We start from the raw sequence: 115,343 nt of genomic DNA, 5'->3' as shown, positions 1-115,343 counted from the left end.
TTATAACTTTTTTATCAAGTGACTATCTAAAAAATATTCACTTACTTATAACTATCTTTTTTTAATTTAACTGCATTAGTAAGGTATTCAGTTTCAATCAAACCCATAAGCTCATTTGAAACCCAATCTCCTTCAGGCAAATCATGTTCTAAAAGCTCAAAAATTTCTTCAGGAGTCATACCTCCTTCACATTCATATTTTTCATCTTCATTTAAGCCATGGAATATATAAGAATTTACCAAATCATGTTCGCTAAACCCAGTTTTTTTAGATCTAGCCTCCAATCTCCTTTTAAGATCTTCATCAATATCTAATGTAGCCCTAGAGGAGTCTTCTACTGATTTTTTATAATTATAATTGTTTTTAGAAGTATCAATATACCTTTTTATTAAAGGAATTCTTTGAACTACAGCAAGAATATTAAAAAGATTAATTCTACTTAAATCCATATTAACACAACATTGAATTGATTAAAAAATTTTAAAATTACTTGTAATCCTATTTAAAATAATATCTTAAATTACTTATATTTAAATATAATGATTAAATAATTATTATTTTAAAATATAAAGTAAATCTTAGCATTATTTAAGAAAATTAGTTAAATATAGTAAACTATACTTAAAATAAAAAATTATTATGGGTTTAAAAAGTTAAAAAGAGAATGAAAAATGATAATGTAAATAAAAAAAGAAAAAAGAGATTAAGTCTTCACCATAACTTAATCTATTCTATTCAATGCATCAGCCACTATCAATGGGAAAATGATAGTCACATCACCAATGACAGTAACTAGATTGGATCCATGCTTTGCCTTTGACCATGATTTTGCCTCTTCTAAAGGTGCACCGCTTAGACTGCCGGTTTCAGGCCTGTCCATAGTTATTTGAAGACCTGCATCTATTCCTCCTTTCAAAAGGTTTGAAGCAAGGGTGTAATGCTTTGGAAGACCTCCACCTAACATTACAGCACCAATCTTTTCAGACTCAAATACAAGGTCTGACAAGTAATGCATGTCTCCAACAGCATCCACTACGAGAGTGTGATCCTGTGTAAACATCCATAACTGAAGACCGAACATGCTGTCAATGAGCCCTGGAGCAAAGATTGAAACATCATTCAATGCAGCTTGCCTTAGGATTGAATTATCATCATCAATCAAAAGACCAACTTCCTTTAAAAGTCTTTGAATGGAAATTATTCCCTTATCCTCATCATTATCCACTTTTTCGCTGATGATTTCAAATATCTTGATTATTTCGCTTTCAAATAATTCAAAGTCATCTCCTTGAGTGTAAACATCAGCAATTCTGCCTATTCCAGCATCATTTAATTCTTCATCATTGGTTCCAAGATCCCTGTAATGTCTGCCTCCAAAGGCTTCAAGCAAATCGTGAGTGATGTTTGCCCCACTTGTCATCAATACCTTGATTCTTTTTTCCCTGATTAAATCGGCTACGATATTACGCATTCCACCAGGAACCAATGGACCTCCTAAACTCATGAAGATGTCCATATCTTCATCATTAATCATGTCAACAAGCAAATTAGAAGCTCTTGCAACTCTTCCAGCCCCTAAAACGCCTGACTTGTCATACTGTTCAATCAATTCGCTAACAGTCATATCCTTCTTTAATTTCAATTGATCAACTTTCATATAATCCACACTTAAAAACTAAAATAATAAAATAATATTAAAAAATTTAAAGAAATAAAAAATAAAAAATAATAGAAGAAATGAAAAAAAGACAATTTTTCTTCTAATTGATTTAAAATTAAATTTCATCTTCCAAATCGTTATCATTCAACAATGGGAAATTGTTTAGATTTGTAATCTTTTCAATCAAGTCAGTACGGGTAACAACACCTATTGGAGTGTAGTCATCATCAACTACAATCAATCTGCTTATGCCAAACTTATACATTTTGTAAACTGCAGTAGCTATTTTTGTATCCTTATCAATGAAGAACAAGCGTTTGGACATGATATCCCTAACGTCTTCATTTTCCTTTCCTTCAGCCAATGCCTTTACAATATCCACCAATGAAACCATACCAATAGCTACACCTTCAGTAATTACTGGCGCTCCATCAATATTGTTTTTTGAAAGCAAACATGCAGCATCCTTAATTGAATCTCCAGGCTTTAGATAGATCAAATCCAATGTAGCTATCTCATAAACAGAGTTTTTAGGAATGCTTCTTATGGTACTGATATCCAAGAGAAGGATATTGTCCATATCATCTCTACCTACGATTTCACCAATAACACCAAGATTATTGACTGGAGTAGGTCCTACACGGATAATGTCTCCCACATGCAAATCCTTAATGCTTCCTAAAACCTTGATTACAGCTTCACATTCACCAGGATGAGGCACACTTGTAAACTCTATCTTAGCGACTGAAACATCCTCTAATTTTCTATTCTCTTTGTATACAGGAACCTTTGCACTATTATCTGTAAATGAAATATTTAAAGTATGATACGCTTCGATAGTAGGCTTATAGCCACCGCGAGGTCCTGGTACACCTTTTACAAGACTTAAGCTTCTAAGAGATTGCATCTGATTTCTGATGGTTCCAGGGTTCCTGTTCATCACTTCAGCAATGTCTTCACCCTTAATGGACTTGCCATCTGAATTTTGATACAAATTAATTAAAGTCTGTAAAATTTCCTTTTGTACAGAAGTCAACATTTTAGACACCTAAATGTAAAAATACAAGCATTTTGCAAATAAAACACTTAACCAATTTAAATTAACAGTCCGATTTTGAAAATATCATTATAAATTAAGAATCATAATGACAAATTCAAATAAATTATAATGATTTATCATTATTTAACATTATTATTTACTGATTTATACATTATTATATAAAAAGATATTGTTTTTTTATTAAAAATCATTATAAATAAAATAAAATTATCATGTTTTTAATGCATAATTCTTAATTTATAATGACTAATTAAATTAAATAAGAGGAAAAACAGCTATTTAAGCATAAAATGACTAAAAAGAGAAAAATAAGATAAATTAGATAAAAATAAAATAAAATAAGATAAAAATAAAAAAGAAAAAAGAAAGAAAGATTTGGAAATTAATCCAAATAAATTAGATTACATATTGCTTTACATCACTTCTTATAATTGAAGAAGCACCTAATGCCCTTATTCCATCTAACATTTCAGGGAAATGCTCTTTAGGAATCAAAACATTGATCTGTGAAAAGCTTGACCCTTGATTGACAGTTGGCTCCGCACTGCAGAACTTGTTTTCAACCAAATAATTTGAAACCTTTTCAATGGATTCGTTTGCAATATTGAATTTCACATCAAAGTATTTCCTTGCAGTTACAGCACCTAACAACTGTTCATAAATCATTTTAGCCTTTGCCATCTTTTCATCGTCACAGCTTATTCCAGCATATAATCCTGCTGAAGAATGCAAGATGGTTTCAAGCTCTTTAAGACCTGCTTTTCTTAAGTTGCTACCAGTTTGAGTGTTGTCTACAATCAAGTCTGCACCTTTAGCAATGTAAACTTCTGTAGCACCGTCTGAATTGATAACTTGAACTTTCTTATTGTCTCCATCCCTTAATCCTCTAACTTGCACATATGGGCTGGCATCACCATAGATTTCCTGATATGCCTCATTTTCCATAATGTGCTTTCTGGTTAAGTTAGGATATTCTGTAAAGCATAAGATTGGAGTGTCCCTATCCTTGTTTGCCCTAAAGAAATCAGATAAGTCATTATAAGGGGATTCCTTAGGAACAGCTACAATCAAACGGGTTTGGCCATAATTCAAGTCACCTATCTTAACAATATCGTTTTCGCTTAAAACAGACTCTTCCAAAACCCAGTCCTCTCCTACAATAGCTATATCCACCATACCCCTGTTCAATTCTACAGGAGTACTTTGAGGGCGAGTCAAAAATGCACTTATCTCTTCATCATTAAGAATATCAATTTCATAAGATTCATTTCCAGGATCATATCCCCTTACTTCATAACCTGCATCTACAAATAACTGATGGGTATTTCCTCTGTTTACATTGTTTAAACTGCCTTTAGGCAATCCAATTGTTATTTTTACCATAATATCAACTAAAATAATTAATAAGAATTAAAATTAACTTATTTTAAAAAATAAATATAAATCATAAGATTTCAATTATACTCTATTATTAGGAATATATAAATCTATTTAAAAATCATTCCTCTTCCTGATAGGAACCGTTATACTCACCAGAACCTTCAACTGGATAAACAACAGCTTGAGCTATCCTATCACCGGATTTGATCTTATATTCAAATTCCCCATGATTGTAAATCATGAACATCAAGGTTCCATAAAATCCAGGGTCTCCAACTGCTGTCTGTACAGAAACAAAAGACCTAAGCAATGTGGACCTTGGCAAGTAGAGCATTGTATATCCCTTAGGAATTTTCACCTTACGCTTTATTGAAGCCAAATAAGCAGTATGAGGTTTTAAGGTATAAACAGGCCCTTCTAAAGCCTCAATCTCTGGAATGTTTTTCTCATTATCAATCAATGAACCGCCAGATTTCTGAATGAATATCTCATCAAGTTCCAAGTCAATTCCAGATGGCTGAACCAAATCCTCAAAGTCTAGAAAGAGTTTTTTAAGTTCTATTTCACCAAGCATTTTATCACATCAAAACATAAAAATAAAAATTTTAACTCACCAAATATTAAAAAAAATAATAATACTGGTTATTTTAACCAGTAGAATTTAAAGTATTGTTACCTAATTTAAATGTCAATTCACCAGTACCGTCATCATTTACTTTCAACTCATCACAATGTGGATTCAACACATTTATTAAAGCCTTACCTGATTCTGCATCCATGAAGTGTGGCAAATAGTTAGATAAATAAGTTGGGTAAAGTGTTACAGTACAATTATCCTCGTGCAAAGCCAAATTCAAGAAATATGATGTGTGAGTAGCTGGATTTGACTGGTCAAAGATGAAGTTTCCTAAATTATAGAAAATAGGCTTTCCATTGTACATTTCAACACCTTGGGTTACATGAGTATGGGAACCGATTACAATATCTGCACCGTCATTGATGAGTTCATGGGATATCTTTATCTGGTTTTCATTAGGGCTTCTGCTGTACTCATTTCCATAGTGAAGGTAAGCGATTACGATACTTGATCCATTATCACGAGCTTCCTGAACTTGTCTTTGGGCAAGTTCAGTGCCATATGCGGAGTATCCTGAACTGTTAGCTGTTGCAGGGTCCATCACTCCACGATATTCCCTAAAGTTATCTGCATCCATATAGTTCAATATGGTGATCTTCCTATCTCCAGATTCTATAGTTACAGGTTGTGTTGCCTCATTAATGTTGTTTCCTGCACCCATAACATAAATGCCCGCATCCTTCAGGTTCTTTATGCTTTCATTTAATCCTGCTTCACCATAATCCAATGCATGGTTGTTTGCCTGTGATGCTACAACCTTATCGTTAGCATTAGCCAAAAGATATGTGTATTTAGGGTTTGCCTTTAATGGAACATCCCCTTTCACAGCATAGGATGAAGTGGTTACAGGGTTTTCAAAGTTAACAAGCAATATATCTGCATTCTTGGTTACATTCTCAACAAACCTGAATGGGCTTTCGCCAGAGTCCAATACAGCAGGCATCTTACGGCCAAACATGACATCTCCAGTAACTGCAATTGAAACGTCATCGTGACCTAAATCATATGAATTGCCTGAGCCCATAAAAAATGTTCCAAAGACAGATATCGCTAAAAGAATAGCTATAATTAGAATTAAAATTGAATAAAACCTTGTTTTCCTCATCATATCACTTAAAATAATTGTTATAATTAAATTTTACTTTGTAATTAGTATTAAATAAACATTATTATAATCAATTATTTTAATAGATTCAATACATAATTCTTCTCTAAATTAACCATAGCACATATCTCATCTAAAGTAAAACCATTTTTCAATAAATTATTTATAATTCTGGCTTCACCTTTAGACTCCCCTCTACTCATAATAGTATCGACAGTTCTATGATACAAATCCTTCTTCATTTCAATCAGCTCCATTAGCTTTTCTGCTTCATACTCATCATCAACAAATTTTCTTACATACATTTCTAAAAACATTTTTAAATCATATATTTCATTTCCATCCATATTTTCTATACAGTTTACTAAAGTGGCTATTTCCCATAACAATTCAACTACTGATTTATCAGACTTCATAAAAATAATTGTTTCTAAATCAGCAATATCCTCATTATTCACTTCATTATTCTTTATTTTTTGTTTTATCCTATTTAAAGTTTTATTTCCATCAATAGACTTTAACGATTTAATATAAATAGTAAACTCGTTAAATAAATTCCATTTTCGCTTAATTACTCTATCTTGTTCTTCTACAGTGCTGATAACGTAAATATGTACATTTTTACCTTCTCGAAGATAAGTCAAAACTGCATATTTCATAAACCTGTCGACATCATCTTCAGTTACAACAGAACTTTGGAATTCAACTATTGCAATGAAGCCCCTCCTATCTACAAAGGCAATATCCATATGGTATGTAGTTCCACCGTCATCCACCAGTTCTGAATTTATAAAGTGATCAAATTCGATAAAAATGCCGCAATTAAAGCATAAGCTCTCAAAATGCTTAATGCTTTGCAATTTAAATGCCTTGTCATAAAATTTATCTGAAATTTGAATCACCAAAAAATAATTTATAGTTGTATTTTTAACTATAAACTATTTAAATCTTTTTATTCTTAATATAAATAATTTTACAGTCTTTAATTAATTTTTTAAGTTCATATAAATTTTATTAATTGAATATAATCTCTTAAAATGATTTAAATTTTATAACAAGTTTATAAGAATATAAAAATTAGAATAATAAAATAACCAAGGAAAGAAAAATAATATCTATAATAAAAAGAATAGAATTAATTAACAAAAAAAGGATGTGAAATAATGCCTGTAGTAACAATCGTTGGAAACCCAAACATAAGTGTAGAAGATAAAAGAGAAATGGTAAAAAAAGTAAGTGAAACTGTAGCTGAAGCATACAATTTACCAATTGAAGCAATCACTGTTCTAGTTGAAGCTTTACCACCTGAAAGCATAGGTGTTGCTGGTGAATTATTAAGTGATAGAAAATAATTTATTTCTATCATAATTTCTTTTTTTAAAAAAAAAAATAGTTTCAAAATAAAAAAAAATAATTAAATTAAATTTTCAATAAACTCATTTTCAAAATCCAAATATTCATTCAATAGATCCTTGAACTTTTCATTCTCATCACTATCAACCAGATCTAATGAAATTACATTTTTCAAACTATCAATGTTTGATTGAATTGGAACTTTGTATTGATTCAATACCATACCTGGCAAGTGACCCCTATTTTCACCAATCCATTGAATGAAAATATTTTTTGAATCTACAAATTTTTCATCATGAATCAAATTTTCAAATTTTTCAAGATACTCTTTTTCAAAAATGTCATCAAATGAGCTATCTGAACTGTGAGATATGTATTCAGTTATAGTAATATTGATGTTTTCTTCATAAGTTTCATTATATTGATTAGTCAGTTCATAATTTAGATACTTAGCAATACAACAATTAATTTTATCCTTAGTTTGTCTTAACATATCATTTGATTCAACAAACTCTTCCTGAGACACTTTTTCGGTAGTGATAATTTCATCTTGAGAAGACTTTTCATCATCTAACTTTACATACTTTCCAACTAAAAATTCAAAATTGCAATTTTTGCAAAATTGACTTCCATCTTCTCTTTGTGTTCCACACTTTGGACAATACTTAAAATTAGACATCATATTATCATAACCTAAAATCAAGATCTGTTTTTAATGTATTCCGCTCTTTTTTCATGAGCCTCTTCTTCAGTTGGGAATAAACCTAAATGCTTGCCGTCAACTTCAGCACTCCACATGAATAATCCTTCTTCATAGAAAACTCCTTCATACTTTGAGGATTTTTTCTGACTTAATGTTGAATCTGACTTTTTGGACTTGGAAACCTTAGCTCCACCGCTAACCTTAACTTTCTTTTTAGCTTTTTCTTTTTGGACCTTATTTCCGCTTTCAACCTTAACCTTATTTTTTTCAGTATCTTTTTTAAATTCCTTAGCATAATCCAATTTAGATTTTTTATTGGAATCTTTGCTTTTAGCCATTTCCTTCTTAATGCTTGACTTTGAATCAATTGACTTGATTGGTTTTGAACTTTTGGTCTTTTTAGCATTCTCTTTTGCTTTAGCCCTTAACTTATCCCTTTCTTCAAGGGTGATTGTCTTATAGCCACCTTTGACCTTTACATCAACCAAACCGTTTTCCTTCAAGTAATCCTTTCTTGCCTTGATTGCCTCATTCTCGCTTGAGTGGTAAGATATTATTTGTCCCTTAACGCTTACAGACCATAATTTCTGTATTTTGCTAAAGGAGATTCCTCTTGCTTTGGAATAAGCACCACCTATCTTTCTAGGCATTGGAATCGAATGGATATAAATTTCCCTTGCTTCGAAAGCCTCTTTAGATGATTGGTATAATCCCAATTCCTTATCTTCATGCTCTGCTTTCCACATGAAAAGATTATCGTCATAGGAAATTCCCAAGCATTGCGAATATGGAACATCAGGTTGTCTGATCTTTATTTCCTGATTATTAATTCCATAAACAAGATTTTCATCCTTTTCCTCTTTTGCCTTAGGGATGTACAATTCATTCAATATCTGTATGATTTCATTGTCTGGACTGGATTGCCTAAGTCGGATGAAGTCCTTGCCATCATTAATTGCTGATTTTAGCCTAATCAGGAAGTCTGCATCCTGAGTTCTTCTGCTAAGCTTATATTTAGGCCTTATAAAGTCCTTATCTCCAGAATAATTTACATAAAACCAGACACATATATTGAATATGATCTTATGGGCTTCACTTGCGGCCTGAAGCTCACCGCTTATATCATTTGAAGGGTTTTTAGATAAAAGCGGATTAGTGGATTGATTTGCAGACTCATCACGAAAATCATCATTGCTAAGTGAAGAATCGCTTTTAACTTCATTAAAACCAGTTTTATAATCCCTTAAACCGCCATTTTGAACATAAGGCTTATTTGTTTGTTGTGATGGCCTGAATCCACCAGTTCCATCACTGTTTAATGTATTGTGATAAACATCATTTCTTAATCTTCTAAGCTTTGAAAAGTCATTTTTTATATTATTCGGCAAGATATTGGCCTTATTCAACTTTTCAATTCTCTTATACTGGCTATTTTCATCATCTTTGATTCCTTCATAAGCGAAAATTGCCTTAGTGACCTTTTCAGCTATTCTTCCAGCAATAAGAATAGCCTCAACCCCATCTCCTTCAATGAGATTCTTATCCATCCTGGCACAGTCTAAGTATATGTCCCTAAACTGATTTTCCAAGAAACTAAAACAAAATTCACTCATATAAACAACTCTTTAAAAAAATAAAAATAATAAAATTAAGATTTTTAAACTAAATTCTTATTCACTAATTCAATCCATTATTTTTAATGTCCTAAAATGTCTTTCAATACATCTGATGCAGGATCCATTCCCTGTGCACCAATCAATAGTACAACATCATCATTATCTGCAGTTTCCATAATGTATCCTAAAGCATCATAGAGCTTTTCAAAATGATTGTACTTGATATGCTTTTCATCCAATTTGGCAAAGAATATGTCCTTTTCAAAGTCTTCAACATAATTCAAATGGTCCACCAAATCAACACTTGAGGATAATGTTAGGTAAATCTTTCTTTTCTTAGCGCTTGGGTCCTTTTCAATCAAGTCATCATTTCTGTGACGCAATTCCTTGATCACTTCTGCCAAAGCCTCTGAATTAAGGCCATTCAATGTCTCTCCACGTGAACCTCTGATTGCACAAGCTACATACAAGTCATTCTTATCCAATTGCTCTACCAAGTCATAGCTTGCTCTTACGGTGTTCTTTATTCCATCAGGATTATGTGCAAAGTCATCAATGACTATAGGCTCATCGTAAAGTCTTGTAAACCTTCTGCTTAAAGGCCTGTAAGTTTTAACACCATCTACAATATCCTCAATTGGAATCTCCAATGAAATGCATGCAGAAATTGCAGAAAGGATATTTCTGATAAAATGCTCTCCAGTGAATGGAAGATCTTCAAAGCTTAGAATTGACTCGCCATTATACTTTATCTTTTTTTCATCTCTGTCAAAATAGACTTTCTTATCACTGTTTGCATCATAATCTTCAATAAGGCCTTTTTCCATTGAAGTGAAGTAAGCATCAACGCCATCATTTAAAAACTGTTTCATGTTCAAGACATTCTCATCATCAAAATTAAGGACAATTCCACCCTTGTTTGTAGCTTTAACTACACCGGAAGTCTCTTCGAAAACATCTTCAATTGAGTTTACAAGGCCAATATGGTCCATTGCAACATTGGTCACCACACCAACATCAGGATTGATTGCTGAAGACATGATCAATGCATGGTTTTTCATCAAGTCTGTTCCCCAACCTTGCACTTCTGAAACTTCAATTACAAGATAATCGAACACTTCCTTGTTTGGAATGTCACATATGAAATTGAATAATCTCGGATCCACTCCCTGATTTGCCAAAACCTCTTCTGAAATCAATTTTGCAACCATTGGGTCAATCAAGGTATTGAATTCGGATTTTGCATCGGTATTTGTAAATACATTGTATCCTGCATGGGATAGAATATGATAAATCATATGGGAACTTGTGGATTTGCCGTTTGTTCCACTTATCACCACTCTCTTACAGTCAGGAACCAAATTGTCAATTGTCCATTTGATTGCGAATGCATTTGCAAATTCGATTCTATCAACTACAATCACTGGAAACTGGAGCTTTTCAGCCATTTCCAAAGCATCTTCCTTAGGAGTCAAGGTGATTAGGCAAGCCACATTCTTGTCATTTGCTATTTCAACACCCTTGCCGTTAATCCAATGCCTTATTACAATATCTCCCTCTTGAGCTTCATTTAAGGTTTCAAAGATTCCTGTAAATCCATTTGAAGCTTTATAGCTATTGGACCCATAGATCTTTCCCCCAATAGAATCTGCAAGCTGGTCGATAGAAAAAGTGTTTAAAGAAGATACTGAATCTGCTAATTCATTTAAAAAATATGTTTTTGACATTTCAATCCCTTAATGTGTTTTTAAGAATAAAAAATTAAATAAAAATAATTGTTAAATTAATTGAAAATTGTTAAATTAACTGATAATAAATTGATAATAAATTGATAATAAATTAAATTGTTTATAGTTTAATTTGAAATCTTATGAAAAGAGGTAAAGTTTTCCTAAAATTCCAATTGCACATACAAGTACAGTAAGTAGCCAATAGCTTAAAACAATCTTGATTTCAGAAATTCCCTTGTAATTCAAGGTATGATGCAAAGGCTCTACAGGCAAAGTTATTATATGAGCTCTGTGCATTAAGCTTATGATTGTTGATACGATTGGCACAGCCAATGCAAGCAAACCAAAGTAAGGCATGTCAGTTAAGAACACTGCTGCAGCATAACCTGTACCTAAGATAAATGAACCGGTATCTCCCATGAATATTGAAGCAGGATACCTATTGAATACTAAGAATCCAAGACAAATTGCAGTCAAGAGTCCAAATGGATAAAGTGCTGTTGGATTTCCAAACATGTATCCGTAAACACAGCATGCAAATGATGCAATAGCTATTATTCCAGCAGCCAAACCATCCATACCATCAATAAGGTTTACTGCATTGATTGCACCTAATACACCTATGATTAAAACAGGATATGCCAAAAGGCCTAAATTGAATCCACCGCAAGTTGCTACAGCACCTGTAAATGCCAAGAATAAACCAGGCAATAGCTGTACAATGATTTTTACTCCTTCACTTGGCTCGTATTTGATTGGAATTTCAGCAACAATCTCAAGCTTGCCCTCATCAACCAATGCGCCAACCTGTTCTTTCGCCTTGTCAGTGGTGATTCTTGCCTCTTCACCAACACCTAAATCAAGCAATCCTATAGGAACCACAGAATCGCTGATATTTTTAACTACCTTTTGATATTCCTTCACTCTAAGACCTAATAGGTCATCAAGCAATCCCATTACTCCACCGGTAAGCATGATAAATGAAATGATCAAAATATCTGTGTTTTTATAATATAATGAAAGAATAAGCAAAATAGCAAATAAGAAAGCTATTCCTCCCATTGTAGGGGTTCCTGCCTTATGTCTATGTTCACTTACTATAGGATTGTCAGACAAGTCTGCATCCCTTAATGTTTTCCTTACAAACCAGGTGAATATCACTGTTGCAAAGAAAGTTATTAAAAACATTATAATTATTTTTGTCAAATCCATATTCATCACACTAATTAATCACACTGAATTCTTAAAAAATATTAAAAATTCATATTATAATATAATATTTTATAGTTAACCTAATATTTATATTTTTATTTATAATAAAAAAATGATATTACAATGATATTATCATTTCAAAGTGATAACATCAAAAAACACCATAAAAAATGTATTTAAATGAAAAGAGGATTTAAAAAAAGAATTTGAGAATTAGATAAATTCTTTAAAAAAGATAATGTTAAAAAAATTAGAAAAAAAGAGTTAAAATAATTAAAAAATAGGATTAAAAAAATAATAGTACTGAAAAAATTATAATTTTATTTAAAAGCTATAATCATTTCCAGTTAATTCCTTAGCTATTTCAAAGGTCTCTTCTCGAGTATTTCCCCTAATGGTTACCCTTTGGTATCCTTTAGGGCCATGAACAATGAAATTGCCATTGATGTATTCCTTTACAGGTTCTTGAGGAGCAGGTCCTTCATAATCACCTATTGGAATCTCTAAAGTGCAATAGCTTTTCATTTCCTTTTCAAGCTCTTTTACATCGAATTTGCCAATTGCAATGTCTACAAGCAAGTTCAATGGATTTAAGTCTGTGCAGGCAAAGGAAAGGTATCTTGTACCGCTTGGACGAGTGTTTATTTCAATTGCATAAACCTTGTTTTCCTCTTTTGAATAAATCAAGTCCATATCAATTGTTCCTTCAGACTTAAGATTAGTTGCAATGTGCTTTGCAATTTTTCTAAACTCTTCATTATCCATATTTTCAAAGTCACAAGGACCATATCTGAGTCTTTTGATTGGATGAATTCCTTCCAAATTGGTTTCTCCCTTGTAAACCGGTACCAAAGGCAAGTAGTCGCCGTTCCATCCAATAACTTCAATTGAGACTTCAGATCCTTCGATGAATTTTTCAATCAAAGCTGTTTCAAAATTCTCAAAGTAATCCAAAACATCACTAAATTCATTTGTTATGCAAATATCCTTACCGCCTTGGCCTTCTCCTTGCTTTAAGACAATAGGGAAATCAAATCCTAACTTTTCTATAAATTCCTCTTCAGTGTCAAAGTCATTTCCATTCAAGACATTTGCAGGAGGAACATTGAGATTGATTGATTTAAAGAATTCCTTGGTTTTTATCTTATCGGATGCAATGGATACAGCATTCACATTGGAGGAGATTACTGGAATATGATGCTCCTTCTCTATTTCCTCCTTCATTATAGCTACACTCATCAATGGAGGGTCTATTCCTAAAAGGGGAACAATTGCATCAACTTCCTCCTCAATAGCTATTTCCATTGGTTTATCCATCCCTCTTGGAACTATATAGTATTTTGTAGGCAAATCCAAATTAGGAGCTTCCTCGTTTGATTCGGTTATTATGCTTTCCACTCCCAATTTATCAACATGATAAGCTACATCATCGTATAATCTTGATCCAATAAACAGTACTTTCATAAAATCACATAGAATTCTTTAATCTATTAATATATTTAAAATCGTATTAAATATAATTTACTAAAAAATAAAAAGAAAAGCAGTATTTTCAATAAATTAAGTATAATAAAAGTATAAAAAAAGTTTTTAATGCATTTAATATGCTAAAATCTTATCGAAGAGCAATTTGACAAGCATGTCTGATGACTCTTTAACATTATCAGACAACTCAAATGACAAGTCCATGATTTCAGGTTCAATTCCAATGAAGAGAATGTTATACTCCTTTTCCAACTGCAAATATTTGATTAGATATGCTAATGACATTGAGTGTGTTGAAATGCTGATATCCACAATATTGTCCTTATTAACTATGTTTATCTCACCTGCTTCTTTTTTCATCAGACTTGCATCAATCAGTATGATATGAGATGGGTCAAGTTTCTTAATAAGTCCTGTAAAGTTCTCAGGAACAGATCCACCATTGATTAAAAATGTTTTATCCAACCTTTCAATCAATGACTCATTTACATCAACATTTAATTCGTCCATATACGAATCAAGAGCCTCATCTAGAGGTGTATTTCCAGTGTTAATATCATTTACATTATCAAAAAACTCAAATTCATTATCTTGATTTTTAAGTTCATTCTTAATGATTTCTTGATTATTATCATTTAGATTTGATTTATTTAAGATATTTTTCTTTAAAATAGATAATTGATTAATTATATATGGTCCTAAACCATCATCTCCACGAATATCATTTCCTATACCTAAAATAAGAAGACTATCGCAGTTTTCTAAAAATAAATCAATATTTGAACTTATTTTATCAAAATTATTTAACATTTTATCACATAGAATACATTTGAAAAACTTGAAAATTTTTACACTTGAAATGCAACTAAAAAAGTATGCATTCAATATATTTCACATCAATTGAATATCATACATTTTAACTAAATTTTATTGAATGAATACCTATTTTACCATTAAAAATTACCATATCATTGATGAATGATTTCTAAAACATCAGTCTTGATGGTTTCAACTCCACCACCCATCACATATTCCAATCCAATCCTTACTGAATCTCCACAACTCACTTCAGTCTCTTTAATTGGAATCAACATTTCAGGATTTAGCATTGGGGTAGGTCCGCAGATAATGTTTTCATTCAATTTGGTAAAGCTTGTTAGTTTAATGCCGTTAATCTTTAATTTATCTTCTTCAATATTAAAATTTTCTTTAAAATTGAATTTCTCATATTTTTCTTGACTTAATTTCTCTTCAAAGCCCATTTCATCCAATTCTTCCTTACCATATATCTTTAGTTCTATTTCTGCAGAGAAATTGCAATCGATTTCATTCATAAAGTCAAATTCACTATAAACAACAGATTCGCCTAACGAAATATAGATTGGACTGTATTCATCATCTTCATATTGAATGAAATGATTGTTCATGAATATTGCTTCAACTGAATTGATCATTCCTCTTGGTATGATTTCTCCATCATCATTAAGGAATTCCCTAGCACGATTCAATACAGGAACTTCCTCTTCATCTATCAATGCAGTATCCAACATTTCACATATAATCAGGTCAGCTTTTTCATTTAATTTGCTGAAATCAAAGCTTAATAAATCATCATTGACAACTTGTATCTTATCGAATTCTTTAAGGTTCTCTTTAGCTAATTGATAGGTTGAATTATTTAATTCAATAGCTATAATCCTACCCATATATTCACTAGCAAAATAGCTTAAAACTCCAGAGCCGCATCCCAAGTCAAAAGCTACCTTACTATTTGAACAATTGGAATCCCCACCATTCCTTATTGCATAATCATCAATAGCTTCCTTGAAAGCGCTAAGTCTTTCATAATCTCTTAAAAGCTTAAAATGATATGAATTTACATTGAATTTCATAATAACACTCAATCAATAAAGATTATAAAAAATAGATTAAATTGACATTTTGAATATAAAATATATTAAAAATATTTAAATAAAGACCCATTAGATAACTAATGAACCTCCAATTAAAAAAAATTAAGAAAAAGTTAATGATTAATGAACGTGGTCGATATCATGTTCATGGCTATGTTCATGATCTAAGGACTCACCATTTGCTGTAGAGGTAAGTTTTACATGCTCTACACCTTTAAGTCTCATCATTCTTTCGGTAAGGTCTCTGATTTGTGTAACATCACCATTCACAACAATGACTTCCATACAGTACTTGTGGGTCATGTGAATGTGCATGCTTGCATTGATTTCCTTTCTGAAATCATGCTGGATGTTTGCAAGGCTTTCCATAACACCTGTGAAATGATGATCGTAGATAATGGTGATTACACCTACTCTTTGACCCTCCATTTCATTCATCCATTGATATCTTAAAATGTAATCGCTTAAAGCATCACGAATACCTTTTGAACGTGATTGATAACCTCTGTCTTTTAAAACTTCATCAAATTCAGCCAAAAGCTTTTTTGGCAAAGACATACTTATTCTCATCATAATTAAACACCTAAAACTACAATACAAATATTTAATAATAATTACCATTTATTAAAAATATAATAAAAAACACACCATTATTATTAACTAATAATATTTTATTACTTTCTATAATATAAATATTACTAAAAATAATACAAATTTCCAATAAAATATTAAATGTGGTTAAGTAATAAAAATTGATATTGAATACTTAATGCATTCAATAAAAAATATTATATTAAACTTAAAATAAATGATTGATTATGACTAAAAAAACCATTAATGGCATTACTATTAATTATGAACTTGAAGGGGAAGGAAAAACCATTGTTTTTGTACATGGATTATCAGATAGCTTAGCATATTGGAAAGTGCTAAGCGAAAACCTAAAGAATGATTATCAAACATTGATTTATGACTTAAGAGGACATGGAGAATCCTCTGATGATGATAGAAACACCACAATTGACTTGTATCAGGAGGATTTATATCAATTGCTTAAATCCTTAAATATTGAAAATGCTGTTTTTGTAGGGCTTTCATTAGGTGGAAATGTCATATTGAACTTGGCTGTAAATCATCCTGAAATGGTCAATGGGCTTGTTGTCATGTCAAGCTTTCCTGAACATGATGAAAAATTGAAAAATATCTTTGATGACTTTGATAATGCAATAGATGAAGGATTCGTTGAATTCTTCGATACAATCCTGCCTTACACATTACCTGATGATATTCTTGAAGAACATAAGGAGCTCCTGGAAAACGTTAAGGTCGAAGCTGCAAAGACTGCAAATATTGAAGGAATCAAAAAGGGAATCAATGCGGGATATGGATTTAACCTTTCAGACAAGTTAAATGAAATAAATGCCCCTACACTCGTTATTGCTGGTGAAGAGGACAATTTAACCACATTAGATATTCAAAGAAAAATAAGCGATAACATCCAAGATTCTGAATTGATTGTTCTCGAAAAAACAAAACACAATATATTGATTGGCAGAAATATTGAAAAAGTATTGAATATCATTAATGATTTTATGTCAAAAATAGGATAAAAAAATTAAAAACTAAAAAAAAGTAAAATAGTGAAAAAGTGAAAAAAGCAATGAATCTGATTATTATAAAATCTTATAATAATCCCCATTTTTCCTATAAACAGCTTTAATAAGCCCCTTATTTTCTAAAGACAATAGGATATGATACATTCTAAAGTCAGATAATTTCAAATCACCATATAGAAGATTTCCTTCGATTTCATATCTTGAAACAAATCCCTTATCATCTGCTAAAGACTTAATTATTTCAAAGGATGCCTTTTCCTTTTGGTTCAATTCAGCATTTATCACATCTTCTTTTGAATCTACAGTGTTAATTGTTGCATCAACTTCCTTCAATTGAACTGTAGAGCCATTATAGAACACCAACCCCTTAGACTTCAAGCTTTTCAAAAGATCATTGAGGTCATGCTCATACATACCCAAATCATCTTTAAGGAGAGAGACATCTATCTTTTCTTCCTGATATGATTTAATTTGATTTAAAACTTCTTCTTCTGCTTTTGTAATTGTAATCATAAGTAAAACCCTATTTTTAAAAAATATTCTTTTTCTGATTTAATTATATTATGTTAAACATTATAAATAAACTTATAGACAGCAGTTGAAAAGTAAAATCTTAAAAAAAAATGGAATAAATAAAATTTAAAAAAAGTGGAATAACAAAAATAAGTTAAAAAGAGTTAAAAATAGTAAGAAAAAGTAAAAGAAAAGATAAAAAAATGAATAAATCACTTATTCATCTTTTAATCTGTGAATTGCATCTTTTGCACCGTATTGCACAAAAGAGCTTTCATCATTTAATAATTCTTCGAGTTTTGGAAGAGCTTCCTTAGCGTCAAGTGCTCCTAAGATCCAGCAAGCACAGGTTCAATAGCTTCATCACCCATAGTGGTTAAAGCTGTGGAAGCTTCTCTTCTTACCAATTTGTTTCTGTCTCCTAAAGTCTTTACAAGTGCAGGAATAGCTCTTTTATCACCAATAGCTGCTAAGATTTGAGCTGCACCAATTTTAATGTCTTTGTTTCTTTCATCTAAAGCTGCAATAAGAGGTTCAACTGCTTCTTCACCTTTAAGTTCAAGCATGCCTATTGCTTCTTCTCTTACAAAATCATCAGAATCCTTTAAATCTAATATAAGATCATCAATAGATTTTTCCATATTATTACCATCCTAAAATAATTATAAAAATTTAATTTATTCACCAATCATCCAATTAATGAACTCTTAATTTTATTATAAAGTTAAATGTACTTAATTATTATTCTTATTCTGACCCCAATATAACAAAAATTTTAAAATTTTTGCAATTGTCAAAATAATATAATATATAATTTTAATATATGCGAACTAATATTTAAAATTATGTTTTTTGAGAAATGCGAAAGTGCCATAAAACCGTGAAAGCATGTACATGTATCCATAAATAAACATGATTTTGTTGAAAAACAGTTAATTTACTGCAAGTATTGGAGCATATTTTTACCCTTTTCGGTAAGCCTGTACATTTTTGGAACATGGTACTCTGGATTAATCACATAGACCAGTTCATGCTCACGAAGGTCCTTCAATTTCTTGCTGACATTGTTAGGGTGAAGATTCATTTTTCTGGAAATCTGTATTGGTCTTAGAAAATCCTCGCCTTCAAATGACATGAGCACCTTTTCTCTAGTTGGTGCATTTTTTATGTATGCTATCAAGATTAATGTCTCATCGTCCATAGAAATAGTTTGTAGTTTTTAAAGAAAAAGTTAATATCCAAATAGCTATTTAATAGATATTTGATAGAAAAAATAGAGTAGTTGAAGAAATAAAAAAATTAATAATTTTTAAGGATCTATAACTTTCTTAATTTTATTAAATTCTTCATCAGACAATACGGGTGTTAAATCTGAAATATCCACTTCCTTACCAACATTAGCAAATCTTTGACCTCTAGTTCTACTTAAAAATTGAGGATTTTCTAATTTATAAACTCTAAGAACCCAAACATAAGGAGTTTTTCCACGAATAAATTTATTCACATGATTTTTATTCCAAATATGAAATCCAACTAAAGCACTTACTTTTCTAGGACTTTTATTTATAATTTTTTCAACCTTAGCATAATATTTAATCTCATATTCTTTTCCTTTAGCATTTGGTAATAAATTTTCTTCAACAAAATAATGATAATCTTCCTTAAAATTGTTTAACACATTTTCATTCTTCGCATAAGATATTGTAGGATATAATAAAAATTCTTTAATAGCAGTAGGATTATTTCTTATTAAAATTGTTTGTTTTCCTTGACCTAATGCTTCAATAATAGCATTCCATTCATTTAAACATCTTGTAATTTTAGCCATATAAATCACTTAAACATTTTTTTAGCCAAACATGTATGTGTTTTTTAGATTAATTAAAAGAACAGGATTTGAACCATTAATTGTTTGTCAACTTATCCATTTCTGAATTAATTTTACTAATTAAAACTTTTTTTTGATTTTTTAATTTAAATGCTTCTTCAATCATTGAAGATAATTCTATGATTTTATCATCACTTATAAGAGGGATTTTAAACTCCTCAATACGAGGTTTTCTTAAATGAGGAATTGTAGAAGCATATACTGTTCTTTGTATTGCTTGATATTGTCCAACTTCTTCCGTGATCAAATTTAGGAATAAGTAATAAGGATTAATATTAATGGCTCTTATAACAGCTAATCCTGAAGCAATAAAGACTTTATCATGTTCTGTTATCATGCCCACACAACCAATTTTGCCATCTTTTGTAAATATTATATCATTAGGACAAATGTCCTGATTAATTTCATCACCAACTGATTTCTCAACAAAAAAATCAGGTTGCAAATCCATTTGATAATTATAAACATCTGAAGTTCTAATAAAAGGATAATCTCCTTCTTTTTTATTTAAATAATCTATGTAATTATCTCTACCTACTTCAGACCCAGTAAAAATTTTAACTGCTCCTTCTTTAGAATTTAATGTAATATAAGGCCATTTATTTTCTATCTCATTTGCAATTAGCTTATATTTGTAGTACGAAAATTTAGGCGTCCATAAATCCCCTTCTATAATGTCTGAAAGCATAGTAGAATATTCCGTCTTCTCAACAATTGAATCAAAATCAATATTTAAATATTCTCTAAATTTCAATTTTGCATCAATTATTAGTTTATTCGATTTGTTTTCACAAACTATTGCTTCTTTATAATAGTTAGCAATTTTTTCTTGAAAATCTTTTGATGGTTTTATAATTTGTAATTGTTTAATTTTAGGATATGTCATTATTTTATGAGTATTTGATGTAAATAAGCAATTAATTTGTTCTTTAACTAAGTTTGAATTTAAATAAGCAGATAAATAATAAGGATTTATGAAATCTTTATTTATTTCCATTTTCACTAAATTTTGATTAATATTAGCTTCTTCAAAATCTAATGGAACAATAGCAGAAGAACCAATATGGCCTATTGTTGTAAATAACACATCTTCAGCAGCTAAAGCAGATCTTTGTAATTTGCTATGTTTCTCTTCAGAGATATAAAACCCATCAAACATACTTATATCAAATGATTTTATAGAAGAATTCTTAATAAATAGTACTCCTTCATCAACAAATACTTGTCCTGCATGTTCTCCATCAGTAATCTTTTCCAATAATCTTTCATCACCTAAATTAACAACTTCCATATCTGAAGGAATATTCATCAATTTATCTTCAAGAAAAAAATATTTAGCATCGAATCTTTCAGAACTAATTAATTTAGAATAATTTATAGTTTTAGTAATTAACATTTAACCTACACCATTCATGATATTTTTCTGCAACACGACTAATGTCATCATCATTAGTAAATTTTCCTTTTCTATCATGACCACAAGTATCACATACAGCCATAAATATTGGATAATCATCTGGAATATCTTCTTTAGATAATTTTTTCAATATTAAAACACTTGTTTTAGTGCTTGTATGAGGCATAAAAGTTTCTAATGGCACATCAATAACTGCTAATATTTGAGCATTTTCAGATATGTATTGTCGCAAATAACCTAATTTATCATTACCTAAGACTCCATCAGGCAATACAATACCCATTTTACCTCCAGGAACAAGCAAATCAAGACATCGTTCTATAAAAAGATATTGTGGAGCTTCTTTATCTTTTAATTTACCCATTTCCCAACTTTTATCTTTTTTATTCTTTTTCCACTTATGACCTACTTTAAATTGTTTTAATATATCTTTACCTTCCACTTTTATTTTTTCACCGAATGGCGGATTAGTAACAACAATATCAAAACTATTCAAACTAATTTTATTTTGTGTTTTAAAATCCCATTCTTTAGGAGATACTAAGGAATTTTCACAAAAAATACCTCCTCTACCATCACCTAAAATTGCCATATAGGCTTTACAAACTTTTGTTAAGAAGGCATCTTTATCAATACCTCTAATTTTATCAATTGCAACTTTTTGTTTTTCAGTTTCAATTTCGTTATCTGGCCAATTATATTCCTTACCGAAATCATCGACTTCAGCCCATACATGTCTTAAAGCTTCAATTAAAAAGCCACCACTTCCACATGCAGGATCTATAATTAAATCATCTTTTGTAGGGTTTAAAATATCAATAATCATTCTCACAACATTCCTTGGAGTAAAAAATTGCCCTTGCCCTCCTTTTAGAGCACCATCAATAAAAACTTCAAACGCATCTCCTATTGCATCTCTTTTTGATTCCAATAAAGAGAATTGTTGCAGTTCACCTACAATGTATGCAACAGATTTTGAATCTAATATGATTTTATCAGTTTCATCAATAATATCTGAATATTGTAAAGTTACTAATTCAAATAATTTTACTATTCTTTCTTTAACATCATCAAAAGATTCATTTTTACCTGCTCGGAACTTTACCATATCGTCAGGTTTTGTGAATTTTTCATCATAGATTTTACAAAAAATGATATTTATCAATTGTTGTGCCAAAACTTCATCACGAGAAGCCCCTACAACATTTGGAGCCAAATAATTCCTCATAGTTGAAAAGATAGATTTTAAGTTTTCAGCAGGCTTTAAGTCTTTCCTTTTAAATCTACCTATATCCTCAACTCTTTGTCCTGCTTTTGGTATGTTCGGTAAAGTGTCATCAAAAATTATTTGTCCATCTTTTTCAATTTTTTCTAAAAATAATTTTTCATTTCCATTAAACCAAACTCCTAATCTTGCTTTTGAAAAACGCAAATAGTCTTCTAATTCAGTTCTTCCATCTTTACGATTTGGTTTTTTACATTCTACAATTATTAGAATATTATCATCATTAATGTTGTCATCTTTAAAAACTGCAATATCTACAGGGTACTCTTTTTTAGTATCGCTAGGTCTAGCTTTAACTCTCCACTGAGGGTGAGTAACTATCTGACTTTTTTTGTAACCGTAATCTTCAACCAGCATTCTGGAAAAAACTTGAACTGCTTCTATTTCTTCAGGTGTAGCATATACTTCTTTTCCTGAAATATAATCTATAATTTTTTCTTTAGCCATCTTAATCACTGCATTTTTAAAATTAAGTAAAAATTAAGCTTACAATTTAAGAAATCTTCCCAATTATAATCTAAAAATAAATCTCTCAATTGAAGAAATTTTACTATTTCTTCTAAATTTTTAAATATGATATTAATATATTTTACATAATATTTAAAATTACTTTTAAAAGATTACTTTCCATATGCTCTTACAAGTTTTATATACTATGAAAAATAAAAATTACACTAAAAATACACAGATGTGGTGCATATATGAGTAAAGAAATGAAAAGGATACAGGTGAATTTCACAAAAGAGCAATATGAATTACTCCAAAAACTCAAAGGAGAATTAGGAAACAGTGATTCTGAAGTTGTAAAAAACATAACTATGGCTTGGCTTACAGAAAAGTCATTCATTTCAACAACACTCAAGGAAAAAATCTTTGGAGAATAAAACCATGAGGTTTATAGGAAACAAAACCAATTTATTGGAAGATATTGAATTATTTATCAATGAAAATATTCCTCATTACGAAAATTTAGTGTTCTGCGATATTTTCTCAGGAAGTACATCAGTGGGAAGGTATTTCAAAAAGGAATATGAAATAATTTCCAATGACAACATGTATTTCTCTTATGTCTTGCAAAGAGCCACAATAGAGCTTAACGAAATACCTAAATTTACAGAACTCCAGAAAGAATTGAACAAAAAGTCATTAGAAGAAATTTTAAAATTCTTGGAAACAGAATCATTAGATGACATGCAAAATGATTTTAATATAAAAAATGAAGAATTGTTCATTTTAAATAATTATACTCCTAATGAGAACTGCGAAAGAATGTACTTCCTACCGGATATTGGAAGGAGAATAGACTTAATCAGAATACTTACTGAAAGATGGTATAAAGAAGAAAAAATAAATGAAGAGGAATATTATTATTTGCTTGCATTATTAATCGAAGCAGTGCCTTTCTACTCAAACATTAGCGGAGTTTATGGTGCTTATTTGAAGCATTGGGACAAAAGAGCGTACAAACCATTTGAGTTCCCGAAACTAGACATATGCGATAACAAGAAGAATAATAAATCCTTCAATGAAGATTCTCTTGAGCTTATCAAGGAAATTAAAGGGAACATACTATATGTAGACCCTCCATATAACCACAGACAATATGTGCCAAACTATCATGTTTTAGAAACAATAGCTCATTATGATTATCCTGAAATAAAAGGAGTAACAGGAATGAGAGACTATTCAAACCAAGTGTCTCCATTCTGCAGAAAGAATGAAGTGTATGGAGCATTAGAAGATTTAGTATCTAATGCAGACTTCAATTATATTGTAATGAGTTACAGTACTGACGGAATATTGACAGAAGATGAAATTGAGGAGATATTCAAAAGGCACGGAAATCCAGAAACCTTTAGGAAAAACAGGATAAAATACAGAAAATACAAAAGCAAACAAAAACAGAAAAGCAAGGACTTGAAGGAATTATTGTTCTTCATTGAATTAAATCCTATGCCTAAAGACTATCCTATCAAAAAAATAAAAAGAGAAACTCAGACTACACTTCTAAAATTCGACAATGCCAATAACATTCCAAAAAAGGAAACAAAGAAGAAAACCAAAAAGGAGAAGAATAATTTCCTAAAATCTCCTTTCAACTACATTGGAGGCAAGCATAAGATAATGCCTCAGATTTATGCCAACTTCCCAAAGGAAATATCAACATTCGTTGACTTATTTGGAGGAGGATTCAATGTAGGCATCAACATAAATGCGGATAAAATAATCTACAATGACCAAATAACTCCTCTTGTGGACCTGTTCCAATATCTGAATGACAATGATTATGAGGACATCATAAATCATATCAAAGACAGAATTGATGAATTCAACATCAAGAAAGAGGAAAAGGAAGGATTCCTTAAATTCAGAGATTACTACAATGAGCATGCAGAAAACCCTTTGGACTTGTATGTATTGATAGCTTACTCATTCAATTACCAGATAAGGTACAACAATTCAGGAGAGTACAATTGCCCGCATGGAACCAATAGGAGCCATTTCTCCAAAAACATGGAAAACAGGCTCGAAAAATTCGTGAACAGGATACATGAAAAGGACATCACATTCTACAACAAGGACTTCACCGATTTGGACTTGGCGAACAAACTGGACAAGGATTCTTTAGTCTATTGCGACCCTCCATACTTGATAACAACTGGAAGCTATAACGATGGAAACAGAGGATTCAAAAACTGGACAAAAAAAGAGGAGCAAGAATTGCTGAATCTATTAGATGAGCTGAATGAGAATAATATTAAGTTTGCCTTATCCAATGTAATAAGGCAAGGGGACAAATCCAATGATTTGTTAATTAGCTGGATAGAAGAAAACAATTACAAAGTGATTGATATTGATTCAGACTATTCAAATTCCAATTATAAAAAGAAAGAAAAAAATAAGGTAGCGGAAGAAGTATTAGTAATAAATTACTAACTAGTTCTTCCTTAATTATCATGCAATAGATCTTTAATCCATGATGGAGCATTATCATTTACATAGTAACTTCCATCTTTATTCAAATGGAATAGAACCTTTGGATTGAGATTATTGTGATAAATGTCTCTACCATAAGTTACAACCCATCTTCTGATGGAATAATCTCTGTAATTTGGAGTAATGATTTCATCTTCAATAGAGTCAAAATACTCTATTTCTTCTAATCCTCTATCTAAAGTTGAGGACTGTTTCCCCTCAATCAATAAAATCTCTTTATATTTATCATTTCTAAGAATCAGATCAGGTATGTACAAGTTCACTCCCTTCTTGTCTTTCTTAGGAATTGTTACAGTAGTATTTCTTTTTGTGTAGAAATAGCCTCTCTCACAGCCTGCATGGTTTTCGTAAATTCCTTTGATGTCCTCATCTAGACCTATGGCTAGCAAATGCAAGAAAATGGTTCCCAACTTTTCAGAATTCTCCTCATATTTCCAATATTGAGTAGGCAATCTTGGTTTTCTGAACCTGATTCCATCTAGTTCGACATCCAGAATGGAGGCAATGTTCAGGAATTTATTGCTTCTCATTCTATTCACTTTTTCCTGTTTGACTCCATGTTGAGTAATGACAATTCTACCATTCCAGCCCAAAACTCTTAAAGTCTTGGCAATGGAAGTTAAGGAACCTATGTTAGGGTCATGTCCAATATTCCCTTCATTTGCAGGCTTGGACAATCTGCCTGAAACCTCAATCCTATCATCTTTTATGGTAATGTCAATAGGAACATTTCCTTTAGGTGGTCTTCTCATTCTGTTTTTGGTTCTTGCCAAATCTTCAATTGACTCGAATTTCCTGAAGTAATGCAAGTCTTTTCCAATAATTGTTACATTTTGTGTCAATAAAAGGTTAGTTCCAAAAACACTGGTGTCAGTAGGAGCCTTGTTATGATCGCTGTTTTCGGAATTATATAGCATATACTTAGGAACGTCAGGATAATAGTAATCTGAATATACGAATTTTGAGCTTCTTTGGTAAACGCCAGTATTTCTAGATTCCTTATCGCTGGTTTTTGTTTCCTCGATCAACATCAATAAGTTGTCATTTCTGTTGTCTGGCTTATCTTCCTGTTCAAAAAGTAAAAAATCAACAAAACTGGAATATCCTGAGACAATTAGTAATGCAATCCTATCAATGCCTTCGATTTCAGCCCCTTCAACTTTATATTGGAAAGTGTGTTTGTTATTCTTAATTTCAGGAATGATGTTCACATCATTAAAATTAGCTTTTTTTCCATATTCCTTTGAATACAATTCCAAGATTTGCTCTACAACATCATTTTTAGCTCTTTCTTCTGTTAAAATAAATAAGTTATTCATACCAAACCCTCTTTATATTTTAAAAATTAAAGGATAGGTATAAATTTAGAGTTTACAATATAAAACTATTTCTAAAAAAAAGATAGATGATTATTTTTGGAAATTACTAATTATTTCTTCAAATTCTTCCATAGACCTTAAATCTCTATCATACATTACATAATTATCCAAATAGCCTTGGTTTTCGATTTGGTTTTTGTTTATCATGTCATCATAAGTGAACCAGCCCAAGAGTTTGACTGTGAATGTATCCTTCAGAAGCCTGACAGAGATGAAAATGTCCTTAGGGTGATTCTTGGCTTGTTCAACCATTTCCAAAGTCCTTATATGAAAATCCTCTGTCCTAGTTTTTACATCAACAGTTAAAGTTTCATTTTCATTCTTTAATAAGAAATCATATTCGTCACGTTCATAAAAAGGAGAATCATCTTCTACAAAAGAGACATTGTTGTCTAGGAAAAACATTTTCACGGCCTTTTCACCGAGTTTTCCTTCAAACATTTTTCTTTTTTTATTTTTCAATCCTCCTTCATGAAAATCATGCCTGTTTGAAGTGAATGATTTTGATTTCTCAGCATATTGTATGGCTTCATTAATTAAATCTTGTTCAATCAAATAAACATCTTTTAATTTCATAGTATCACTCAAATAATTGAAATTTTAACTATTGCAAAATGAAGGAATTCATTTTCAAAGTTTTTAAAAAAATTATAAATCAATATAAAAAGCAAGTCTCCTCATGAGAATTTATGACTCCAACAGTTTGCAGATAGGAATACATGGTAACAGGGCCCAGATATTTCATTCCTCTTTTCCTCAAATCGCTTACCATGTCTCTGGACAGTTCAGACTCTGTCAAGCTCCTTTCATGAATTATCTCTCCGTTTGTAAAGGTTTTGATGTAGTCATAGAAGCTACCATATTCTTCACTGATTTTTATAAATATCTGTGCATTATTTATAACAGCATTAATCTTGTTTCTGTTTCTGATGATGGATTCATTTGACAATAGCTCTTCAATCTTCTCATCATCATAATTAGCTACTTTTTCAACATCAAATCCATCAAAAGCTTCTCTAAATGCTTCCCTTTTAATAAGCATTATCTCCCAGGAAAGCCCTGATTGAAAATTGACCAGAACCAATATCTCAAACAGGTAATCATCATCAAAATTGGGAACACAATACTCCTCATCATGATATTTCCTTAAAATGTCGCTTGATTCCTTCACCCAATGGCATCTTGTTTTATCGGACATATTATCACAAAAAACTCATTTTACCTAAATTCATTATTTTAAGAATCCTCAGTAGATGAATTCAATCCTTTCACTATTTCTAATGATTTATCAAAATCCCCTAGTGCAGCATAAGTCATAGCCATGCCATTTAGAACTTCTGGATTAGCTGGAGACAATTCCAAAGCCTTATAATAACAGTTCAATGACTCTTCCAATTTCCCAATATTCCTTAAAACCAAAGCCTTGCTACTCCACACAACATGACTATCAGGATAAAACCTTAAAGCATTATCATAATTATCAATAGCTTCTTCATGTTTGCCTAATTTCTCTAAAGCCTCTCCTTTAACAATTAAAACTTGAAGATGATTAGGCATTCTACTTAATATTTTATTACAAACATCAACAGTCTCTTGGTATTTGCCCACACGGAATAGAACATAAGAATAATTATCCAAAAAAGCATTCTCATCAGGAAGTATTTCATATGCACGTTTCAATAATTGAAGGGCTTGGTCAAACTCTTCCATTTTCATATAAATGGAACCCTTAAAAAAGAGAGAGTATGGCTCATCAGGATTAATGGCTAAAGCCTGATTGTAACATCTTAACGCTTCATCATATTTTTCCAATTGAGTATAAGCAAAAGCCTTATCTCTCCAAGCAGACAAATGAATAGGAATTCTGTCAGTGATCAGATCATATACTTTAATTGCATTTTCGTAATCTTCCATGTTAGAATATATTGATGCTTGCATAAATGCCTCTGGAAGTGACTTGAATAGAGTGTCCTTAAACAGTTGATCAGTTTTTACCTTATGCTCCAAATCTTCAATGACAACTTTATACTCATCAAGAGGATAACCTGAATTTTTCAGTTCTTTGAAAATTTCTAATGCCTTTTCATTTTGATTTAATTTTTTATAAGCTATAGCTAAATTTACCAAGAAAAGAGGATTATTAGAATATTTTTTAGCCTCTTCAAAATGTGAAATTGCCTTATCCCATTCCATCTTTTGAGAATAACAAAATCCAATTGAATTGTGAGCTCTTCCAGCAATATCATCACCGGAGAAATGTAAAATCTCTTTAAAAACAGATATTGCTTCATCGAACCTTTTTAAATCACCTAATGTTTCTCCCTTACGAAACAGGACATTTACATAGGAATTTAAATATTTATCTAATAACATATTGCACATTTCAATTTTTTCTTCGTCATTTCTAGCCATTTGGAACATGTAATCTATTTCTTGCAATGAGATCCCCCAAAAAATATTTCTTAATAAATTATCTTAAAAAAATAGGATATATATTTGTTGATTTAAAAATATCGTATGATTTATACATTCGGCAATATATAACTGTTTGTATTTTTTTACTTTGATTAATGAAAAAAGGACTAATCTAATAAAAAAAAGTTTGTATATATGTAAAGAGGGTAATATGTAAATTGAGTTAAAGGTTTAATTTGGATTAGTTCCTGTAATAATTAATTTCAAGGTATAAAAACTTTTTGTGAGGTGAAGAGTGGGTAGAGATTATCCTTGCTATACCAAAAACAGAAGAGATTCTGCAAAACTATCTTCCCAAAGGATAATCTCATCTGAAGCATGAAAGGAAAAATAGTACACCATAAAACAAGTCAAAAAAGAGTATTTGAAAAAAACTCTAATGTTTCTTGATAATACATTGAACTTTGACATTTAAATTGGATACCTAAGATCCTTTGAAAACTAAAAAATGGAGAAAAAAAGAAAAAAATAGATAAAAAAAATTAAAATTTAGTTTTTAGATAAATGTTATTAATGCAAAAAGATTATTCGCAGACGAATTTGATGTCATCTACAGTTACGGTCTTTCTGCCAGCGTGTGCTGCTGCTTTGATGACTTTTTTAGCTAATTCTTCAGCGGAAGCTTCAACTGCGTCAGCAAAAGCCTTTTTAGCGTCATCACTGATTCTTTCTGCACCTGCATCTTTTAAGATACGTACAACTGGTGCAACTGGTATTTCACTCACATTTTCACCTCCACACTCCTTATTGATATAATATTTTTAAATCTCAATATATAAAATTATTGCTTAAAAATGCTCATTTATCATTTAAGAAGTCATAAATGCTGTCTGTTGTGGTGTTCAGTTCCTCAAATTCCTTCAAATATTTGCTAGTCATCTAAACTCACCCCATTATTTCTCATACCAACTTGGATACGCTTCTATATTAGGGCAATCATCAAAAATCTCAATTGTATCCATCATAGAAGATATTTCCCAATCTAAATCAGAAACGTCTACCAAGGAAGAACAACCCTTAAACATGCTTTTCATAACGCAAATATGAGTAAAACTCCAATCTTTTAAAGAGGACAAATCAACCAAGGAAGAACAACCCTTAAACATACCTCTTGCATCAACAACACGAGACAAATTCCAATTAACCAAAGGAGATAAATCAGTCAAGGAAGAACAACCCTTAAACATGCCTATCGTATCAGTGACCTTTGAAGTATCCCAATTCTCTAAAGAGGAAATGTCCTTCAAAGAAGAACAGCCACTAAACATATATCTCATACCAGTAACTTTATAAGTGTCCCAATTAGCCAAGGCAGAAATATCCACTAATGAGGAACAGTTTTCAAATACAACCCACATAGTTTCAACCTTAGAAGTGTCCCAATTAGCCAAGGCAGAAATATCCACTAATGAGGAACAGCCTCGAAAAGCTCCAAGCATACTTTCCACTTTAGAAGTATCCCAATTCTCTAATCCACTTAAAGAAATTAATGAAGAACAATAAGATACTAAATCACCTAAAGAGGATACTTTAGATGTATCCCAACCAGCCAGGGCAGAAATATCTACTAATGAGGAACAGCCACTAAATATACCTCCTACAGAAGTTAAATGTGAAGTGTCCCAATTAGCCAAGGCAGATATATCCTCCAAAGAGGAACAGCTTCCAAACATTCCGGACATATTCTTTACATGGGAAGTGTCCCAATTAGCCAAGGCAGATATATCCTCCAAGGAAGAACAACGGCTAAACATACTTGCTACAGAAGTTAAATGTGAAGTGTCCCAATTAGCCAAGGCAGATATATCCTCCAAGGAAGAACATCCTTGAAACATGTTCCATAATTTATTTGCTTTTGTTATATCCCAATTCTCCAATAAGGATAAGTCAGTTAAGGAAGAGCAATTTTTGAACATATACTCCATTTTTTCAATATTTGAAGTGTCCCAAGTCTCTAAACCAGACAAATCAGTTAAAGAAGTACAATTCTCAAACATGCTTTCCATATCTTTTATTTTATTTGTCACTCCAGTTATGACTGCTGCTTTTAAAGATGTTGAATAAATATATTTTCTTGGAGAATAATTGCAATTGGAAAGGTCTTCACTGATGTACAAAATGTCTTGGTTGCTATCCACTTTCTCCCAATCAGTTAGATTGGTTCCATCTTTAAGAATTATCAGAACATCATGCTCTCCCAAATTATAAATGCTGTCTGTAGTGGTGTTTAATCTTTCAAAATGTTCTAGATAATTATTTATTTCACCGGATTCTAACAGTTCGTCAGCTTCCTTTTCAAACTTATCGCTTTTTGATTTGATTTTAACATCCGCGATTTCAGCACTTGTCTCCTTTTTTATATCCTGTAAAAAGTTTTCAAAAATATCTTCATCTTTTCCTTCTGAATCTTCCTCGCCTTCAAAGACTATGTTTCTCTCTAGCAAAAACACTAATGCCTGAGTTAAAGGATCATCAATTTCACCACTAAGCATTAAATCCTCGAAAATGACATTTGTATGGAATGAGTCATCAGGCAAATATGTGTATCCAATCCTAAGTCCATAGCCATCTTCTTCTTTACAGATATTAATTCCCAAATCGCATATGAAATCAGTGATTGGAGGAACCTCATTTACTGTGCAGGCAACATAAAAACTGTCTTTATTTGATTCTATGCTGAAGAATGTTGCTTCTGGTTCATCATCATAATCTTCATAGTCCTCATCGTCATAGTCATCATCTAACTCATCATCGTCAAAGTCCTCTTCATCATAACCCCAAAAGTCATTGTAACACTCTTTGACATACCCTTCATAGTAAACAGTATCATCGAAAACAAGGATATCATCATATTCCTCTGCATCTTTAAAAGATCCGGTTTCATCAACAAATAATTGAAACAATCTTATGAATATTCCGTTCCCTCTTTCAAGACCTTCTTGAACTTGACCTCTAAAATCCTTTTCCTGAGAATCAGGGAAATATCCGTTGTCATTTTCATCCAAGAAGTTTATATCAAAATAATAAGAATTTTTAATAGTTTTGAAAATATCGATTTTTTTAGTATTGATTCTTTCCAAAGCTTTATTAGCAGGTTCCACATATCTTTCCTTTTCAAACATACATATCACCATTAAATGATAAAAAATAGCTAATTTTAATATGGGTGCCATCACCCTCTCTTAATAATATATATTGAAACCGTATTATTTAAAAGTAGTCAAAATCAAGAAAAACAGTAGAAGTGGAACTAATCCTAATTTTAAAAAAAAACATATGTAAAGGGGGTGATATGTAATTGAGTTAAGGTTTAATAGATTAGGATTAGTTCCCTACAATTATTAATTTAGTTTCAAGTTAAAAAAATTTTGTGAATTTTCATCTGACTTAAGGTTTAATTAACTACTTTAAATATGAGTTTTACGAAACCTTTTTTAAAAGTTTGGAAATCGTTTATTAAATTATTTAAATGGAACATAAAAATTAAAAAATAGGAAATAATATATTGATCAAACTTTTTTTTTAAAAGTTTGGAATTATATTTAATAATTTATACATTTCTTTTTTAAAGTTTTGCACGTTTTCTTAGTTCTTCCAATTCCTTTTCTGCTTTAGGCCTAAAATCCCATGCGTCCCCACAGTCATTAAGATTTCTTCCATCAATCTCATCGATGATTTCCTCATACAACTTGATTGCATCATAATAGTTTCCTTTATCCCTGAATACATGAGCTTGGCGATACAGTTCGCTGATTTCATATTCAAAATCTTCTGTTCCTGAAGAGAATCCTCCTACGCTGGCTCCACAGCTGCATATGCTGTCTCCTTCATCTACCCATGAACCGCAATTTGGACAAGTTGGCATTTCATCACTCCTCTTTTCTTCTCAATTTAAAAAAATATTACAATCCTCAAATAGATTTAAGTTTCGTAAAACTATTGTTTAATGAACTAAATTAAATAATAGTTAAAAATTAGTATATTTTCTGTTGTATTTAAATTTTTGTAAAAAGAGATGGTTTGAGATTATCCTTGTTACATCCCAAAAACAGAAGAGTTCTGCAAAACCAACTTCCTAAGGATAATCTCTTCAGAGGCACAAAAGGAAAAATAGTACACCCAGAAGTAAAAAAAAGCAAGAAGTAGTGAGAAAAAAACTTTCATGCCTCCTGATAATACATTGGATTTCGGCATATAAAGAGGATACCTAAGAGCATTTGAAAACTAAAAAAAATTATTGAAAATAATAAGAAAAAGAGAGTAGGGAGAGATTACCCTTACATCCTTCAATGCCAAACCACTAAGGATAATCTCAAATCGAACATGGCTTGAATATATGGTTACTCCCTTCACAATATCAAAGGAAAAAGCCATGTCCTGTATAATATAGTTGCACTCCACAACATAAAAAGGTTGTTACAGAGCATGTGCAAAGTAACCTATGCAGGGCAGACAACATAATAGTTCTGCCTGTATCCTTTGTTGGCATTGTCGAGGCATGCAAACCTGTACTTCCTGTTCACTCCCTTTGCAGGATCTGCCACTACGTAGTGGGTTGAGGTCATGTCCCAAATGAGACCGTAATGACCGAAATTTCCAGTATAGTCTCCCTTGCAGTTCCTGCTCTGATTCACTTGCCAATGGCAGATTACCGGGAAACCTTTCTTCAAGTATTTCTTCACTTCCTTGCTGTTTCTAGCTATTGGAATTATCCTGAACCCTAACTTAGGAGCATTCGCTATCAATTGAGCAGGGCTTGTACCACTGCCCTTGGAAGTTCCAAGAGCCTTTGCACAGGTGCTCTCAGAGCGATAGTGATACAAAATCATGCTAGCCATCGCCAAGCTTGTAGGACAGCAGGTGTAGTTGGTGTTCTGGTAGTCCATCACAAGAGGATTCCTTGCAACGGAAGTCAGTGTAACATAGTTAGGCTCCCTTCCGTTCTTTATCCAGAATATGTTCCTTGACTCATAGAGACCTGCATACTCCTTAGGAGTCAATCTGTACTCCTTGTTCCTGTCCATATCGTACATGATAAGGTAACTTGGCAAACCTTCGCCCTTCTTCAACCACTTGAAAATCCTTTTCGCTCCGTCCTGGAGCATCGCTTTGCTAAATCTAACCATCTAAACAACTCCTTAACTTATTTTTCTTATATTCCTTCATCTTTCTCATCTTCACAGCACAAATGACTGGATTGTCCTCTCCGAAATCACAGTAGTACGGAGGGCAATCCTCATTCAGAAACGCGCAGTTCCTGCAACTCTCATCAATCATGGAATCACTTCACCTTCAGGCTTATCCTGCGGTTTGACGGAGAGTACTCGACCCCTCCGCCATAGTTCACGGTAACCACATAGTCTCCCTTCGCAAGATTGATTGGAATGCTGAACCTGCCTTCCGAATCCGTAGTCCTTGTGTATGTCTTCATGGACTTCAATGTCCTTCCTTCGCTTCCTGTCATGATACCTTACAACCCTTCAAGCTGTTTCCCTTGCCAATCAGATAGCCGCTACCGCTCCAGTAGTGTCCCCAGCCCTTGCTGGTTACGGTGTCCACAACGAACCAGTTCCCGTCGATCTTGTACTCTCCGTAGTAGTGGTTCCACCGGTGGACATACCGAGCCTTGACTCCGACCGCACGTGCCAATGCAATGCACAGGTGAGCCTGGTCTGCGCAATTGCCCTTCCGAGCCTCCAAGGTCTTCCTAGCGCCTCTCTTGGTGCAGGCATACCTCTCGTACTTTATCTTGCCGCTGTTACCAAGACCCATCCAGTCAGCGATGGCTCTCATCTTGGACTTGTCTGTCCTCTTTCCCCAGCAAATGCTGCGGGCTTTTGCGACAACGTCCTTGTGAATGTTATATTTCTTTATCTGTGCCTTAGCGACGGTATTGTCTGTCGGATCGTCAGGATTGGACTTCTTCTCCTCCTTCTTCTTGGTTGTGGAGACAACGTCCACCTTCTTGGTAACGGTTGTGTACTCGCTTGCAGATGTGAGCCTGTACTTCTTGCAGTAGCTCTTTCCCTGCTTGTCGCCTCCGCAGTTGATGCAGAAGTCCGCTCCGCACGCAGAGCATGTTATCTCCCCGTCCTTGCACTTCTTCGGATTGTCCTTCAGTACCATTGCCTTTCCGCATCTCGGACACTTGTTCAGGTATGTCTTCCTGACTTTTTTATAAGGGTTCTTAGGATATCCGCAGCATGCGCAGGTGTTGTAGCCCCAAGCGGTTATGACATCTGTCCTCTTCACCTTCTCCGTTACGGTCTTGGTCTTTGTGGACTTCTTTGATGATGAGTATTTTGAAGTGTCTGCAATCTTCGGCTCAGCCTCATCGACATACTTCTGGAAGCTTAGGCTCACTATCTCGTCTCCGAGAGGAATGCCTTCGCTGTACAGGATTCCTGCAAGCTTCTGACCCTTCTTTGCTATTGTGGTGTCGGAAATGGAGATGTTGGTGTCCCTTTGGGTCACCTTGGTTCCTATCTTGGCATTGCTTACAGTTATCCTGTTAGCTCCGCTGTCATTCGGAGTCTTGACAGTCTTTGTTATCTTAGCCTGTATCAGCTCGTTGTATCCTGGAATCTTCACATAGACGGTATCGTAGACATGGAAATAGCTGTCATCGCCGACCAGAAGGTTCAGGTCTGCAACGCTCACCTCAATCTCGATGTCAGGATACCTCTTCTCAAGCAAGGCTCTCGCACAGGCATTGTAGATGGCATACTTGTTTGTCTCGCTGGTCGAGACTGTTCCGACCTTAGGAACCTTAATTGTGCCGTTCCTGTTCTTCTTGCTGTAGATCTGGTTGTAGTTGGCTTCCGTGGTGCTGTAGTCGGAATCAGCCCCTGCATCGTCCTCAACGTACAGGTTGTTAGCCCTCTTGTTGAACGGAGCATACCAGTAGGCTGTTACAACCTCAGTCTCGGAATTGTTCTCCTGACGCTTCTCGATTATCATAGGAATCCTGTCTCCCTTGCTGACTGCAAGGCTCCTGTACTGGCTGATTATGGTGCCCAGCTGGCTCTTTGTCATTGCAGTGGCGCTTGTCTCGTCACTGCTGTCGCTAAGGCTAAGCTTGGGAGCCATTGCCCTGTATGTGTCTGTCTCGCTTACCGTATGGACAAGATTGTCTGTGTTGTATCCTATGTCGAGAGCCTGAGAATATGTGAATCCTATGTTGTCGACCTGCTTCAAGTCCAGATACCTTCTTATCACATTGTTTCCTGCCTTCTCGTAGCGGGTTGCGAAGACCATTCCTGTCTCGCTCTCGATAAGGCGTAGAAGCTCAATCAATGTCATCGTTCCGACAGGCAGTATCTTGTTGTTCTGCCTGTTCACGAAGCTGTCGATTGTTCCTATGTCATAGTAGTCTCCGAACACTCCTTCAAGGAAGCTCCTGTCCACAGCAATCTCGCTGCTTCCGGTATAGCTGTAGAGCTCGACATTGTTCAGCTCGACAAGGACCTCCTCAGCCTCCAAGGTAACAGTCTCCTTCTGCCAGTAGTCAATCTTGTACTCCTGGTTTATCACATAGAGGCAGGGCTTCAGACCATGACCTCCGCTTATCCATATCTTGTTGCCCTGCCTGTACCACTTCTTGATTTTAGTATCGTCATTCAGGCTGTGCTCCAAGGTTATCTCACGGATTGTCTCTGACTGGGAGGTCTCCTCTATGTAGACGCATGTGCTGTCAAGCCATGCGATGAACTCCTCGTCAGGAGACAGCACTATGATGTCAACAACCATAGCCTACCACCTCTCGCGGAACCTTACAGCCTGAACGAGAGCTGACTCTCCGCTGTTGAAGTCGAACTCTCCGATGATGCTGAACCAGTCGCTGTCATAGTCGACATGGTCTGATATGTCTACTGTGTCGAAGCTTCCGTCCTCATTTATTGTGGTCTTGGTGAGCTTTCTGCTTGCACAGTCAATCAGGACAATGTCATTGACCTCGACATCGTTCTCTCCTGTGGAGAATATGATGAAGCTCTTTCCAGTAACCTCTTCGGTAACGGTTATCTCATCGCTCAAGGCAAGCAGCTGGATAATCGGCTTGACCTTGGCTATCCCATTGTTCACTCCTGTGCCTACGCACAAGGACTCATGGACGCTGTATGCTGTGCCGTCAGGAATCACCAGGCTGACGCTGCAGCTGTACTCCCCAGTCTCAATTTTCTCCTTGATTGCCTTCTCCTGTATGAACTCGTACTCAAGGTCAGGAATGTGGGCGAACCTTATGGTGTTGAGGGCAGGCTTGCTGAACTCGTCCTTATCGTTGGTGAGCAGCTTGCTGAACTTCTGAAGGAACAGGGTGGCTTCCTCGATTGTGCAGCTTCCGACATAGAACTCCAATTCAAGGCTCTTCGATTCAATGCTTGAAAGGTAAGCCAAGGTGTTGTCGGAGCCGCTGACCTGATAGTAGCTGACGTCATTGTTGGCTCCGCTCACTCCCTGAACATCTGTGAGGAATATGTTGTAGTATTTGGAGCTCACGCCATTCACCCAGAACTCGATGTAGTCCTCCTCAAGCTCCAAGTAATGGAACTCTATCCTCGCATTGCCTATCTCAAGGAGGCTGTCATGCAGGAAGGAGTTCTGCGCTATCAGCTCAATCTCGATGTCATCTAGTATCTCGACGATGAAGTCCTCGAAGTCCAAGCCCCAAAGGTCAAAGTCTCCGCCTATCGCTATCGTTCCGTTGGTGTCCTCGTCGATGTTGACGCTCCTGTGCCCCACCTTTCCGTTCGGCAGAACAAGATTGCACAGGAGATTTGTGCTGTTGTCGCAGTTCACGTCCAAGTATACAGTTATCCCTTCAACCACAATATCCTCAAGGATAAGGTCGTCCATATCCAAGCCGTACAGCCTCACTGGGCTTGTGTTGTCCAATGACTTCATGTCGAACAGTGAGAAGTCCGCCAATGAATTCAAGCCCCTTATAGGGACAGGATAATTTCCTCCATGCTCAAAGCCGTTGTTCACAGAACCCTCTATGATGCAGGCTTCAGTGAAGTATACCTGCACATAGGTTGCCTGATTCTCAATGTACTCTCCAGTCCTGATCAGGTAGACTGGCAAGCTCTTGTCAAAGACAAAGTTAAGCTCAAGCTTGGTCCAGATTCCCAATTCCTTTACAGGCTCGCTCCAGACTGTGCTCTCAAAGACCTCGTCCTCGTCATCGAAGTCTCCTTGATAGATTCCGAAGCGATAGTTGTGCTCATATGGCTCGAAGATGTCCTGCTCGTTGGCGACTGTATTCACGTCATCGTCAATCTCAATCTTCATGTAGCAGGAGGCATTGTAGGTTATGCCTTCCCCAAGGCGATTTATGACTTCCTCGTCAAGTTCGGTCCTGCAGAAGAAAGGCTTGGTCAATGTGATTGGCTTGACCTTGATCTCATCGGTCTCCAGAACCATTTCCTTGGAAACGTCAGTGATGACCTGCCCGTAGACGCCGCTGCTGGTAAGCTCTATGGTAAGCTCACACCCAGCCTTCTGTTCGGTGAATAAGGCTTCCCAATTCAATGCAGACCCATTTGAGTCTGAAACGTCAGTCAGGACGCCGTCCTCTGTTTCAAAGTTCTGTATCAGGACCTCTCTAGGAAACTCAATCTTCAATGTCTTGGCGATTGTCCTTTCATTGGTTGTGAAAACCTCAATGCCATAGGTAACCGTTTCGTTCTCTAGCGCATAGCTAGGCAAATCGCTGAACACAACGCAGTACTCGTCAAGCACAACGATACCGAACTTCTTGATGACTCTGCTGTTTGAGGTGTCGGTAACCGTGATGTAGTGGGTTCCAGTCCTCAATGCATTCAGGCTGAAGCTGACAGCAGCAGTCCTGTTTGCAGTGTTCACCGTCCAGAAGAGACCGCTGTCGCCTATGTTGGAGATGGTCTCCCCGATGTCTCCGTCTCCTCCAATCTTTGTTCCGAAGCTGAACCCTTCTCCCAAGTCAATCCTGAACCTCAATGATGAACTGGTCTCGACGCTTGTGCTTACGGTCAAGTCGATTGCAAACTGCCCTCCGACATAGACGCTGTTTGCAGAATAGTTGATGTCAAGGTTCTCGTCAATGGTGTTCATAAGGGAGGACTTGTTGGAGGAGGAATTTGGTGTAACGGATTTGACCGCACCGCTGACCTTCTTCCTGATCTCCTCATAGACGACCTGCACCCAGACATATCCGAGCTTCATTCCCGCCAAGTTGGTGGAAGTGTTCTGAGGATAGTCTATCTTCACTCCGAAATTGCCGCTCATGACCTTCTCCCGTGTTGCGCTCACATTGAAGCTCTTTGTGCATTTGGTGTAGTTCACAGGCACCGCATTTCCCTTTCCGCTTCCGCTCACATTCATGAGGGAAATGGTCGGAGCAGCTATTGTAGGATAGGCTGTCTTGCTGCTGTAGGTTATCTTGCTATGTGCATATCCGACGATGATCTTGGTGATCTTGATGTTCTGAGGAAGGGTTATCCCAAAGTTCTTGAGAGTTATTGTGGACGGACGGTTCCAAGTTCCGTTCTTTCCTCCCAAGTTGCTGCAAGTCGCATAGTTGCTGTCATCAGCCTTCAAGGCGTCCAGATTGATGAACTTCCTGTACTTTCTAGGGTTCTTCGGATTTGTGCTGTTCCAGACTGTGCTCTCGCTTGTCTGTGAAATGCTCTTCGCATAGAATTTCTGACTAGTAACCATATTATACACTTCCTTGGGCTGGATTGTAATATACTGTGAGAGTAGGACCGATGACATAGAACAGTCCAGGGTTTGTGGTGGTGTTGGCTCCGTGGGACAATACCAATTTCATGCTTGAGCTGTTCACTCCTTTTGGAGTGGCTCCCGGATTGGACCAAGTAACAGTGCTGCTGGTGTATGATCCGTTTCCGCCCTTTGTGCCTGTTCCGCTCAGAGTGGTTCCGCTTCCGCTTCCAGTCAGCTTGACCGTTCCTGCTGGAATGCTTATGTATGCGGTGTTGCTTGAGCAGGTTCCCTGCTTGCTCTTCCATGTGCAGACAATCTTGGTGATTGTCGCTGTTGTAGGAATGTTGAATCCGAAACCTGACTTCTCGATGTTGGCAGGACGGTTGTATGAACCGTTCTTACCTCCGATAGGTGCGGAGGAACAGGTGTTACCTGCCCTGAGATTATTGTCATCGCCATTGGTGTATGTGTCGTACCACTTACGGTAAGGGGCGCTGTCGCTAGCAGGATTACTCACGATGGTTCCGACATACTTGCTGACGGACTTAGGACTAAGTATGGTGAATGTGGTTGTGAGTGTCTTGGCGTTGTACTGTGAGTCTCCGCTGAAGATGTACTTGACATAGACCTTTGTTGGAGTCCAGTTCATGGTCAGCTTAGCCTTTCCACTGCTATCTGTTGTCCTGTCATAATTGCTGAAGCTGGAGTTGTCGCGGGAGACTGAAATCCTCACAGTCTTTCCGCTCAGCACATTGCCCTTGCTGTCCTTGAGGACACATGCAGTAACCCAATCCTGATAGATGTCTCCTGTGAGGGCAGTGATTGTCGGCGTGTCCTTTGTGAGTGTAACATTGACAGTCTTGCTTGTAGAATCGAAATGGCTGCTGTCTCCTCCGAAGACGGCATAATAGCTGTGTGTTCCGACGCTTCCAGTATGGCTGAAGCTTGCGACACCGCCTGATGTGCTTAGAGTCTTTATCTTTGTTCCGTCCTGATAGAAATCAATCTGACCGTTCACAGCATTTCCTGACTCATCAGTCAAGGTAGCCTTTATGGTGAAGCTGTTCTTGAAGCTGGTACTGGTGGTCGAAGTGGTGAGTGAGATGTTGGTGTTCACCCTGCTGTCAATCTCTATAGTCTTGTTGAGCACTGCACTTTGGTAAATGTCATTGGCAACTGTGGTTATTGTGATGTCCAGATTATCCTCTCCTACCAAGGTATGATTAAATGTGTATAAGCCCTCATTATCTGTGGTTCTGCTGTAGTTTGTGTTGTTTATATTAAGCGTAAAGTTGAGATTATCAATGCCTATTCCATTCCTGTTGATTATTGCTATTGTGATAGGTATCACATCACCAACATTGTAGGTTCCAGTAGGAACCAAGGTGTCGATGATAGGAACTGCCAACGATTTCTCAATCTCAGAAACCTGTGATTCTGCACCTAAAAACCTTTCCGTCTCCTCATAAACTGCCTTGAACTTAAACATGATTTTCACTCCTAAGCTATCTGCTTGACTACAATGTTCCTGTAATAGGTTTTCCTGTTCAACTGCCATTCGGAATCTATGCCGAACCTTGTGCTCTCATTTATTGTGAAGCCATTGAGATTGACGCTGTAGCTGGCAATCACACTATGGTCCTCAAAATCACTTATTACTACGCTGAAGACGCCATCCTTGACCGTGAACTTGCTGTGGATCCACATCTGATAGGTGTTGCCAGGATATTTAGGAATCTCAGTGAAGGAGCCGTTGACCTTGTATCCTACCCAATACTTGTTGTTTCCGTCATCTGTCAACTTGTACCAATTGTTGGCGTCATTGTAGATGACAAATCCGCTTGACCCGTCTGTTCCACTGATATAGCTGTCGAACTCTATGGTGAAATTGTCGGTGAGTCCAGTCAATGGAGTAATAGGAATGAATGACTCCTTCTGGCTTCCAGTATTCGTAATGACATAGCAAAGGTTTGTTCCGTCAAATTCGATGGTTGCAGTACCGCTTCTCAATGGTATTGAGCTGCCATAATTTGTCAAGCCGCTTGAGGATGAGCAGCTGTCCTCGAAGATGACAGTCTCCTCTGCAATGTCGGACAGGGTGCTCACATTGACAACCAAGGTGGCGACACCATCGTCATCAGTCATTCCTTCTCCCAAATATTCATCCCCGTTATAGAATTTCACTGACTGCCCGACAATGCCGAAGCTCTCATCTCCAATCAGAGTTCCGTACAATGTAACAGTATCAGTCAGGCTGTCAATTTCGGACGGATCAATGCTCAATGTTAGAGTGGTCTGCTCATATACATTGATTGCAACCTCCTTGACGGACTCCAGATAGGTGTCCTGTCTTGGAAGCACACATTTAAGGCTGTACCTTCCGCTAGCTTCGGAACTGAAATCAAAGCCAATCAATTCATCGCCAACTCCAAAACCGTCATTGCCGGTCTCGAGCTGGGCAATCAATTCATCGTCATCATAAATGTAAAGGTCAACGCCGCTTACAGGATTGTCCTCCTCGTCAGTAACCATGACATCGATGTGGGCTGTGGAATTGGGCAGAATGCTGAAGCTGTCAGTGATGAAGGTTATTGTCAGCTCACTGCCTGTTCCCATGTAATAGGTCTTCATAATGACCTCCTCAAAGTCAACGGTTGTGTTCTGCTGTTGCACCCTGCAATATAGACCTTCTATGTTGTCCTCATTGTCCAATATGTTGCCCAATCCTCTGACGTGATTGGGCTGCAAAATGTAGCTTTTCATTGTCTAGACTCCTCTGTTACGATTCAATTTAAGCTTTATCTTCTCCTTCACCTTCAAGTCAAGGTTCTGGAACAGCTTGCTGTTCACCAATTTGTGTATGAATTCGTCGCTCAAGGTGGACTCCTCAATGAGCCTAAGCACCTCATCCTCGCTTACTGAATCAGGAAGGTTTATGAACTCATGCTTCAAGGTAAGCTCTCCGCTCACAACAAGCTCATTCTCGACTTCGACGAAATCTCCAGTCCTTGTGTCGAAGTCCTTTCCGGTGATCTCATCGGTCGCTATGTTGTTCAGCTTTATGTCATCAGGAGCATAGTCTGCCTTCAAGGTAGGGGCTGTCAGGTCAAAATCGCTGAAGCCGTTCACTATGCTGCTTCCGACTGCCCTTCCGACAGTCAGTCCTGTTGAGGTCATGTCTCCGACCCTTCCGAGAGTGTTCTCGAACTCCAGGACAACCTTCCTCTGTATTGTACCTGGAGAGGCAATTCCCATTGAACTCAACAGTCCGCTGACGATGTTCCTTCCTATCTGGCGAGCCTTTGCGACCAGCTGGCTTCCTGCACTCAGCATGCGGGAGCCGATTCCCATGAACTCGCTGTATACCTTTCCGGGCAATCTGCTGACCTGTCCTGTAACAGCAGTTACTACACCTGAAGCCTTGCTCCTTGCATTGCTCACCCAACTGGAAGCGCCGCTGGCAATCCTGCCTGTGGTGCTGGAGATGTAGTTTCCAACCCGGTTAGGCAACTGGCTGAAATAGCTGACAACGCTAGACAGGAACTTGCTGGAGGCACTCTTCCCTTTGCTCACGATAGTGGAAGCCCAACTTATAACGGAGCTTATTGTCCTTGTCAGGTTTGTCATGACGATGGACGCTACACGGGTGAAGATTCCTGTCAAGGAGGATATGATTGTCCTTAGAATGCTCACGATATTGCCGACTGCACCTCCAATGAATCCAGCTATTGCACCGAATACGCTCATGAAGACAGCCTGTGTCTGCCTCAATGCAGGAACGATTCCCGGTGAACAGCCCAGCAATATGCAGACAATCCTTCTCAAAGCCTCGACTATCAGTCCGACAGGACCCAAGATAGCCAATGCAACGCCAAAGCTTCCAATGGCTTCCCAAGCGCTTTTCGCACTGTTCACAACCTTGCCCAAGAAGTCTCCCAACTGTCCGAACACATCGATTATCGCCCTTACGATGTCAAAGCTTCCTGTGGCGCTAGGAGGGAACAGCTCGTTCCAAGCCTTCCTAGCCCAATCTATGACAGGAGCCAACGCCTCGCATATGTCATTCCAAGCGTTAGACAGGTCCTTCAGGAATCCTTGTACGTTAGGATTGTTGATGAATGCGCTCCAAAGCCTGTGCAGACCTGCTGTTATGGCACTTATCATTGAGCCCACATCAGTCCACCATCCGAAGCTCTTTCCTACTTCATAGACTGCAACTGCAATGGCTATCAATGCAACCGCTACCCAAGTCAAAGGGTTAGCCAATATCGCAGCAGCCATTGCCCAGAAGCTTGCAGTCAAACCGCTGTTAGCGGCAGTCTGAAGCACAGCAGCGTCCGCACCTGCAATCTGAGCTATTGTCAGGAATGTGGACTTCAATGTAACTGCGTCCTCAGCAACTTCCATCAACCCCAAAAATCCTGCTGTCTTTTTGACGGCACTTCCCACATCATTGAAAACGCTTATCATGGGGGCGATGCTTGGAGCGACAGTTGCAAATCCGCTGACTGCGCCTGCAATGCCTATCAGCCCCTGAAACAATCCAGGAAACCTGTCATTCAAGTCATTGAGCTTCTGCACAGCCATGTCTATGTATGGAGTGAACATCTCTCCCACATGCCTACCTGCGACACGGAAGTTCTTCTTCAATGTCTCAAGGTGCCCTGTTGTGGTGTCGAGCATTCCGTCCATGTCTCCGCCCTTCTCAAGAGCCTTGTCCAAAGCCATCTGATAGCCCTCGACATCGTCAGCCGCACCGCTCCATCCAAGGTCTGTGAGTGTCTCCTTGGTGATTCCGAAGTTTGACTTGAGCATGTCGAACTCACCGTTCAATCCTCTTCCTGCCGCTTGCATGAGGGAAATCGCCTCCTCACCGCTCTTTCCCATGAGGATAGCTCTCTGACCTACATCGTTCACGGTGCTTGAGAACATCATCAATTCCTCATTGCTCATTCCTGTGGACATCTTGATTGTTGACATAGCCTGTCCCAAATCGTCCAATGAGACAAGGCTGTGGTTGGTCATCTCGTCAAGACCCATGAAGTAGTTTGTTGAGTTCCCGTTCAAGTCCTTGAAGACCTTGTTCACACCAGTGAACCCGTTGAGCAGATGGTCTCCTGCCTTCGCACCGCCCATTGTGGCATTTGTCAGTGCAGTCATCCTCTCACGGTTCATCGCCAGTCCGACAGTCAGCTGTGAGATGGAAGCCATTCCTATCGCACCGATTGCAGAGGATATTATTCCTCCAAGACCGCTGAAGGCATTTCCCAAGTTCTGGACCTTTGACTTGACGGAAGTGATGGCATTTCCCAATGCTGTCCTTATGTTTGTGGCTGTGGTCTGAACCTTGGTCTTGATGGAGTCCCACTTGTTGCCCAAACTGGTCTGGATTGCTGTGCCCAAGACAAGTATCTTTCCCTTTGTGCTGTCAAGGGAATAGCCCATTTCCGAAACCTTGAGCTTTGCCCTGTCCAGGTTTGAGCCAATGCTTGGGTCAAGCTTCATCTGATTCAGCATGTTCGCTGCCTGTGCTGCACCTATTCCTACCACTCTAAGCTTTGAATTGACTTCCTCTATTTGTTCAGAAGTCGATTTCATAGTCATCAATGCCTTCTGCTCAGAAGCAGATAACTGGTTGAAGCTCTGCTTTCCAGTTATTCCTATTCTTGTCAGATGTTGCAATACCTTTGCAGATACTGGATCCAGTTCGCCCAGCTTTTCCAATGTTCTCCTTTCTGCATTGGTGAGTTGGTTGAAGCTTGACTGTCCGTTGACTCCTACCTGCTTCAGCCTTTGGGTTACCTTGTCCAAGTCCGTTCCAAAAGAAGTGAGTTCCTGATTGAATTTTGTGTTTGAAAGTGATGTTGTAAAGGTGCTGTCAATTGTGTTTCCCAATTTCCTGAAGCTGTTTTCAACCTTTTGGGCGACAGATGATGCCATGTCCTCTGCCTTGACGATTATGTTCATTACATTGCTTGACGGCATTCTCCTTCACTCCTGAAAAATAGCTAAAATTTACTTTCTTCCACTTTATTCATTTCCTGATATAGTTCAAGTCTTCCTTTTGTCAGGAAGACAGCTTGCAGTATGGTTAAATCACTTTGACACCTTGTCAAATGGTAGCCGCAGTAATCCAACCATAGAATCTGCCTACCTTCCTTTGATTTAATGAAAGGTATCTACCTCATCCTCAGAGAGTTCTATTCCACTCAATCTGCGGACATGGGAAAACAGTTCTTCAAAAAGTTTGTGAGGCATCTGCTCAATCTCTGTCTCGCTCCAAGCCTCCTCGCCGACATTCTTCTCATTGTCCAATGACATGAAGATGGCTTTGGTCTTAGCCTGGTGCTGTGCCTTTTGCTGCAATTCGAGATTTATCTTTCCTTTGCTCTCGACTACACTCTTTGGCTTCTGCCTTCTTCCTCTGTGGGCAGTCTCGTTGGTCTCGAATATGCCCATAGCCTTTGCCTCAATCTCATCAACCTCATTGATTTCCGCTTGGGAAAGGGGTCTCAAGTACATCTCGTCCCCATCCAAAGCGTCAATCTTCACCTTTTCAATCTTCTTGACACCCTTCAGGATGTCTGATTTCTTTACTACAACCATGATACCTAATCCTCTTCAATCTCTTCAACAGTAATGTCAAAGCTTTCGTCAATGTCATTTACGGATATAATGCTTCCTGAAACAACCTCGTACCCTTCAACAATCACATCATACCTTCCAGGAGCCACATCATTGAAGGAACAGCCTCCTGCACTGCCTGTGGTTGCCTCAAGGCTTTCTTCAGTAACTCTGTTGACAATTGCAACATTGCCTGATACAGGCTGTTCATTCTCGTCCTTGACTGTAAGCCTTACGGTAGCGCTTGTTACACCTTCACCGCTCTTTATCTCAGGCTGGTCATTCACAAGCCTGCAATACATGTCTGTCAATACGCGGGTTCCATCCAATTTTGTGGCATAGCCTGTTCCCATGGCGTCCAAGTTGAATGTAACCTCAATCTCGTCAGCCTCGCTCAACTCATAGTCCACCGCAAATATGCACTCGGGGAATGTGATCTCAAGCCTGTCGGTTGTGTCCTCACAGACATTGCAGATAAGTTTTAACGGAATCTTGCAAAGCTTGCATTCAGACGGTCCATTTCCGACTTCACCATATTCCGCTTTCTGTATCAGTTCAAAGGTTTCCCTTTCCAAAGTGCTAACAAATGAAATGGTTATGTCCCTTCCTTGAGCAGCGGCTTTCCTTTGAGGACCACGGCTACCCAATCCGATTGTCTTGTCGACATTGATGTTGTTCTTTCCTTCAAAGCTGAAGCTTGAAACGATTCCTGGAGGTGCAGACTCGTCTATCTCAACGGAAACATCATAGAACATCAATGCCCAATCTCCGTCGATAAGCTTGACTGCATAATCTTCCATGTCATCAATCTCATCGCTTGTCTCTGTCTTGTATACAAAGTCAGCAGTGAACTTCATGTACTCGTCGCTAACCTCCATCTTGAAGTTGTCAAGCAAGGAGCCCACAATGGTCTTCTCGAATATGTCAAAAGTAACCCAAAGGGTGAAGCTGCTCAACTTGTTGTTCTCTCCTCCCCAGAACTCATGGGTGTTGGGGCTGGAGCCTCCGTCAGTGAAGTGATAGTTGTCCAGGAATGCCTTGAGATAGTGCCCTATCCTCTTAAGGTCAACCTCACCTTCGATGTTGGCAGTAGGCTTGTACACACCTGCCCTTGCCTTCTTCTTCATCCTTGATCCGCTTGACTTTGTGTTTGGAGTTGAGTTCAGGGAAGCCTTTGCCTTGCTCACTTCCTGATGGAAGTCGGGCGCTGACTCAGCAACTCCATACCTTGCCTCTTCCTTAATTCCTACAACACGAATTCCCATAAAATCTCACCTAATCATACTTTCTATTACATTTCAACCAATCAACAATATAAACAAAATTAAAGATTATGCTGGTTGCGGGTATCCTTTCGCTCTTTCCTACAACCGTTACCTCTCCTACTGGATACAATGTCTCGAACTCCAGCTTGTGGAAGAACCTGTTTGGCATGGAATCGTCAACCTTCACCTTGTTGAAGTTCTTCATCAGGCTTGAGCCGACCCTGCTTGCAAGGCTGATTCCCAATATCTCAGCCTCCTCCAAGTCATCGCTGTACTCTACGCACACGAACTCGAATGGAACTGACAATGTAATCTTATTGGAGAGATTCGCCTTGTCATTGACCCATCTTGTAGTAGGGTGCTGCACAATCCATATCGCAGGAGGGTCCACAGGAACATCACTGTTCACGGATGGAATCAGTGTCTCCACATCCTCAAGCAATCCTCCTTCCTTTATCTCATGTTCAAGATATGCCTTTACAGTCTGAGGAACAAGCGAAGCAGTATTTACGAATTTCATGAGTCCATCTCCATCATTGCCCTAATCATAAATTCCTGCACTCTCCTTTCAGTCATTTCCATGCTTCTCTCAACAAACCTCTGAGGCTTCTGTCCTCTAGTCCATGGAACCACAACAAGCTTTCCCTTGAACTTTCCTTTGTTTGGTGTAAAGGCTAAGAACTTTCCGTTCTTAGGTCTTATCTTATGACCAAAAGGACCGTACAGACCTGTTCCATCATTTACGAAAATGGCATACTTTGCACTGCTTTTCACAGTCCTTTCCAATTCTCCTGTCTGGAAGATTACCCAAGAGCCCTGAAGCCTTCCATGATCCACAGGACTCAACTTCTTGAGGTTTCTCTGCAATTCATTTGCAGTCAACACAACTGTCCTTTTAGCAACCTTTTTGAACCTTGGCTCCAATGGCTTGAGTTCCTCAACGTCAATCTGCAATTTCACCAAGAGTCATCATCTCCAGTGATGACGAAGAAGTCAATCTCGTCTCCTTTGTAGCTTTTCCTTTCATGCACGAAAGGAGTCAAGTCCCTTTTCAAGTCATTTGAGAATATGTTGGAACTGACAGTCTGCACGTTCCATTCCTTGACCTGAATTACGGGAGTGTCCTTCCTTGCCTGAGCCAATGCGACCATGTTTGCAGTAAGCCTAAGGCAGACATTAACAACTGCTGGAGGTATCTCCTCCAAGTCATTGAAATCGTAGTTGCAGTAGGATATTATAAGTCCTTCTGACTGCAGAATCCACTTCTCAAGCAATGTTTCCAGGCTGGAGGTGTCTCCCTTCTCGAACCTGAATGTCTGAGGCTTGACTCCTGTGAACTCGATGACATCTTCCGTACCAATCCAAGTCATATTGCCATCTCCTCAATCAAGGATACTCTGCCTCTTCCAATGGAATCTCCTTCTGAGGACCGACTGCTGCTGGTGGACCTTCCAAGCTTGGACTGTCATCATAGTCTCCATCATAAACTGATTTGATAAGTTTGTAGAGTCTCTTGTGGCTTCTCCTGTCTATGACGGAAAGTTCTTCCCATGGAGGCAACTCAGGAAAGGAATCTCTTATGACAGCATACCTTTTCTTCATGCTTCTCCTTTCAATCACAGACAGTTCGTTCCATTCAGGAAGACCTAACTCATCCTTCAAAACATTATAAAGCTTTCTAGGAGACTTGTGAACGGATATTGCCAAGTCCTCCCAATCAACCAATGCCATCAGTATCGCCTCAACCAATCCTATAAAGCAAATGAGAAGCACAATGATATGCGAAATCATACCATTATGCTCTGGAGAGTTCAGGCAACGCCTCCGCATCGCTTGAATTCATTACGCTTACAACTGCTCCGTTACGGAAGTAGTAGTCCACATCGCCGCGGATACGGAACCAGTATCTTGTGAGCTCGTTCTTGGCAATCCTTTCAGGCTCTACAGAAAGATTCTTCCATATTCCGTAAGCCAAGTTCTTAGGGTTTGTGAGCATGGAGCATACCCTGTTGCCCAGTATTCCCCTTCCGTCCTCATCATCCAAGGTGGAGCAATGCTCAATAGGTATTCCCTTGTAGGACAAGGCATTGAACCCTATCTGTGCGGAATCACCCAAGCCAGTTCCTCTGTTTATGAGGATGTTCCTGTATGCGTCCTCGACTTCAAAAGGAACATAGAACTTGAGCATTCTCCTGTTTTTCCTGAATCTTGGAGGCAATGCCTTAATCATTGCGTCGAACATCGCTTCAGGACCGTCCTCAATGTCAAACATTCCATTGCTAGGAGCTATTGACCTGCTGGATATGTGGTTTGCGCATTTCTTGAGCCATCCGTCATTTGTGTTGAGAAGAGGATCGTCGCTTCTTGCAACTTCGCTGTCAGCAAACAATGCCCAGTATTCCAAGTCCTCCCCAATCCTTTCTCCCATCATCTGGAGAAGGGTCTGCTCGAATTGGGCTTGTGTCATGTTGTCCTCCTTCTCGTCATCCTCGATTTCGCACATTGCCTTGAGCTTCTTGACGTCCAATTCGTTTGCTCCGAAGTCGACGTCAGCCGCAGGAATCTCAGGGTCGGTCTCGCCGTTCACGTCATAACCGTTTGTGAGGACTCTTCCGTTTATTCCTACCCTGTTGAGATGCTTCTTGAAAGATTTCATCAGCTTGAAGTCCGCATCTCTTAAAATTGTATTGTCCAAGGTTGCTTCCCTGAGGAAGTAACCTAACTGCTCGACGTTCAATACAGCCTTTCCTGTCTCCATGTCAGTCCTCATGGACTTGAAGACTGCCTTTTCCTGCTCGTTTACCAATTGGTTTAAAGTAGCTTCGTTTCCCATAGTTACACTTCTTTCCTAAAATAAAACTGTTGATGTATGATTATAATTTCCTGACTGCAGAGCCTGTGTTGTCCCTGCCCATGATTTCATAGACACGTGCGGCTCCGGTCTTTGCAACCTTCTGGTTGTCCTTGATGTCATGATTTGGAATGGATTTGCTGGACTGGACGTTCTGTGAATCGTCATTGCCCTCTACTTCTTCCTCATCATCTTCTTCATCGTTTTCGTCATCTTCCTTCTTCTTGGCTTCGTCATCCTCTTCCTTTTCCAAGGATTTCCTGATAGCCTTGAATAGCTCGGTTCCCAAGGTCTCGAACTTTTCAGACAATTCCTTCTCCAACTCTTTCTTAAAGGTTTCAAAATCGTCGGTGTTGACGAAATCCTTGGTAACTTCGTCCACAATGGCTTTGATGTCCAATTCGATATCCTCGTCTTCAGGCTTCTTGTCATCCTTGTCATCTTCCTTGTTGAAGATTCCTTTTATGGACTGGACGAAGCCTTTGGTTTCCTCTTCCAACTTATCGTCTATATTTTCGCTCACAACATCACCGTTCTCTATATCTTCTTTCATACTGCAAAATTTAGCTCCTCTTACGCAAGGCTTCCTGACAAGGCTTATGGTGAAACCCACTGGGTCCTTGATGTCTTTCATCAGAACCCTTCTCGGCAGCTGGATCTGCTTGTCTGCAAACTTCTTGCTCACAGTTGTTATGCTGTATCCAGTGTACTCTCCATTGAGTGCCTTTTCCATTTCCTCCTCGTCAGTTATCATTGTGGTGGCTATCCAGGTTCCCTTAGGATATTCGTTGACTGTTCCGTCCAAGCCCTTGAGGCTTATCGGCTCATTAGTTATATATGACTCCACAGGAACGCCTATGACCTCTCTGGTCTCGAAGAACTCATGGTTCTTGTCGACAAGGCTGTAATTTGCCAGATACTCATGTGCAATCTGCCTTATCTGACCCTCGGTCAACGGCTCCTCGCCGTATATGAACTCGCAATCCCTTTCACCTGGAACTAATACTGGAGCTGTTATAAGCAAAGAATCTCTTGATTTTGTAACAACTTCTATAATACTAAAACACTCCATTGAAAAATAGCTAAATTTGGTGAACAGGCTTATAGCCTTCAACCAACATAGTGGAAAATTAGAAAAAAATGAAAATAATTTAACAAAGTTTTATAATTTATAATAAAAAATCATAATATAAGTTTTCGAAACTTGAATAATGAACATCTTATGATTTATATTTATTAATTTTGACATTAATTGAATAAAAATTAATAAAAATTATATAATATTAAAAATAAATTTAATTTTGTAGAATGTTATTGAGGAGGTTTAATTTTGGAAATGAAAAAAATTATTTTGGCATTATTCATTATAGGAATAATTGCAGTTAGCATTTCTTCAGTTAGTGCTGGAGAAAAGGTAACAGTTAAAGATTACACATTCGAATTACCAGATGATGCAAATATTACACAAGAAAAAGACGATTTAGTTTCATTTGAAGCAACTGAAGGCATGAAAGGATTTATAGGCTATATTGATTATGAGGAGTTATATAGTTTTACTAAAAATGATACTGATTACGTTGTTGAAAGCATGAATAGTAGTCCTCAAACATATTATTTCATTGATAGATCCATGCAAATTTGGGGTTATTTTATGACTTTCAATACAAATGGTCATAATTATATATTTGAAGTTTATAATAATGAGACTCTAGACACATCACCTTCAGAAGAAAAGATGAATATGACTCTTCAAGAAATCATTGACTTCTATGATAAAAACCCTACAATAAATTCGGTTTAAGTACATAATTATTAATCTATTTTATATGATTGCATGGCAAATAACAGGATTGTTGTTTTTCGTGCAAGATATTATGTAATGTTTTTGAGAATTTTAATCACGATGAATAATTAATTATAATTGGTGGTGAAAAATTGAGTGATACAGGAGATATATGTATATATGTTGGTTTAGTAATATTTGTAATGTTTATTATTGCTATCATATTTGGAAATAGCCATTTGAATGCAGGTATGGCTGCTGGCTTTGGAATGTTCATATTTATTGTAATTGTTGCAAGTGTTTTTTGTAAAGCTTTAAATTAAAAAACATATGAACACTTATGATATGATTACAGCATTATAATAATTATTTTCTAAAATATAGGATAATTAATTTTTTTAAGGAGACATATTATGGTTAGTGGTTTTGCATTCTTATTACCTTGTGCAATATGCTTAATATTATTAGTAGGATTTTTGTATGTACTGTTTAATTAATAAATTTCATACTTAAAAATACATTTCTATTTTCTAAATTCTGCTTATATAAAAACTAAAATTTTTACTATTTTTTTAATTTTCACTCTAACTACTGAGTGCTTACTGAGTTCCTACTGAGTGATTTGGGAAAAATTTCAGTTCAAAATCTCAAAAAGTGAAATTTTTTTCAACGCTCTACGGTGCCTTGATTACACCCTAAACAAAAGGACAACCATTTTTCTCTCCACAACAGATCACTGGCGAGAACAGGAGAGACCAGAATCTCACTTTTCTCTGAACGGGTTCCTTCAGATAGCTTAATGCAGAACCATTCTTTACCTTATTTTATTGGTATTTTTGGTTCTTTTTTGGGAAAAAAGTATTACTGAGTAATACTTTTTGAAATACCACCATTACAAGTGTAAAATCACATTCAGAGAGTCGGTGAGTGATTTTTGCCATCGTTCATTGAAAACGATTGCTTGGACTTTTTCACTTGTAATGCCACCTACCCTATTTTCACCACCAAAATTTCGGAAATTTTTCATGGAGCAGTCTACGGTTGCAGTAACCTATGACATGACACCCTATCGACCCTTGCTCCTGCCTTCGATGACCTTTTTTCACCAACTCCTTTTTCAGATACCTTATCGCTCCATTGAGCATAGGTCTTCTGAAGGTTTTTTAACTCCTTTGGTCTAAATTACCCATTTACTACCGATAATTTACCAATTTAGACCATTTCCGTTAATTTTATTTTCAAATATCACACGAGAACGAACTTTTTCAGAGAGTCCACTATCCAACCCCTTGACTCCCTAAATGAATGGCATCTCACTATTCCTCATAAACCTGTGTTCTCACACGAGACGGAACCATGATTTCGTGGGTGAATCCTTAAAGGAATGCCATGAGATTCATATGGTTATGATTATAACCTGTCAAATCTCACAACAGGTTCCTTATATCTCATGTCGACCCTACGAACTTCCGACTTTTACCCAAATACATAGATAGTGATTCATAAAAAAAGAGGAACTTCGTAAAGTCCCTCTAAAAACACCTGTGCTCTATTGGTTGCTGACAATGACAAAAGCGTCCTCCAAGAGTTCCTGTTCTTCGTCTGTGAACTCGAAGTCTTTGGTTCTAAGCTTCGTGTACAGCAACGCGATGGCTCTGTCAATGACGCTCTCGTGTTCCTCTCCCACTTCGGAATACTCCAATTCCTGAGCAGTAAGGAAGAACCGTTCCTCAATGGTGAATCCGACATCTCTCACGGTTACCACCAAGTAATCCTAATGACATATTCTATGAGATTGGCGAAATACAGGTCTTCCCTGCAATCGTAGTCAATCTCATTGGACTTCAGCCATCTCTTTATTCTCTCGTACACCTTTTCGTCTGTCAAGACAATCTCCATTGCGACATCGTCAAACTCAATTCTGTCAATGTTTTCGCACTTGACCTCGTCAATTTCCAAATACATAATCAATCTCTCCTGTTATCTCACCAAAACAATAAAATAAAATGGTAGAGATTATTAGAAATCCCTACAGATAATTTCTCTCTTCTGCTCGTCTGTTATGCTTCCGTCTGCAATGCAGGTCTCCAAGTACAACAGATAATCGACTTGATCAAAGGTGAGTCCACCTTCTGCAAGTATCATCTCAATTTCCTCACCGAGTTCCTTCAAACTTAGTTTCATCATCTAAATCTCCTCCGTTCAATCATTCCTCAATCAGTTCTGCACCGTTCTTCAGTGCGAAATCCTGTGCTTCCTTACGAGATGAGAATTTATACTTGACTACAAAACTCAATCCGACTGAATCGTAGACTTCTCTCCTTGCAGTCAGGTCATCATAAAGATACAATAAATCCATCAAATCTCTCCTATTCTCCTTTCCTCTCTACAACTTTGAACCTGTCCTCACCATATATTAGTGCCAGACCTGAGCCGTTCTCCCATCTCACATGGATTTGACCTATATCGTCAACGAAGAGTATTTCTCCTCTGGTTCCACTAGGTGGAGCCTGTGCATCGTCCATATGAACCAGTTCGACAACGTCTCCGACATGATACATCTTTTTGACAAATTCTTTCTTCTGTCCGAACATTCTCAACACTTCCTCTCTAGTTCCTGATTATGTCTCCAATTCTCACCCTTTCAAAGTACAAATCTCGTTCTATCTTACCATATGATACGGTTATCCCATTGATTTTGATTGGTATCTTAAGGTTCTCCAACTCAGACAATGAGAAGTAACCGTACTCGTTGAATTCAGGGGTTATCGGTGATTCTACATATCCGAAGAAAAGGTAATCACCATTCTCCTGTTTCTCTGCCTCCAATACATACCAAGTTCCCAATCCGTAAGGGTTGAAGAACTTCATCACCACTATCGCGTCATCTCCTTTTCCGTCTTGGGAATAGAAAGGGAAGGATTTGAGTTTCCCTTCCATTTCCCTAGTCATCAGTTCCATCTAAATTCCTCCTCTTAGTCTGCAACCATGATTGCTTAGATCCTCTTTTCTCAAGCTTTCCTCACCGTTGTAACAACATCTGAAGCCGTCCTCAAAGTGATACAAATCCATTCCAAATGGAGAATTGGACTTCCAGTCAATCACCTTGATTGGTTCGTTCTCTCTTAACATCTCACAATTATCGCAAGGGCATTCCATAGTCTCACCTTCTACCACCAACTGCAATACTCAAAGTACAGGTATCTGTCGTCTTTAAGCACTTCGTCTATTTTCTCGACGGTGTACTGCAAATCGTAGTAGTACCATTCGTCATAGTCTATCGCACCAAAGAAGAAACCAGGTCTTGTTGGGAGAAGTTCCTCTGCCTTGTCATTGTCTGCGAGCACTGCTCTGCATAGGTCTCTTAGTTCCTCTAACTGTTCTCTGCTTACTGAGTGTGGTTGGCAGTTGTCCTCTCCGTCCTGAGCGTTGACTACGAACCAGTTGTGTACCTGATTGGACTTTCTCCAGTAAATCACCTGTTCTCTTACATTCTCTCCGTCTTGTTCAAATATTCCTTCCAAAAACATGTCTAATCCCATATCATCACCGTTCTAACAATCTATCATGTATATCTTCAAATCTTTTATCTCCATTTGGCTTAGGTAAAGAGAGCTAATCTCCATACCTATCTCAAGTATTGCTCCGTTCTCATGGTAGACGAATTCCTTGCAATGAAAACAGAAGCAATTGCATTCTATCACTATGCTCCAGTTGCGAACACAGGGAGCAACCTTTGCGATGTAGAAATCACCGCAATCGGTTAGGCTCATGTACTCTCCGTTCTCATTCACCTTCCAGTAGGTGTCGAACAGGGTCTCAACGAATTCGTCCACTCAGAACTCCTCCTCGTCCCAGTCATCGTACTCTTCCCACTCATCGTCGGAATCATCGTAGTCCTCACAGGTTCCTTCGCGAATCTCAACATTGCCTTCGTCATCGTCTATGATGACAACGAAATCGACGTCATCGTCGAACTCAACGGTTTTCTCACCGTGCTCGTCCTCAAAAGTAACTTTCATCACCATTCTATCACATCTCCTATAAAATCTCGTTCAATACTCCATTAAGACACAGTCAATCAGGTGATTCCTAAAGATTTGGAAGTCATCGCCACCATTCTCAACTATCTCTTTCTTCAAAAGTTTCTTCCAGTCATTCCAACCAAGATTCTCATGTTGCTCTAACCAGTTCTCCTTATAGTCCTCCACAAAATACTCATTCCACAATATCTCAACGATATCGTCCTTGCTCCCCTTCTTCAAAGGCACAGCAATGAAGATCTCATTGCAGAAGGTGAGTCCTTTCCTCTCTTGTCGAGAGACAAATTCAACAACCTGCTCTCTGGTGAGTTCACCAGTTTCCATTTCTTCAAAATTGTCCAAGACATAATCTTCAAAACTCATTCTAGGTCTCCTTAGATGTCTCCAAAAATATCAACTTTCCTGTAACTTATATAGTCAATCACCAGTTCTCTTACATTCTCAGGTGAGATGACACCATAAGAATTGAGAACGATGGCAACCAATATCAAATCTCCACTAGAGAATAATGCTAAAAGGAGATAATCCACTGAGAAGTTATCTCCAATTGCCTTCAACCAATTCACCACTTTTCTCACCCTCCAATCAATATGACTTGAGACTTCCCTGTGTAGCAGTTCCTGTCTTCTATGATGAACACTTCCTCAAGGTTGACTCCGTCATCGACAGCCTCTCCAATGGTGTCATATAAGACAACACTATATAATAGGAAATCTCGGAGATTAGTGGTGATTCTACCGTCTGCTTCAAAGGAACAGAAGTGCTCCACTATCTCTCCAACTGCTCTGTTGGTCAATATCCTGCTGCTACCGTCTCCATTGCGATAGAAGCTCTCGACCATGTCTGCTATTTCGTTCTCGCACAAATCCACAAAAACCATACAAAAACCACCTAAATTACCCATTCAATGTATCCTAATTCCCCTAAATTGTGGGTTTTCAACAAAATTGAGAACTCTCCGTCCTCGTAGGTTATTAATAACTCAAATTCTTCGTCCTCTAATACAATCTCATCTATCTCTGAGGTTGCAAAAGCCAGGTCTGTGGTGTAGCACCTGACTGCAACTGTCGGATTGTCATAGACCAACGCATCACCGATGACGATGTCAATCAGGTTCACGTTTCCACGGTACAAAACATCTACTAATATTTTATTTTGGTTAATGACGTTGATTGCGTCCATATTCTCACCTCAAAAGTAACGAGAAAGGAGATTAAAACTCCTTATGGTTAATCTCGTTTTGTCTAATGATTCTGCACAATACATTGACGAATTTCTTAAACTCTTTTATTAGGAATTCGCAATGAACGGTGCAGTCACCTTCTTTCAACTGCTCAAGTACATCCTCGGTTATATCCTCGTATTCCTCAAGAGAATACCAGAACTCGTTGATGACTTCCTCGAATCTTTTGTCTAACCTTTCCATTGCTTCTTTAAGTTCCTCTCTGTGAGGCTTATAGGTAACAGTCCTTTCTAAGTACTTCTCGATTTCCTCCAAATCACTAAAGAATCTTCCTAAGTAATAGAAGTAGGTCTCAACGTCTCTCCAGTGATAGTAGTAGGATTCACCGTATTTTTCCTTAGCCTCTTTGATTCTTTCCTCTCTCACCTCGTTGTAGGATTCGTAGGTAGGATAGTCAACTGCTCCTTGACGAGCAAGGGAGTAAGTGTTGACTCCTGCCTCTCTAATTCGACTGTCTAGTGTCTTGATTTCTTCTTGTTGATAATAGGTTCTCTCTACGACTCTTAACATGAAATCGCCTCTCTGTGCTTCCTTCTTTCTCTCCTAAACGGACGGAAACACAATAAAAGTTATTTTATTCGTATAGATATAAATGTTTTGGACAAAATAAGAAAGAATAACGCTCCGTTAAGAGAATAAATTCAAATATACAGGTTTGAGGAAGGTTGGAGCAACCACGCTCAGTTTTACACTTGTAAGGTAACTCAATTCTGTTCTAACCAACGAGATACTAGTCTTTTACCGGTTTGAAAGTATTACTCGTGGGTGCAAAAATAATAACGTCTAACCGGTTCGTCAGTGGTCTTGGTGGGGAAAGACGGTCAGATCTTTAAGCTATATGAAAAAACCCGATATAGCCCAACTCTGAATAAAGAACAACCAATCTAACCAGTTGAGAACGTGAAAAACAGTAATACTTTTTTGGTAAACCGTAATTAAAAAGTATTACTCAGCTCTCGACAATTCAACCGATTGAAGAGGAATCAAGGGATTCTCATTGGTCTCTGAAGGGGTTTTTGAACGTTTTTTGAAATTCCTTATTTTCACTAGACATGGTGGAAAAAAAGCATGAAATCATGAAAAACTTTCCCTTCTTATAATATAAGGTGGAAAAATAGAAAAGTTGTAAAAAATTTTTGAAAAGTTTGTAAAAAAAGAAAAAATTGAGAGGAAAAATGAAAATTCTAGTCCTCTCCTAAAATGATTTTGAAGTTAGGAAATCTCTCGAAGAACTCAGCCAGTTCCCTGTTGTAGATTTCAATAAGTCGGTTTTCCTGCTCATATTCTGAAGCCATGTGCATGATTCTGACATCATTCTTCCTGCGATTCTCATATGTTTCGCTCAATTGCTCCCTGATGTCATCTGTCAGGAGATACTCCAATCCTTTCTCGTCAGCGTCATTGTAATGCTCGACTGGAATCTCCAAGTTCAGAATGTCCAGATACTGAGGAGGAGCGAATCCGCTCAGCAGGCAGGTCTTCCTGATTTCCATGTAGTTTTCAAAGTACTTCTCATCGTCTATCATGAACTTTATGTTCTCAATGATCCTATCGTAATTCATCCTATCCTCTCCTAACCTATCGGTGTCTGTATGATAATCTTGTTGACCTCATCCACCAAAAGTCTTTGGAACCTTTGGTCTGGAGCGAAGTTGAGCTCATACTCCCAGTCTCCTCCTCTCGCTCTCCTGAGGAAGTTTCCCAAGAACAGTGCATTCTGATCCGAACCGTCGGGAATGACAGTGATTATCTGCCAATACTTGCCGTCATTCGAGTCTCCATGGATGAAGTTGAACTTCATCTTTCCCTTGAGGGCTCCTGTGGAAGTTGAGAAATGGGACTTTGAAGTGATGATGAGCTTGTCGATTCCGTCATCATCATACAGGCTTGTCTGAACCCTATATGAAGCGATGTCTCCTTTCAGCTTAGCCTCCTTGATGATCTTCACGAACTCAGGGTGCCTTTGAGCCAGCCCTCCTCTAGGAGCCATGCCGTTCCGCAGGTCAACGTTCAGACCCATTCCGCTGGTTGTGGCAAACCTGCTGCTGTAGTTGCTCAGCCTCCAGACCTTTGCATCACCGTATTTCCTGGCAATGTCCTCGAGCTGATACATGAAATGGTCATATGAGTCATCTCCAAGGAAGTCATATCTCTTTCCGTCAATGGTTACGGATTTCAGCCTGTGATAGTACTGGTTCCTGCGGTAGTTGCTGTTGTATATTGCAATCCTCTCAAACTCGATTTTCGTTCCGTCAGGATACACTAGGCTCTCAAATTCCCTTTCTCCTATAAGACCTTGATGGTCTATGTCGGTCACAATCGCATTCTTTCCTCTCTCAAGAGGATTTACATTGCCGTTTAGATGTATGTTTTGGTTATGGCTGCTCATCAGATCCTCTATTGTCGGCATCTCGAAGTTTGGAATGTCTATCAGATCCTCCTCAGTGAACTCGGTCATTCCGACAGGAGCCATCTTGCCGAGAGGCATTAAAAATGGAAGTGTGGTGCACCTGCAATTGATCCATTGCGATATGCTTCCCTGCCTGTCTCCAGGATACATCAAGCCGTTGCTGAATGCAGTCCCGACCTTGACAATCTTTCCGTGCATCTTCCTGTGGTCTGCCTGTGGAGTCTCCCTGACTCTCTCGTCCTGAGCGGTCCACCACTGCTGGTACTCGACTCCCAATTCATCATAGACATCATAGGCACCATCATTCTGTGCTGAGTTGATTTCAGTCCTTGCAATCCTCTGTGCCTCCCATGATTTCAGTCCGCTGTACTCGACGGTCAGCCTGTCCTTTGCCTCGTCGATTCCCAATCCTTCATTGTAGCTTCGAGTGATGTTTTTCATTATCTTGCTGTCGACCCTGTCCATGGTGTGGGCTGAAGCCTGAAAGACCTTGTTGTTGAGATTGTACCTTATGGTTGGGTCTGGCTTGAAGAGGTCCTCAAGCCTTGTGATGTTGACGTCCGCCTTTATGCTCATGGCTTCAATTTGCCTGTTGAATCTCCTTTCGGTGGCTTCCCTTCCTTTCATGTATGAGACTTTGCAGTACTTGAACAGGATGTCATAGTATTCCTGCCGGCTCTCCTGTATGATGTCTGAAACCTTGTTCAGATGGAAAAGTCCCAGTTCGCTTTCCCAGTGCTCCTCCATGACCTTGTGGATTTTCCTCTCAAGCCTTCTGAAGAAGTCAGCAATCTCCCTACTGCATTGCTCTTCTAGTATCAAACGCCTTCTGTATTCTCTCTTGATATTCTGAATCTGCCTCTTTGAATGACGCACCTTCAGCGCCATCATCACCAATCGGTCTCTTGCCTCCAAGCTGTTCATCAAAATCACCTGCGTCCTTCATCAAGTCATTCTCCAAGCTGTCAAGAACTGTCTCTGCCTCCATCGGCACATCACCGCCATTCCATACATTCTCCAACGGAACATTGTTGAGATAGTATTCGTCCAGAAACGGATTGTCCGAAGCCGTAAGACCGAACCTTTCGCCTATGTTCTCAATGATTTGCCTTGGAGTGATTGAAGCCATCAGGAACAGCTCCTTCATTATGGCAATGTCTGTGGTGTAGTCCCTTGTGTCATGTTCCGTTATCTTGAATCTCCAGTCCCTTATCTTAAAGTCATTCCTGATTACCTGGTTGATTAGAAACTCATCGTTGAACCTGATTGGTAGCACCACATCGTTCTTGTAGTTTATGGTGGCTCCCTCTATATTGCTTCCACCCAAACTACCTGTCTCGTTTATTCCGACTTTGTATGGAGGAACCCTATGCGCATGGATAACTTCATCCCTGTTATCCTGCCTGAAGAGTCTGAAGCTCGCTTCCTTGGTCTCGACACTTAGAGGCTTCAGTTCAATCTCAACATTACCTTCCTCTCCCTCGGATGGGACAAGAATGGTAACTGCACTGTGAGGGTTCTTGATGGCTTGCTTCAGTTGCTGTGAAATCTTCCACTTGAGAGTCTTTGTAACGTCATATTCAGGATTCTTGGTTCCGTCCTCCAAGAACTCCTCCTGGTCATAGTCCACGAAGTCTCCACTTACCAAGACTGCAAATGATGGCATTCCATAGTTCTTGAAGAAGCTGGTATTGTATTTGGAACGGCTTATGTCGCTGTAGATTGCAGGTATCGCTCCCACAATCTTAGGCAATCCGTAGTACTTGCTCTTTGTGGTGTACTCCATGGTCCACAATAGCTCGTTTGCCCTTTCCTCCTTGCTTAAGGAATTGTATGGGTGGAACTCTCCTGTCTCGGAATGGACATCACATAGGTTTCCATCTTTATCATAGTTCTTTCCATAGATCACAAACCAGACAGTCTTTGTTCCTACTCTCTGCTTCACTCTCTTGCCGTCGCTTGTCCTTCTCAATGTATAGGAAGATATGTGGGACAGGTTCACAGGTTCTGATTTGGATTTGTCCTTTCTGATCAGTTCCAATGCTCCGTAGCCTGTCGCTCTCCTGTCATAGTTCATCATGTACAGCAGTTCATTGATGTTGGGCTCAATGTTCTCCAAGAAATTGGTTAATTTAGGCTTGTTAAGTTCCTTCTCATTCTCACCTGTTACAGGAACAATGTCATAACCTATTCCTGCGCTGTCTCTAGCGACAACATCAACACAATTCTCATGATAAGTGTTGATTTCCAATAGCTCACACAGCTGCAAAGGGTCGTACAATGGCTCAAGCAAGGTGTCATCATATTCCCATCCGTCAGTCTTAAGCTGCTTGCTTCCAGTTTCGTCAGCTTCGCTTTTGATGGCATACCTTTCCAGGACATCTGCCTCAACAATGTCATAGGACCCGTCTTCAGTAGTAACAACAAAAGCGTCTGCTTTAGATTTTCTACTCAATAAAATTTCCTCCTAAAAAATAGTATATTCAATATTCATGGTGGAAAATAAGGAGAAATAATAAAGTTTATAGATACACAAAAATATAATAGAAAATAATTAGTAAAGAGTGTGATATTATGGCTGATTGGCAAGATGAAAAAATATGTCGTAAATGTGGATATGAATCAGAACCAAATAAATATGAGTTTTGCCCAAAATGTGGAACACAACTCATTAAAAAAACTAAAAATATTGAAATAAACATGATATATGCAGAAATAATGGGTTTAACTGATGAATATAAGAAATACGGACAATTAGAAAAATGTGAAGAAATATTAGAATGCTACAACAAAATAATAGAACTATACCCAACAGAAGAATCATGGAATAAAAAAGGTATTTTTTTATATGGCTTAATAAGATATGAAGAAGCAATAGAATGCTTTGATAAAGGTATAGAAATATGCCCAACAGACGAAACATTATGGACTAATAAATTTTTTTGTTTATCTAAATTAAACAGATCTGAAGAAGCAAAAGAATGCCTAGATAAAATAATAAATATAATTTCCTATAAAGCAAAAAAGTTATATCATAACTTCGAATATGAAAAAGCATTGGAATATTATGACAGAGCAATAGAAATAGACTCTTACGATGACTATATTTGGCTTTATAAAGCAAAATGTCTAGAAGAACTAATGAAATACGGAGAAGCAATTGAATGCTACGATAAAGTAAGAGAACTAATCAGTGATGCTTACGATGTGTGGGGTTATCATGTATATGACTTAAGAAACCTAAAGAAATACATAGAATCAATAGAATGCAACAAACCAATAGAAATAGACTTAATTAATAGATATTACTTGAATGGAGCAAGCTTTAAAATATTAAAAAAATATGAAGAAGCAATAGAATTTTATGACAAAGTAATAGAAATAAACCCAAATTATAACTCTTCCATAAGTAAAAAGGCAGAATGCTTAATAAAATTAGGAAGATATGAAGAAGCATTGGAATGCTACAACAAAGCAATAGAAAATAATCAGTACTATGAAGATCATTGGGTTTTTAAAGCAGAATGCTTAATAAAATTAGGAAGATATGAAGAAGCAATAGAATTGTATAACAATCTTATAATAAGTAACCAAATAGGGATAAATCCAACCATTGGATATAGTTGGAATAGAAAAGTCGAATGTTATGACAAACTAATTGAAATAAACTCTTCATCCGAAGTATTATGGGTGGATAAAGGTAATTGTTATTATAGTTTGGAAAGATATTCTGAAGCAATAAATTGTTACAACAAAGCAATAGAAATAAACCCTTCATCCGAAAGAGCATGGCATAACAAAGGACATATTTTAGAGAGATTAAGAAAATATGAAGAAGCTATAGAATGCCATAACAAAGCGATAGAAATAAACCCTTCATCCGAAGAACATTGGTACAACAAAGGCGTAAATTGTTCATTTTTAGGAAGATATGAAGAAGCATTAGAGTGCTATGAGAAAACAATAGAACTAAACTCATCATATGTGAATGCATGGCATAACAAAGGATTATGTTTAGATAAATTAGGAAGATATGGAGAAGCAATAGAATGCTACAAGAAGGAAGAAGAACTAAATACTATTAAAATTGGAGGGCGTAAATTTAACTTTAACTCTTCTTATAAGTCTTAGCAAATTATAAATAGTGTGATAATATGAAATGTCCTAAGTGTAAAGAAACATATGATGATAATTTCAAATTCTGCCCATACTGTGGTGAAGAGAAACCTGAACCTAAAATATGTCCTACTTGTGAAATGGACCCAAGTACAGAATTCAATTTTTGTCCTGAATGTGGAACAGAACTTGTATCTAAATCCCAATGGGAAGAATTAAAAAGAAAAGAAGAATTAAATAAGTTAAACGAACAATTAAAAAAATATGATCTTTTAGACGAAAAATCATTGAAATACCTTGACAAAGCAATAGAACTAGAACCAGAAAATATTAGATATTTGGAAGACAAAGCATATCTCTTACGTTATTTAGGAAGATATGAAGAAGCAATAGAATGCTATGACAAACTAATAGAACTAGAACCAAAAGAATATTTTCATAAGGACTATAAAGGAGATTGCCTATACGCTCTAAAAAAATATGAAGAGACACTCGACATTTCATACGGCAGTGAAGGGAGTCTAAACGGAGGATTTTTTTTAGAAAAAATAGCAATGGAGTTAATTACAACTAACCAAGAAGAAGAGGCAATCAAATATATTGAAAAATATATAGAACTTAATCCAAACGATGCCTTTCGTTGGAAAATGAAAGTATCGTGCTTATCGGGCTTACAAAGATATGAAGAAGAAATAGAATGCTATGACAAACTAATAGAACTACAACATTATGATCCAATTTATTGGATTAGAAAAGGAGATTGCCTATACGCTCTAAAAAAATATGAAGAAGCTTTAAATTGTTATGATGAAGTGATAGAACAAGATAAAGAAAATGAAGATTCTTGGATAAAAACATCAATTTTATGGACAAATAAAGGAAAATGTTTAGAAAAATTAGGTAGAGATGAAGAAGCTAAAGAATGTTATGAAAAGGCAAAATCTTTAAAAGATTAAGCCTTAACTCTCCTTCTAGGTCTAGTCCAAAACCTGCAAGAGCCAGTTATGGTGTCAACTATATCATCCTCACCGCCATCCTCACCTGTAAATGCCACCAGCTGATCAATCAACTTGTTGTTCCAGTGAGCAGGAACCATCTTTATCCTTCTGTCCTCTGCAAGACCCTCCAAGTCAAAAGCTCTAACTTTTTTACTAACCTGTACTTTATCTGCACGGATATTATAACCTCTTAAATCTTCTTCTCTACGGAACTTTTTTATCAATAATTTTGAACCGCTTCCAGGCTCCTGCTCGACCATCACACGAGTCTGCTTTCCATCTTTCTTACAAAGCCTTTTAAATGTTTTCAATACTTTAAGACTAGAGAACTTTCCAGCAACAAGATCCAAGACATACAGATATTCCCCATCATAACTGGTTAAGATAGCAGAAGTTCCGTCTCCAGCGTCTCCGCTAGCACCGAAATCCCAATATCTGAGCTGTGGCAAGTCCTTAGGAATGTCTTTAGGGTCAATAAGACAGGTGAGCTTGTGGTTGACCTCGTCCTGAAACCATTCTCTCTTGAATATCTCACCATCACGCTCTACAGGCTGTCCTTGATAAATACTATTAAAGAGGTATGAGCCCATGCTTCTCTTTTCAGCCATGAGCCACTCATAGTCTCTCTGCTCTTCCCAAAGCACTTCGCCTATCTTTCTTCCGAGAATGTCATCCTCGCTGTCGCAGATTGCAGGAAGGTTGAAGTCAACCCATGTGTTAGGGTCGATTGAACCGCCGTTCCTTAAAATCCTGAATGCGTCATTTGCAGGGATTGTCGGCTCTGTCTCCTTTATGATTCCATGCAAATCCTTTAAATGCAATCTTTGTGCAATGACAATCTTGATGGGAGGCAATCCGTTGCTTCTCCTCTGGACCCTTGACTTGATGGTTCCTCCCCACCAGTCCTTGAGCTTGGCTTGACGTACCTTGGATTCGGCTTCGGCAACGTTCTTGATAGGGTCATCGACAATAAGGAGACCTGCACCATATCCCATGATTGAACCGCCGGCACCTGCACTCAACATCTGTCCGCGATAAGGCTCATTCAACTTAAATTTATTCTTTGCCTTACTATCAGACCTGATGGTCGGCTTGTACGGTGAAAGGTAGCCGTAATGATTTACAATGTCCTTCACCTGTCCGCCGAACTCGCTAGCCAAGCCCTGGGAATAGCTTGAAAGGATGACCTGCTCATTAGGGAAATATGATAAAAAATAGCTGCAGAAGTTCTTACTAATGAGTGTGGACTTTCCGTGCCTTGAGGGAACTCCCAGCAATATGCCGCTCACTCGTCCCTGAATTGCATATTGCAGAAGCTCTATTATCAGGACATCAAAGTCCCTAGGCTTCCAGAATCCGTTGTTTATGTAAATGCTCCATCTTCCAAGACCCATTGTTCCGTGAGCATTCACCCTGTTTGCAGCTGTCATACATCATACTTCACTTTTCTTCAATCATTCTTCTCATGTATTCCAATTCGTTTTCCATAAATTCGTCGCTTGTTATGTCCACTTCGACCCTTTTCTCCAATTCTATCTTGCTCTCGCTTTCGATGTCTGCCTCAAGGCTTGTCTCCTTGATTTCGGTCGGCTTGCCAATCATCAGCAGTATCTCGTTCAGGGTTGTGCTGTGGGCTTTGCTGTTCCTTTCATATGCATGAGCCTTGCTTGTGGGCTTGGTCGTCATGTCGGTCTCGATGTCATTCATATTCTTGTTGTAGTATTCGAGCCGTTTCCTTAAATTCGGAAGCTCGGATTCGACAAGTTCATCGTAAAACTTCTCTTTCCTTAACCGTTTCTTCAGGATTATGTGTTCATCGTATGCCTCTGCCCTTTCAACCCAGTTCCATGTTGTTGAGTATGTGTGCAGTTGCCTGATATACCCATCTTTCTTGCCAAGCCTCTTGCACAATACCTTCATGCTCCGTGGCTTATCCATCAGCAGATATTCGCTGAAGTACTCGAATGCGGCTATCGGCTCGAGCTTTCCGTTCTCGTCCCTCTGCCTTTCCCAAGGTTCAGGCATTATTCCTCACCTATGAGTCCTTTCTAGCCCAAGCGATAGACTTGTAGGTCAATGGCTGCATGACCACTTCCCAGGTTACCTTGACAACGTACTGCATGAATATGAACAGCAATATGGAACTGTTTGGCACGATTCCGTAGTAGGCTATGCTGCTGCATATGCAGCTGTCGCAGAGCTCACCTCCAAGGGTGGATCCGATTGTCCTCATGAACAGGTACTTGCTGTTGGTCCATTTTTTGATTAAGACCATCAATCTGGCATTCACGAACTGTCCCACCAAGTATGCTATGAACCCTGCAAGCACGATTCTAGGAGTGAATCCGAACATGTAGGCATACGCTTCCTGACCTGTCCAATAGCTCGGATACGGCATGTAGACGGTCAATGTGGTCGCAACGACCATCAATACGTTGGCAAGGAGCCCCAGCAATATGACCCTTCGGGCTGTCCTCTCTCCATAGACTTCTGTAATCACGTCTGCCATAAGGTATCCTAATGGGAACAAAAGGTTTCCGCAGTCGGTTGTCAGTCCCCAAAATCCTAAGTTGAACACTTTAATAGCCAATAGATTGCTTATCAGGTTGCTCACAACAAAGAGAGTGACGAAAATCACCTTCTTGTCATGGAAGCTGAACTTCAAATATGGCTTTATCTCGTTAATCATGATAATGTCTCCATTTCTTATAGTACTCTTCCTGTATCTTCATCCACTTGATGTATGACAGCACAGCCAAATCGCCTCTCCTTTCGGTTGCGAACTTGGAGTCGAGCTTCTTCTGCCCTAGCCTTGCATAGAGTATAGTCTGTAGCCAGCTGCTGCTGTCGACGCTGTCGAAGGGAACTTTATCCAAGACTTTCCTTCTTGTCAGACCCAATCCGTGAATCCTGCACCCGTTCCTGTGGGCATAGTTCACGAAGTGTATGAACTGGTGGTCCTTGACGTCCTCGTTCCTCCATCCGCTTATGCTGACGAACTTGTAGTCTTGGCACATCTGCTTGAAGTCCTTGATACCACGGTTCTTGTGCCATACTGGTATCACCTTGTCCGTTACCTCTTCCATGACTGACCTAAGCTCCAAGACCTTGTCATATCCCAGCAGGTTGTCGACGTCCATCTCGAAGTATCCGTGGACCTTCTCGTTGTCCGTATCCTGTATGAAGTCGGCGTACTGCTTGGTGAACCTGTCCCAGTCAACCTTCTTTCCCTTCTGGAAGCTGTGCGCTCCGCTGTCTATCAAGACGCTCTTTGAAGCCTTCCTGATGATGTCATAGTCCTCCATCTTCTTCAAGGTCAGGAGATAGTAGTAGCTGAACAGGTTCCAGTGCAGTCTTTTAGCAACGGGCAGGAGCCTTATGATGTCCTCGCTCATGGTGTCTGCTGCCGCCAAGTAGATCTTCATTCCTATTCTCCTTGCGAATCGACCCTCTTGAACCTCTTAACAACATCGACATGGTCGCATGCAGGGCATTGGAGCATTTCCTTGACAGGCTCGTCATAGATTTCCTCCAAGTCCACATCCTCCTCGCTGTCATCGGACTCGAACTCCTCTGCAAAGACCAGATTGTTCTCTAAATTAAGTTCAGTCAATTCAATATCGCTGAAGCCAGTCAATTCAATGTCGAATCCCACATCCTTCAGGTCAGTCAATATAGGCTCCAGTTTGGGCAAGTCCCATTCTCCTTCTATATTGTTCAAGGCTAGATTCAACGCTTTCTCATGGTCATCGTCCTTGACTTCAAGGTCGGATTCGGGGAATGCCCAGCCTACATCGCCCAACTTGACTAAATGAAGTTCCTTTATGAAATCGTTGTCCTCCATGGACTTGTCCAGAAGGACATTGTATCTCTGGTGCCCTCCTATGATGTGGTTGTTCTTCAGGTTTATGATGATTGGGTCGACTATGCCGAATGTCTCCATGGAGTTTCTGAGCTTGGTGCTTTCGAGCTGGCTCATTATCCTCGGATTGTATTCGGCTGGCTTTATGTCGGTGATCTTTATGGTGCTAATCTCTATCATTTCACTCATCTTCCAGTTCTTCAAGTTTCCTCAATACCTTCATGTTGGCTATCTCCTCTGCCTTCTGGTTTATGTAGTCCTCTATTGTGTCGAGCTCCTCCTTTTTCCTGTTTTCCTTCCATCTGTCAATCATGGCTATGTATATGCATGCCATTATGATTGAGGCGGAGCCCAGCACGATTCCTATCTCGTTCCATTCCATGAAATAAGGGTGCTCGGTTATGCTGTCCAACAGCAGGACAACGCCGGTTGTTATCATGGCTGAGGAGATGGTTGTCTTCAAAAATCCTGTAATCCAAACAGTCCTCCTGTATGGTATAAGCTCAAACAAATGCTTCATCGTCTTCCTCTTCGCATATCTCGCAGTCGCATTGGCAGGTTCCACTAATCAAATCGCTGTTGTGCTTCTCGTTGTAGTACCATACCGCAAGCGCTATGATTCCGCTTGCCAATGCCAGTATGTAGCTTTGTGTAAGTTCTCCGATTCCTAATATGCTCATCAATGGCAATAGGATAGCCACTATCAGACTTGTAATTGTCGCTTTATCATAAATCATCATAATCACTTCTCGAAAATCTTCTAAAAAAAAAGTAGAAGATACATCATGTACCTTCTACATTTTTTCAAACTAGGAAATATATTAAACAAACAGAGTTTTCCAAGGGCACGGCAGGAAAAAGGGGTGATGAAAACTGCCGTGTCCCCAGACAAACACGAACTCTTGAAGAGAAGGAAGGAATATGCAAAGCAATCTCCTGCATTGGCAAAGAAAACGTTCCATAACCATAACCGAACGAGATGATGGATTTGATTTTACCTTTGAAATCCGGAAAAAAGAAACAACCTAAACGAAAAAACCAGAAAAAATGATGTAAAACAATTTGTAAAAATAGCAAAAAATGGAATCATTTTCCGCTATGTTTGATTGGGAGAATCGCTTTCCAGTCTTTCCTCCGTTCCTCTTCAACAAACATAGTGGAAAATTAGAAATCATAAATAAATTTAAATTTTATAAAATCATAATATATTTATTAAAAAAAAATAAGTAATTGGAGGTCAATATTTTGCTTGTATTAATTTTTTTCCTTTTTTGTTTATGGTTTTCCTGTCTTCTGCTGTCCCCACCTAATCAATAATTAAATAATTGTTTTTAATATATTGAAAAAGTAAATATAGGATTATTTTTTTAATCCTATCCTTTTCATCTCTTTTTGAATGGCTATGTACTCCTGAGAAAACTTATTCTTCCTGTGTCCATTTGCGGAAGTGCCATAGCTACCCAATCCATATTTCTTGTATTCGTCAACTATCAGCACCTTTTGTTTGATTCTCAATCTCCTTTTTGCCTGGTATCTTGCCTTCTGCTCCCTCAAGGCATTCCGTCTGCAACTGTCGGAGCAGTACATCTGCCTGTTGTGAGTCTTGGTGAACGGCTTTCCGCAGTACTTGCACTTCACAGGATAGTGCTTCTCGTTGTCTAGCGTCATCTGTATGGCTTCTTTTTTACTTAACATATTATCATTGCTTCTTTTCGAGTCTGGCTTGCTTGACTTCCTTCCGAATATAGTTTCTCCTCCATAGCTTCAAGTGCCAATGAGTGCTGTAGAAGCACTTGTCGCACCAAACCCTAAGCTCATGGTGCAATAGCCATTTAAGTAAGATTTTAAAGGCACTGACTTCCTTCACCTTTCCGCAGTACGGACACTTGAACCTCATGACATTTTCCTCCTTGGTGTCCAGTCTATGCAATATGTAAGTCCTCCGTCCTTGTTGACAGCCTCTGAACCTATCCTGCAAATGTTCACTGCTATCTCTCCGTTGATGTCTGGAATCAAATGGCTGTGCTTGCAGGTTCCGCATACATTCAATTCCTTTATTCTATCCATAAGCAATGCTCCTTATGTGTGAAAATGATTCATGGAGCTGGTGATCAAAACGAATAAAAACATAAAAAATAGCTCCATGGTGATTTTGTGGTGTGTATTCAGGACTCGAAATTAAGGAACATTTCCCTTATAATCTCAAAGTCCTCCTTTGAAAATGTGTAATAGCTGCATGGTGTCTTGAAGCAAACCCTTCCGTCCTCAGTCATCCTCAGCTCGAACTGGCTTGCAACCCATTCCCTGTAATTCATCTTTTCCTCCCAGATAATACTTGGCGTTTCCCAAATCGTTTGTCAGTATGTCGCATATCCTGTCGCACAGGATTTCAGCCTCCTCAAAGGAAAAGGAAGATGAAGAAGAGTAGGATTGAGCAAAGACGAGCCTGTCGACCTTGCTGAAAAACCTGACTTCCACCTGCTCCAGTTCCTCGTTGACCTTGACATAGTATTCCTCTTCCCATTCGTCGCTAATCATTCCTTCACCTCAATCTGCACATATAGCAAATCCTTCTTCTCATCGCCAGGATTGTCCTCAACCTCCAGAATGTCCACAATGATTCCATCCATGCCCTTCAATATGGTGTGCAGGTCATAGATTGCGGAATATTTCAGAATCACAATGCCTTCCTTCATGTACTTTGGAAAGGAATAGAAGTAGATTGAATTTTTGGATTCAATCTCATATTCCACTCCCTCGAACTCCTTTGACAATCCTATCAGGTCATTCATGACTGTTTTCACATTCATTTTATTGCCTCAAAGGAATGCTTCAAAGCGGTTTCATACATTCTTCTGATGTGCTTGAGCTTGACTTCTAGCTGCTCGACCACGAAGGAGTCATAACCCATCTTCTGCCTGATCCATTTCTCCTTGTCCTTTTCGGTCGGCTTTTCCTTGCCAAGTTCCTCCTTCCAGTCGGTATTGAACCAGTAAAGGATTTCCTTCTGCTTGAGGGCATGTCTCTTCAAGGTGTAATCCATCTCGACATTCTTGTACACATCCAAGAGTTCAGCGAAACTGCCAACTTCAACATCCAATATCTCAAAAAGTGCCTTGTACATTTCAAAGAAAACAGAACAGTCGAAATCTTCAGGGTTCATGTTTTCTCCATCTGACTTTCCAAAATTGTCCAAACTTCCAATTGTCATCAAAAACAACTCCATTAGTTAAATAAATAAAATAAATAAAATAAATAAAATAAAAAAAATTTAATAAATAATATAATAAAAAAAGTATAACTTTAAAGTAATACGAAATAAAATTTAATAAATTAAAAAGTAAAACTGTAAAACTTTACTGTTTTACTGGTTCCCAATTTACAAATTGAAAAGTAAAACTTCAAAGTAAAACTTTTTCAAAAGGTAAAACTATACGGTTTTACCGACTTCCTCTTCGTTAACAAAACTGTATAACTTTTTGGTTTTGCTTCCAAAGTCTCTCATTATTGCCTCCTTGACGTCATCAAACGTGAAGCCTATCTTTTCCGCCCGACTTGCCAAACCCTTATGAGCCGTGTCAATGGCTTCCTCAACGCTTATTTCATTGTAAAATGAGTTGAGATGATACATTCTGACAAAGTCATCAACCAATTCATCCAATTTGTCTGTTGGAGATCTTTCCACCTTCTCACCTCTTAGGCTGTTAAGCTCATTCTCCTTGTCCTCAATCTTCTTCTCCAATGCTATGAGATAGTATTTCACATCCTCATACTCCTTCTTCAGGAAGTGTATGTCGATTTCCAAGGAACCGATTTTAGTTAAGGAAACTGCATTGTGGAATTCAATGGCTTCTCTGGCATTCCTGCCTGACCTTTCAAGTTTATCTGCTTCAGCAGGATGAAGCTTGGCAGACTTGATGACGTTCCTCGGACCTCTCAATCTCACCATGCTCTAGCACCTGCCTAATGTGTTTGCAATAGGATTCAGGGTTTGAGATGTGAGGGTTCATCCTGGACTTCCTGTAATAGAAGTCAGGGCAGCTGCAGAACAGGTTTCCCTCATCATCCACTGAAACTATGTACTTGATGTCGGAAGAGGAGGAAGGAACCTCCCAATCCGTGAAGTCTCCCTCTTCCTGTATGCACTTAATCATCGAGGTTCACCTCTCCCTTCGGAAGTGTCTTTATGTACTCGATGAGCCTGTTCCTTTCCTCGTCAGTCATGGTGCCTATGGTCCTAGCCTTCTGGATGAGGACACCTTTAAGGCAAGGCTTTCCCTCTGCCTTGATTGTCTTGCAGATGGTCTTCACCCAATTCTTGCAGACAGGGTCCTCGTCTACAGGCTCAATCTTGTCGGCAGTCTCAAAACCCACATTTTTGTCATACGGAGATTCAATTATCTCTGCAACTTCCGCCTCAATGACATGATTGGTCTTGCTGTGCTGAACCTTGTCGAATGCAGGATCCAATTCGTCAGCGCTGACGTCCCCTGCACCGATGAGCTCGCTTATGGCTCTGTTGGTTGCACGGGTCTTGGCGGTTGCCTTTATGCTGTGGTTGCTCATTTCCCTTTTTCCGGACTCTCTCCTGTCGCAGCTTCCGTCTGATTCAACAAAGCGTCCGTTGGGCAAGGTTGCACGCACTGTGTACTCAGCTTCAATCACAACGCCCTTGTCATTCTTGACTATGTCCTTGTCGATGATTTGGGTGTTTATGTTGAAGGCACGTGCGTACTTCTGCCAAGCACTCTTGGTCTTGTACTTCCTGCCCCTGTGGGTCTGGTAGTCTGTTTCGTCCAGCAATTCTCTTGTCAGGCGTTGGTATGCTCTCCATTCCTCGATGGCATAATCAACGTCGACAGGCACATTGTTCTCGTTGGTAGTGGTAACTATTTCGTTCATGCTTTCTCCTCAATTTCATATTCGCTAAAGTTCAAAATCCTGTAGCAATCGTCGCTTATCCTATGCAGGCAACCGTAGATGTCAGCGAAAAGGAAGTTACCTGCGGAATAGTGTCCGTAAGCATCTCTGATTCCTCTTGTGGACTTCCATCTCTGACCGTAGAGCTCTGACTGCTTTGCACATGCCTTTCCGATGTGTGAAAGGAATCCTTGGTTTATTCTGCTCTTTTCAAAGAGCTCGTCAGGTATGTCCTTGTCGGTCTTCACGCTGAAGGTAACTTGGTAGAACTCGAACAGGTTGTCGATTGCCTCCAATAGCCTATATGCACATTCGTACTTCCTTTCGTCATAGTGGGATTCGAGGTACTTAAGATATGCGACCGTGTCCCATCTAAGGAAAACAAGCAGTCCTGTGTTTCTGCTCATGAAGCTTTCAAATTCCTTTGTCATCTCAAATCACTCCTGCAACTGTTGGCTCTGCAAGCGCAAAGAAGATGAACAGGAATGCCATGCTTATGGCAATTCCCATGAAAACCAGTATTTCAAAATCGTGTTTCTCTGCCCATGTCTTCTTGTGCAGCCTTGCAGGCTCGAAGTCTGCAAACAGGCTCATAAGAACATCTCCTCATTGGTCTTAGGGTCAATGACCTTGACATCCTCCCTTCTGTATCCGATCAGATGGACCAGTGAAAACAGCTGTTCCTTTGCCTCCAATTTGCAGCAGCATTCGGAATACTTTTCTCCCTGCAAGAAAACAAAGCAAGGAAAGGGAGGGTAGATGGAATATCTACCTAATGCTCTCTTCCCTGTGTTTTCAATCATGTCTGCAACCATATCCAACACCTATTCAGTATCGAATTGAGGTTTGCAGAAGCTGCAAGGCTTCATGTCTACAGGCTTTTCCTCTAGAATGGTCTTGTTCTCGTTCAACAGCCAGTGGTTGCAGAAGCAGTCCTCTGTATGATAGACCAATGTCCTGGTGTTTCCCACATAGCACATCAGGCATCACCTCTTTCGGAAACTCTGCTTGCAAGTTCGCTAGGTTTGATCTTTCCCAATAACATATCAACGAAATTAGGAGAGCGCACGTCTCGTTCAATGGCTAAAGCCCTTCTGATTTGGGCTTCAGTGTATTGAACTCCGTCAATTTCGATTAATTTTTCCATGATTACACGTCCAAATTTTAGTTTAAGGAAAATTATCAAGCGCCAACTTAAAATAATCTTCCTTATTTAGTTATATGTTATTCTTGGTATTTAAAACTTTTTAAATAAAAAATAGAGATTAAATTAATCTTATTTTCTAAAAATAATCTCTTTATGAGTTTTTTAGATAATAAGTGGAAAGTTTTGAAAATATATTAAAAAAAGTAGTTTCAAGTCAATACGGCTTAATAGCTGCTGTTTAGCCATAAAAAGCAAGATTTTAAATATTTGAAAGTCCAATATATAAAATGTTGCATAAAAAGATTGATTACACGTCCAATGTTTTCTTTTTTTTTACATGCAACAGCTAGTGGAGAGTAATTTACAATACGCCAATATTGCATTTTACTCTGCGAAGCTAGTACTGATTTTGACTAATTTTTTTAAATAAGTTTCATAAAAAACTTCTATTTTTTACAAATCATTTCACTAACAATAACTACATTATTCTATGTTTTTGGTTGTATATAAGCAGTCAACCCGACCCGACCCGACCCGACGGGTGGTTCCATTTCAAGTGTAAAAACTGTTAAAAAACCGAAAGATTTATATAGTGTAAATTACACAATAAGTGTAACGAACATTGAAATGTAACTTACATTTTTAATGTAGACAACATTAATTAAATTGGAAGGTGAAAAACATGACTAATAATAAAACAGAAAAAACAATTGAATATGAAGGATATGTAATCCAAGACGCAAAACTGATAAAAAAAGTACAACTTATTGAAAAAATAGAAAATAAGTATTTGAAAAGCGCTGCTGATGAATTTGAGAAAAGTTTTTATGAAGAAATGATTGAAGACAATAGAAAAGAAATTAAATTTGGAATATTGTCAAAGAAAGAAGACTTGACTGCTGATGAAAAAAAGGAATTGGAAAAATTGGATAACTACCTTTTCCCTAAAATACAAGTATCTGCAAAACTATATCCTGAAACTCATAAGCAATTAAAAATTAGAGCCACTACAGAAGACACAACAATTGACAAAATGGCTACTTCTATTATAGAAGACAGAATACATGATTTGGACATTGCAAAATATGTAGAAAAAGAATTTGAAAACATTAATGACAGTAGACAATCAGTGCATTTAGGAAGCGATCATTGGAACAAAATGGAAGAAAAATTTAGAGAAGAATATGAAGAAGTCTATGAGTACTTAGCAGAAAAAGGAAAATCAATAGCAATGAAAAGGATTAATGTTAAAGTATATCTTTCAACTCACAAAAAATTAGGAGTGATTGGAGCTATTGAAAACAAATCACTAGGTACTCTTGTAAGTGAATATTTGGAACAAGAATTTGGTTTCATTGATATTCAAGATCAAAATGAAAGAATGGACGAAATAGCAAGAGAAATATTGCTCAAAGAATTAGAAAAAGCAGTGGGTGCTGAAAAAGTTTCAGAAATAACTGAAATCATTCCAGATATAAATTCAACAGTTCTTGTAAGAACTTTAAAAAGCCTTGAAGAAAAGTAAGGAATTTTTAATCTAAAAAATTCCTTATAATTTTTCCGTCTCCAAAGACTTCAGCCTTCTGACCGGCTGCACTTAAAAGTTTTATGCCATATCTTAAATTGCCTATATTGTAGGACTTGTTGGCTACTTCCCTGACCAGAACGTCACTAATGACTCCTGGATAGAATCCAAAGGTGCACCTATCGTCCAGTATGTGGTACATCTGCTCCAGAGAGTACTGGTCAAAAACAATAGGAACTCTGTTGAAAATGGTTTCAACGGAAGCAGCCAACTTCAAGTCCGCCTTGTTGCTCACTGTGAAGATGCAAATCTGCAACCCTTCCTCAGCCTCATGGATTCTCAGGAAGTTGTAGAGCATCTTGTTGAGCCCGTCGCGAGACTTGAAGCTGTCAAAATCGTCCAACCCTATAATCAATATCTTGTTTTCCTTCTTAAGCCTTGCGACAATCTTGTCGAAGAGCATAGTGTTTGACTTGCCGTTTATCGAGCCCTTTACTCCATACAGCTTGTTGTATATTTTTCCGTAGACTGTGTTTTCTGTGTTGAACAGTTGACAGTTGATGTAAACTGTTACTATGTTTGGAAAAGCCTCGTTCAACATCTTGAAGAACTGCTTTAATGTTGTGGTCTTTCCTGTCGCATTGCCACCGCACAATTGCAGGTTCTTGGGAGCTATGTTGTCAGGTATTGAATTGCAGTACATAGCCATTTTAGCTAGCTGCTCATCCCTGTATTTGTAGATGTCCGGCACATAGTCCATCTCAAAGACTTCCCTGTTGAGGAATACAGGAGATTCCTCGTCATTTATTATATTAATTAGATCTTGTGTTTTCATTGAAATTTCCCCTTCATAAAAAAAAGAATTTCGACTGTCTTTTTTAAAAATTTCTCACCAAGAGATGATATAATATTGGTAAAGTGTTACATATAAAATTCAGAGTAGAGCATTTGAAAAGTAATCGAGGAAAAATTTCAAGTGTAAAAAAATATTAATTATTAGCAAGATAACAACAAATAGCTCCAACAACCATAAACAGAAGAACGCCTGGAAAAATATCAAAAAAGTATTCTGTTGTAGATGTATCACTTCCTAGATAAAAAGGAAAAGTGTATGCATACTCTGCTGTTGATAAAAAAGCAAGACATAAAGGAATGCCTAAAAATAAAACAAGTAAAATAATCAAACATTTAATATCATCAGAATCCATAATAATAATTTTTGAATGATTATATAAATATTTGTCTAAAAAATAAATTTAATTTATTTTTAAATCTTTATAATCAAAATCTCCAGATTTTCATATCTTACAGGAATGAAAATGTACTTCCTCTTATCATCTTCCTTCACTCCTTCAAGAAGCAATTCGCCACAGTTTGGAATGAGCAGAATATGCTCATCACCATTTTCAGACATTTCGCAAATGTCATCTTCCCACAGGACTGCATTGACATAATCACAATACCAATCTTCAGGAAGTTCAACTATAATCTCATTTTCACTTTTTTCAGTACAGGTTGCAATAAAGTAGTCATCATTTGAACATTCTATTTTTAAAGTATTCATGTTATCACCTTATAATTTTGGATTTTTTGAAGTCCATATTTAAGGCTTTTGAATTTCAGCATTAGCAATGACGAGATGGTTATAATATTGATGTCATATTGTTAAAAATTGCAGTTTCACTTATAAGTTTTTCGGCACAGTTTCAGGAAAACAAGTTGAAGCAAATTTAATGTATTATACATTTTATCAAAATGTAAGTTATATGAACAGTAGCCCTAATTATGACAGTGATATTTAATTTAATTAAAAGTAGTGTTGGAATCAGTGAAAAGGAATTGATGTATGTAGATATGCTTGTGGTTTTTATTAAAAAAAGTAAAAAAATAGAAATTTAGATGATTATTCATTCCCACTTATGCAACAAAAAAATCCAAACCCTAACATGATTAAAATTCCTAAGATTGTGCCTCCAACATCATCATATGGCATGGGTGGGTCAGATGCTGAAACACTGCTGATAAAAATAAATATTGAAAATATAATTAATAAAATCATCACCTTATTTTTTCTCAAAATTATCACCAATTATACTTTATTAAAAATCATTTATATGATTTATTATTTCTGTTTTAAAAAAGTGAAAAAAGAGAATAATTTCATTATTCTCCAAAATCGAAAATTCATTTTGAGTCCTGAATGTTCAGCCAGTTCTCGAAGGCGTCCTTCATCTTCTCATGGACGGCATCGTCAATGTACTTCTCCATGTCCTTCTTCATGTTCTCGTTCTCTTCCTGAAGCTCATCTATCTTCTGTTGCAGGGATTTCCTTTCCTCGCTTGTAAGGAACCTGACCTCAACATTCTCGAAGCTCAAGTCAGGAATGCACCTCATGTACTCCTCCTTGATTGTCTCCTTCAGGTAATCGTTGTTGATGTAGTGGCTGTCCGTTACCAGCGGAGCCTTGTGCCCTTCCATAAGTGCGCTTATCCTTGCATCCACACGGTTCTTAGCCAATGTTGAGATGAAGAACTTCCTGAGCCCATGCGCATGGAACTTGGGGATTGTCGCAACGCTTTCATCATAGGTCTCCTGACTGATCTCGCCATGCTCCAGCTTGTACTTGAAGACCCTTTCCCTCTCGGCACTCAGCTTCTCGCTGTATTGGGACAGGGTCCAGCTTATGCTGTTGGGAGCTATGAAGTTCTTGTACTTCCTTTGGCGGCTTGCAAAGAGAGGGTCATTCTTGGTGATCTTCAGGTCAGTGCCGTCCTTCTCATTCTTCCATTCAAAGTACTTCACACGCTCGTTCAATGAGAAAAGCAAAAGGTCGCTGCTTTCAGGGGTGTTGCACACCTTGCAGGGAAGCCTGAACTTTCTGGTCTTTTGAGGGAAAAGCTCCCAGAACCCTATCATCCCGTCAGGTGCCGAATCCAGGAAGTCCTCGACCTCAGTGCAGCCATGGTACTCCTCAGTCGCAGTCATGAAGTCCCTGATGGTCAATGACCTCATGTCCCTCACCCTCAGTCCTGTAACGGCAGCGAAGTTGATTATTGCTCGGTACTGAAGGTTTGCCGTGTCGAGGACATACTTTATGTCGTCCTTTGTCAGAAGATACCAGTCCTGAGGAGTGTCGTCCAGCTTCGGAGACTTGGGCAGTATGATTCCCAAGGTGCTCAGTATGGTCCTCATGTACCTGATATACGAGTCTATGCTCACCTCGGTGCAGCCCCTTCCCTTGAGGTATTCTATGAACTCAAACTGCATGATGTTTATCCTTGACTGGTTCGGGTTGAACCTTATGATGATGTTGTTCTCGATCCTATCGTTCTGCTGGCTTCTGAGCTCATGCACGGTCTTGTAGAACGGCTCCCCTGTGAACCTCACGAAGTTGGTGGCGGCATTGAGGTATGACTGCAGGCTGCTCTCCGTCAGGTTCGGTCTCTGCAACAGGTAGTTCTGGAATTCAGGGTCTTCCAATAGCTGTTGTCTAAAAGTCTTCATGATGATATGTATCCCTCCCATATGAAATCTCTATTATCTAAGAGCATTTGAAAAGAAATGTTTTTTTAATTCGTAACTTTTAAGACAAATGTACAAAAATAGACACTAAAATTAGGGTTATATTGAGGTCAGACCCAGAATAATTAATTATTATTATAATTTACAAGTATATAAATATTTCGACTTTATACGAACAATATCAAATTATACAAATGAACATCATTTTAATAAAGACAACAATGTACAAAAGTATACATCAAGGATTAAAATTGAAAAAGATTATAATATAAAAGAACATAAAAATAATATATAAATAATTTAATAATTTAATAATTTAAAAAGATTAAATAAAAAAAATCATTTTAAAAATTAATAATAATTTAATAAAAATTTAAGGATAATGCAATCATGATAAAAATAGCAAGAATAGATGGAGACGGCATAGGAAAGGAAGTTACAGAAGCTGGAGTGGCTGTTTTAGAATCTTTGGATTTGAACTTCGATTTCATAGAAGCGGAAGCAGGAAGGGAATGCTTTGACAAGAATGGAACAACAATCCCTGAAGAAACCATTAAGATAGCCAGAAATGCAAAAGCAACCCTTTTTGGTGCAATCACTTCCACACCTGGTCAAAAAAGTCCAATAATCACACTTAGGCAAGAGCTTGACACTTATGCAAATCTAAGGCCTATCAAATCATTCAAGGGAATTAACTGCCTTTTCGATGACTTGGATTTTCTCATTGTAAGGGAAAACACTGAAGGCTTATACTCTGGAAATGAAACAATCGATGACGGAAAAGAGAAAGCAATAGCTCAAAGGGTAATCACCAGAAAGGCGAGTGAAAGGATTTCAAGACTTGCATTTGAGCAAGCAATTAAGCTAAAAAAAGAGTCTGTAACCTGTGTCCATAAGGCAAATGTATTGAAAAAGACTGATGGTGTCTTTAAGGAGTCCTTCTTTAAAGTTGCAAAGGACTATCCAAGCATCAAGACCAATGACTATTATGTTGATGCAACAGCAATGTACCTTTTGACAAAGCCACAGGAATTTGATGTAATCGTTACAAGCAATCTCTTTGGAGATATCTTATCAGATGCTTCAGCAGGCCTTGTTGGTGGATTGGGACTTGCTCCTTCTGGAAATATTGGGGACAAGCATGGATTATTCGAACCGGTTCATGGATCTGCACCAGACATTGCAGGAGAAAATATCTCAAATCCAATAGCTATGATACTCTCAGTTTCAATGATGCTTGAATACTTGAATGAAGACTATTGGGCAGAAAAAGTAAGGATTGCCTGTGAAAATGTCTTGGAAAAGGGAAAAGTGAAAACACCTGATTTAGGTGGAACAGACAAGACAATGGATCTTGCAAATGAAGTTATTAGAGAAATAGAGAATTTAAGATAATTTAATGATTACAAAAAGGTTATGAATTGAAGAGGCAAAACATGTTAAACATTACTACATTTATTGATGCTAATGCACGCAGATTGGATAAGGAAGTCTATTATTGTCCAAGCAGAAACCTAAGATGCAATTCAACTGAAGTATTGCAGATTGTATCAGGAATTGGGCAAAGCTTAAAGGACAAGGGTATTGAAAAGGGAGATAGGGTCTTAATCTATTTGAATAACTCACCGGAATACCTATTTTCACTCCTTGCAATATGGAGAATAGGTGCAATAGCTATACCAACCAATAGAATACTTACATCATCAGAATTGGATTATATGATAACAGATTCTGATGCCAAATTGATAATCACTGATGCAGATGCAAAAGAAACCGTAAAGGACCTAAATATAGAATCTTATATCATAGAAGACTGTGAAAGATTTAAGGGAAGCGATACATTACCTGCTTGCGAAACCGAATGGGATGACCTATGTCAATTGCAATACACTTCAGGCACTACTGGAAAACCAAAGGGATCAATGCTAACCCATGGAAACTGGTTTACAGCTATCCACAATGCTTGTGATGTATTGACCTATAAGGAAAACGACACATTCCTCTGCATTTATCCAATGGCTCATGTAGGAATAATGTGGGCAATTGCAGCACTTAGAGCTGGAGCATTGACAATTACAATGGATTTCTTTGAAATAAACGAATACCTCCAATTGTGTAAAGATGAAGAGGTAAGCGTCTTATCTGGAATGCCTCCTGTAATCCATACATTGACAAACCTTGAAGAGGAAAAAAGGGAAAACCTCTCAACAGTTAGGGAAATAATAAGTGGAGGAGGCCCACTCCATAGAAAGATATGGAAAAAGTTCATGGGACAATACAATATACCAATCATAAACGCATACGGCCTTTCTGAAACCATTGTAATCGGTACAGGAACTGTAATAAGGCCTGAAGACTATGCTACTGCAGACAGGTATGAAAGCGTAGGACACCCTGTATGCTTCTCTGAACTTAAAATCGTGGATGAAGATGATCCAAGCATTTCATTAGGACACTATGAACATGGAGAAATAGCTCTTAGAGGTCCTGCAATAGCTAAAGGTTATTGGGGAATGGAAAAGGAAACAAAGGAATCATTCCTTGAGGATGGATGGTTCCTAACTGGAGATATCGGTTATATTGATGAGGATGAACGTTTGTTCATTACAGACAGAAAGAAAGACATGATTGTAATGAGCGGATGGAAAATCTACCCAACTGAAGTTGAGGAGACATTGATCAAGTATCCGAAAGTGGATGAGATTGCAATTTTCAGCATTGATGACATCCATAGGGGAGAGCTTCCTGTAGCTGCTGTTGTTTGGAAGGAAGAGGAAGATCCTGATGGATTGGTCGAATATTCAAAAGAATATTTAGCAAGATACAAGGTTCCAAGAAAAATATTTACTATGGATGAACTTCCAAGGGTAAATGGATGGAAACTCCTTAGAAGAGAGTTAAGGGAAATGTATTCGACTAATACAGAAGAATGATTTCTTATTTTTTCTTTTTTTAACCTAAAAAATTCATATTATATTTTTCTTTTATCTAAAAAATTTCATTTTTTTTACATTTTTTCAACCCTTAATCTTCTTAATATTTTCTCATTTTGTAAAATATTTTATATTTTTTCTATATGAACAGATGATAAAAAAATAATAAAATGAACAAAATAATAAAAAAAGTTTATTTTACTAGGTTAAATATTATACAATTATAAAAAAATCTAAACAATATCTGGAAATATTTAAAAATATTTAAATACTTTATCCAATATACTATTAAACATAAAATCATATGATTTTATGATTAAAGAGGTGAAAAAATGGGTAAACTAGACGGAAAAGTAGCAATCGTTACTGGTTCAACTTCAGGTATGGGCCGTTCTACAGCTAAATTATATGCTGCAGAAGGCGCTAAAGTTGTTGTAACTGGAAGAAATGAAGAAAGAGCACAAGCTGTAGTGGATGACATTGTAGCAGCTGGTGGAGAAGCATTTGCAGTTATTGCAGATATGGCTAACGTTGACGACATTAAAAAAATCTTTGACGAAACCATGGAAAAATATGGTACTGTCGACATTTTATTCAACAATGCAGGACTTTTAAGTGTAACCCCTCTCTTAGACATTACCAAAGAAGAATGGGACAAAGTATTTGCTGTTGACGTATACGCTCCATTATACTTAACCCAATTAGTAGCTCCTGTAATGAAAGAAAAAGGAAAAGGTGTTGTAATCAACACTTGTTCAGTAGCATCCTACGCTGCACACTTCGGATTTGTAGGTTACATCTCATCCAAACACGCTATTGCAGGTCTTACCAAATCCATGGCATTCGAACTTGGTCCTGAAATAAGATGTAATGGTATTGCTCCTGGTGCTATCCACACCGCTATGGTAGATAGTATCGGTGGAGTAGAAGCATTGCAAATGATGGTTGACGGAGCACCTATGAAAAGAGTAGGTCAAGGAGAAGACATTGCTGCATTAGCATTATTCCTTGCTTCTGACGAATCTGAATTCGTAGACGGTCAAATCATCAGATGTGACGGCGGATTTGAGTGTTAAGTTTTTAAAGTAGTTGGATCTTTATCCACTACTACTATTTTTATTTTTTAATATCAATCTTATCTTTGATTTACTATTTTTAGAAAAAATTACTTTCAAATTTAAAAAAAAAACTAATTTTGAAAATATAAAAAAATGTTAAAGACACTCTAAAAAACTATTTTTGAAAAAAATAAAAAAAGAAAAAAATGTTAAAAACACTTTAAAAAACTTATTTAATAGACTTTAATAGTATTTTTAACAGTTAATTTTCCATAACTAGAATAAATAGTATATTTGACACGTCTTAAATTTTTAAGGCCAATAGTGGCTATTCCATATTTATTAGTCTTTCTTAGATATTTTTTACCTTTATACTTAAAGGTAATGTATTTGTATTTCAAGATGCTTCCTTTGGAATTGACCAATTTGGCAGTAAATTTAATTGTTTTGGCTTTCTTTTTGGAAAGATTTTTAGTAATTATAGTTGATTTGACTGTTATCTTATTTTTTACAGTAAATCCTTTATAGCTTGCTGAAACAGTATATGAACTAGGTTTTAAGCTGATTTTAAGGCCAGCAATTCCTTGGCTATTAGTGGTTCTATAATATGTTTTGCCGTTTAGAGTAAATTTCACAGAGACATTTTTGGCAATGTTTCCATAATTGTCCAATACCCTAACCTTATAGTATGTGCCTGCACCATAATACATAGCCAGATTCTTGTTTTGATCGATTCTAGCCACTACCTTAATCTTATGGGTCTTCTCTTCTGAGGTCTTTGGATTTTTGACCTTTACGATATAGCTTCCTGGCTTAAGATAATTGTCAATCTTAACTATTCCACTGCTGTCAGTCTTTAGATTGTAGGTTTTCCCAGCGAAAACTATTGTCACATTGGCATTCTTTAAAGGATTAAGATTCTTATCCAAGAACTTTACACTATATTTTGATCCATAAGTGAAATTATTGTATTTCGGAAGCACTGCAGTTGTCTTAACTGTGATTAGAGAGGAATTTGATGATTCAGTATAGATTTTCTCTCCCTTAAAGTTCACAATCAGCTTATATGTGCTCGCCTTTAAGTTGCTTAATGTTATTTCACCGTTCTTATCAGTTGTGCCACTGTAATTCACACCATTTAAACTGTATTGCAGTTTTTTACCTGAAAGGGAGTTTCCGTTTTCATCGATAAGCTTAATCTTATACTTGTAGCTGTTGCCATAGACGGTTGAAAAATCTTTTACAATTATTTTTGTATCATATACAGTTACGGTAAAGTTATACTCCAATTCATTGCAGTCATAAAGTGCAGGATAAAGAACAACTCTCAGATTATTGAATCCGCCATTCAAGTCTGTCAAATTGACTGAAGCCTTTCCATCTACAGTTTTGACTGTAAAGTTCTTATATCCAAATAAGAAGAAGATTGTTTCGTTTATCGGTTCTGATAGGCTCACATTTACAAATGCAGTATTCAAGTAATAGCTAAAGTTCGCATCCATAGAGAGATCATATTTTGTAATGTCCACACTTGAATTGACTATTGGGGAATTGTACGCGCAAGAGACAAATTCGGCAGATATATTATTAAATCCTTTTTTAAAGATGTGGCTAATCTTTGCCACACCATTGGAGACCTTTGCATATGCTATTTCACCAGACAGATTAAATCTGACTTGACCGCAATTGACAGCAAATCTATATTCATTTAAAACATTTACAGTAATGTTTACAGGATTGAAATAGTTTTCACTGACATTCATGCAACTTAAACTTATATTCAGAAGGACATCAATCTTATCCAATACTGTGAATGCCTTTATGCAAGCCACCTGTGACTTGTAGCTATGGCTAGGATAGTCATTCCATACGAAATCGTATAGATCAGACCATGTCTTGCCATCATAGCTGATGAAGGAAATGTTTTCCTTATAAAATACATTGTTTAGGCTTACTGCCTCTGAAATAGGAACTCCAACATCTCCTGTAACGTTTATCTTAAATGCAATCTCAAATATATCGCCAAGATTGAGTGCAATAGGTTCATTTAAATTGATTGTCCAATAGCCAGGACGTGCAAAGCCGGATTGATTCAATATTGAGACATTGTTTACGTTAATGAACAACTTATAAGTTGTTTCCTTTTCGAAATATGTGGAAACTGCAGTTAGATACTCATTGTCAGTTGCAGTGAAGATATTCTTATACCATGCAGTTTTAGTTGTATTGAAAAGGAAATCTGTTTTGGCAATGTCATATTGGTAGTTCTTATCAAACTTGATAGTGTCATTTAATATGAAAGTGAACGCATCTCCCCATTTTCCCAATTCAATAGAGGAAGTGTCATAATAGGAAAGGTAGAAATATCCATTGTTGCCGCTGCTTTTTCCCCAACTGTTCTTAACGATCCAAGCACCTTTTCCAGGAGCGCCAGGGATTTGTATGGTATCATTCCATCCGACTAAAGTTACTGCATGATTAGGCCTTTCCGTACCATTATTATAAACATAATATCCAATATGACTCTCATTTTTATATTCCATCAAAACTGGGGAGAAAACAGCTCCATAATCCATTATAGCCCTTTTGATCATATCATTGTCAGTATAGCTGTCCCTTTTCAGATACAATACATTCTGGACATGCATGATGCTGGATAAAACAGGAGATAAAAGACTTTTGGGATCATATTTATCATCAGAATCATTGACTGGTCCTAACCAGCTTAAAAGATATCCTAAACCGACATCATCATATCCTCCACCATTGGTTTCCAGGTTCCAGCCGTAAATGGAATAAAGGGCAGCAATGTTTTTCATATTCTCTTCAGAGAAATCAAGGCTATCTCCGGAGGCCTTTAGAATGCATGATTCCAAAGTTGCAATTGTGGCGAAGGCCCAACAATTGCCTCCGCTTCCCTGATTCACTACAGGAGTCACATAACCTTCAGTCACTGAACTGTAACTGCTTGGAAGTGGTTTATCCGTTTTATTGTAAATGTACATTGCATAATCATTGTCAGAAATAATTAAATCAATACTTGAAAAATTATACAAATCATTGAAAATAGGGTCTGATGCAGTATTGTTCTCATAGATGATATTCCTCATATCAGTATTGTTGTTTAAAATTGAATATATTGCTCCAGCAGATGCATTTGCGGAATTATTTGTAAAATTATCATTGCTTATGGTAAGGCGTTTGGTGCTGGCTACAAAAATACCTGCTCCATTCTTTGCATTGTTTGATATGAAATTGGAATTGGAAACGGTCAGATTACCGTAGATTTGATAGATAAGCCCGCCATCATATTTTGCAGTATTATTGAACCCATATAAATTAACCACTTTGACATCAGATTTTAAAAATGTGAAGACTCCTCCGAAGCTGTTTGCAGAGTTATCGATTACTTTGGAATCTGTAATCTTTACATTGGCGCCTTTCGAATAGATGGCTCCACCGACATCTGCAGAGTTATTGATGAATACACAATCAATGACTTCTATATCGCTTTCAGAATAGATGGCCCCACCAGACTTGGTCGCGGAATTGTTGTAGAAACTGCAATTTCTTAAATAAACTGAACCATTTGAGATTGGAGTGTAAATGGCTCCCCCATAATAGTCATATCTATATCCATTGCAGAAAATTACATTTGTAGCATTCAATTTACCCCTATTATTAATCTTAACATTGTCCAATGTGATGTTCTGAAGAATAAAATTTTCTTTTATCTCAAACAATCTACCTTTAAGAATTGTCTGTGAGGCATCCTGACCGATTATTGTGATATTCGTATTGTAATAAGATGAACCCAATTCATAAACCCCATTTGCCAAATGAATAACTGAATTGTCCTTTATTGTTTTGTTAAAATACTTATACGGATTTCCCATAGTTCCAATGCCATCATTCTCGGCCGAACTGTTAAAATAATAATGTGCCTCAAGAAGACCATCATTTGATTCACCACCATCCAAGATCTCTTCTTCAATATTGAGAGACTCCAATGAATCATCATAATCAACAGATTCCACAAGATCCAATGAATTGTCAGAGATGATGTTCTCATCCAATGAATCAGCATCTGCTGCAAATGATGTTGGAATGATGATTAGGCAAAGGAAAACCATCAAGCAAACAAGAAGTTTATAATGAGTCTTATGCATTTTTATTCTCCAAACGATTTATTATAGTTATACTATATTTCTTATTATATAAATATAAATAGGTAAAAAATTGAAAAATTTTATTAAAAAACCGTTAAAAATAGCTTAATACTTGAAAAGGTCAAAAAAAGCAAATAAAATAAAATAAAAAAATAAGCAAAAAGTGTTAAAAAAAAATAAAAAATAAGTAAATAAAAATTATTTACTTGTAAATCATAGTTCCAATACCCTCTTTGGTAAAGATCTCAAGAAGCAATGTGTGCTTGATTCTACCATCCAAGATGTGTGCAGACTTGACTCCATTGTTCAATGCATCAACACAGGTTTCAATCTTAGGAATCATACCTCCGGAGATGATTCCCTCTTCAATAAGAGCAGGAATTTCATCCACATGGATTCTTTGAATCAATGTTGAAGGATCTTCTGGGTCTCTTAATACACCAGGAACATCAGTTAAAATTATTAACTTTTCTGCATCCATTTCACCAGCTATTGCACCAGCTACAGTGTCTGCATTAAGGTTCAAGGTAGTACCGTCTTGAGCGATTCCAATAGGGGAAACAACTGGAATGAAATCATTTTCAGTATACATTTCAAGTATTTCAGGATTGATTCTTTTGATTTCACCAACTAAACCTAAATCAATCTCTTCAATTTCACCGGTTTCCTCATCCTTTATCTTATGGATCTTTTTGCATGCTTCAATAAGCTTATTGTCCTTACCAGACAATCCAGCGCCTTTACCGTCATGCAAGCAGATTTGAGATACGATATCTGTGTTGATGTTACCTACAAGAACCATTTTAACAATGCTCATAGTTTCCTCATCAGTTACCCTTAATCCCTTGATGAATTTAGGTTCCTTACCTAACTTCTTCATGGATCTGGTAATTTCAGGGCCTCCTCCATGAACAACTATAGGTTGCATACCAACATATTTCAATAAGACAGTATCTCTTGCTGTGGAAGCCATTGCCTCATCATCCACCATAGCATGGCCTCCGTATTTAATCATGACCTTTTTATTGTAAAACTGTTTAATGTAAGGTAGAGCCTCTACCAAAATATTTACCCTTTCCATTTCAATCACATAAATAAATCAATAAGTATAAATTTTTTTAATTTTTAGAATTTCCAATTATTCTTAATTAAATATCAATTGTTAGATTTGTTTATAATAGTATATAAAAATATCATTGAAGAAGAAAATTATACTCAGTTAATAAGTTACGAAATCATTATAAAATTAATATAAGTTCGTAAATTTCAATTTAAAGAACATATTATATTTAAAATTAAAAAATAAAGTAATAAAATGCTTAAATTTAAATATATCCTATTTTAAATTAAAAATTAACTTGGTTTTAAAAGAAAATCAATTTATATTAAAAATAAACTATTTTTAACAAATAGTTTACTAAATAAAAGATTTATAGAAGTTTACAATTTTGGAAAAATTACTCTATAAAAAATCCAATTTTTAAAGCTAAGTAAAAAATAGGAGAAAAATTATGTTGAAAATAAATAAAAGCATTTTGATAATATGTCTTGTATCATTATTTTTAATAATCGGGCAAATATCTGCAAGCGATACCGATTTAATGGAAACAAGTGATACAGGCATGAATGATTTGAGGATAAATCAGAATACAAATGAAATATCCGATGATTCAAATATGAATCATCCCGAATCTAATACTGTAGAGAAAATAGATGATGAGATAGTTAATGAAAACGTTGATGAAATAATTGAAGAAGAGGAAAAGGACACAAACGGCGTTGTTATGGCAAATGACAATTACAGCTGTGGACCTGCATCTCTTGCCACTGTTTTAAATAAAAATGGACTTAATCTAAGCTTAAATGAAGTATCCAAGCAAACAAACACAAGCTTGAATGGAACAACTATGCAATCCTTAATCGATGCTGCAAAATACTATGGCTTCAGTGCATATGGAGTTGAAATTGATACTAAAAGTCTTAAGGAAAACCATATAATCCACCTAAACATCAATGGATGTGAGCATTGGACTGTCATAAATAAGTTAACAGACACACATGTCTTTTTAGCGGATTCTACCGAAGGAAACATGAATTTCACAATCGATGAGTTCAATTCATATTTTAGCAAAAAGGCAATTGTATTATCCAGGAATGACTCAATTGACCTAAAGGAAGAATTGATAGCAAGACAAATCAATATTCTAAGCAATGACCAATGCATGAAGGTTTCAGGCAAAGGATTGAAAAAGAAGATTGTTGGTTATAGGATAGTGTGGAAATACGGATTGATCCAAAAGTACGGTTGGGTTCTAAGGCCTAAGGTCGTTGGAGGCCATGTATCCTTTAGCCAATGGGTATATGTTAAAGGAAATCGTGCCGTTTGGGGAAAATACAAAGTCAAACAGCCGATCTATAAATACTATTATGTATCTGATGACGCTTTGACAAGCGCTAAAATCAGAAGATGATTGAATTTAAATGATCCAACTCAATGAACAAGAATTAATAAATAGAAAACATATATACAATATTAAGGAGGTTAAGTATGGATAGGAAAATTACAATAGTCATAATTGCAGTAATAGTTGCAGTAGTTGCCATTGGCGCTTATCTTGGATTTGCAAACAATTCCATTCCTGAAAGTTCCCAAATGACTGATCTCTTTGACTATTCAATTGAACCTACAACAAGCTGGAATGCAAATAAAAATGAGTATTCCTTTAGCCAACCAATTAGTTCTGTTAATGGAAAGGACTATAAGAACATAGAAATTAAGGTAAATTTCTATAAGGGAAATGATCTTTTAGGCAGCTATGACTCTAAAATAGACCAAACTAAAAATGGAAAGTTCAATCTTAATTTCACTAAAAAGCTTGAAGAGGAACCAGATGCATTCTATTATGACGTAGTAAATGCAACTGAAATCTAGATTAATTTTATCAATTAAAATTTTTAAAAAATAAATAAAATAATCTCACTTATTTATTTTATTTATTACTATTTTTTCTTTTTTTATAAAAAATATATTAGGATATGTAGATGCAAGAATGTGTCAATTAAAAAATAATGACAACATATCATTTAATTAAATATGACTAGTTTTAAATCAATGCGAAATAACAAAACATACCAAATAATTAATCATCTATTTAATTAAATTAAATGAAATTTAGTGACAGAATTTTCTTTTAATCAAAAATAAAAATTCAAAATAAATTACAAAAAGAGTCAATAATAATTTTAAAAAAAAGTTCTTAAAAATGAATTATAAAAAAAATAAAAAATAGAAGAAATAAATTCTTCTAAAAAAACTTCTTATTTTTTACGTCCGAAAGAGACTGTTGAAATCAATGTTAATAATGCTAAAACTACTAATGCAATTGGGTTACCAGCAGCAGGAACTACAGGAACAGATTTTTCTGTAACCGGATTTACAGGTTCAGGTTGTGGTTCTGGCTCTGGCTCAGGTTCCTCATTGATAGTAATTTGAATGGTTGTTTTGGATGGATTATAATAATCGTTTCCTAAATAATCAATAGTAGCTTCAGTACTCTCAGAAGGCAATTCCACACCTTTGAATGTTGCTTTACCGTCTTTTACTTCAGCTTTATATTCTTTTCCATTGACTTTGAGGACAGCAGTACCATTTTGTACAGGGTTACCGTTTTGATCAACGATTTCTGCAACAATGTCCACTTTATCTCCGGAACTTCCTGAAACATCATCACTTTCAGTAGTAGTGTTCAATGGCAATACAATTACTTCAGACTTATTATTTGCAGCATTGTAATGTTCATTTCCACTATATTGAATTGTTGAAGGATATGTGCCTGGAGCTCCGAGAGTGATTCCCTTGAATTCAGCTTTACCATCAATTACCTCTGCGGTGTATTCTTCTACAGCAGCCATCAATAATCCGGAACCAAGTTTATTATCATAATGAATAATAAATGTAGCAATTCCGCCAGTAATGTTTTTACCGTCTACGCCTGTAACATTTGCAATTACATCAACAACTGCACCAGTGTAGTTAATTACTTTGTCAACAGTGACAATCACATCAATTTTTTGAATAGTGATCTTAGAAGTGTTGGTAACAGACTCATGATTCTTATCAGTGACAGTAGTCAAAGTAACAGTGTATTCTCCAACTTCTAAAGTAGGAACATTAAGTGATAGGAGTAATACCATTACCAGTAATCTTATAAGTCACACTAGTAGCATTCACACTAGAAACCGCAACCTCAATAGATTCATTATAAACCTTAGTTACATCAGCAGCACTAACACTAGAAGACGCAGGAGTCACAAAAATCTTAGAAGTGTTGGTAACAGACTCATGATTCTTATCAGTAACAGTAGTCAAAGTAACAGAATACTCACCAACATCCAAAGGACCAGGAACAACAATAATACCATCCTCAGGAACAGTACCAGTTATCTCAACACCATAGTGATAGGAGTAATACCATTACCAGTAATCTTATAAGTCACACTAGTAGCATTCACACTAGAAACCGCAACCTCAATAGATTCATTATAAACCTTAGTAACATCCTCAGCACTAACACTAGAAGACGCAGAAGTCACAAAAATCTTAGAAGTATTAGTAACAGACTCATGATTCTTATCAGTAACAGTAGTCAAAGTAACAGAATACTCACCAACATCCAAAGGACCAGGAACACTAATGCTCTCACCAGGAGCAATAGTACCAGTGATAGGAGTAATACCATTACCAGTAATCTTATAAGTCACAACCAGTAATCTTATAAGTCACACTAGTAGCATTCACACTAGAAACCGCAACCTCAATAGGTTCATCATAAACCTTAGTAACATCCTCAGCACTAACACTAGAAGACGCAGGAGTCACAGTAATCTTAGAGGTATTAGTAGCAGTGTTATAATAAACATCGTCAACAACAGTTAGATAATGAACAGTATACTTACCAACATCTAAAGTAGGAATTGTAACAGTACCATTAGCAGGCACTTGAGTGTTCACAACTACCACTTCACCAGTACTATCATCAGTAATGTTATAGATTACAGCAGTAGCATTCTCACTAGCAACGGTTACCTCTATAGTTTCACCATATACTTTAGTGACATTAGTACCATTTACAGTGGAATTAGCTTTAGGAATTTCAAATGACATTACCTTAGAAGCAATTTCAGTGTAATAATCATCTTCTAAATGAATTGCTTTAGCTTTGTATTTTCCTGGGACTAATCCAAGATTGGTAAGATTAATATTTCCATAAATATCAGTTTTGCCAGTGACATTTTTAATAAAATTACCATTAGCGTCAGTGATAGTTACTGTAATATTTATTCCAGCTTCACGATCATCTTTGTAAACAAGTGTTCCATCTTCACTTTCATCAGCAGAAGCCACTGGAGTTACTTCAGAAGCACCAGTGTTCATTTTATCTTCAGCACCCCAATAGCTAACATCAGTTAATCTAACATTTGCATAAGCTTTGGTATAAATAGAATTTAAAAGATTATCATTACCTTTAAATACAGTGCTGATTGTTGCATCAAAGCCTTCCACTTTAGCACTTGCAGTAAGGGAAGCTGCTTTAGCTTGGTTTTCTAATAATTCAGTACTTGAAATATTTAAAGAACCGCTGTTATGATAAATAGCACTTCCATTAGTTGCATTGTTACCATTAAATGTAGACCCTGCAATTGACTGATTAGTTGTTGTGAGATAAATTGCACCACCATTAGTCTTAGCAAGGTTATCAATGAAGTTCACTTTCTCAAGGCTAGAATTAGATCCTGTAGAATAGATTGCTCCACCAGAACTAGCATTGTTTTTAGAGAAAGATGAATCAGCAATTGACATATTAATAGATTTAGTGGTGTAGATTGCTCCACCATTAGTCTTAGCAACATTATCAGTGAAATTCACATTCTTAATAGTGGCATTATTAGATGAAGAATAATAAATAGCACCACCAGTAGAATTAGCAGAATTCTCAGTAAAGTTACTATTCTCAATACTTCCATAATTAGATGAAGAATAATAAATAGCTCCACCAGAACTATTAGCTATATTATTAGAGAAAGATGAATCAACAATAGACTGATTATGAGCATTATTAGTATAGTAAATTGCTCCACCAGAAGTCTTAGCAGAATTCTCAGTAAAGTTCACATTCTCAATACTACCATTAGTAGATGTGTAATAACAGACTGCTCCACCAGAACTATTAGCTACATTACTTGAGAAAGATGAATCAACAATAGACTGATTATTACCTTTATAAAAGTGTACTGCACCACCATATTGTCTTGCATAATTATCAGTGAAATTCACATTCTCAATACTGCCATATTTACATGATGAATAACATATTGCTCCACCACCAGTATAAGCACCAGTTGAATTTGCTTCGTTTCCAGTAAATGATGCATCACTAATGGAGAGATTTTGAGCAGATGAGAAAAAGATTGCTCCACCTGAAGCATTAGCCCAATTCTCAGTGAAATTGCTTTTTTCAATAGTTACATTAGAACTAAGACCATAAATTCCTCCACCACCAATAGGGTATGATGAAATACCAGTAGCACCATTTTGATTAGCACTATTTTTAGAGAATAATGAATCAGTTATTGACTGATTACTAGCATCTTTAGTATAATAAACTGCTCCACCAACATTAGCGAAATTCTCAGTGAAATTCACATTCTCAAGTGTACCGTTAGTACTTCTCCAGAAAATTGCTCCACCACCATAAGATTGTGTAGGAGCACCTGGGGAATTACTACTAAGACCTTCAGCATTGTTCTTAGTGAAAGATGAATCCTTAATTGACTGATTTTTACTATTTTTATCAATATAAATTGCACCACCAGAACCTTTAACTGAATTCTCAGTAAAGTTACTGTTCACAATACGGGCATTACTAGAGTATGAGAAATAGATTGCACCACCACCAGCGCCTTCTCCATATCTGTTATCCACGTTTTGATAGAAATATGAATTTTCAATGGACTGATTATTGGCACTTTGATAATAGATTGCACCACCAGAATAACTGGCAGAATTCTTAGTAAAGTTACAATTATCAATTTTTCCATTAGCACCACTCCAATAAATTGCTCCACCTTGAGAAGTTGTACTTGAAGATGAACCAGAATCGGCACGCATTGCAACGTTATTTTCAAATCTAGTATTTGTAATTGTACCTTCCTTACTAGTCCAATAGACACCACCACCCATAAGAGCAGCATTGTCTTTAAAGGTACAATTGTCAATAGTAGAACCATCACTTCCACGAATGACATTTACGGTACCTCTAGCATAATAACCACCTATAGAAAACTCTTCGGTACAATTACCATTTATGAAAACAATATCTTTCAAAGAAATCTTGGACATAGCAACTAATGTTGCATTCAAATGATTTGCATCGAGTTTAAAACCTTTACCATCTATTGTTAAAGTCTTATTGATGAAAAGAGGTTTTTCATCATTTGACATTACATAATCTTTGTCCAATTCTATAACATCTCCATCACCAGCATTATCAATTAATGCTTGCAACTCTGTAAAGCTTCCAGGTTCTCCAGCAGTCAATAGCTCATTAGAATCAGTATCATCTATAGCGTTAGCACCTAACTGTTCAACATCGTTTGTCTCTTCAGATAAATCAAAATCTTCTTGATTTGCACTGATTATATCATCATTAACACTATCAGCAGCTGCAACAGCACTGATAGAAACTAATGCTAAAATAATCAATGATATAAACAAAACACGAGTTTTCAACTTATCCATTTTTCGTTCACCATATTTAATTTCTATATGAAATATCTTCCAAAAAAATAAATCAAGCTACAATTTATTTAGATGAAAAACACCCCAAAATTTCACCATATGTAACTTTTTTTAGAGAAAAAATTGTGCTCATTTTAATCAAAAAAAATCAAACATGATTTTTAAAGATAAAACAAATCACATCTTTAAATCATATAAAAAAAATTATTAGAAATCTTGTTATATTCCAATAACATCAATAAAATGTTTAATCTAAAATAGATTAAACCCCGTTACATATAATATTAATTAAGTTATACTTATATATAAATGTTATTATAAAAAAATGAATAAAATAATACGATTAATAAATTTTCAATGAAAATATTCAAAAAATATTTAAAAAAAAAATCAATTGACAATGAAAAAAGAAAAAATTGTGAAATAATAAATAGATGATTTGAAAAAAATGAAAAAAATTATAAATTCAATTTATCCACAATATGGATAAACTGATTTGCCTCTGTTTCCAAGCTATGATCAGGGTTTCCACGCATCTCAAATACAATAGCTGGAATTCCCCCTTCTTCTATAGGAATAGTAGAGTATTGGGGGCTTGAATAGCTCGCAGGTTCATAATAGATCACATAATTGATGGCTTGGGTTACATTGTTTGCAGCCTCATAAGCCACTGTATCATTGGAAACTGGAGCGAATATATAAGGATCCTGTACATAACCACCATTTGAAGCGTGAATGTCAATTACCAAATCATATCCATTCTTGAGCACATCTTTTACCACATAATCCTGTGCAAGCAATTGGCCATTCATTCTGCTTTCTTCAAAATCATCACTTTCTGCAGTTACATTGATCCTATAAACATAATATGAATAGTTCAAGTAATCTGAATTGTTTAAAAGACTGTCATATATTGCATCATGGGCATTGGATTCCCTTGGATGCTGTCCTAAGATGTATGCAACCTTTACAGAAGAATTCGCATTTCCATATGGCCCTTCAAGAGTAACAGTTCCTATGCTGTTCTTGCCTATTGTCTTTACGGACTTATCTGCAGAATCTGCAGAGTCTGCAGTAAATGAATTGATTAAATCAGTTGGAATAAATTTTAAAACCTGATTTAAAATAGGATAATTCTCAGATAAATCCTGCAATAAGCTGTCTTCATTAGTTGAATAATCATAGCAAAGAACGAAACCCTCTGCTAATATGACAATTAGAATGATTAAAAAATAGAGTAATTTTTTAGAAGGTTTTCTTGATTTTTTCTTTTGTGCATTGTCTTCATCAGCCATATAAACACCAAAAATAATTCATGAATATTTAAAAATCTTAAAACCTTTTAAAAACTTTTTTTAAGGAATGAATCCTTTTTTATATTTAATTTTAAATAAAATTTTGATATTTTGATATAAATTGATATGATTTTTAAGAAATTTAAAGGTAAAAACAAGCTGGAAAATTATTTTTTCCAGGTTTGTCTTACTCCTCTACCTTTTTTACTACCAGGCTTTTTGTAAGATCTTTTAGGTCTGGTTCTTTTATTGGTACCTTTTACTTTTGCCATTATATTATCCTCCTTTAATTTTGATGATAAGATTATCATAAGATTAATCTAAAATAAATAAAAATAAATTTTTCATATTGGAAATATGATAAAATTCTTTATAAAAATAGCTTTAATAATAAAACTTAATAAAATATTTATTTTCAATACATATAAACTTTACCCCTAAAAATTAGTAAAAATTTGCTAAAAATCCTATAAATGAGATTTAAGAATAGAATATAGGACATTTATAAAAATTATGAAAAAAGATTAAAAAATAATTAAAAAATAATAGAAAAAATAGTAAAAAAATTAAAAAAGAAAGAGGAAATTGAAAATAGAAAAAACTTAAGTTGTATACTCAGCATTGATCTTTACATAATCATAGGTGAGATCACAACCCCAAGCGGTTGCACTTGCATCACCTTGATACAAATCAACGACTATATTAACTGTCTTTTCCTGCATGATCTCTTCTGCTGAATTAAGCTCTTCAGTTCCGTCAAATGCAAGGATTTTACCTTTATCAACTAAAATGGCTTCCTTTCCATCATCGGAATTTACAGAAACTGAAATCATATCCTGATTCATTTCACAGCCGGAATATCCTACAGCTGCTACGATTCTTCCCCAGTTAGGGTCTCCACCAAAGATAGCTGATTTTACAAGGGAAGAGCTGATGACAGATTTTGAAGCTAAAATAGCATCATTCTCATCCTTAGCACCATTGACCTTACATTCAATGAATTTGGTTGCCCCTTCACCGTCACGAGCCATCATTTTAGCTAAGCTTATGCAAATGAAATCCAAGGCTTCCTGGAAATCCTCATTGATTTCACCATCTTTAGCCACTTCAACACCAGACTTTCCATTAGCCATCAATATTGCAGTGTCATTTGTACTTTGGTCTCCATCAACGACAATCATGTTGAAACTTCTGTTTACAGCAGATTTCAATGCCTTATTAATCATTTCAGAGGAGATTACAGCATCAGTTGCCAAGAAGCATAGCATGGTTCCCATGTTAGGTGCAATCATTCCCACACCTTTAGTGATACCTCCGATGGTTACCTTTTCACCATCAATTTCAGTCTCTACAGCAAACTCCTTATGATAAGTGTCAGTGGTCATTATGGACTTTGCAGCATCAGTTGAGCTTTCAGCACTGTGGTCCAATTTGGAAATTGACTCTTCAACCAAGGGCAAAATAATGTCCATAGGCATTTTCCTGCCGATTACTCCAGTTGATGCAGTAGCTATTTCACTTGATGGAATGCCAGTGATGCCTGATGCAAATTCAATGGTCCTATCGCAATCAGCTATACCTGCCTCACCTGTAAAGCAGTTTGCATTTCCACTGTTTACAACAACCAATGATATTTTACCGCCTTTAATCATTTCCTTAGTATGGATAATAGGTGCAGCTACAACCTTATTTGATGTGAAAACAGCTGAAGCAACACTGTCCTTAGATTCAATAATTGTAAGGCCATATTTGCCTTCACGACTTCCTGCTGCCCGAACACCTTCAACAGCACAGATTCCTCCTTCAATAACTTTAATGTTAGACATGATATCTCCTTTGGAATTATAAAAAAAATGAAAATTTTAAAAAATTATAAAAAACTTAAAAAAAATAAAATTAGAAAAAAATAGAGAAAAAGTTCTCTAATTAATAAATGCCAGTGGCAGTCGAAGCATTGAATGCAGTGACATTTTGGCCTGAGGTTACATTTTCATCAAACTCATAATATGAGATTTGAGTACCGTTTTCATCATGCAAGTCGTAACTGCTGTTTTCATATACAGTTATATTATCAGTTACATTCATATATTGCACTTCACCAGGATCAGGCTCACTTCCAACACCCATAATCATTGAAATGCCTAAAGCCAAACCACAAATGAAAGCAATTAATATTATCACTAGAACAAGTATCTGTCTAGGGCTTCTAGGCCTTCTTGACATAGAACTCTTAGACCAAATAGAACTTAATGAATTGCTTGGTTTTCTAGCATTAGATGAGTATCTGGAACCTCCGGAACCTCTAGGATTTCTAGCGGGACCTGAGTGTCTTGAACCTCTTGAACCTCTGGAGTTTCTAGAATTATTAGGAGTTCTAGTTTTCAAGACATTCTTGTTTTGCTGTTTTCTAGAATTCCCTCTTCTACCGATTGCCATTAATTTCACCACAAATTACATATTTAAGTCTTTAAAACTAAGACTACAAATTTCAAATTTCAACTGAATACTAAATAATTTTTAAGAATAAATTTTACCTAAATGTATAGTAAGCCACAAGCAATAAAACTAATAAAAGTCCATAAATGCCCATGCCCATTATAGCAAGCAAATATGATGCTACAAACATTACAATAAATGCAGTTATTAACTTACCTTTCTTATTTGTTAAGAATTCGCATAAGGTTCTTGTAAAGTCTGATGGAATGTAATATCCATACAAACCATTAGCCAAATCAAATATGACTAAAGACAATGCGCCGAATCCATGAATGCTCTCTGCAATGTTCGCACGTTCACCTGCTTCTCTTCTGCTTCTGCCTATTCCAATCTTGACTTTAGCACCGTTATTCAATATAAACCATGCACAATCAAGGCCTGCACGAATAGCTACATCCTTACTTGGGAATTTTGCTATCAAGTCATCTCCACCTTCACGGTATCCCTCGATTTGACCCTCACAATCTTCCATGAACTCCTTGACGCTTGTCATCAATTCCACAAGCTTGTTTCTTCCATGCTTGGAAATGAAGTTTGTAGAGTCAACAATATCAATGAACAGGTATTGCTGGAACTCAGGAGGTTCGGATTCAGCCAATTTGAATGGAGTGTCCAATACAAGTGCATACTCACCACCTAATTTAGTGAATGCAACACCTGGAGAATCTCCAACTTCCTTATTGAACTTAATGGATCTTTCAATAGCTGCAGCACCAGTCATACCAGCAGCAGCTCTTACTTTGATTCCATTATCCAAACCAATGCCCACCAATCTTATAGCCACTCTGATTGCATCGTTTTTAGACATCAATCGTGAAACGATTTCGGTTTCGCTTCTTTCGATAATTTCTCCATTTTCTCTTAAAATAATGTCAGTGAAAAGATTAATAATATAAGAAGGTTCTGAAAGCTCCACATACATATAACGGTCACTACCCATTATGATATTGCTTACAAGAGCATATTCTTCAACCTTATCTTGAGCAGGAAGTAATTCATAAAAGCTATGATTTTCTGGAATGTTTTCACGGCCAACATCTCTAACCAAGTTGGTAAAAATACTTTCTGTTGTGATATGTGCCTTATCGATCTCCATTAACATGGTTTGAGTGTAATTGAACATGTCCACATATTCAGTTTCCAATGGAGTGGTAGGGAAGTATTTAGTACCTATGCTTATGATTTCATGTTTTGTTACTAATGAAACAAGCTTTCTTATAATACTATGTTCAGCCATATTTTACCTCCTATTAGTTTTTAAATATTAATAAATTAAGTATGAATCGTAAATTTCAAAATCGTTAATTAGAAATAAGATCCATTAGATAGGACCTTTTAAAATATTAATTGAAAGATTAGGTATTTAATCCTTATCTTTCTTTTTCTTGGAATTCTTTTCCAAATAGATCTCAAACTCACCTGGCTTTTCAAGAATCATATTAGGCTTGACTGAAACGAATGGGAACTTCCAGGAACCTAATCTGCCTGCAATTGTACTTGCAATGTTTCTTGAATTCTTCTTAATGAATACCTCATCATAGGTGTTTGTTTGGATTTCAATGTTATATGGAGGATTGTCCTCCACCTCATCAGTCAAGACGATGTTCAATCCAAAGTAACCTGGCTTGATGAACAAGTCATTTCTAACTGCGATAAGTGGCTTGTGAACCAATCTCAATCTGTCCGCTACAGTTACTGAAATGTTACCTGCATCCTTTACAGCTGCCTTATAGTCTTTTGGATGAACAAGAACAAAGATCACATATGGGACTGATGTTTCAACATCATCCACCATTTCCATAACCTTGTCAAACATTGGCAATTTAGAGAATATTCCTTCTATTTTTGAGGAAACGTTATCCTGTTCAGACTCATCAAGCAAGAGAATAGCTTGCTTTGCAACATTCAATGGAGTGAATTTGGTTGTCTCCTTTCCTTTGTAGACTACCCAACGTTTTCTTTCAAGTTCATTCAATATTTCATCACAGATGTTCTGCAAGAGATTCTTGACTTTTTTAGGTTTTTTGGCTTTTCCCATTACCAATTCATTGTCTTGAATTGAAAATGGAATCCTTATGCTGTTGATGTCTGGGAATTCAGACATGAAATCCCTGAACTTGTCATTGGACAATACCTTTGCATCCTCTTCATAAGCCAAATCAAGAATGTAATGGTCTGCAATGGTTCCTACAGGAACCTCATCAATGATTCCATCATTAACCAATCTGACAAAAGTTTCCTTATCATCTATATTATGACGCAAGGAAGCATCTGCTATGATTAAAAAGTCATGACCTTCTTCTTCCAATGCCTTTACGGCTAAGGTAATGTTTTTTAATTTAGCTTTAGAGCCTTCCTCTTTATGAAAATGCGCAACATTTGCTGCATCAATAATAACTTTCAAGATATCACCCTTTAAAAGTTTTTTTAAAAAATTTTATTTAAAAATTTTATTTAATTATAATTTTTCTATGAATGATTTTAATTCTCGCCATTAATTAAATCTGTCAATCTAAATACTTAAAATATTAAAATTTTTTTATTTAATATGAATCTATTTATTAATATGATTCTAATTTTAATATTTTAGTATTAAATTTTTATACTATAAATATATATCAGTAATAATATATTTAAATCTTTTTAAGACAAGAATAATAATTTAAAAATCCTAAAGAAAAAATAGATGAAAAAACAACAGGGATACACAAAAAACTTTTGAACACTACAACAAAAACCACGAAAAAAAGAAAAAAATACACAATAATACACAAAAACCACGAAAAAAAGAAAAAAATACACAATAATACACAAAAAACCACTAAAAAAGATAACAAAAATAGAAAAATAAAAAAATAAAGAAAAAAGAATTATTTGGATTGAGCAGCTTCAGCCGCTTTTAATTCTTTTTTAGATCTTCTTACAAGATCCCTTAAAGCATTTGAAACATTTGGAGGAACAGATCCCTCTTCCTTGTTCAAGATTACTTCAGAAATAATGTTAGAAAGAACGAAAATTGCATGTTTGTGCTCTGCTTTTGTTCTGTGAATATGATGAGGACTTATATTCAAAGCAAGGTAATCGTCAAAGAACTCATGAGCAGAGTTATCAGTGTCTAAATATTTTAAAACATATACTAAAAATTGATGTAATTGAATCATTTCATCCTTATACATATAATACCTTTCCTATATTTTAAAATTGTAAAAATAAATTATGGATTTAAATTAAATCTAATTATTTAACTAAATCATTAAACACATAACAAACATAAAAATAAGCTATAAAATATTAATTCACTACAAATACCAAGAGACTTATATCATCTTTTGGGATTTAAACAACTAACAACAAAATCCCCATATAAACCTCAATAATGAACTACCTAAATTACATACTCAAATTTATTTTTGTTAATAGTACTTTAAACACAATTGTATTTAAAATTTATGTTTAACTATATAAATTTTTATATTTAATTCTTTGTATCAAAAATATATAAATCTTTTTGTTGAATTGGATTCAAAACAAAATATTTTCAAAAATTTTTAGATTATTTCCTATTAAAAATTCTGAAAAATAGACAAACTAATACTTAACTAAATTAAATAAATAAATTTTTTAAACAGTTTAAAATATTGAAAAATCTTAAGCATGCGAAAAATGGGCAAACAGCACTAGAAATAAACTGAAAAAAACTGAAAAATAGACAAAAAATAAAAGAATTTAATAATATTATTAATAATGTATATAAAATATAAAAAATATATTTAATTATGTTATAAATTATGCACCAATATATCATAAGATAAAATGCATAAAAACAACCAAAAAAATGAAAAGAAATTATAATTATATTAATTTTTTTTATTTTATTTAGCAAGAGTGGTAGAATGGAAATTCTAAAATATGATAAGGAAACTGCAAATGATTTAATCAAAAGATCACAGGCAGATATCAGTGAAGTCCTGAATATAGTTTCAGACATATTGAAAGATGTTAAGGAAAACAAGGATGAAGCTGTAAAAAGATACACTGCAAAGTTTGATAAGGCAGAATTGGATGATTTGCAGGTTTCAGAAGATGAAATCAAAGAAGCTTACGATAATTTGGATGAAAATCTTATTGAAGCGCTTAAAAGAGCATCTGCAAACATTGAAAAATTCCATAAGGCTCAAATTCCAGAAGAATGGTTTATGGAAGTGAACACTGGAATTACTGCTGGACAGATTATTAGGCCAATCAATAATGTTGGCTGTTACATTCCAGGAGGAAGAGCTGCTTATCCTTCTTCCATTTTAATGGAAGTGATTCCTGCAAAAATAGCAGGAGTGGAAAGAATCATTTGCTGCACTCCTCCAGGAGCTGATGGAAAAATCATGGATGCTATATTAGTGGCTGCAGACTTGGCTGGAGCAGACGAAATCTACAAATGCGGTGGAGCTCAAGCTATTGCAGCAATGGCTTATGGAACTGAGTCAATTGAAAAGGTTGAAAAGATAGTGGGTCCTGGAAACGTATTTGTTACCGGAGCCAAAAAGCTTGTTTACGGGGATGTTGATATAGAATTCCCGGCAGGCCCTTCTGAAGTGTTGATCTTGTGTGACAATACTGCAATTCCAGAGTATCTTGCTCATGACTTCCTATCTCAAGCAGAGCATGACCCTAATGCATCATGCTTCTTGGTAACTGATGATGAGGAAATAGCTGACAATGCAAAAGATTTGATTGAGGAATTTGCAAAAGAAGCACAAAGACGTGAAATCATTGAAGAATCCTTAGAAAAGCATGGGCACATAATCCTTTGTGAAAATATGGAGGATGCTATTGACTTTACTAATACCTATGCTCCTGAGCATTTAATCATAAGCACAGCAGATGACAAGGCAGTTCTAGATAAAATTAAAAATGCAGGATCCATTTTCCTAGGCAAATATTCCCCAGTTGCTGCTGGAGATTACGGTTCTGGAACAAACCATGTTTTGCCAACTGGTGGTGGAGCTAAAATGTATTCCGGCCTTTCAACTGAAGCATTCCTTAAGAAACCTACTGTTCAGACCCTTACAAGGGAAGGAATCGAGGAACTTTCTAAAACAGTTATCCCAATAGCTGAATATGAAGGCTTCTACGCACATGCAAATTCAGTGAAAGTGAGATTGAATAAAAAATAATGCTAAAAAAACTAAGTTTAAATAAATTAAAAAAATAATATAATTATTATAATTACAGCAATTATTAATTAGATTAATTAAAAAAATTAATTTTAATAAAGCAATTAAAACTAATTAAAACTTAAACTAATTAAAACAATTTAATAATTACTAATGTTTATTATTAATTGAAAAATAAAAAAATTAATTTGTAAATATAATCGAGGCGATTAACGTGGATTATTTATTAGGCGACTTAAGAAGAACTCATTATTCAAAAGACGTAAACCCAGATATCAGTGGGGAAGAAGTCCTTATTATGGGTTGGGTACATGAAATAAGAGATTTAGGTGGAATCATCTTTGTAATCATTAGAGACAGAGAGGGATTAGTGCAAATAACTGCACCAAGTAAAAAGGTAGATGCAAGCATCTTAGATGATTTAAGAGCACTCAGAAAAGAATCTGTAGTGGCTATTAAAGGTACAGTGCAAGATGCAGGAAAAGCACCAAATGGTGTAGAAATCATTCCAGCTGAAGTCATTATCCTTAACCCTGCTAAACAGCCATTGCCAATGGACCCTACCGAAAAGGTAAAGGCTGAAATCGATACCAGATTAAACTCAAGATTCTTGGATTTAAGAAAAGCAAATGTCAGCTCTATCTTCAAGATAAAAGCTAACATGTTCAAAACCGTTCGTGACTATTTCTACGAACAGGGCATGATTGAAATCAACACTCCTAAGCTTGTAGCTTCCGCTACTGAAGGAGGAACTGAACTTTTCCCAATCACTTACTTTGAAAAAGAGGCATTCCTCGGCCAATCTCCACAATTATACAAACAGATGATGATGGGTGCTGGATTTGACAAAGTATTTGAAATCGGCCAAATCTTCAGAGCTGAAGAGCACGACACCTTAAGACACTTGAACGAAGCTGTCTCCATTGACTGTGAAATCTCATTTGCAGATGATGTTGATGTAATGAAAGTATTGGATGGAATGATCACTGCAGTTCTCAAATCAACTAAGGAAAACTGTGCAAAAGAATTGGAAATTTTGGAATACGACTTAAGCGCTATTCCTGAAGGACCATTCCCAGAAGTCAAATACGACGATGCTGTAGACATAATCAATTCTAAAGGAATCGATATGGAATGGGGAGAAGACTTATCCAGAGAAGCTGAAAAAGCTTTAGGAGATACTCAAGAAGGTTTCTACTTCTTAACCGATTGGCCATCAGCTATCAAACCATTCTATGCAATGCCTTACGAAGACACTCCAGAAATCAGTCATGCTTTCGACTTGATGTACAAAAACCTTGAAATCTCATCAGGTTCCACAAGGGTTCACCAATACGACCTTTTAGTGAAACAAATGGTTGAAAGAGACTTAAACCCAGACGGATTCGGAAGCTACTTGAAAGCATTCGAATATGGTATGGCTCCTCACGCTGGTTGGGGTGTAGGTGCTGACAGATTAGCTATGGTATTAACCGGTGTTGAGAACATTAGGGAAACTGTACTCTTCCCAAGAGACAGACACAGATTAACTCCATAAGTTAATGGAAATTAATAAAATATTAATTAAAATAAAAATTAATTGAAAAAGAATAAGTAAGGAATTAACTTGATTTTCCTTATTTATTTTACTTATTTAAAATTAAAAGAACTATTTTTATACTTATTTTACTTATTTTAAACTAACTATTTTAAAACGAAAACTTTAATAAAATGAATTCAAGGTAATAATATGCAGGAATATAAGGTAGCGATTATAGGGGGAGGGCCAGCAGGAATGATGGCTGCAATAAAAGCAGCGCAAATCTTAGGCCCAAAAACTGTATGCATAATAGAAAAGAATGATAGCTTAGGCAAAAAGCTTCTTATGACAGGTGGAGGACGATGCAACATTGCAAATGATACTCCAATCCATGATCAATTGAACTATTACAATAAGAACAAGAACTTCCTTAAACATGCATTATACACATTGCCTCAAGATAAATTACTTGAAATATTTGAAGAGAAAGACCTTGAATTCCATGTAGAGGACAAAAAGAGAATCTTCCCAGACAGTGAAGATGCACAGGATATCTTAGACATTTTGGAAGAATATCTTGAAGAATTGGAAGTGGATATACATACCAATTGTCCAATCAATATATCATTAAATGCATCAAAGATTGTAGTATCTACAGGGGGCATCACATACCCATCTACAGGGTCCACTGGAGATGGATATAGAATAGCTTCAAGGATGAATCATACCATTACTGACATCAAGCCAGGACTTGTTTCATTCAATGTAGATGACTTCCTGCTTAGAAGCCTAAGCGGACTCACATTAAGTGATGTTGAGCTTTCATTCAAGGACAAGAAGAAAAAAATTAGTGTTAGAGGGGATGCATTGATCAGTCACTTTGGATTGACTGGTCCTGCAGTGATTGACTTAAGCAATTTATTGATTGAAAAGTCCAAGTTCACTATCCTAGATGACAATTTAAATCAAAAGGATGATGATGAAATTGATAGTCTTGAACTTTTTACAAATAAAATCAGCATTGACTTCACTCCAGACATGACTGAAGAGGAGATAAAGGAGCAAATCACAAAAGATACACCGGATAATGGTAAGATATCCATTAAAAATTATATGAAAAAGTTCCTACCAACTAACTTCATTGATTACTTCCTGATGAAAATCAATATCAGCCCAAGCAAGACCATGGCTAACATCACTAAAAAGGACAAGAACAAGATAGCTGAAAACCTTAAGAGACATCCTATTGAAATAGAGTCATTGGAGATGGATCTTGCAAAGGTCACCATTGGTGGAGTCAAGTCTAAAGAGATTGATTCCAAAACACTTCAATCTAGATTTGTGGATGGATTGTACTTTGCAGGAGAGGTTCTTGAAATGGCTGGACCAACTGGAGGATATAACTTGCAGATAGCATTTGCAACAGGTTACTTGGCTGGTCAGGAAGCTGCAAACAGTTTAAAATAAATCATTGATTTTTTTCTTTTATTTCTATTTTAATTTTTAAAAAGAGTTTTTCTATTTTTTATTTATTTTGATTTTTTAAAAAGAGTGATTCTATTTTTTATTTATTTTATTTTTTAAAAATAAACAATATTGAAATTAAAAAAAGATAATATAACAATTGTTAAAAATGAAAAAATTTAAAAAAATATAATTGTATAAATTATTAAAATTTATACAATACTTTCAAATCCTTTTGTTGCGAGTAAACGTGCAAAGGAACCTTTTGGAGTCATAACAATATTACCTTTGTTATACTCATCCATAGCTGCTTTTACCATTGTTTGTTTTTTATCTGGATCTTTTGCAGCATTGGAAAGAGCTTTAACCAATACCATTACTGCATCTGCCCTATTCATGGTTCCAGTTACACCACCATTGCCTTTATATCCGTTGTAATTGTCGTTTTCACGGATAATGTCAGTTGCACTAAGGTTAGTTACTTCACCGTCAACTTCAAGAGGTCTTACGGAATCTATAATATTATCTAATCCTTCATCATAGATAAGAACAACAGCATCGATTTTAGTTCCGTTACGGTACTCTACAATCTCTTTTGCATATTGCATACCCTCTTCTACACCATTCCATAGACAATCGTGGAACCGCATATTTCCTTTCAGATTTCCAGGAGCAGGTTGTGTTGGGTGCACCATTCCACCAGGATAGAATGGATCATAGCTCTTTAAGTGTCCATTTTCTAAACGAACAATGAATGCCATATCACATCCACCATTTGGCTGCTCGTACTTGTCAGCTGCCAAAACTAAAATAGTCTTGTTTTCTGCAGCTAAATCCGGACCTCCTATGAAAAAGGTCCCTATAACTATTAATAACCAAATAAGAATAATAGAAAGAATTGCTATAATTAGTTTTTGTTTTCGCCTCATAATATTCCTTCCTTAAAAAAATAATTATAATTTTTTATATCATTATAATATTTAGAGTTTTATATTTATAAATGTATTTATAATATAATAATTTTAAGAAAAAAAGTAATTGAAAAATAATATAAAAAAGTAAAATAAAAAAAGAAAAAATATTGGTGAAATCACTCTATCTTATCGCTCCATAGACTGAATTCCTTGATTTGAGGGGGAATTCCCTGATTTCCGCAAGATTCAAGCCATCCCTCACTTGAGGTGAATTCTTCATCATAATCTGCAGAGTTTACAAAGTCTATCAAACCTTGATTCCTTATCAATACATCCCTTGGCTTAAGGGTGGATGACCAAATGTAAAATACCTTGAAAACAGTGTCTGGATGGTAACCGCCACCTAAATCTATAGATAGCACATCACATCGGTCAATTGATTTAGCTACCTGCTCCAAGGTTTCATGAAGCCTTACATCACCGCTTATGAATGTGAAATTATCATTGTATCTTGAAAGCCTATCCATAGGTTCAATGGCTTCAGGACTGTTGTCTATGCTTATCAAACGTCCTGTAGTCAATTTATACAATATTATTTCACTTGATTTTCCTACATGAGCACCTAATTCAACAACATTGTCTGTCTTTTCCAAAACTTCCCTTAAATGTTGCCTATAGACTTTCATGTCATAACTGAGCTTTATCACTTATATCACCCCATTGATTAATCATGACTCATTATACAGATTCCTTCAGTATCCATCTTATAGAATTCAAATTCATTATAGTATTTCGCTTCCAACTTAAGCTTTTGATCTTCATTTGCTATAGCAAATACAGTGTTTCCCAACATTGCCATTGAACTTCCAAGTACCTTTCCATGCAATTCATGGACAATCTGCAATAGCTCATCATTGATTAGATGTGTCTTCTTTGCAAATTTCAATGAGGCATTCATGAATTTCTTGATTGTTTCCTCTTCATTGAATTCACTGTCAACAGCTACATTGAACTTATTCTTGAATTTTGATCCAATGACTATTCCATCATCTTTCTTATTGAACTCTTCGCCTATTTCCAATCCAACTTGTGTAATTATCTTCTTATGCTTTGGGTCCTCTATGATTGAAGCAGTTGATATCTCTCCCAATGATTTGGTTATTACATAGAAATCTGATTTCAAGACTTCAAAAACTCCAAATCCTGTTTTTTCATGAGGAACGATTGATTTTGCTTCACCATATCCGGGAGCACCTGGTTTTGTTCTGAGAACTATTCCTTTTGAAAGCTCTCCAATCACATCCCCAAGGCCAGTTCCAAGCTCCACTTCTGCCAAATGGGCATACTTGCCACATTCCTCTATAGAGAGTCCTAAATCAAAGTGCTCATTTATGCAAATGGCAGTGCCAATAGCTGATGAAGCGGATGTTCCAAAACCGCATCCTATTGGAACCTGAATTGTTTGCTTTATAAGGACATTATCCATATCAAACTCAATGTCCTTTTCCATAAGCTCTATTGTCTTTAGAATAATTACCTCATTGTATTCATCTTTCTTTCCATTTATCAGAATAGAGAACTCATCATTTTCATCCATTTCAGTAATTACACCCTTATCCAAAAGCACTCCTGCACCTAAAGACCCTTTCAACAATGGGTCTTCATTATCAAGAATGCTGAAGAAACCAGTGATATGAGATGGAACAAATACGGAAATCATTTTAACACTTCTAGTTTAAAATTAATATAAAATTAATCAATAATTAACTTAAAATTAAATAATAAGTTTATAAATTATAAGAATATAAATATTAAACATTAAATATATAATTCTATTTAATTAATATAAATTAGATTTTTAACATTTATAAAAGTTTATAATTATAAAATATTCAAAATAAAAATAAAAATTATATTTATAATTATAATTATTTTACTCGAAGGAGAGATATTATTGAATTATAAAAGAATTGATTTACATATGCACAGCTTATTCAGTGATGGAGAGCTTTTGCCATCTGAACTTGCAAGAAGAGCACTTGTACTTGGACATGAAGCAATAGCTATTACTGACCATGTCGATTATTCAAACATCAACACCATCCCTGAAATCAGCGCTGCAATTGATGACATAAACAATAACTGGGACATTACAGTTGTTTTAGGTGCTGAAATCACTCACGCTCCTGTTGAATCCATTCCAGACCTTGCAGATAAGGCTCGTGAATTAGGTGCAAAGATTGTTGTTGTTCATGGTGAAACATTGAATGAACCTGTTGTGGAAGGAACTAACTTTGCTGCAGTAAACTGTAAGGAAATCGATATCTTAGGTCACCCTGGTTTAATCACAAAAGAAGAGGCAGAACTTGCTAAAAAGAATGATGTCGCTTTGGAAATCAGTGCAAGAAAAGGCCACTGCTTAGGAAACGGTCATGTGGCAAACATTGCAAGAGAAGTTGGAAATGATCTCCTAATCGATACAGACACTCATTCTCCTGACAATTTAATCACTTTTGAAAGAGCATTTGAAATAGGATTAGGGGCTGGAATGACAGAAGAAGAAGTTATGAAAGCTACTGTTGAAAATCCTAGAAAAATCTTAAAAAGAAATGGAATAAACCTTTAGTTATTCCATTCATTACTTTTTTTTACTTATTAAAAAATTAAATAAAATTAAATAAAAATAATCTTTTTTTAAAAAATAGTGTTTAATAATCCATTTAAATATTATTTGTGTTCCTTGACTTTTTTGCTTTCCTTATCGTTACAGCAGCCAAAGAAGAAATTTCTTATTTTCTTGACTTCAGACTTGTTTTCCTTTTTTACCCTTTCATCTCTTTCATGCATTTTTCTTCTTGCTTCAGCCATATTTCCCATATTTACACCTTTTAAATAAAAATAATAATTATAATAAATTTTTTAACTAATTATATATGTATATGTAAAACATCATTAATAAAGTTTTAATAATAAATCAAAAAATAGCTTAAAAATAAAAATCGAAAAACAGTAGATCATCAACCAGCAACAAAAAAGAATGCATCCTTTTTGTTTGCCAATCAATTAAATTTTAGAAATTAAAACTTCTTTAATACAGCTCTAATTTGAGATTTGATTTGAGCGATTTGGAAAATAATATGTGAATTTATTTTGGATGTGTGTTTTGATTTGATTGAAATTTTGAAGATATTTGTTTTCCGTAATGTTTTGTTGTTAGAGCATATATAGCGAATAAAGTTTTAAAAAGTTTAGAACTATTTAAAGATCATTTCCAAAAATCATTTTCTGAAAGAAACAACTTTTGGATCTCTTTTTCTTTCTCGTTTAGTCGGTTTAATTTGCTTTTTACCACAAATTCCACATTTGGTTCTTCCCAATATTTTCACCTCCGAGAATTAAAGACAAAAGTACAAAAATTTCAAGGACTTGATTTTAATTTGGAGTGATTAATGACAGTATTCTTTTTACTTGTAGGCGAATCCTTAAAATTTAGGTATACCTAAATATCTTTAATTATAGTTTGTTTTCATCATATATAAATGTTTAGGTATGCCTAAATATTTGTATATATACAAAATGTTTGTATATGTGAAAACAGTTATATACTATAAGAACAAATATTAATATAGATATTTGGGAAAACTCCAGCGTCGAAAATCGAAACTGGATTAAAATGAATACTATCAAAATCCAAAGAAAAAATTAACCTGAATATCTCCAAAAAGGTTAAAATGAACTAATTAGCCTAAATTAAGACATTTTAACAAAAAACGTATTAATTGCATTTGCAATTAATTAAGCTGTTGAACGAATGATTAATTTTTGAATTAATCAAACAAAAAATAAATTAAGCAAATTTGTAAAAAAAATGTGTTTTAGCAAGGAAAATTAAACTAAAATCATTCAACAAAACATTGCTTCAATCTATATTTCAAATCAAAAAAAGAAAAACAAATCGCACAAATCGAAAATAAAAATTAGAGGTGGAACTATCAAGATACGAAAAATAAAACCTCAATTTGAAAACCAAAATTTCAAAAACAAGTAGGAGCAAACAAAGAAGAAATGATTTGTTTGCTTTTACATTATTTTATATGATTTTACTTTATTTTATTAAATTATTACAGATTTTTATTTTTTATTTATTTTATTAATAATTTTTAATTTTAATTTTCATTTACTCTTTTTAACTATTTTTATTTCAAATTAGTTCTTTTCATCATCAAACCAATTATCTATCATACTGTAACCAATTCAGATTCAACTGCAGGAATCCCATTTAAATTAGTTGCAATCCTATTAACACCAAAAATTTGTGTCTTATTATGAACAGGAACAATCAATTGAACCTTTAAGTCAATCTTCTTTTCAGTGACAATTAGTCGAATGGAGATTTTTGCTAAATTTTTGAAAAATCCCTTATCCAAATTGAATATTTTTGATGCATTTAAAAATTCAAATGCAACTGGTTGCCCTTCTGAATCAATGTCTAGAATTATATCATTGTCCAATTCAAATGAAACCTCATATTCATAATCCTCAACACAATATATGAATAGGGAGTCTCCCTTAGAATCATAATCATATACTACTTCCCGGCTCATTTTCTCACCCTTTGATTCCTATAAGTTTCCATTACAGTTATAAAGTTTACAGTTCTATTATCATTTATGCCTATCACTAATGATATATCTTTTGTAGGCTTTTGACTATGTTCAAAATATAGTCTGAATTTATTATAGTCCTGTTTGATTATTCCCATTAATTGATTATATAAGAATGTCTGAAAGATCAAACCTAAATCTCCTATTCTTTGAACATTCCTAATATCAAAATGCTTTGTATCTGCCACAAATGATTCATCACATGAATTAATTATTTCAATTGCCTCTTCAATAGAATAATCCTTCATTTATTATTCTCCTTTTTTTAATTTAAATCAAACTGGAGTTCATAAAAAACAGAGGAATATGATTACTTCCATTCCATGAAGAAAAGTAACTATTATAAAAATTAAACTGATTAGTCAGAACCCCATAATCTACTTTCTATATTGAAATAATATTAAAAGCAAGGATAATAAACATTATCTAAGTGCGATTTTGTGCAAAAACACAGAAGTGATTTTTGAGAAATATCTATTAAATTAATATTAAAAAAAGGGTGGTGAAAAATTAGCAGACTTGCAAATTAAAATTCAAAAAAAATGATGGAAATTCAGTAAGAAAAAATTAATCATTAAACCTTATTTTAAAACCTTGTATTCCATAACAAAGTCTTTTCCTAAAGGATAATACTTTTCCAATTTCAAAGGAATAGCTTCTTTCATATAATCAAATCCTTCACCATCGAAGAAAGTTTTGGAATCCTTTCCTCCAACAATCATAGGAGCTATGCATATCCTCACTTCATCAATGAGATTTCCCCTAATCATGGAAAAGTTAAGTGTAGATCCACCTTCAAGCATAAGAGTCTCTATTCCTTTTGAATACAAATGATCCATAAATTCATCCAAATCAACAGATTCCTTAGATGAATAGAAAACATTGACTCTTTTGGAAAGCTCCTTAGCCCTTAGAACTGCATCCTCATCGCAATCGGGATTATTCTCATCACAGATATTGCTTACAGCAATGATTGTTTCAGCATCATCATTCAATATCCTAAAGTCAAGTGGAGTCCTTGCCTTATTGTCAACTACAATACGAATTGGATTATCCTCTTTTTTTGCATTTATCTTATGAACGGTAAGCCTTGGGTCATCTGCAAGAACGGTTCCGATACCAACCATGATACCATCAACTTCCTTTCTGATTTCATGAACACGTTCAAGATCTTCTTTTCCAGAAATTTCAGAACTTCCAGTTTTTGTAGCTATTTTTCCATCCAATGTCATAGCCGCATTAAGGATTACATAAGGTTTCATTTTATCATACCTTTAGGTTAAATTATAGAATAATTAGAATTAAATAATTTTCACAACTATCAATTTAATCAATCGTTCATTCAAAATTATATGTCGAATACATATCTTGCATTCTTTTCAGTTTGTATAGATACATCATCCACACTAATTTCATGGAGTTCAGCTA

130 protein-coding genes and 1 pseudogene (2 of these 131 cut by a window edge) are annotated in these 115,343 nt (G+C 36.1%); 24 read left to right on the top strand and 107 right to left on the bottom strand.

Features of this window, described 5'->3' with window-relative positions:
* A protein-coding gene (locus QZU90_RS00880; protein WP_296854928.1) for a hypothetical protein crosses the window boundary here: on the top strand, nucleotides 1-6 show its end. It extends 534 nt beyond the left edge of the window; the window shows 6 of its 540 coding nt (coding positions 535-540); its start codon lies beyond the left edge, outside the window; its stop codon occupies nucleotides 4-6.
* Between the two features lie 35 nt (nucleotides 7-41).
* Here QZU90_RS00880 and QZU90_RS00875 read toward each other — a convergent pair whose 3' ends face one another.
* The 7 genes from QZU90_RS00875 to QZU90_RS00845 form a co-directional block, all read right to left on the bottom strand.
* Entirely contained in the window at nucleotides 42-449 is a 408-nt protein-coding gene (locus QZU90_RS00875; RefSeq protein WP_296854926.1) for a hypothetical protein, read from the bottom strand.
* A 272-nt stretch (nucleotides 450-721) separates the two neighbouring features.
* The gene (locus QZU90_RS00870) at nucleotides 722-1,657 is read right to left on the bottom strand and encodes a deoxyhypusine synthase (RefSeq protein WP_296854924.1); all 936 of its coding nucleotides are present in this window, start codon (nucleotides 1,655-1,657) and stop codon (nucleotides 722-724) included.
* A gap of 118 nt (nucleotides 1,658-1,775) precedes the next feature.
* Nucleotides 1,776-2,699, bottom strand: a complete 924-nt coding sequence (locus tag QZU90_RS00865) for a CBS domain-containing protein (protein WP_296854922.1) — start codon at nucleotides 2,697-2,699, stop codon at nucleotides 1,776-1,778.
* 417 nt (nucleotides 2,700-3,116) lie between these two features.
* Nucleotides 3,117-4,103, bottom strand: a complete 987-nt coding sequence (locus QZU90_RS00860; protein WP_296854920.1) for an ATP phosphoribosyltransferase — start codon at nucleotides 4,101-4,103, stop codon at nucleotides 3,117-3,119.
* A 115-nt stretch (nucleotides 4,104-4,218) separates the two neighbouring features.
* Nucleotides 4,219-4,674 (bottom strand): deoxyuridine 5'-triphosphate nucleotidohydrolase, encoded by a 456-nt coding sequence (locus QZU90_RS00855; protein WP_296854918.1) that lies wholly within the window; start codon nucleotides 4,672-4,674, stop codon nucleotides 4,219-4,221.
* 73 nt (nucleotides 4,675-4,747) lie between these two features.
* Nucleotides 4,748-5,842, bottom strand: coding sequence for a CapA family protein (locus QZU90_RS00850; RefSeq protein WP_296854916.1), 1,095 nt, complete (start codon nucleotides 5,840-5,842; stop codon nucleotides 4,748-4,750).
* Between the two features lie 74 nt (nucleotides 5,843-5,916).
* A complete protein-coding gene (locus tag QZU90_RS00845; RefSeq protein WP_295605029.1) occupies nucleotides 5,917-6,618 on the bottom strand; it encodes a hypothetical protein in 702 nt (233 codons plus the stop codon).
* 387 nt (nucleotides 6,619-7,005) lie between these two features.
* On the opposite strand from QZU90_RS00845, the gene dmpI reads away from it, so the two are divergent.
* Nucleotides 7,006-7,194, top strand: a complete 189-nt coding sequence (gene dmpI / locus QZU90_RS00840) for a 4-oxalocrotonate tautomerase DmpI (protein ID WP_295605027.1) — start codon at nucleotides 7,006-7,008, stop codon at nucleotides 7,192-7,194.
* 62 nt (nucleotides 7,195-7,256) lie between these two features.
* On the opposite strand, the gene QZU90_RS00835 is transcribed toward dmpI, so the two are convergent.
* From QZU90_RS00835 to nikR, 8 genes are all read right to left on the bottom strand, one after another.
* Nucleotides 7,257-7,877 (bottom strand): zinc ribbon domain-containing protein, encoded by a 621-nt coding sequence (locus QZU90_RS00835; RefSeq protein ID WP_296854913.1) that lies wholly within the window; start codon nucleotides 7,875-7,877, stop codon nucleotides 7,257-7,259.
* Between the two features lie 17 nt (nucleotides 7,878-7,894).
* Nucleotides 7,895-9,511, bottom strand: coding sequence for a hypothetical protein (locus tag QZU90_RS00830; protein WP_296854911.1), 1,617 nt, complete (start codon nucleotides 9,509-9,511; stop codon nucleotides 7,895-7,897).
* Between the two features lie 83 nt (nucleotides 9,512-9,594).
* On the bottom strand, nucleotides 9,595-11,241 hold the full coding sequence (locus QZU90_RS00825; protein ID WP_296854909.1) for a Mur ligase family protein: 1,647 nt from the start codon (nucleotides 11,239-11,241) through the stop codon (nucleotides 9,595-9,597).
* 141 nt (nucleotides 11,242-11,382) lie between these two features.
* Nucleotides 11,383-12,456, bottom strand: coding sequence for a glycosyltransferase family 4 protein (locus QZU90_RS00820; RefSeq protein WP_296854907.1), 1,074 nt, complete (start codon nucleotides 12,454-12,456; stop codon nucleotides 11,383-11,385).
* Between the two features lie 324 nt (nucleotides 12,457-12,780).
* Nucleotides 12,781-13,920 (bottom strand): ATP-grasp domain-containing protein, encoded by a 1,140-nt coding sequence (locus QZU90_RS00815; protein ID WP_296854905.1) that lies wholly within the window; start codon nucleotides 13,918-13,920, stop codon nucleotides 12,781-12,783.
* Nucleotides 13,921-14,055: 135 nt separating this feature from the next.
* Nucleotides 14,056-14,751, bottom strand: coding sequence for a hydrogenase 3 maturation endopeptidase HyCI (locus QZU90_RS00810; RefSeq protein ID WP_296854902.1), 696 nt, complete (start codon nucleotides 14,749-14,751; stop codon nucleotides 14,056-14,058).
* Between the two features lie 158 nt (nucleotides 14,752-14,909).
* A complete protein-coding gene (locus QZU90_RS00805) occupies nucleotides 14,910-15,833 on the bottom strand; it encodes a methyltransferase domain-containing protein (RefSeq protein ID WP_295605877.1) in 924 nt (307 codons plus the stop codon).
* 141 nt (nucleotides 15,834-15,974) lie between these two features.
* Entirely contained in the window at nucleotides 15,975-16,427 is a 453-nt protein-coding gene (gene nikR / locus QZU90_RS00800) for a nickel-responsive transcriptional regulator NikR (RefSeq protein ID WP_295605875.1), read from the bottom strand.
* Nucleotides 16,428-16,672: 245 nt separating this feature from the next.
* Here nikR and QZU90_RS00795 point away from each other — a divergent pair, with 245 nt between their 5' ends.
* The gene (locus tag QZU90_RS00795; protein WP_296854899.1) at nucleotides 16,673-17,464 is read left to right on the top strand and encodes an alpha/beta fold hydrolase; all 792 of its coding nucleotides are present in this window, start codon (nucleotides 16,673-16,675) and stop codon (nucleotides 17,462-17,464) included.
* Between the two features lie 63 nt (nucleotides 17,465-17,527).
* On the opposite strand, the gene QZU90_RS00790 is transcribed toward QZU90_RS00795, so the two are convergent.
* The 6 genes from QZU90_RS00790 to QZU90_RS00765 form a co-directional block, all read right to left on the bottom strand.
* On the bottom strand, nucleotides 17,528-17,983 hold the full coding sequence (locus tag QZU90_RS00790; protein WP_296854896.1) for a hypothetical protein: 456 nt from the start codon (nucleotides 17,981-17,983) through the stop codon (nucleotides 17,528-17,530).
* Nucleotides 17,984-18,312: 329 nt separating this feature from the next.
* On the bottom strand, nucleotides 18,313-18,624 hold the full coding sequence (locus tag QZU90_RS00785; protein ID WP_296854894.1) for a HEAT repeat domain-containing protein: 312 nt from the start codon (nucleotides 18,622-18,624) through the stop codon (nucleotides 18,313-18,315).
* A gap of 296 nt (nucleotides 18,625-18,920) precedes the next feature.
* Nucleotides 18,921-19,118: a transcriptional regulator gene (locus QZU90_RS00780; RefSeq protein ID WP_296854892.1), complete on the bottom strand. Its 198-nt coding sequence runs from the start codon at nucleotides 19,116-19,118 to the stop codon at nucleotides 18,921-18,923.
* Between the two features lie 174 nt (nucleotides 19,119-19,292).
* Nucleotides 19,293-19,811 (bottom strand): DUF1802 family protein, encoded by a 519-nt coding sequence (locus QZU90_RS00775; RefSeq protein ID WP_296854890.1) that lies wholly within the window; start codon nucleotides 19,809-19,811, stop codon nucleotides 19,293-19,295.
* Nucleotides 19,812-19,887: 76 nt separating this feature from the next.
* Nucleotides 19,888-21,267: a restriction endonuclease subunit S gene (locus tag QZU90_RS00770; RefSeq protein ID WP_296854888.1), complete on the bottom strand. Its 1,380-nt coding sequence runs from the start codon at nucleotides 21,265-21,267 to the stop codon at nucleotides 19,888-19,890.
* Nucleotides 21,254-23,020, bottom strand: a complete 1,767-nt coding sequence (locus QZU90_RS00765) for an N-6 DNA methylase (RefSeq protein WP_296854886.1) — start codon at nucleotides 23,018-23,020, stop codon at nucleotides 21,254-21,256. The genes QZU90_RS00770 and QZU90_RS00765 overlap by 14 nt, the downstream gene beginning before the upstream one ends.
* A 254-nt stretch (nucleotides 23,021-23,274) precedes the next feature.
* Between QZU90_RS00765 and QZU90_RS00760 the strand changes: the two genes are divergently transcribed.
* Nucleotides 23,275-23,457: a CopG family transcriptional regulator gene (locus QZU90_RS00760; RefSeq protein WP_296854884.1), complete on the top strand. Its 183-nt coding sequence runs from the start codon at nucleotides 23,275-23,277 to the stop codon at nucleotides 23,455-23,457.
* A gap of 4 nt (nucleotides 23,458-23,461) precedes the next feature.
* Nucleotides 23,462-25,510, top strand: coding sequence for a Dam family site-specific DNA-(adenine-N6)-methyltransferase (locus QZU90_RS00755; RefSeq protein WP_296854883.1), 2,049 nt, complete (start codon nucleotides 23,462-23,464; stop codon nucleotides 25,508-25,510).
* Nucleotides 25,511-25,521: 11 nt separating this feature from the next.
* Here the strand turns inward: QZU90_RS00755 and QZU90_RS00750 are convergent, their stop codons facing one another.
* The 7 genes from QZU90_RS00750 to QZU90_RS00720 all read right to left on the bottom strand — a co-directional run bounded on the left by QZU90_RS00750 (nucleotide 25,522) and on the right by QZU90_RS00720 (nucleotide 33,289).
* A complete protein-coding gene (locus tag QZU90_RS00750; RefSeq protein ID WP_296854881.1) occupies nucleotides 25,522-26,889 on the bottom strand; it encodes a hypothetical protein in 1,368 nt (455 codons plus the stop codon).
* A 90-nt stretch (nucleotides 26,890-26,979) separates the two neighbouring features.
* On the bottom strand, nucleotides 26,980-27,525 hold the full coding sequence (locus QZU90_RS00745; protein ID WP_296854879.1) for a hypothetical protein: 546 nt from the start codon (nucleotides 27,523-27,525) through the stop codon (nucleotides 26,980-26,982).
* Nucleotides 27,526-27,604: 79 nt separating this feature from the next.
* Nucleotides 27,605-28,147 carry a DNA-3-methyladenine glycosylase I gene (locus QZU90_RS00740; protein ID WP_296854877.1) on the bottom strand — a complete coding sequence of 181 codons (543 nt, stop codon included), beginning with the start codon at nucleotides 28,145-28,147 and terminating at the stop codon, nucleotides 27,605-27,607.
* A gap of 38 nt (nucleotides 28,148-28,185) precedes the next feature.
* Complete coding sequence (locus tag QZU90_RS00735) at nucleotides 28,186-29,388, bottom strand: tetratricopeptide repeat protein (protein ID WP_296854875.1); 1,203 nt, start codon at nucleotides 29,386-29,388, stop codon at nucleotides 28,186-28,188.
* A gap of 560 nt (nucleotides 29,389-29,948) precedes the next feature.
* A complete protein-coding gene (locus QZU90_RS00730) occupies nucleotides 29,949-30,149 on the bottom strand; it encodes a histone family protein (RefSeq protein WP_296854873.1) in 201 nt (66 codons plus the stop codon).
* A gap of 168 nt (nucleotides 30,150-30,317) precedes the next feature.
* On the bottom strand, nucleotides 30,318-32,546 hold the full coding sequence (locus QZU90_RS00725; protein ID WP_296854871.1) for a BspA family leucine-rich repeat surface protein: 2,229 nt from the start codon (nucleotides 32,544-32,546) through the stop codon (nucleotides 30,318-30,320).
* 443 nt (nucleotides 32,547-32,989) lie between these two features.
* Complete coding sequence (locus QZU90_RS00720) at nucleotides 32,990-33,289, bottom strand: hypothetical protein (RefSeq protein WP_296854870.1); 300 nt, start codon at nucleotides 33,287-33,289, stop codon at nucleotides 32,990-32,992.
* Nucleotides 33,290-33,444: 155 nt separating this feature from the next.
* Here QZU90_RS00720 and QZU90_RS00715 point away from each other — a divergent pair, with 155 nt between their 5' ends.
* Nucleotides 33,445-33,570, top strand: coding sequence for a hypothetical protein (locus tag QZU90_RS00715; RefSeq protein WP_296854868.1), 126 nt, complete (start codon nucleotides 33,445-33,447; stop codon nucleotides 33,568-33,570).
* Nucleotides 33,571-33,863: 293 nt separating this feature from the next.
* Here the strand turns inward: QZU90_RS00715 and QZU90_RS00710 are convergent, their stop codons facing one another.
* From QZU90_RS00710 to QZU90_RS00680, 8 genes and pseudogenes are all read right to left on the bottom strand, one after another.
* Nucleotides 33,864-34,310, bottom strand: a complete 447-nt coding sequence (locus QZU90_RS00710) for a cysteine peptidase family C39 domain-containing protein (RefSeq protein WP_296855317.1) — start codon at nucleotides 34,308-34,310, stop codon at nucleotides 33,864-33,866.
* A 232-nt stretch (nucleotides 34,311-34,542) separates the two neighbouring features.
* The gene (locus QZU90_RS00705) at nucleotides 34,543-34,701 is read right to left on the bottom strand and encodes a hypothetical protein (RefSeq protein ID WP_296854866.1); all 159 of its coding nucleotides are present in this window, start codon (nucleotides 34,699-34,701) and stop codon (nucleotides 34,543-34,545) included.
* A 4-nt stretch (nucleotides 34,702-34,705) separates the two neighbouring features.
* Entirely contained in the window at nucleotides 34,706-34,888 is a 183-nt protein-coding gene (locus QZU90_RS00700; protein ID WP_296854864.1) for a hypothetical protein, read from the bottom strand.
* Nucleotides 34,885-37,173 carry a transglutaminase domain-containing protein gene (locus tag QZU90_RS00695; RefSeq protein WP_296854862.1) on the bottom strand — a complete coding sequence of 763 codons (2,289 nt, stop codon included), beginning with the start codon at nucleotides 37,171-37,173 and terminating at the stop codon, nucleotides 34,885-34,887. Before QZU90_RS00695 ends, QZU90_RS00700 begins: the two co-directional genes overlap by 4 nt.
* Before the next feature lie 3 nt (nucleotides 37,174-37,176).
* The gene (locus QZU90_RS00690; RefSeq protein WP_296854860.1) at nucleotides 37,177-40,119 is read right to left on the bottom strand and encodes a hypothetical protein; all 2,943 of its coding nucleotides are present in this window, start codon (nucleotides 40,117-40,119) and stop codon (nucleotides 37,177-37,179) included.
* 1 nt (nucleotide 40,120) lies between these two features.
* Nucleotides 40,121-40,642: a hypothetical protein gene (locus QZU90_RS00685; protein ID WP_296854858.1), complete on the bottom strand. Its 522-nt coding sequence runs from the start codon at nucleotides 40,640-40,642 to the stop codon at nucleotides 40,121-40,123.
* A 336-nt stretch (nucleotides 40,643-40,978) separates the two neighbouring features.
* Nucleotides 40,979-41,242 (bottom strand): annotated as a pseudogene (locus QZU90_RS09645) (Ig-like domain-containing protein); the annotation flags it as partial.
* A gap of 383 nt (nucleotides 41,243-41,625) precedes the next feature.
* The gene (locus QZU90_RS00680) at nucleotides 41,626-42,657 is read right to left on the bottom strand and encodes a hypothetical protein (protein ID WP_296854856.1); all 1,032 of its coding nucleotides are present in this window, start codon (nucleotides 42,655-42,657) and stop codon (nucleotides 41,626-41,628) included.
* A gap of 9 nt (nucleotides 42,658-42,666) precedes the next feature.
* Here QZU90_RS00680 and QZU90_RS00675 point away from each other — a divergent pair, with 9 nt between their 5' ends.
* Nucleotides 42,667-42,810: a hypothetical protein gene (locus QZU90_RS00675; protein WP_296854855.1), complete on the top strand. Its 144-nt coding sequence runs from the start codon at nucleotides 42,667-42,669 to the stop codon at nucleotides 42,808-42,810.
* A gap of 81 nt (nucleotides 42,811-42,891) precedes the next feature.
* Here QZU90_RS00675 and QZU90_RS00670 read toward each other — a convergent pair whose 3' ends face one another.
* Together QZU90_RS00670 and QZU90_RS00665 are read right to left on the bottom strand one after the other, a co-directional pair.
* Nucleotides 42,892-45,504 (bottom strand): hypothetical protein, encoded by a 2,613-nt coding sequence (locus QZU90_RS00670; protein ID WP_296854853.1) that lies wholly within the window; start codon nucleotides 45,502-45,504, stop codon nucleotides 42,892-42,894.
* The gene (locus tag QZU90_RS00665) at nucleotides 45,447-45,623 is read right to left on the bottom strand and encodes a hypothetical protein (RefSeq protein WP_296854852.1); all 177 of its coding nucleotides are present in this window, start codon (nucleotides 45,621-45,623) and stop codon (nucleotides 45,447-45,449) included. Before QZU90_RS00665 ends, QZU90_RS00670 begins: the two co-directional genes overlap by 58 nt.
* Nucleotides 45,624-45,640: 17 nt before the next feature.
* Between QZU90_RS00665 and QZU90_RS00660 the strand changes: the two genes are divergently transcribed.
* The gene (locus QZU90_RS00660) at nucleotides 45,641-45,964 is read left to right on the top strand and encodes a hypothetical protein (RefSeq protein ID WP_296854851.1); all 324 of its coding nucleotides are present in this window, start codon (nucleotides 45,641-45,643) and stop codon (nucleotides 45,962-45,964) included.
* Nucleotides 45,965-46,290: 326 nt separating this feature from the next.
* On the opposite strand, the gene QZU90_RS00655 is transcribed toward QZU90_RS00660, so the two are convergent.
* From QZU90_RS00655 to QZU90_RS00620, 8 genes are all read right to left on the bottom strand, one after another.
* Nucleotides 46,291-46,731, bottom strand: coding sequence for a hypothetical protein (locus tag QZU90_RS00655; protein ID WP_296854849.1), 441 nt, complete (start codon nucleotides 46,729-46,731; stop codon nucleotides 46,291-46,293).
* Nucleotides 46,732-46,736: 5 nt separating this feature from the next.
* Entirely contained in the window at nucleotides 46,737-48,014 is a 1,278-nt protein-coding gene (locus tag QZU90_RS00650) for a phage tail tube protein (RefSeq protein ID WP_296854847.1), read from the bottom strand.
* A 10-nt stretch (nucleotides 48,015-48,024) separates the two neighbouring features.
* Nucleotides 48,025-48,534 carry a hypothetical protein gene (locus tag QZU90_RS00645; protein WP_296854845.1) on the bottom strand — a complete coding sequence of 170 codons (510 nt, stop codon included), beginning with the start codon at nucleotides 48,532-48,534 and terminating at the stop codon, nucleotides 48,025-48,027.
* Complete coding sequence (locus tag QZU90_RS00640; protein ID WP_296854843.1) at nucleotides 48,531-48,968, bottom strand: HK97 gp10 family phage protein; 438 nt, start codon at nucleotides 48,966-48,968, stop codon at nucleotides 48,531-48,533. The genes QZU90_RS00645 and QZU90_RS00640 overlap by 4 nt, the downstream gene beginning before the upstream one ends.
* A gap of 2 nt (nucleotides 48,969-48,970) precedes the next feature.
* A complete protein-coding gene (locus tag QZU90_RS00635) occupies nucleotides 48,971-49,288 on the bottom strand; it encodes a hypothetical protein (protein WP_296854841.1) in 318 nt (105 codons plus the stop codon).
* A 112-nt stretch (nucleotides 49,289-49,400) separates the two neighbouring features.
* Entirely contained in the window at nucleotides 49,401-49,844 is a 444-nt protein-coding gene (locus QZU90_RS00630; RefSeq protein ID WP_296854839.1) for a hypothetical protein, read from the bottom strand.
* Nucleotides 49,810-50,847 (bottom strand): phage major capsid protein, encoded by a 1,038-nt coding sequence (locus QZU90_RS00625; RefSeq protein ID WP_296854837.1) that lies wholly within the window; start codon nucleotides 50,845-50,847, stop codon nucleotides 49,810-49,812. The genes QZU90_RS00630 and QZU90_RS00625 overlap by 35 nt, the downstream gene beginning before the upstream one ends.
* Before the next feature lie 40 nt (nucleotides 50,848-50,887).
* Entirely contained in the window at nucleotides 50,888-51,937 is a 1,050-nt protein-coding gene (locus QZU90_RS00620) for an XkdF-like putative serine protease domain-containing protein (RefSeq protein ID WP_296855315.1), read from the bottom strand.
* 258 nt (nucleotides 51,938-52,195) lie between these two features.
* Between QZU90_RS00620 and QZU90_RS00615 the strand changes: the two genes are divergently transcribed.
* A complete protein-coding gene (locus QZU90_RS00615; protein ID WP_296854834.1) occupies nucleotides 52,196-52,666 on the top strand; it encodes a hypothetical protein in 471 nt (156 codons plus the stop codon).
* Nucleotides 52,667-53,540: 874 nt separating this feature from the next.
* Here the strand turns inward: QZU90_RS00615 and QZU90_RS00610 are convergent.
* Entirely contained in the window at nucleotides 53,541-53,675 is a 135-nt protein-coding gene (locus tag QZU90_RS00610; RefSeq protein WP_296854832.1) for a hypothetical protein, read from the bottom strand.
* Nucleotides 53,676-54,012: 337 nt separating this feature from the next.
* Here QZU90_RS00610 and QZU90_RS00605 point away from each other — a divergent pair, with 337 nt between their 5' ends.
* On the top strand, nucleotides 54,013-54,144 hold the full coding sequence (locus QZU90_RS00605) for a hypothetical protein (protein WP_296854830.1): 132 nt from the start codon (nucleotides 54,013-54,015) through the stop codon (nucleotides 54,142-54,144).
* A gap of 523 nt (nucleotides 54,145-54,667) precedes the next feature.
* Here the strand turns inward: QZU90_RS00605 and QZU90_RS00600 are convergent.
* The 16 genes from QZU90_RS00600 to QZU90_RS00525 form a co-directional block, all read right to left on the bottom strand.
* On the bottom strand, nucleotides 54,668-54,835 hold the full coding sequence (locus tag QZU90_RS00600) for a hypothetical protein (protein ID WP_296854827.1): 168 nt from the start codon (nucleotides 54,833-54,835) through the stop codon (nucleotides 54,668-54,670).
* A gap of 19 nt (nucleotides 54,836-54,854) precedes the next feature.
* Nucleotides 54,855-55,007 (bottom strand): hypothetical protein, encoded by a 153-nt coding sequence (locus QZU90_RS00595; RefSeq protein WP_296854825.1) that lies wholly within the window; start codon nucleotides 55,005-55,007, stop codon nucleotides 54,855-54,857.
* Between the two features lie 10 nt (nucleotides 55,008-55,017).
* Nucleotides 55,018-55,242, bottom strand: a complete 225-nt coding sequence (locus QZU90_RS00590; RefSeq protein WP_012955107.1) for a DUF4314 domain-containing protein — start codon at nucleotides 55,240-55,242, stop codon at nucleotides 55,018-55,020.
* A 16-nt stretch (nucleotides 55,243-55,258) separates the two neighbouring features.
* The gene (locus QZU90_RS00585; RefSeq protein ID WP_296855313.1) at nucleotides 55,259-55,600 is read right to left on the bottom strand and encodes a DUF2958 domain-containing protein; all 342 of its coding nucleotides are present in this window, start codon (nucleotides 55,598-55,600) and stop codon (nucleotides 55,259-55,261) included.
* 9 nt (nucleotides 55,601-55,609) lie between these two features.
* Nucleotides 55,610-55,807: a hypothetical protein gene (locus QZU90_RS00580; protein ID WP_012955105.1), complete on the bottom strand. Its 198-nt coding sequence runs from the start codon at nucleotides 55,805-55,807 to the stop codon at nucleotides 55,610-55,612.
* An 11-nt stretch (nucleotides 55,808-55,818) separates the two neighbouring features.
* A complete protein-coding gene (locus QZU90_RS00575) occupies nucleotides 55,819-56,190 on the bottom strand; it encodes a hypothetical protein (RefSeq protein WP_012955104.1) in 372 nt (123 codons plus the stop codon).
* 12 nt (nucleotides 56,191-56,202) lie between these two features.
* The gene (locus QZU90_RS00570; RefSeq protein ID WP_012955103.1) at nucleotides 56,203-56,484 is read right to left on the bottom strand and encodes a hypothetical protein; all 282 of its coding nucleotides are present in this window, start codon (nucleotides 56,482-56,484) and stop codon (nucleotides 56,203-56,205) included.
* Nucleotides 56,485-56,676, bottom strand: coding sequence for a hypothetical protein (locus QZU90_RS00565; protein ID WP_296854807.1), 192 nt, complete (start codon nucleotides 56,674-56,676; stop codon nucleotides 56,485-56,487).
* A 27-nt stretch (nucleotides 56,677-56,703) separates the two neighbouring features.
* Nucleotides 56,704-57,054 (bottom strand): hypothetical protein, encoded by a 351-nt coding sequence (locus QZU90_RS00560; RefSeq protein ID WP_296854805.1) that lies wholly within the window; start codon nucleotides 57,052-57,054, stop codon nucleotides 56,704-56,706.
* Between the two features lie 11 nt (nucleotides 57,055-57,065).
* The gene (locus QZU90_RS00555) at nucleotides 57,066-57,260 is read right to left on the bottom strand and encodes a hypothetical protein (protein ID WP_296854804.1); all 195 of its coding nucleotides are present in this window, start codon (nucleotides 57,258-57,260) and stop codon (nucleotides 57,066-57,068) included.
* A 5-nt stretch (nucleotides 57,261-57,265) separates the two neighbouring features.
* On the bottom strand, nucleotides 57,266-57,562 hold the full coding sequence (locus QZU90_RS00550; RefSeq protein ID WP_296854802.1) for a hypothetical protein: 297 nt from the start codon (nucleotides 57,560-57,562) through the stop codon (nucleotides 57,266-57,268).
* Between the two features lie 20 nt (nucleotides 57,563-57,582).
* On the bottom strand, nucleotides 57,583-57,873 hold the full coding sequence (locus QZU90_RS00545; protein ID WP_296854801.1) for a hypothetical protein: 291 nt from the start codon (nucleotides 57,871-57,873) through the stop codon (nucleotides 57,583-57,585).
* A gap of 31 nt (nucleotides 57,874-57,904) precedes the next feature.
* Nucleotides 57,905-58,444: a hypothetical protein gene (locus QZU90_RS00540; RefSeq protein WP_296854799.1), complete on the bottom strand. Its 540-nt coding sequence runs from the start codon at nucleotides 58,442-58,444 to the stop codon at nucleotides 57,905-57,907.
* A 674-nt stretch (nucleotides 58,445-59,118) separates the two neighbouring features.
* Nucleotides 59,119-59,361 carry a hypothetical protein gene (locus QZU90_RS00535; protein WP_296854798.1) on the bottom strand — a complete coding sequence of 81 codons (243 nt, stop codon included), beginning with the start codon at nucleotides 59,359-59,361 and terminating at the stop codon, nucleotides 59,119-59,121.
* A 146-nt stretch (nucleotides 59,362-59,507) separates the two neighbouring features.
* Nucleotides 59,508-61,259, bottom strand: coding sequence for a phage minor head protein (locus QZU90_RS00530; RefSeq protein ID WP_296855311.1), 1,752 nt, complete (start codon nucleotides 61,257-61,259; stop codon nucleotides 59,508-59,510).
* Nucleotides 61,141-62,799, bottom strand: coding sequence for a phage portal protein (locus tag QZU90_RS00525; RefSeq protein ID WP_296854796.1), 1,659 nt, complete (start codon nucleotides 62,797-62,799; stop codon nucleotides 61,141-61,143). The genes QZU90_RS00530 and QZU90_RS00525 overlap by 119 nt, the downstream gene beginning before the upstream one ends.
* 119 nt (nucleotides 62,800-62,918) lie before the next feature.
* Between QZU90_RS00525 and QZU90_RS00520 the strand changes: the two genes are divergently transcribed.
* Entirely contained in the window at nucleotides 62,919-64,475 is a 1,557-nt protein-coding gene (locus QZU90_RS00520; protein WP_296854795.1) for a tetratricopeptide repeat protein, read from the top strand.
* 23 nt (nucleotides 64,476-64,498) lie between these two features.
* Complete coding sequence (locus QZU90_RS00515) at nucleotides 64,499-65,416, top strand: tetratricopeptide repeat protein (RefSeq protein WP_296854794.1); 918 nt, start codon at nucleotides 64,499-64,501, stop codon at nucleotides 65,414-65,416.
* Here QZU90_RS00515 and QZU90_RS00510 read toward each other — a convergent pair.
* Nucleotides 65,413-66,483 carry a terminase large subunit gene (locus QZU90_RS00510; protein ID WP_296854792.1) on the bottom strand — a complete coding sequence of 357 codons (1,071 nt, stop codon included), beginning with the start codon at nucleotides 66,481-66,483 and terminating at the stop codon, nucleotides 65,413-65,415. The two genes, QZU90_RS00515 and QZU90_RS00510, sit on opposite strands and share 4 nt — an antisense overlap.
* A gap of 282 nt (nucleotides 66,484-66,765) precedes the next feature.
* Here QZU90_RS00510 and QZU90_RS00505 point away from each other — a divergent pair, with 282 nt between their 5' ends.
* Nucleotides 66,766-66,948 (top strand): hypothetical protein, encoded by a 183-nt coding sequence (locus tag QZU90_RS00505; RefSeq protein WP_296854791.1) that lies wholly within the window; start codon nucleotides 66,766-66,768, stop codon nucleotides 66,946-66,948.
* On the opposite strand, the gene QZU90_RS00500 is transcribed toward QZU90_RS00505, so the two are convergent.
* The 7 genes from QZU90_RS00500 to QZU90_RS00470 all read right to left on the bottom strand — a co-directional run bounded on the left by QZU90_RS00500 (nucleotide 66,899) and on the right by QZU90_RS00470 (nucleotide 71,015).
* Nucleotides 66,899-67,483 carry a hypothetical protein gene (locus QZU90_RS00500; RefSeq protein ID WP_296854789.1) on the bottom strand — a complete coding sequence of 195 codons (585 nt, stop codon included), beginning with the start codon at nucleotides 67,481-67,483 and terminating at the stop codon, nucleotides 66,899-66,901. The genes QZU90_RS00505 and QZU90_RS00500 overlap by 50 nt on opposite strands.
* Before the next feature lie 10 nt (nucleotides 67,484-67,493).
* Nucleotides 67,494-68,147 (bottom strand): queuosine precursor transporter, encoded by a 654-nt coding sequence (locus tag QZU90_RS00495; RefSeq protein ID WP_296854787.1) that lies wholly within the window; start codon nucleotides 68,145-68,147, stop codon nucleotides 67,494-67,496.
* Nucleotides 68,140-68,871, bottom strand: a complete 732-nt coding sequence (locus QZU90_RS00490) for a hypothetical protein (RefSeq protein WP_296854786.1) — start codon at nucleotides 68,869-68,871, stop codon at nucleotides 68,140-68,142. The genes QZU90_RS00495 and QZU90_RS00490 overlap by 8 nt, the downstream gene beginning before the upstream one ends.
* A gap of 14 nt (nucleotides 68,872-68,885) precedes the next feature.
* Nucleotides 68,886-69,500 (bottom strand): ParB N-terminal domain-containing protein, encoded by a 615-nt coding sequence (locus QZU90_RS00485; protein WP_296854784.1) that lies wholly within the window; start codon nucleotides 69,498-69,500, stop codon nucleotides 68,886-68,888.
* Nucleotide 69,501: 1 nt separating this feature from the next.
* Nucleotides 69,502-69,831: a hypothetical protein gene (locus tag QZU90_RS00480; protein WP_296854783.1), complete on the bottom strand. Its 330-nt coding sequence runs from the start codon at nucleotides 69,829-69,831 to the stop codon at nucleotides 69,502-69,504.
* The gene (locus tag QZU90_RS00475) at nucleotides 69,824-70,060 is read right to left on the bottom strand and encodes a hypothetical protein (protein ID WP_296854782.1); all 237 of its coding nucleotides are present in this window, start codon (nucleotides 70,058-70,060) and stop codon (nucleotides 69,824-69,826) included. The genes QZU90_RS00480 and QZU90_RS00475 overlap by 8 nt, the downstream gene beginning before the upstream one ends.
* Nucleotides 70,061-70,679: 619 nt before the next feature.
* Entirely contained in the window at nucleotides 70,680-71,015 is a 336-nt protein-coding gene (locus QZU90_RS00470) for a hypothetical protein (protein ID WP_296854780.1), read from the bottom strand.
* Between the two features lie 229 nt (nucleotides 71,016-71,244).
* On the opposite strand from QZU90_RS00470, the gene QZU90_RS00465 reads away from it, so the two are divergent.
* Nucleotides 71,245-71,409 (top strand): hypothetical protein, encoded by a 165-nt coding sequence (locus tag QZU90_RS00465; RefSeq protein WP_296854779.1) that lies wholly within the window; start codon nucleotides 71,245-71,247, stop codon nucleotides 71,407-71,409.
* Between the two features lie 176 nt (nucleotides 71,410-71,585).
* On the opposite strand, the gene QZU90_RS00460 is transcribed toward QZU90_RS00465, so the two are convergent.
* The 11 genes from QZU90_RS00460 to QZU90_RS00410 form a co-directional block, all read right to left on the bottom strand.
* On the bottom strand, nucleotides 71,586-71,858 hold the full coding sequence (locus QZU90_RS00460; RefSeq protein WP_296854778.1) for a hypothetical protein: 273 nt from the start codon (nucleotides 71,856-71,858) through the stop codon (nucleotides 71,586-71,588).
* Entirely contained in the window at nucleotides 71,855-72,130 is a 276-nt protein-coding gene (locus tag QZU90_RS00455; protein WP_012955080.1) for a hypothetical protein, read from the bottom strand. Before QZU90_RS00455 ends, QZU90_RS00460 begins: the two co-directional genes overlap by 4 nt.
* Nucleotides 72,127-72,540: a hypothetical protein gene (locus tag QZU90_RS00450; RefSeq protein WP_296854776.1), complete on the bottom strand. Its 414-nt coding sequence runs from the start codon at nucleotides 72,538-72,540 to the stop codon at nucleotides 72,127-72,129. Before QZU90_RS00450 ends, QZU90_RS00455 begins: the two co-directional genes overlap by 4 nt.
* A gap of 210 nt (nucleotides 72,541-72,750) precedes the next feature.
* Nucleotides 72,751-73,269, bottom strand: coding sequence for a hypothetical protein (locus tag QZU90_RS00445; RefSeq protein ID WP_296854774.1), 519 nt, complete (start codon nucleotides 73,267-73,269; stop codon nucleotides 72,751-72,753).
* Nucleotides 73,270-73,466: 197 nt separating this feature from the next.
* Nucleotides 73,467-74,222 (bottom strand): hypothetical protein, encoded by a 756-nt coding sequence (locus tag QZU90_RS00440; protein ID WP_296854772.1) that lies wholly within the window; start codon nucleotides 74,220-74,222, stop codon nucleotides 73,467-73,469.
* Entirely contained in the window at nucleotides 74,219-74,671 is a 453-nt protein-coding gene (locus QZU90_RS00435) for a hypothetical protein (protein WP_296854770.1), read from the bottom strand. Before QZU90_RS00435 ends, QZU90_RS00440 begins: the two co-directional genes overlap by 4 nt.
* A gap of 1 nt (nucleotide 74,672) precedes the next feature.
* Nucleotides 74,673-74,834, bottom strand: coding sequence for a hypothetical protein (locus QZU90_RS00430; RefSeq protein WP_296854768.1), 162 nt, complete (start codon nucleotides 74,832-74,834; stop codon nucleotides 74,673-74,675).
* Nucleotides 74,831-75,064: a hypothetical protein gene (locus QZU90_RS00425; protein WP_296854766.1), complete on the bottom strand. Its 234-nt coding sequence runs from the start codon at nucleotides 75,062-75,064 to the stop codon at nucleotides 74,831-74,833. The genes QZU90_RS00430 and QZU90_RS00425 overlap by 4 nt, the downstream gene beginning before the upstream one ends.
* A complete protein-coding gene (locus tag QZU90_RS00420; RefSeq protein WP_012955071.1) occupies nucleotides 75,065-75,220 on the bottom strand; it encodes a hypothetical protein in 156 nt (51 codons plus the stop codon).
* The gene (locus QZU90_RS00415) at nucleotides 75,220-75,387 is read right to left on the bottom strand and encodes a hypothetical protein (RefSeq protein ID WP_296854763.1); all 168 of its coding nucleotides are present in this window, start codon (nucleotides 75,385-75,387) and stop codon (nucleotides 75,220-75,222) included. Before QZU90_RS00415 ends, QZU90_RS00420 begins: the two co-directional genes overlap by 1 nt.
* 224 nt (nucleotides 75,388-75,611) lie before the next feature.
* Entirely contained in the window at nucleotides 75,612-75,770 is a 159-nt protein-coding gene (locus QZU90_RS00410; RefSeq protein WP_296854761.1) for a hypothetical protein, read from the bottom strand.
* A 407-nt stretch (nucleotides 75,771-76,177) separates the two neighbouring features.
* On the opposite strand from QZU90_RS00410, the gene QZU90_RS00405 reads away from it, so the two are divergent.
* Nucleotides 76,178-76,912 (top strand): hypothetical protein, encoded by a 735-nt coding sequence (locus QZU90_RS00405; protein WP_296854759.1) that lies wholly within the window; start codon nucleotides 76,178-76,180, stop codon nucleotides 76,910-76,912.
* Between the two features lie 7 nt (nucleotides 76,913-76,919).
* Here the strand turns inward: QZU90_RS00405 and QZU90_RS00400 are convergent, their stop codons facing one another.
* The 5 genes from QZU90_RS00400 to QZU90_RS00380 form a co-directional block, all read right to left on the bottom strand.
* On the bottom strand, nucleotides 76,920-77,747 hold the full coding sequence (locus tag QZU90_RS00400) for an AAA family ATPase (RefSeq protein WP_296854757.1): 828 nt from the start codon (nucleotides 77,745-77,747) through the stop codon (nucleotides 76,920-76,922).
* Nucleotides 77,748-77,901: 154 nt separating this feature from the next.
* A complete protein-coding gene (locus QZU90_RS00395) occupies nucleotides 77,902-78,120 on the bottom strand; it encodes a hypothetical protein (RefSeq protein ID WP_296854755.1) in 219 nt (72 codons plus the stop codon).
* 59 nt (nucleotides 78,121-78,179) lie between these two features.
* On the bottom strand, nucleotides 78,180-78,476 hold the full coding sequence (locus tag QZU90_RS00390) for a hypothetical protein (protein ID WP_296854753.1): 297 nt from the start codon (nucleotides 78,474-78,476) through the stop codon (nucleotides 78,180-78,182).
* 339 nt (nucleotides 78,477-78,815) lie between these two features.
* On the bottom strand, nucleotides 78,816-78,989 hold the full coding sequence (locus QZU90_RS00385; protein WP_296854751.1) for a hypothetical protein: 174 nt from the start codon (nucleotides 78,987-78,989) through the stop codon (nucleotides 78,816-78,818).
* Nucleotides 78,990-79,096: 107 nt separating this feature from the next.
* Nucleotides 79,097-80,416, bottom strand: coding sequence for a hypothetical protein (locus QZU90_RS00380; RefSeq protein ID WP_296854749.1), 1,320 nt, complete (start codon nucleotides 80,414-80,416; stop codon nucleotides 79,097-79,099).
* Nucleotides 80,417-80,824: 408 nt separating this feature from the next.
* Between QZU90_RS00380 and aksF the strand changes: the two genes are divergently transcribed.
* The 3 genes from aksF to QZU90_RS00365 all read left to right on the top strand — a co-directional run bounded on the left by aksF (nucleotide 80,825) and on the right by QZU90_RS00365 (nucleotide 84,443).
* Nucleotides 80,825-81,829: a homoisocitrate dehydrogenase gene (gene aksF / locus QZU90_RS00375; RefSeq protein ID WP_296854747.1), complete on the top strand. Its 1,005-nt coding sequence runs from the start codon at nucleotides 80,825-80,827 to the stop codon at nucleotides 81,827-81,829.
* Nucleotides 81,830-81,870: 41 nt separating this feature from the next.
* Entirely contained in the window at nucleotides 81,871-83,367 is a 1,497-nt protein-coding gene (locus tag QZU90_RS00370) for a class I adenylate-forming enzyme family protein (RefSeq protein WP_296854746.1), read from the top strand.
* A 332-nt stretch (nucleotides 83,368-83,699) separates the two neighbouring features.
* The gene (locus QZU90_RS00365) at nucleotides 83,700-84,443 is read left to right on the top strand and encodes an SDR family NAD(P)-dependent oxidoreductase (RefSeq protein WP_292789267.1); all 744 of its coding nucleotides are present in this window, start codon (nucleotides 83,700-83,702) and stop codon (nucleotides 84,441-84,443) included.
* A 215-nt stretch (nucleotides 84,444-84,658) separates the two neighbouring features.
* Here QZU90_RS00365 and QZU90_RS00360 read toward each other — a convergent pair whose 3' ends face one another.
* Both QZU90_RS00360 and argB read right to left on the bottom strand, forming a co-directional pair.
* The gene (locus tag QZU90_RS00360) at nucleotides 84,659-88,594 is read right to left on the bottom strand and encodes a C1 family peptidase (protein WP_296854743.1); all 3,936 of its coding nucleotides are present in this window, start codon (nucleotides 88,592-88,594) and stop codon (nucleotides 84,659-84,661) included.
* A gap of 202 nt (nucleotides 88,595-88,796) precedes the next feature.
* The gene (gene argB, locus QZU90_RS00355) at nucleotides 88,797-89,675 is read right to left on the bottom strand and encodes an acetylglutamate kinase (protein WP_296854741.1); all 879 of its coding nucleotides are present in this window, start codon (nucleotides 89,673-89,675) and stop codon (nucleotides 88,797-88,799) included.
* 430 nt (nucleotides 89,676-90,105) lie between these two features.
* Here argB and QZU90_RS00350 point away from each other — a divergent pair, with 430 nt between their 5' ends.
* Both QZU90_RS00350 and QZU90_RS00345 read left to right on the top strand, forming a co-directional pair.
* Nucleotides 90,106-91,065 carry a cysteine peptidase family C39 domain-containing protein gene (locus QZU90_RS00350; RefSeq protein WP_296854739.1) on the top strand — a complete coding sequence of 320 codons (960 nt, stop codon included), beginning with the start codon at nucleotides 90,106-90,108 and terminating at the stop codon, nucleotides 91,063-91,065.
* Nucleotides 91,066-91,142: 77 nt separating this feature from the next.
* Nucleotides 91,143-91,526, top strand: coding sequence for a hypothetical protein (locus QZU90_RS00345; RefSeq protein WP_296854738.1), 384 nt, complete (start codon nucleotides 91,143-91,145; stop codon nucleotides 91,524-91,526).
* A 386-nt stretch (nucleotides 91,527-91,912) separates the two neighbouring features.
* Here the strand turns inward: QZU90_RS00345 and QZU90_RS00340 are convergent, their stop codons facing one another.
* The 10 genes from QZU90_RS00340 to QZU90_RS00295 all read right to left on the bottom strand — a co-directional run bounded on the left by QZU90_RS00340 (nucleotide 91,913) and on the right by QZU90_RS00295 (nucleotide 103,359).
* A complete protein-coding gene (locus tag QZU90_RS00340; RefSeq protein ID WP_296854737.1) occupies nucleotides 91,913-92,788 on the bottom strand; it encodes a hypothetical protein in 876 nt (291 codons plus the stop codon).
* A complete protein-coding gene (locus QZU90_RS00335; protein WP_296854736.1) occupies nucleotides 92,766-92,990 on the bottom strand; it encodes a hypothetical protein in 225 nt (74 codons plus the stop codon). The genes QZU90_RS00340 and QZU90_RS00335 overlap by 23 nt, the downstream gene beginning before the upstream one ends.
* A gap of 44 nt (nucleotides 92,991-93,034) precedes the next feature.
* A complete protein-coding gene (locus tag QZU90_RS00330; protein ID WP_296854735.1) occupies nucleotides 93,035-93,355 on the bottom strand; it encodes a hypothetical protein in 321 nt (106 codons plus the stop codon).
* The gene (locus QZU90_RS00325) at nucleotides 93,345-96,392 is read right to left on the bottom strand and encodes a right-handed parallel beta-helix repeat-containing protein (RefSeq protein ID WP_296854734.1); all 3,048 of its coding nucleotides are present in this window, start codon (nucleotides 96,390-96,392) and stop codon (nucleotides 93,345-93,347) included. The genes QZU90_RS00330 and QZU90_RS00325 overlap by 11 nt, the downstream gene beginning before the upstream one ends.
* 458 nt (nucleotides 96,393-96,850) lie before the next feature.
* Nucleotides 96,851-97,687 (bottom strand): hypothetical protein, encoded by an 837-nt coding sequence (locus QZU90_RS00320; RefSeq protein ID WP_296854733.1) that lies wholly within the window; start codon nucleotides 97,685-97,687, stop codon nucleotides 96,851-96,853.
* A 602-nt stretch (nucleotides 97,688-98,289) separates the two neighbouring features.
* Complete coding sequence (gene argJ, locus QZU90_RS00315; protein WP_296854731.1) at nucleotides 98,290-99,513, bottom strand: bifunctional ornithine acetyltransferase/N-acetylglutamate synthase; 1,224 nt, start codon at nucleotides 99,511-99,513, stop codon at nucleotides 98,290-98,292.
* A gap of 100 nt (nucleotides 99,514-99,613) precedes the next feature.
* Complete coding sequence (locus QZU90_RS00310; protein WP_296854725.1) at nucleotides 99,614-100,123, bottom strand: hypothetical protein; 510 nt, start codon at nucleotides 100,121-100,123, stop codon at nucleotides 99,614-99,616.
* Nucleotides 100,124-100,217: 94 nt separating this feature from the next.
* Nucleotides 100,218-101,420, bottom strand: a complete 1,203-nt coding sequence (locus QZU90_RS00305) for a hypothetical protein (RefSeq protein WP_296854723.1) — start codon at nucleotides 101,418-101,420, stop codon at nucleotides 100,218-100,220.
* Between the two features lie 126 nt (nucleotides 101,421-101,546).
* The gene (locus QZU90_RS00300; protein WP_296854721.1) at nucleotides 101,547-102,587 is read right to left on the bottom strand and encodes a Zc3h12a-like ribonuclease; all 1,041 of its coding nucleotides are present in this window, start codon (nucleotides 102,585-102,587) and stop codon (nucleotides 101,547-101,549) included.
* A 466-nt stretch (nucleotides 102,588-103,053) separates the two neighbouring features.
* Nucleotides 103,054-103,359, bottom strand: coding sequence for a UPF0058 family protein (locus QZU90_RS00295; protein ID WP_292779248.1), 306 nt, complete (start codon nucleotides 103,357-103,359; stop codon nucleotides 103,054-103,056).
* 717 nt (nucleotides 103,360-104,076) lie between these two features.
* On the opposite strand from QZU90_RS00295, the gene hisD reads away from it, so the two are divergent.
* From hisD to QZU90_RS00280, 3 genes are all read left to right on the top strand, one after another.
* Nucleotides 104,077-105,354: a histidinol dehydrogenase gene (gene hisD, locus QZU90_RS00290; RefSeq protein WP_296854719.1), complete on the top strand. Its 1,278-nt coding sequence runs from the start codon at nucleotides 104,077-104,079 to the stop codon at nucleotides 105,352-105,354.
* A gap of 214 nt (nucleotides 105,355-105,568) precedes the next feature.
* Nucleotides 105,569-106,891, top strand: a complete 1,323-nt coding sequence (gene aspS, locus QZU90_RS00285) for an aspartate--tRNA(Asn) ligase (protein WP_295605747.1) — start codon at nucleotides 105,569-105,571, stop codon at nucleotides 106,889-106,891.
* A gap of 192 nt (nucleotides 106,892-107,083) precedes the next feature.
* Nucleotides 107,084-108,340: an NAD(P)/FAD-dependent oxidoreductase gene (locus tag QZU90_RS00280; RefSeq protein ID WP_296854717.1), complete on the top strand. Its 1,257-nt coding sequence runs from the start codon at nucleotides 107,084-107,086 to the stop codon at nucleotides 108,338-108,340.
* A 209-nt stretch (nucleotides 108,341-108,549) separates the two neighbouring features.
* Here QZU90_RS00280 and QZU90_RS00275 read toward each other — a convergent pair whose 3' ends face one another.
* From QZU90_RS00275 to QZU90_RS00265, 3 genes are all read right to left on the bottom strand, one after another.
* A complete protein-coding gene (locus tag QZU90_RS00275; protein ID WP_295605743.1) occupies nucleotides 108,550-109,266 on the bottom strand; it encodes a DUF4012 domain-containing protein in 717 nt (238 codons plus the stop codon).
* Between the two features lie 161 nt (nucleotides 109,267-109,427).
* Nucleotides 109,428-109,958, bottom strand: coding sequence for a class I SAM-dependent methyltransferase (locus QZU90_RS00270; protein WP_295605741.1), 531 nt, complete (start codon nucleotides 109,956-109,958; stop codon nucleotides 109,428-109,430).
* Between the two features lie 17 nt (nucleotides 109,959-109,975).
* Nucleotides 109,976-110,971 (bottom strand): pantoate kinase, encoded by a 996-nt coding sequence (locus QZU90_RS00265; protein WP_296854715.1) that lies wholly within the window; start codon nucleotides 110,969-110,971, stop codon nucleotides 109,976-109,978.
* 234 nt (nucleotides 110,972-111,205) lie between these two features.
* On the opposite strand from QZU90_RS00265, the gene QZU90_RS00260 reads away from it, so the two are divergent.
* Complete coding sequence (locus QZU90_RS00260) at nucleotides 111,206-111,877, top strand: histidinol phosphate phosphatase domain-containing protein (RefSeq protein ID WP_296854713.1); 672 nt, start codon at nucleotides 111,206-111,208, stop codon at nucleotides 111,875-111,877.
* 101 nt (nucleotides 111,878-111,978) lie between these two features.
* Here QZU90_RS00260 and QZU90_RS00255 read toward each other — a convergent pair whose 3' ends face one another.
* The 5 genes from QZU90_RS00255 to QZU90_RS00235 all read right to left on the bottom strand — a co-directional run.
* Nucleotides 111,979-112,128, bottom strand: a complete 150-nt coding sequence (locus QZU90_RS00255) for a hypothetical protein (protein ID WP_296854709.1) — start codon at nucleotides 112,126-112,128, stop codon at nucleotides 111,979-111,981.
* 1,361 nt (nucleotides 112,129-113,489) lie between these two features.
* The gene (locus tag QZU90_RS00250) at nucleotides 113,490-113,855 is read right to left on the bottom strand and encodes a DUF2283 domain-containing protein (protein WP_295605733.1); all 366 of its coding nucleotides are present in this window, start codon (nucleotides 113,853-113,855) and stop codon (nucleotides 113,490-113,492) included.
* Nucleotides 113,852-114,163, bottom strand: a complete 312-nt coding sequence (locus QZU90_RS00245; RefSeq protein WP_295605731.1) for a hypothetical protein — start codon at nucleotides 114,161-114,163, stop codon at nucleotides 113,852-113,854. The genes QZU90_RS00250 and QZU90_RS00245 overlap by 4 nt, the downstream gene beginning before the upstream one ends.
* A gap of 333 nt (nucleotides 114,164-114,496) precedes the next feature.
* The gene (locus QZU90_RS00240) at nucleotides 114,497-115,177 is read right to left on the bottom strand and encodes a 2,5-diamino-6-(ribosylamino)-4(3H)-pyrimidinone 5'-phosphate reductase (protein ID WP_295605730.1); all 681 of its coding nucleotides are present in this window, start codon (nucleotides 115,175-115,177) and stop codon (nucleotides 114,497-114,499) included.
* Nucleotides 115,178-115,263: 86 nt separating this feature from the next.
* A protein-coding gene (locus QZU90_RS00235) for a TatD family hydrolase (protein WP_295605729.1) crosses the window boundary here: on the bottom strand, nucleotides 115,264-115,343 show its 3' end. The gene runs 682 nt beyond the window's last position; only the last 80 of its 762 coding nucleotides appear in the window; its start codon lies beyond the right edge, outside the window; the stop codon is at nucleotides 115,264-115,266.

The organism is uncultured Methanobrevibacter sp. (genome assembly GCF_902784195.1).
Classification (GTDB): domain Archaea; phylum Methanobacteriota; class Methanobacteria; order Methanobacteriales; family Methanobacteriaceae; genus Methanobrevibacter.
Note: the sequence above shows the minus strand (reverse complement) of the source record. Positions and strands in the feature narration are given on the sequence as shown.

Bases quoted from the DNA above. Each gene is read 5' to 3' on its own strand.
- QZU90_RS00745 (WP_296854879.1), bottom strand. From the start codon at position 27,525: ATGAAATTAAAAGATGTTTATTTGATTGAACAAGATTTAATTAATGAA.
- QZU90_RS00595 (WP_296854825.1), bottom strand. From the start codon at position 55,007: ATGGATTTATTGTATCTTTATGATGACCTGACTGCAAGGAGAGAAGTC.
- QZU90_RS00240 (WP_295605730.1), bottom strand. From the start codon at position 115,177: ATGAAACCTTATGTAATCCTTAATGCGGCTATGACATTGGATGGAAAA.
- QZU90_RS00345 (WP_296854738.1), top strand. From the start codon at position 91,143: ATGGATAGGAAAATTACAATAGTCATAATTGCAGTAATAGTTGCAGTA.
- QZU90_RS00250 (WP_295605733.1), bottom strand. From the start codon at position 113,855: ATGAGCCGGGAAGTAGTATATGATTATGATTCTAAGGGAGACTCCCTA.
- QZU90_RS00395 (WP_296854755.1), bottom strand. From the start codon at position 78,120: ATGGATTCTGATGATATTAAATGTTTGATTATTTTACTTGTTTTATTT.
- QZU90_RS00265 (WP_296854715.1), bottom strand. From the start codon at position 110,971: ATGATTTCCGTATTTGTTCCATCTCATATCACTGGTTTCTTCAGCATT.
- QZU90_RS00865 (WP_296854922.1), bottom strand. From the start codon at position 2,699: ATGTTGACTTCTGTACAAAAGGAAATTTTACAGACTTTAATTAATTTG.
- QZU90_RS00455 (WP_012955080.1), bottom strand. From the start codon at position 72,130: ATGAATGTGAAAACAGTCATGAATGACCTGATAGGATTGTCAAAGGAG.
- QZU90_RS00400 (WP_296854757.1), bottom strand. From the start codon at position 77,747: ATGAAAACACAAGATCTAATTAATATAATAAATGACGAGGAATCTCCT.
- QZU90_RS00410 (WP_296854761.1), bottom strand. From the start codon at position 75,770: ATGCAATATTGGCGTATTGTAAATTACTCTCCACTAGCTGTTGCATGT.
- hisD (WP_296854719.1), top strand. From the start codon at position 104,077: ATGGAAATTCTAAAATATGATAAGGAAACTGCAAATGATTTAATCAAA.
- QZU90_RS00465 (WP_296854779.1), top strand. From the start codon at position 71,245: ATGCAATATGTAAGTCCTCCGTCCTTGTTGACAGCCTCTGAACCTATC.
- QZU90_RS00740 (WP_296854877.1), bottom strand. From the start codon at position 28,147: ATGTCCGATAAAACAAGATGCCATTGGGTGAAGGAATCAAGCGACATT.
- QZU90_RS00835 (WP_296854913.1), bottom strand. From the start codon at position 7,877: ATGATGTCTAATTTTAAGTATTGTCCAAAGTGTGGAACACAAAGAGAA.
- QZU90_RS00515 (WP_296854794.1), top strand. From the start codon at position 64,499: ATGAAATGTCCTAAGTGTAAAGAAACATATGATGATAATTTCAAATTC.
- QZU90_RS00590 (WP_012955107.1), bottom strand. From the start codon at position 55,242: ATGTTCGGACAGAAGAAAGAATTTGTCAAAAAGATGTATCATGTCGGA.
- QZU90_RS00650 (WP_296854847.1), bottom strand. From the start codon at position 48,014: ATGGGAATTCGTGTTGTAGGAATTAAGGAAGAGGCAAGGTATGGAGTT.
- QZU90_RS00435 (WP_296854770.1), bottom strand. From the start codon at position 74,671: ATGACAAAGGAATTTGAAAGCTTCATGAGCAGAAACACAGGACTGCTT.
- QZU90_RS00830 (WP_296854911.1), bottom strand. From the start codon at position 9,511: ATGAGTGAATTTTGTTTTAGTTTCTTGGAAAATCAGTTTAGGGACATA.
- QZU90_RS00795 (WP_296854899.1), top strand. From the start codon at position 16,673: ATGACTAAAAAAACCATTAATGGCATTACTATTAATTATGAACTTGAA.
- QZU90_RS00790 (WP_296854896.1), bottom strand. From the start codon at position 17,983: ATGATTACAATTACAAAAGCAGAAGAAGAAGTTTTAAATCAAATTAAA.
- QZU90_RS00320 (WP_296854733.1), bottom strand. From the start codon at position 97,687: ATGGCTGATGAAGACAATGCACAAAAGAAAAAATCAAGAAAACCTTCT.
- QZU90_RS00440 (WP_296854772.1), bottom strand. From the start codon at position 74,222: ATGAACGAAATAGTTACCACTACCAACGAGAACAATGTGCCTGTCGAC.
- QZU90_RS00340 (WP_296854737.1), bottom strand. From the start codon at position 92,788: ATGGTATTACTCCTATCACTTAATGTTCCTACTTTAGAAGTTGGAGAA.
- dmpI (WP_295605027.1), top strand. From the start codon at position 7,006: ATGCCTGTAGTAACAATCGTTGGAAACCCAAACATAAGTGTAGAAGAT.
- QZU90_RS00245 (WP_295605731.1), bottom strand. From the start codon at position 114,163: ATGAAGGATTATTCTATTGAAGAGGCAATTGAAATAATTAATTCATGT.
- QZU90_RS00415 (WP_296854763.1), bottom strand. From the start codon at position 75,387: ATGGAAAAATTAATCGAAATTGACGGAGTTCAATACACTGAAGCCCAA.
- QZU90_RS00540 (WP_296854799.1), bottom strand. From the start codon at position 58,444: ATGTTAAGAGTCGTAGAGAGAACCTATTATCAACAAGAAGAAATCAAG.
- QZU90_RS00785 (WP_296854894.1), bottom strand. From the start codon at position 18,624: ATGGAAAAATCTATTGATGATCTTATATTAGATTTAAAGGATTCTGAT.
- QZU90_RS00350 (WP_296854739.1), top strand. From the start codon at position 90,106: ATGTTGAAAATAAATAAAAGCATTTTGATAATATGTCTTGTATCATTA.
- QZU90_RS00560 (WP_296854805.1), bottom strand. From the start codon at position 57,054: ATGAGTTTTGAAGATTATGTCTTGGACAATTTTGAAGAAATGGAAACT.
- QZU90_RS00280 (WP_296854717.1), top strand. From the start codon at position 107,084: ATGCAGGAATATAAGGTAGCGATTATAGGGGGAGGGCCAGCAGGAATG.
- QZU90_RS00460 (WP_296854778.1), bottom strand. From the start codon at position 71,858: ATGATTAGCGACGAATGGGAAGAGGAATACTATGTCAAGGTCAACGAG.
- QZU90_RS00660 (WP_296854851.1), top strand. From the start codon at position 45,641: ATGTTCGCTGCCTGTGCTGCACCTATTCCTACCACTCTAAGCTTTGAA.
- aksF (WP_296854747.1), top strand. From the start codon at position 80,825: ATGATAAAAATAGCAAGAATAGATGGAGACGGCATAGGAAAGGAAGTT.
- QZU90_RS00810 (WP_296854902.1), bottom strand. From the start codon at position 14,751: ATGTTAAATAATTTTGATAAAATAAGTTCAAATATTGATTTATTTTTA.
- QZU90_RS00805 (WP_295605877.1), bottom strand. From the start codon at position 15,833: ATGAAATTCAATGTAAATTCATATCATTTTAAGCTTTTAAGAGATTAT.
- QZU90_RS00610 (WP_296854832.1), bottom strand. From the start codon at position 53,675: ATGAAAAATTTCCGAAATTTTGGTGGTGAAAATAGGGTAGGTGGCATT.
- QZU90_RS00850 (WP_296854916.1), bottom strand. From the start codon at position 5,842: ATGAGGAAAACAAGGTTTTATTCAATTTTAATTCTAATTATAGCTATT.
- QZU90_RS00780 (WP_296854892.1), bottom strand. From the start codon at position 19,118: ATGTCATTTGAAGGCGAGGATTTTCTAAGACCAATACAGATTTCCAGA.
- QZU90_RS00430 (WP_296854768.1), bottom strand. From the start codon at position 74,834: ATGAGCCTGTTTGCAGACTTCGAGCCTGCAAGGCTGCACAAGAAGACA.
- QZU90_RS00700 (WP_296854864.1), bottom strand. From the start codon at position 34,888: ATGACAGGAAGCGAAGGAAGGACATTGAAGTCCATGAAGACATACACA.
- QZU90_RS00380 (WP_296854749.1), bottom strand. From the start codon at position 80,416: ATGAAGACTTTTAGACAACAGCTATTGGAAGACCCTGAATTCCAGAAC.
- QZU90_RS00720 (WP_296854870.1), bottom strand. From the start codon at position 33,289: ATGCCAACTTGTCCAAATTGCGGTTCATGGGTAGATGAAGGAGACAGC.
- QZU90_RS00770 (WP_296854888.1), bottom strand. From the start codon at position 21,267: ATGTTAATTACTAAAACTATAAATTATTCTAAATTAATTAGTTCTGAA.
- QZU90_RS00855 (WP_296854918.1), bottom strand. From the start codon at position 4,674: ATGCTTGGTGAAATAGAACTTAAAAAACTCTTTCTAGACTTTGAGGAT.
- QZU90_RS00365 (WP_292789267.1), top strand. From the start codon at position 83,700: ATGGGTAAACTAGACGGAAAAGTAGCAATCGTTACTGGTTCAACTTCA.
- QZU90_RS00820 (WP_296854907.1), bottom strand. From the start codon at position 12,456: ATGGATTTGACAAAAATAATTATAATGTTTTTAATAACTTTCTTTGCA.
- QZU90_RS00695 (WP_296854862.1), bottom strand. From the start codon at position 37,173: ATGGTTGTTGACATCATAGTGCTGTCTCCTGACGAGGAGTTCATCGCA.
- QZU90_RS00875 (WP_296854926.1), bottom strand. From the start codon at position 449: ATGGATTTAAGTAGAATTAATCTTTTTAATATTCTTGCTGTAGTTCAA.
- QZU90_RS00705 (WP_296854866.1), bottom strand. From the start codon at position 34,701: ATGATTGATGAGAGTTGCAGGAACTGCGCGTTTCTGAATGAGGATTGC.
- QZU90_RS00580 (WP_012955105.1), bottom strand. From the start codon at position 55,807: ATGGAATGCCCTTGCGATAATTGTGAGATGTTAAGAGAGAACGAACCA.
- QZU90_RS00495 (WP_296854787.1), bottom strand. From the start codon at position 68,147: ATGATTAACGAGATAAAGCCATATTTGAAGTTCAGCTTCCATGACAAG.
- QZU90_RS00275 (WP_295605743.1), bottom strand. From the start codon at position 109,266: ATGAGGCGAAAACAAAAACTAATTATAGCAATTCTTTCTATTATTCTT.
- QZU90_RS00625 (WP_296854837.1), bottom strand. From the start codon at position 50,847: ATGGGAAACGAAGCTACTTTAAACCAATTGGTAAACGAGCAGGAAAAG.
- QZU90_RS00325 (WP_296854734.1), bottom strand. From the start codon at position 96,392: ATGGATAAGTTGAAAACTCGTGTTTTGTTTATATCATTGATTATTTTA.
- QZU90_RS00565 (WP_296854807.1), bottom strand. From the start codon at position 56,676: ATGGTGATGAAAGTTACTTTTGAGGACGAGCACGGTGAGAAAACCGTT.
- QZU90_RS00680 (WP_296854856.1), bottom strand. From the start codon at position 42,657: ATGGTTACTGACGAGGAGGACAATCCTGTAAGCGGCGTTGACCTTTAC.
- QZU90_RS00815 (WP_296854905.1), bottom strand. From the start codon at position 13,920: ATGAAAGTACTGTTTATTGGATCAAGATTATACGATGATGTAGCTTAT.
- QZU90_RS00725 (WP_296854871.1), bottom strand. From the start codon at position 32,546: ATGTTTGAAAAGGAAAGATATGTGGAACCTGCTAATAAAGCTTTGGAA.
- QZU90_RS00475 (WP_296854782.1), bottom strand. From the start codon at position 70,060: ATGATGATTTATGATAAAGCGACAATTACAAGTCTGATAGTGGCTATC.
- QZU90_RS00310 (WP_296854725.1), bottom strand. From the start codon at position 100,123: ATGGCAATCGGTAGAAGAGGGAATTCTAGAAAACAGCAAAACAAGAAT.
- QZU90_RS00445 (WP_296854774.1), bottom strand. From the start codon at position 73,269: ATGGTGAGATTGAGAGGTCCGAGGAACGTCATCAAGTCTGCCAAGCTT.
- QZU90_RS00305 (WP_296854723.1), bottom strand. From the start codon at position 101,420: ATGGCTGAACATAGTATTATAAGAAAGCTTGTTTCATTAGTAACAAAA.
- QZU90_RS00750 (WP_296854881.1), bottom strand. From the start codon at position 26,889: ATGAATAACTTATTTATTTTAACAGAAGAAAGAGCTAAAAATGATGTT.
- QZU90_RS00630 (WP_296854839.1), bottom strand. From the start codon at position 49,844: ATGCGGAGGCGTTGCCTGAACTCTCCAGAGCATAATGGTATGATTTCG.
- QZU90_RS00870 (WP_296854924.1), bottom strand. From the start codon at position 1,657: ATGAAAGTTGATCAATTGAAATTAAAGAAGGATATGACTGTTAGCGAA.
- QZU90_RS00510 (WP_296854792.1), bottom strand. From the start codon at position 66,483: ATGTTGAGTGCAGGTGCCGGCGGTTCAATCATGGGATATGGTGCAGGT.
- QZU90_RS00620 (WP_296855315.1), bottom strand. From the start codon at position 51,937: ATGGAGTGTTTTAGTATTATAGAAGTTGTTACAAAATCAAGAGATTCT.
- QZU90_RS00655 (WP_296854849.1), bottom strand. From the start codon at position 46,731: ATGGTTGTAGTAAAGAAATCAGACATCCTGAAGGGTGTCAAGAAGATT.
- QZU90_RS00825 (WP_296854909.1), bottom strand. From the start codon at position 11,241: ATGTCAAAAACATATTTTTTAAATGAATTAGCAGATTCAGTATCTTCT.
- QZU90_RS00775 (WP_296854890.1), bottom strand. From the start codon at position 19,811: ATGGCTAAAATTACAAGATGTTTAAATGAATGGAATGCTATTATTGAA.
- QZU90_RS00575 (WP_012955104.1), bottom strand. From the start codon at position 56,190: ATGGGATTAGACATGTTTTTGGAAGGAATATTTGAACAAGACGGAGAG.
- QZU90_RS00760 (WP_296854884.1), top strand. From the start codon at position 23,275: ATGAGTAAAGAAATGAAAAGGATACAGGTGAATTTCACAAAAGAGCAA.
- QZU90_RS00360 (WP_296854743.1), bottom strand. From the start codon at position 88,594: ATGCATAAGACTCATTATAAACTTCTTGTTTGCTTGATGGTTTTCCTT.
- QZU90_RS00470 (WP_296854780.1), bottom strand. From the start codon at position 71,015: ATGTTAAGTAAAAAAGAAGCCATACAGATGACGCTAGACAACGAGAAG.
- QZU90_RS00585 (WP_296855313.1), bottom strand. From the start codon at position 55,600: ATGACTAGGGAAATGGAAGGGAAACTCAAATCCTTCCCTTTCTATTCC.
- QZU90_RS00500 (WP_296854789.1), bottom strand. From the start codon at position 67,483: ATGCCTGAACCTTGGGAAAGGCAGAGGGACGAGAACGGAAAGCTCGAG.
- QZU90_RS00520 (WP_296854795.1), top strand. From the start codon at position 62,919: ATGGCTGATTGGCAAGATGAAAAAATATGTCGTAAATGTGGATATGAA.
- QZU90_RS00600 (WP_296854827.1), bottom strand. From the start codon at position 54,835: ATGATGAAACTAAGTTTGAAGGAACTCGGTGAGGAAATTGAGATGATA.
- QZU90_RS00765 (WP_296854886.1), bottom strand. From the start codon at position 23,020: ATGGCTAAAGAAAAAATTATAGATTATATTTCAGGAAAAGAAGTATAT.
- QZU90_RS00295 (WP_292779248.1), bottom strand. From the start codon at position 103,359: ATGTATAAGGATGAAATGATTCAATTACATCAATTTTTAGTATATGTT.
- QZU90_RS00255 (WP_296854709.1), bottom strand. From the start codon at position 112,128: ATGGGAAATATGGCTGAAGCAAGAAGAAAAATGCATGAAAGAGATGAA.
- argJ (WP_296854731.1), bottom strand. From the start codon at position 99,513: ATGTCTAACATTAAAGTTATTGAAGGAGGAATCTGTGCTGTTGAAGGT.
- nikR (WP_295605875.1), bottom strand. From the start codon at position 16,427: ATGATGAGAATAAGTATGTCTTTGCCAAAAAAGCTTTTGGCTGAATTT.
- QZU90_RS00645 (WP_296854845.1), bottom strand. From the start codon at position 48,534: ATGAAATTCGTAAATACTGCTTCGCTTGTTCCTCAGACTGTAAAGGCA.
- QZU90_RS00545 (WP_296854801.1), bottom strand. From the start codon at position 57,873: ATGGACGCAATCAACGTCATTAACCAAAATAAAATATTAGTAGATGTT.
- QZU90_RS00860 (WP_296854920.1), bottom strand. From the start codon at position 4,103: ATGGTAAAAATAACAATTGGATTGCCTAAAGGCAGTTTAAACAATGTA.
- QZU90_RS00690 (WP_296854860.1), bottom strand. From the start codon at position 40,119: ATGGTTACTAGTCAGAAATTCTATGCGAAGAGCATTTCACAGACAAGC.
- QZU90_RS00755 (WP_296854883.1), top strand. From the start codon at position 23,462: ATGAGGTTTATAGGAAACAAAACCAATTTATTGGAAGATATTGAATTA.
- QZU90_RS00485 (WP_296854784.1), bottom strand. From the start codon at position 69,500: ATGATAGAGATTAGCACCATAAAGATCACCGACATAAAGCCAGCCGAA.
- QZU90_RS00710 (WP_296855317.1), bottom strand. From the start codon at position 34,310: ATGGACTACCAGAACACCAACTACACCTGCTGTCCTACAAGCTTGGCG.
- QZU90_RS00420 (WP_012955071.1), bottom strand. From the start codon at position 75,220: ATGTGCTATGTGGGAAACACCAGGACATTGGTCTATCATACAGAGGAC.
- QZU90_RS00390 (WP_296854753.1), bottom strand. From the start codon at position 78,476: ATGAATACTTTAAAAATAGAATGTTCAAATGATGACTACTTTATTGCA.
- argB (WP_296854741.1), bottom strand. From the start codon at position 89,675: ATGGAAAGGGTAAATATTTTGGTAGAGGCTCTACCTTACATTAAACAG.
- QZU90_RS00370 (WP_296854746.1), top strand. From the start codon at position 81,871: ATGTTAAACATTACTACATTTATTGATGCTAATGCACGCAGATTGGAT.